Origin of the sequence: Synechococcus sp. 8F6 (assembly GCF_002252665.1) — a bacterium.
GTDB lineage: Bacteria > Cyanobacteriota > Cyanobacteriia > PCC-6307 > Cyanobiaceae > Cyanobium_A.
In genome coordinates this window covers 273,718-380,620 of the sequence record NZ_NQKZ01000001.1, presented here as the reverse complement: position 1 = coordinate 380,620, position 106,903 = coordinate 273,718, and the positions used below count along the sequence as shown (strand labels likewise).

The window sequence follows — 106,903 nt, the reverse complement described above, 5'->3', positions numbered from 1 at the left end:
GTGGCGGATCCTACCGGTGCAAAACCCTGATTCCCCGTACGATGTCGCGGCTCTCAACAACCTGTATGCGAGAGCCCGCCGCGCGCGAAGAGAGACAAGACATGAGCCTTACCCCGTCCCAGCAGGAGCGCCTCACCAGCCAACTGCAGCAACTCGAACACCTGGCCAGTGAACTGGAGGGCCAGCCGGAAGCCCTGTTGACCCTGTTGCGACAACTGGAGCAACTGCACCGTTCCGTTCAGGACGGACCCTTCCGCAGCAGCCTCCCCGCCGATCGCGGTCAGCTGTTCAGCCTGTTGCAGAGCGTCGAGCGCAGTGGCGGCTGGCCCTACATCCCCCGGCTTCAGCTGCGCACCTTTATGGATCTGCTCCAGCACGACGGAGCTCACGATGGGCCCCACAACGAAACCCCCGACGGCGAGCCCCTGGCCGCCTGAAGCCTGCCGCTCTTTAAGGGCGCAGGGCCGTGAGCAACTGCTGGGCAATGGCCAGCTTGGAGCCAGGCTGCAGCCGTTGCTCACCGCCAACGCCGCCCAGCAGCCAGCCGTGGTTGGTGTCCACACCAAACCCGGCATCAGCCTGATCAATCGGATTGGCAAACAACAGATCGCAGCCCTTGCGGGCCCACTTGGCCCGGGCCTCGGCCAGCACCTCACCCGACTGGGCGGCAAAGCCCAGGATCCGCTGACCGGCGGGCCGGCGGGCCACCAGGCCGGCCAGCAGATCGGGCACCGGCTGCCAGCCGGAGGTGAGCTCAGCCTCCAGGGCTTCCTTGCTGAGCTTGTGCGCCAGCGGCTGCTGGCGGCGGTGATCGGCCACCGCCGCCGCCATGGCGATGGCATCGGCATCGGGCTGGAGACGCAGCAGGGCCTGTTCCATCTGGGCTGCCGTCTCGACCGGCTCGCAACGCAGCCCCGCCAGCAGCTGGGGATCGAGGGCCAGGGGGCCATGCACCAAGGTCACCTCCGCCCCGCGCAGCCGTGCTGCCTGAGCCAGCAGCACGCCCATCCGTCCGGTGCTGGGGTTGGTGAGACAGCGGACCGGATCGAGCGGCTCGCGGGTTGGGCCGGCCGTGACCAGCAAGCGCAGGCCAGCCCAGTCGCGCTGCCAGCCCCACAACTGCAGGCTCTCCAGGGCGAGCAGCAACTGCACCGGCTCGGCCATGCGGCCATCACCGCGGCGGTCGCAGGCCAACAGGCCCGCCGCAGGCCCCAACGGCAACACCCGCTCAAAACCCTGCAGCAGCTCCCAGTTGCGCCGCACCGCCGGGGAAGCCCACATCGCCGTGTTCATGGCCGCCGCCGCCAGCACCGGCGCCTCCGTGGCCAAGAGGATGCTGGCCAGCAGGGTGTCGGCCAATCCGTGCACCCAGCGGCCCAGGCTGGTGGCACTCAAGGGAGCCACCAGCACCAACTCCGCCCACTCCGCCAGCTCCACATGGAGTGGGCGGGGGGCGTGATGGCTCCACTGATCGGCGTCGAGGTGGCACGGATGGCGACTCAGGCTCGCCAGGGCCACCGGACTCACCAAGGCGGCCGCCGAGGACGTGAGCACGCAACGCACCTCGGCACCGCGCTGGGCCAGGGCGCTCACCACCAACGGCAGCTTGACGGCCGCAATGCTGCCGCTGATTCCCACCAGGATGCGGCGGCCCGCTAGGGGGTCGACCAACACAGAAGCGGAGTCGGCCGGCTCAGTCTTCATCGAAGGGTTCCTGGTCCACCAGATGCACGTAGGGACGCGCCAGCTCAGGGCGGTGAATGGCCAGCGCACGCATCAGATGCCAGTCCTGCAGGCCCGCGAAGGGGGTGGGGTAGTCGTCTTCGTCGAGACGGAGGGCCAAGGCGGCGGTTGATGCCTCATCAAAGGAGGCGATCAACTCTGGCGTGATCGCTGCGGCTGCTGTCATTGGGGAGGCTGCCATCGTTGAGGAAGCAGCCTTGGGTGGGGAATCGGTCAAGTCGCTGGCCTGCTCAGTGATCTCCATTCTCGGCTCTCAGGACAACAGCCACCGCCACAGGACTGATAATTTCTGGCAGAGACGCGCCCTCGGGCTCGTTGGATCGGGGAATTAGCTCAGCTGGTAGAGCGCTGCGATCGCACCGCAGAGGTCAGGGGTTCGAGTCCCCTATTCTCCATCTTCTGACCAGCGGGAAGGCCTGAACCTCCACCATGAACTGGCATCCCGACGCCAAAGCCAAACTCAAGGAAGTGCCCTTTTTTGTGCGGCCTGCGGTGCGGCGACGCATTGAATCGATGGCCCAGGAAGCCGGCCGCAGCGAGGTCGACGCCCCCTTTTATGAGCAGGCCAAGGCCCAGTTCGGACAGAAGTGATCCGGCGATGCGGTAAAAGGGTCTTTGGTACAACACCCATCGATGTCGCAATCGAAACGCGAACAGGTGGTTAGCCACCTGCGGTACATCCGCCAGGAGCTCCGTGAAATGCACCAGGGCGTGATGGATGACGGCCTGCTCCCCGAGGCCGGTGAGGTGCGCGGCGTGATGGCCCAGATGGAGGCCCTGCTCGAACTCCTGGAGGGCAAGTCCTCCCGCAAGAAAGACAGCGACGGCTGAGACGCAGACCGGGGCTGCTCCCCAGGGCGTCAAGGCCCCCTGGGGACGCTCTGGCAAACGTCCGCTCTGCCGTTGTAAGCACTCCATCCAGGCGCTTTGGTTGCAACGTCCCCATCACCCAGCCCGGGCTTCGGCCGCGGGCTTTTTTATTGGAATCCCCTATCTGTAGCGGTAAAAGGCTGCGCACACTCCAGAGATGGTGTAGACAGGATCGGGCAGGGCTCGGGCCGGGTGATGGGGATCACCGCCGTCAGCTTCCCTGCCCCCCTCATTTCAGTCCACGCTAAAGGCCTTCCACTGATGGCCTCCCACTCATGCAGGTGCGGTCGTGATCGCCAGCCCCCCGGAACGGCCCTACCAGCAGACCCGGTTTCAAGAACGGGTTGCACAGGCCAGGGCAGGGCTGGAAGGCTGGGCTGGCAACCCCTGGCGGCGGCTGTCGCTGCTGCTGATCGTGTTGCTGATCAGCTTCAGCATCGGCGGGGCCGTCGGCTCACTCACCGGCACCCTGGCCCAACTCGACCCCGTTGGGGCCTTGATCTGCGTGGTCGCCATCGAGCTGGCCATCCGTGCCCGGGGGCCCCTGCTGCGCCGCAGTGGTGATGGCCTGGTGCTGCAACTGATCGACATGGCGCGCATCGGCCTGCTCTACGGGCTGCTGCTGGACGGTTTCAAGTTGCTGTGAGCGGTTCGGCTGCTGCCAGCAGATAGAGCAGAGCCATTCGAATCGGGATGCCGTTGCGCACCTGCTCCTCTACGAGCGAAACGGCCGGATCGTCGAGCACCTCCCCGGCCAGCTCGACGCCCCGGTTCACCGGGCCTGGATGGAGCAGGGGCACCGGCTGGCCGCAGAGGGCCAGGCGGGCGCGGGTGATGCCGAACTGGCGGTGGTACGCGTCAAGGCTGGTAAGCAGGTGCTGGTGCATGCGCTCCTTCTGGAGCCGCAGGGTCATCACCGCATCGGCTCCAGGCAGGGCCGCCTCCAAACTTCGGGCGATCCGCACCGGGCCGCGCGTCGCCACCGGATCAGCCGCCTGGCCGGGAGGCGGCGCCGCCACGAAATCAGCGAAGGCATCGGGCAGCAGGGTGGGCGGGCCGCAGAGCACCACCTCGGCGCCGCAGGCGGTGAGGGCCCAGAGATTGGAGCGGGCCACGCGGGAGTGGAGCACATCGCCCACGATCACGATCCGCTTGCCGCGCAGGGCCGCGGGCGTGGGGGCCGCCGGGGCGAAATGACGCGCCAAGGTGAACAGATCAAGCAGACCTTGGCTGGGGTGGCTGTGCAACCCATCTCCGGCGTTGAGCACCGCCACCCGCTCACCGGCCTGATCCAGATCGGCCGCCAGGCTCTGGGGCACCCCGGCGCAGCGATGGCGTACCACCAACACGTTGGCGCCCATGGCCACGTAGGTGCGGGCCGTATCGAGCAGGCTCTCGCCCTTGCTGAGGGAACTGGAGGAGGGCGAAAAACTCTGCACATCGGCCGAGAGGCGCCTTGCCGCCAGCTCGAAGCTGCTGCGGGTGCGGGTGCTGGGCTCAAAGAACAGACTGGTCATCAGCCGCCCCTGCAGGGCAGGCAACTTGCGGGCGCCGGCGACCGGCAAGGCCCGGAAGCGCTGGGCCAGCGAGAGCACGGTGGCGTAGTCATCCAGCGAGAAGGCCGCCAGATCCAGCACGTGGCGGTGGCTCCAGCTGCTCAAGGGGTGCGGCGGCTCACGTTCTCAGGGTAGGGCCAGCCGAGGGACCCAACAGCACCTATTCTTACCAAGTAATACCTCTCCCAAAGCAAGGCCCCGCCATGGCTGAATCCAGCGGTTGCGCCGTGACCAGCAAAGGGCAGGTGACGATTCCTCAGATGATGCGGCAGCAGCTGGGCTTGCACAGGGGCAGCCGTGTTTGTTTTGAGTTGGTGGGCGATCACCTGGAGATCAGACCGGCGCGACCGGCAAGCAGCCCAACACACAGCGGCTTTGGCCTGCTGAAAACGACCATCCCACCGGTGCCAAGCGAATTCGATCCGGCCACGTTGTTGCAGCCGTGATCGGCCTAGACACCAATGTGCTGGCCCGCTACTTCATCGACGAAGCCGGCGCCGATGACGCCACCGTCAAGCAGCGGGAAGCCGCACGCACCTTGCTCGAATCGGGCCAAGGCCTGTATGTACCCAAAACCGTGGCTCTGGAACTGGAGTGGGTGCTGCGGGGGTATTACCGATTCAGCCGAGATCAGGTTGGGCTTGTCTTTGACGCACTGCTGAACCTGCCAAGCCTCCAGATTGAAGACCGCGCCGCAATCGAACAGGCCTTGGCAGGGCTACGTGCCGGACTTGATTTCGCCGATGCGCTGCACCATGCCAGTTGCCGCGCCTGCACGGCCATCGCCTCCTTCGATCAGCGCAGCTTCGCCAAGCCTGCACGCGCACTGAATCTGCAACCGCGGGTGATCACTCCCAGCTGATGCTCCCGGGCACGAGCCCTGGATCACACCTGCCAGATGTCCTGCAGTTCGATCCGCAACCCCGGCAGAAGCTGGCCGCCATCCAGCTGGGTGGCAGCCTCAATGCGGTACGGCTCACCTGCCACCGGCCAGACCTCCACAGCCCGCTCCTCAGGGATCAGCAACCAGCCCAGCTGGGCCCCGTTGGCCTGGTAAGCCGCCATCTTCTGGCGCAGGGCGGCAACAGCGCGGGGGCCTTGATCACTGGGGCAGGCGAGTTCCACCACCACATCTGGACAAAGGGGTGGAAAGCTTCGTCGCTGCTGAGGGGTGAGGACCTGCCAGCGCTCCAGACGAACTAGGGAGGCATCGGGGCTGAGCACCGCGCCGTCAGGCAGACGAAAGCCGGTGGAACTGTCAAAGACCTGCCAGCCGCCGAGCTGATCGGCCCAGGCCAGAAAGCGCATCAACAGGCGACTGTTACGGGCGCCGGTTTCCCCGCCGGTTGGAGTCATGTGGATCAGGTTCCCAGCAGCATCGAGCTCGAGTACCGCCTCTGGATTGGCGGCACAGACGGCAGCGAATTGCTCCGGGCTGAGGCATAGATCAGAAGGCAGCTGCAGGGGCGCCAGAGCATCAGCCCCTGGTGCTGGAGGAGCAATGGTCATAGCCCCAGCAAGAAGACCAATTCATCGTAGGGGGGCTGCCGATCCCCCTTGGCCCGCCTGCTGACGCTGCGGCTGGCCCGCCAATACCAGCGCCATGGAATGTCCTGGCCCTGGCTGATGCCGATGCGACTGGTCTGCATCAGGTCGGCATCGCCCAATCCAACCAGCTCGGGCGGCCGCGGGGCGATCCACAACCCCTGATCGGGATGCACCGGTTGGGCGTCATGGGAACGATCGATGCCAAACCAACGCGCCAACATCGCCGGACCTGCCGCCACCCGGTCGGGCTCGCCAGGAAGGGCCACGGCACGCAGCAACACGCCATCCGCCCAATCGGGCCGGTGCGTCACCACATTCACGCAGTGGTGAATGCCATAACTCACATAGACATAAAACCGCCCTGGCTCCCCAAACAGCGTTTCGTTGCTGGGGCTGCGGCGGCGATGCACGTGAGAGGCGGGCTCGCTCTGGCAATACGCCTCCGCTTCCACAATCACGCCCCACAGCAGCTCGCCTGAGGCTTGGCGCTTCACCAGCAAGCAGCCGATGAGGTCGGGGGCAACCTGCTCGGCGGGGCGGGCGAAGAAGGCTTGGGGGAGGGCTGGGAGGCCTTGAGCGGTCTTTGTGGCTATGGGAGTGGCTTGAGTGGGGGATGGGCGGAGGCTATTGGGAGGCAGCTGGAATATGCAGGAAGTGCATAGAGCAACACTTGACAAAGGCTGAAAAGTAAGCTATGAAATATTGTTGCACTAACCAGATGAAATTACTCGCAAACCTGCTTTTCCCAGTCGCCACCCTGATGATAATTGCTATCCCAGCATCAAGCGTTTGTGCTGGCGCAGGGACATGCACTCCTTACAATGGATAGACCTTTCGCAAAACAGGCGGCAAGCAAATCACCCATGCGTTGACTTCACAGTTTTTACCTGCCAAAAGCATTACGCCACTAAACTCGAAAATCCTCTCCACACACTTTCTACTTCATTCCCAATGCTCGAATCGTTTTATCTGCTAGCGACCAGTGCAACTACAAGCACATCCGCAGCAAATCCTGTTGTTGAGATACTCTCAGAGTATTTCTCAACTCGGTCGTGGATTTTTGGAATCATTGGATTTGTCGTCGTAGCAATCTTACACAGCAAGCAGCGGGTAACGCTCTTCATAGACAAGACAGACGCGCTGATGACAATATTCTCACCAATCATGGCAGGCATACCTGCGTTAGTCGCAATGTTTATTTTATACATGCTTGCGGTCCCCGAAGGCCCTCTTAATACAACGTCTGCTGTTGTATACTTTATATCTCTAGTCTACATGCTTGGGTGCAGTTTTAAAGCTGCTCGACACGCTAATCCAAGCGGTTACTGGGGTTTCCTTGCAACCTGTTATGCAAGATGCTTTTCAGTTGTATCCGTCATCGGCCTGGTAGTTGGAATTTTCGGAATGCTTTCGCCCAATACGCAAAATGCTCGCTCAGAATTCGAGCGTGACTACATGTGGGCTAAGTCAATAGCTGCAATGTCTGTTGCTTACGCAGGCCTCGCATGGATAGTTGTCAAGTTAGCACGAAATGATGAATTTGGCAGCATGAAGAAATGGCTGTCTTTTAAAGGCTAAGATTTATCCTGGATACATATAGAGGCTTGGCAAGCCAATGTTAATAGTTTTTGCGTTAATGGCAGGCGGCTTTGCTGGCATTCTTTTGCTAGAGATAATCTCTAAAACTGTTGACCTGTATAGCATACTGCGTGGAGATTGGGATTTAGCATTAAAGCCAAAAGCTTCCAAATATCAAGCCAGCCTGCTGCTGGGAGCACCTCGTCAGCAGCAAGGAGAGAAAGGAAAAGAAGAAATACGCTTTCCTCACCCACCAAGCAGATTTACTACAAGGGACCCCTATAAAGTGCTTGGAATTAAGAATAAATCATCTGATTTATCCCTTTCAAATGTCAAGACAGCTTACAGGCAGTTAATCGGCATTTATCATCCTGACTTGTTTGCAAAGTGCAGCAAGGAAATCCAAGATGAGGCCACTAGAAGGGCCAAAATAATCAATGCCGCATACCACACATTAAGAAGCAAGTTTTAAATGGCGATAGATGTCAAAATTAGAGTTTACCTGGCACGACTTCAGCCACTGCTTCTGCAGGAGCGCCAAAAAATACCACTGCACATCATGCTGCCTGAGGCGCCTGAGGACCTGCTCCAGTTTCTTCTGCTCTTCGGCTGTCAGTTGGATTCGGTGGGTCTTCATCGGGACTCCTGGAGGTCTCTGCAAGGGTGGAGCAACCAAGCATCATGCAAGCAACTCCATTAAAAAAGCGCCCATCCCCAACTAAGGAGATAGGCGCAAGACCATAGAGGTGACTGCAAGGATTAGTTTTCAAGGATTGCTGTGCAGATAAAACGCTTCAACGCCGAAAGGGCTTGATGCTTCCATCGATAGTCACTTGGGGTTGTGCCCATTACGAATGCGCGAGTGCCTGATGGGAATTCACACTTGATTTTAAGGTGACCACGGTTATTAATCGTAGTCACCCGACCATTGATGGTATGTGGACGAAGTGTGCTTACTGCTTCCGCGAGGAATCCTTTTACCTCCTTATTGATTTGACTCAACTGCGACGGGAGTTGCGGACACAAGATTGACCACCCAATCCGACGATTTCTGGATGTATTTGAGTGCCTCGTCATTATCTACGATATGGGCAGGAAGCAAAACCGAGCATTTTTCTACATGCTCCTCCCAAGCAATCCCAAACTCCTCGTCTTCGGCAGGAAGGACATAAAAGACCTCAACCTCCCAGAGATTGTTATTAATAGCGTTTGTCATAGTATTCTCCAAATAATAAATACGCCCCTTGAGGCAAAGATGTATTGGCTTGCGCCGTAGCATTAGATGCTAATGAAGGACATTCTGGAATTTCAAGTGAAATATTAGGCCTGTCTTTCATGTGTTTATTTTAGCACCCGCTTCCCACATTGTCAACAGGCAATCGCTCTAGACATGACGAGAATCTGATGCCAGGGGATGGTGTGTTGTGTCGATTCAATGCGCTACTTGCTGCCTACTCTTAGGCATCTTTGCATATTCCAGACGAATTTGACTTGAGACCAATACTTGCAAGTCCCTATAGTCACGATTAACCTTCTGCACCTCCTGGAGCATCGCAACCTCCACTGGGTCTAACTGAATGCGGTAGGTTTTCATGGAGCGACTGAAGCAGAAAACAGTTGAGAGTGCTTTTCTCTAAGAAGGTGCTTGTAGAGACCACTCATGTCCATTCCGTAGAATTCCATCAACTTTTTCTGCTGTGACATCAATAGTGGATATTCTCTACACTTAAAACTGATTTGCTGGACCTTGCTTCTGCAATACATATTTTCTGGTGATTTCTTGATTTAATTTTTAACTATTTATCATGAATTGATTCAGGAGGAATCTGGCCCCTGAGTCAATACGGTCTTAGATGAATAGCGGATTGATATTTATTTGGGTCTTCTTTTGAGTTTTAATGGATAAACACCATATTGACTCAAGATAAATACTTGAGGAGTTAGATGATGCTTCTTTAGGGGACTTTAATGATTCCCTCATGGAGCATCTTAATGGAATCAACCAGAAGAATCAATAGATACTTGATTGAAGCAACTACAAGGTTTATTATAATGCTTTTTAGCGTTTATGTCAAGACCCCCTTGGGAATCAATAGCCAATATCTTCTTCAACCTTATACAAGGTTATTTATGCATTTGAGGATTTACACATCAGAAATTCTATGCTATAATCACCAAAGAAAGAAAGCCGATATCGCCATGACATTAAATCTCAGTATTTCAAGCATAGAAGACAAGTATTTGAATCAAATTAGCGGCTTGCTACCGCACTTCAGCAGGCAACTCAATGCCTACCGTTTCCAGTGCCCTTATTGCCAACTGGGAAGCAAAGACCACAAAGGTCGAGCAATGACTTCAGGTCGTTGCAAAGGATACTTCTACAGCAATGGCAATGCACTCAACTTCAAGTGTCATCGCTGTGGGACTGGCAAGCAGTTTCACACCTTCTTAGAAGACCACTTTCCATCGCTCTTCTTGGAGTATGTGGCAGAGCGTGATGGGTTGGGTCTCAGGGCTGATTCAAAGTGTGTCACAGCCGCCCTTGGCGCTTCTGTCAGCATGGGTTGAGGTCGGTGGAAACGCCTCCTCCTTGTGCCCGACAGCGCCTCTGCCGCAACCGATCTCGACCTGATCAGCTACCTGAGGTCGATTCCAGATGCCCGGATGCGACGTGGGGTGCGTTTCCCGTCTTGGTATCTGCTGCTGGTGGCCGTGCTCGGAATCCTGAGCGGCTGCCAGAGCCTGCGGGATCTGGAGCGATTCGCCATACGCCACCACACCGTTCTTACCAAGGCGCTGGGGATTGAGCTCAGGCGTCCGCCATCAGATTCCTCGTTCCGCTACTTCTTTCACCAGGTGGACGTGACGGCGCTGTGCGCTGCGATCCGTGACTGGACAATCGCCCAGATCCCAGGCGGGGCAGGCGATCTCGATCAGCTGGTGTGTGACGGCAAGACGCTCCGAGGCTCCATAAAGCCCACCGCCGGTGGCGGCTCGGCGTTCATTGCCCAGGTCACGCTGTATTCGGCCACCTTGGGTGTGGCGATCAGCCAGGCCTGCTACGCCACCGGCGAAAACCACGAGCGGGCGGTGCTGCGCCAACTGCTCGGCGAGCTGGATCTCGAGGGCGTGCTGATCCAGGCGGACGCGCTCCATACCCAGCGCCCGTTTTTCGGCAGCTCCAGGAGCAGGGGGCCGACTTCCTCCTGACGGTCAAGGCGAACCAGAAAAACCTCCACCGTCAGATCCACAGCCAGTTCCAGGGCAAGCGCAAGATCCCTTTTGTAGCAGGGGCTCATGAGGCTGGCCACGGCCGCGACATCACCTGGACGCTGCGCGCCAAGCAGGCACCGGAACACATCCGCGAGGCATGGATCGGCACCAGCTGGATCGTGGAGGTGTTTGCGGTCGGCACCCGCGACGGCAAGCCGTTTCAAGCCACCCACCTATTTATCACCAGCCTGCGCACCACCCCAGAAACACTGCTGCAACTGGTGCGCGACCGCTGGAGCATTGAGGGCTGGCACTGGATTCGCGACACCCAGCTCCACGAGGACGCCCACCGCTACCGGGGGAATGGCGCCGGCGTCATGGCCACGTTGCGCACCGCCGCCTTGAACCTGTTGCGCCTGGCTGGGTTCCGGTCAATCCGGGCTGGCTTGCAGGCGGTGATGCACGACATCACGGCACTGCTGGCGATGGCGATGCGCCGGCCGGAAGCGAAACCCTGCTGAAACTTTGAATCAGCCCTGGGTTGGGTCTGACGGGGAAGGGCACCAATGCACCCACACTCTCCAATGCTGCTCAGAGGGTCTCTGGGAAGGTCACAGGGGTGTCTGGTGAAGAGGTGGTGGAATCAGGTAGTGGAATCGAGAAAACTGGTTGCAGCAGTGCTGGAGATGGTGCTGAAAGCAAACAGAATCAAATGATTTCAGGACCACCGAAACCAGCCATCACCAAACTGCCTCGCCTGACCCCTCAGCAGCAGGCAGGGTGCTCTGCACGACTGGCACACAAGGTCAAGCAGCATCAGCAACGCAGACAGAGGGACCCTGCTGCTCCCTACCTACAGGACTGAGACCCTGGCCAGTGATTTGATGATGAGGCATTGAGATAGGATGCACCCACTTTTATAGATTAGGAATAAGCATCCTTTTTCAATTTGCAATTTCAGGCCATGACGGCAACTTAATGCGGCCTGTTGGCTTGGCATAGGTCTTCAGCAGCATCTCGGTGGAATGGCCAGCAATCTGTGCCAGGTCTGCTGGTGAGTTACCCATCGCCAGCGCATGGGACAGAAAACTGTGGCGCTGGGCATAGAGGCGTCGTGGTTTCAGGTCGCACCGCTTCAAGGACCGATGCCACACCCGACCCAACAGATGGTCATACACATTGGTGTAGGTGTCAGGCGATAGGAAAACCAGCCCCTCTCGCTGATACAGGCCCTGCTCCTGCATCTGGCACTGGTGCTCCAGCAGGGTCTCCATCACCGCATCGCTCAGGGGCACGACACGCTCCTTGCCTGTCTTGGTCGTCGCCCAGACCACCTTCCCGCTGGAATAACCATCCCTTCTCAGCGACTTACAGACCAGCAGCTCCTTGTCGGTCCAGCGGATGCAGTCCCAGGTCAGTCCCCGAATCTCGGCATTCCGTAGTCCCGTGCTCAACCAGAGCAGAAACAGCGGGTAAAACCAGCTCTCCTGCTCCTTCATGTCCCTGAGCACCATGCCGATTTCCTCAATGCTCAGCACATCGCTCTGCACAGACCGCTGCTTGAGGGTCAGGCGGTAGGTAAAGAGTTGGCGGTTGCTGGGGTTGGCATTGCGGCACACCTGCAAAATCCCAGCGATGGTGCGGTTGGCAAGAGGCTTGGCCTGCATCCACCGCACAAAGTCCTCAACGTCACTGCGGTTTCTCAGCGGTTTCCCGTAACCCTGCACGACCCTCAGGGCATGGATGCAGCGGGCGTTATGGGTGCTGTCTGCCAGTGCCTGCATCGCATCCAGCAGTCCTACCTGCTGACCCTTCACCAGTGGCGTGTAGCGCAGCAGGGAGCGGTCAAACGTCCCCTCTTGGTAGTCGCTCCATATCTGGGCACTGATGGCCTGTGCCCTCGCCACTGCCACAGGGTCTTCCCAGCGACCCAGACGGTTGATGAAGACATCCCGCCCATCAAGGCGCACACGGACCTGCAGTGCCCCGTTGTTGCTTCTCAGCGATGGTGCTTTCCTCATGGGTAGTTGCCTCAGGTCGTTGGGCGCTCAACGCCTCTTCTGACCTCTGGCTTATGGCCGACCCATCGCCGCGGCCAAGCCCCTCAACCCGTTTCGTAGCCCTATGTAGCCCTGGGCATCACCTGGGAGGGAAAATCTGGGAAATCCTTGGGAAGCGGCTTGGGCATTGGCTTTTGACCCTGCCGAGACCATGAAAATCCAGGCCAAGACAGTGGGCAGAAATACTCAGGCCGCCTTCACGCAGTGGTGAATGCCATAACTCACATAGACATAAAACCGCCCTGGCTCCCCAAACAGGGTTTCGTTGCTGGGGGTGCGGCGGCGGTGCCCGTGACAGGCGGGCTCGGATTGGCAATACGCCTCCGTTTCCACAATCACGCCCCAGAGCAGCTCCCCAGTGGGTTGGCGTTTCACCAGCAGGCAGCCGATCAGCTCGGGGGCAACCACCTCAGCGGGGCGGGCGAAGAACGCCTTCGGCAACGGATTCCCCACAAGATCGGGGCGCTGCTCGCCAGCAGCCGCGGCAGCCAGCAGACTGGGCCTTGATGCATCAGGCCTGCGGGCTGCCATGAACTCCACCGGCTTTACCCTCGCCACCGTGCTGATCTTCGGCAGCGGCTTTTTTGTGCTGGCCACCCTGTTCTTCGGCACCAAGGGCGGCTACTACGACACCGACAACTACGACGGCAACGGCACCGCCCACTGATCCAGCCTTTTTAGGGGTTGCTGAGCCGCTCGGCTTCGGGGCAGTCTTCGGAGGTGATCACGTCATCGGGGCTGCCGCTGCGGCACACATAGGCCAGGCGGGTGCTGACGGCACCGATCGAGTCGAGACGCACGCTCTCCTCCCAGCTGTGGGTTTCGTCGTCGTCCTCGGCGTCGTAGCGCAGGGTGACGAGATCTCCCTCGATCTCCACCACGGTGGCCTCCTCGATCCAGCGCTGCTGGTCCCGCAGGAACACCCACACCGGGCGCTGTTCGGCACAAAACTGGTAGAGCTTGCGGTGCAGCATGGGCCCTGGGCACTGCTGGCATCGAAATCCTAGGCAGCCCGCCCGGGCCCGTTGCTGTTCACCATGACCCAATCCGCCCCTCGGGCTGCCAGCCCCACCGAAGCCATCCGGCTGCAACTGCGCAGCTGGCCCGAAGTGGAGGCCTATCTGGAGCACTGCAAGGGCGTGATCGTGCCCCTGGGCTCCACCGAGCAGCACGGCCCCACCGGCGCCATCGGCACCGACGCGCTCACCGCCGAAGCGGTGGCCCTGGAGGTGGGCCGCCGCACCGGCGTGCTGGTGACGCCGGCCCAGGCCTTCGGCATGGCCGAGCACCACCTCGGCTTTGCCGGCACGGTGAGCCTGCAGCCCTCCACCCTGCTGGCGGTGCTGCACGACGTGGTGCTGTCGCTGGCGCGCCACGGTTTCGAGCGGATCTACGTGATCAACGGCCACGGCGGCAACATCGCCACCAGCAAGGCCGCCTTCGCCCAGGCCTATGCCACCGCCGCCAGTCGCGGGCTGCCGAATGCCCCACAGCTGCGCTGCAAGCTGGCCAATTGGTTCATGGCTGGGCCGGTGATGCAGGAGGCCCGCAGCCTCTATGGCGACCAGGAGGGCCACCATGCCACCCCCAGCGAGATCGCCCTCACCCTGCACCTGGAGCCCAGCCTGCAAACCAAGCAGCGCCCCCTGCCGGAACCGGCCCCCGCCGGGCCCATCCACGGGCCCGAGGATTTCCGCCGCCGCCACCCTGACGGCCGCATGGGCTCCAACCCCTATCTGGCCCAGCCCAGCCACGGTGAGCGCTTCCTGGATCTGGCTGCCACGGCCCTGGCCGCCGACCTGGAAGCCTTTCTGGCTTGAGCGCTAGCTTCGAGGCCAGAGAGTTCAGCCCCCATGAGCAAGATCACTGCCGACGACGTGCGCAAGGTGGCCCAACTGGCCCGCCTCGCCCTGCCGGAGGAGAAGATCGCCACCTACACCGGGCAGCTGGAGCGCATCCTCGACTATGTAGCCCACCTGGAAACGGTGGACACCGAAGGCGTGCCTCCCACCACCCGTGCCGTGGAAGTGGTGAACGTGACCCGCGAGGACATCGTGACGCCCACCAGCGTGCGGGAAGAGCTTCTCGACGAAGCCCCCCAGCGGGAAGGCAACTTCATTCGCGTGCCAAAAATTCTGGCCGACTAAAATTCGGGTCGACTAACGGACGAGCTCCTAGCGCTTAGGGGAAACGGCCGTGCGGTGCAGCAGCTCCAGCACGCGCCGGCGCGCATGCCGGGTGGGCATCAGGGCAGCAATGGGACGCAGCCTGCTGCGCTTCTTGCGGTGACTGCGCACCCCCAAGAAGATGTCATAAAGGAAATTGAACCCATCGCTTTTGCTTTCAAACACTCCAAGACGCTGAGGTGAGCCTTTGGCATCCAGAATCGGTTTGGTGGCGTGATAGGCAGGCCGATATTCAAACCAGGGAATCGATGGCCAGAGGTGGTGGATCAGGTGGTAGTTCTGCCCCATAATCAGCCAATTCATCAGCCGCCCTGGATAAACACGTGAGTTGTGCCAGCGGTTGCGCGACTGGAAGGGGCGGTGGGGCAGGTAGTCGAAGAACAGGCCGAGGGTGACTCCCACCATCAGAGCCGGTGCAAACCAGCAATTGAACACAAAATCGAGAAAATTATATTTCGCGGCCGCAATCACAATCGCCGCAAAAATGCCCCGGGCCATCCCCCACTCGAGCAGTTCATAGCGGCGCCATAAACGCCGGCGGAAAAAGAACAGCTCGTGATAAAAGAAGCGCGGTGCGATCAACCACAACGGCCCGAAGGTGCTGACGATGTGATCCGGGTCGTTCTTGGGGTCGTTGACATGGGCGTGGTGTTGCAGGTGCACCCGCGTGAACACCGGAAAGCTGAAGCCGAGCAGCAGGGCGGCGCCATGGCCCATCACCGCGTTCCAGAAGCGGTTGGGGTGAGCAGCGTTGTGGCAGGCGTCATGGATGACGGTGCCCTCCAGGTGCAAGGCCAGAAATCCGGTGGCCAGCAACATGGGCAGGGGCCAGCCCCCCGCAAACCAGCCCCAGATCGTGAGGGCTGCCAGGCCATAGCCGGCCAGGAACAGGCCCACCGTGGGATTCCAGGGGGCCGGGGGATCGAGAAACTCGCGCGGCACCAAGCTCGACGGTGTCGGCTTAGCCCCGACAGGGGCGACGGTCGTGGGGGTCGCTACCAAAACCTGTGTCATCGCGGTTGAAACAGGTCCCAAAGGGTTGGCTCCCGGCAACTTAAGAAAATGTTGATGCCCACCGGGGGACTTGAACCCCCACGACCAAGGCCACTGGTACCTAAAACCAGCGCGTCTACCAATTCCGCCAGGTGGGCGAACCGGGACTGTAGGGACAGGAGCGAGAAGCGCACACCCAGGAGGCCACCCAGAATGGTGGAATCCTTCTGATCCGGCCATGCTCGCCACCCTGGGCGGACTCCTGGCACTGCTGCTCGGCCTCGCCATCCTGCTGCTGCCGCTGTTGGCCACCGAATTGAGCCGGCCGCGGGACTCGGTCTGGGGTGCCGTGGTGCTCCTGCTGGGCCTGATATTGGTGACCAGTGCCGATCGGCTCACCGGAGCACCAATGCTGGGCGTGCTCTGCGGGGGGCTGCTGATCGGCCGTCTAGCGGCGGAGGTGTCCCAGGGGCGCTGGCGGCAGCTCAGCCAGGAGGAACAGCAGCGGCTCTGGTCGAAGGAGCGCTGGCAGACGAGCCTGCAGCAGGCGGGAGCGACCGTGACCCATCTGATCGCCCAGGTGGGCGCGAGCAGCACCGGGCTGGGGCAGTGGTTCGCGGAGCGCCGCCAACCGAAAACCAGCGGCAAACGCTGGGTACGCCCCGAGGAACCCGAGCCGGCAGGCACCGTGGTGGTGAGCTCTTTTGCCGAGATCGATGCCCTGATCGAGGCTGAACCAGCAGAGCCGGAGGCGGCCAGCAGCCAAGCGGGATAATCGGCCCTTGCTGCCCTGTGGCGACGTGACCGCCAGCTCTGCCCCCGATAGCACCGCCGCAGCGGGGCAGATCTCCTACAAGGACACCCTCAACCTGCTCCAGACGCCCTTCGCCATGCGGGCGAACGCCAAGGTGCGCGAGCCCGAGATCCAGGCGTTCTGGGCCGAGCGGCAGATCTACGCGCGGCTCAGCCAGGAGAACGCGGGCGAGGCCTTCACCCTGCACGACGGGCCGCCCTACGCCAACGGGGCCCTGCACGTGGGCCATGCGCTCAACAAGATCCTCAAGGACATCATCAACAAAACCGCCCTGCTTCAGGGCAAGAAAGCGCGGTTCGTGCCGGGCTGGGACTGCCACGGCCTGCCGATTGAACTCAAGGTGCTGCAAGGGCTGAGCAGCAGCGAGCGGGCCGAGCTCACCCCCGTGAGCCTGCGCCAGAAGGCCCACGCCTACGCCCTGGAACAAGTGGAGGGCCAGAAGGCCGGCTTCCGGCGCTGGGGGATCTGGGCCGACTGGGATCAGCCCTACCTCACCCTGCAGAAGAACTACGAGGCTGCCCAGATCGGCGTGTTCGGCGCGATGGTGCTGGCCGGCCACATCTACCGGGGCCTCAAGCCGGTGCACTGGAGCCCCAGCTCCCGCACCGCCCTGGCCGAAGCCGAGCTCGAATATCCCGACGGCCACACCTCTCCGAGCGTGTATGCGGCCTTCCCGGTGGTGGAGCTGCCTGAAGGCCTGGCGGCCCAGCTCAGTGCCAGCGGCCTGCCGGCCGAAGCCGCCACGGGCGCTGGCGGCCTGGCCGTAGCGATCTGGACCACCACCCCCTGGACTCTGCCCGCCAACCTGGCGGTGTCGGTGAATGGGCGGCTCGACTACGCCATCTGCGCCGTGGCCCCGCGCGGTGAGGGTGCCGCCCCTGCCGCCAGCCACCTGGTGGTGGCTGCCGAGCTACGCGAGGGCCTGGAAACCAGCCTGGGGCTCACGCTCACGCCGCTGCTGACCGTGAAGGGCGCCGCTCTGGAAGGCATCGTCTACCGCCATCCGCTGCTGGAGCGCTCCAGCCCGGTGCTGATCGGCGGCGACTACATCACCACCGAAGCAGGCACGGGCCTGGTGCACACGGCCCCGGGCCACGGCGTCGACGACTTCAACACCGGCAAAAAGGCGGGTCTACCGGTGCTCTGCCCGGTGGATGAGGCCGGCACTCTAACCGCCGAAGCCGGCCCCTTCGCCGGCACCAACGTGCTGAAGGACGCCAACCCCACGATCATCGCGGCCCTGGAGGCCACCGGCCTGCTGCTCAAGCAGGAGCGCTACGCGCACCGCTACCCCTACGACTGGCGCACCAAGAAGCCCACGATCTTCCGCGCCACCGAGCAGTGGTTTGCCTCGGTGGAAGGCTTCCGCGCCGCCGCCCTCGAGGCGATCGCGGCGGTGGAGTGGCTGCCGGCCAGCGGCCGCAACCGCATCGAGGCCATGGTGAGCGAGCGGGGCGACTGGTGCATCAGCCGCCAGCGCACCTGGGGCGTGCCGATCCCTGTTTTTTATCACCGCGACAGCGGCGAGGTGCTGCTCAACGAAGCCACCCTGCGCCACATCCAGGGGTTGATCGCCGAGCACGGCGCCGACGTCTGGTGGCAGCGCGATGAGTCCGGCCTGCTGCCGGGGGCCTACGCCGCCGAAGCCGGCCAATGGCGCAAGGGCACCGACACCATGGACGTGTGGTTTGACTCCGGCTCCTCCTGGGCCGGCGTGCTCCAGGAGCGGGGCCTGCACTACCCCGCCGATCTGTATCTCGAGGGCAGCGATCAGCACCGCGGCTGGTTTCAGAGCAGCCTGCTCACCTCGGTGGCCGTCAACGGCCATGCCCCCTACAAGCGGGTGCTCACCCACGGCTTCACCCTCGATGAGAAGGGCCGCAAGATGAGCAAATCCCTGGGCAACGTGGTGGATCCGGCGGTGCTGGTGGAGGGCGGTAAGAACGAGAAACAGGATCCGGCCTACGGCGCCGATGTGCTGCGCCTGTGGGTGAGCTCGGTGGACTACTCCGCCGATGTGCCCCTGGGGCCGGGGATCGTCAAGCAGCTGGCCGATGTGTACCGCAAAGTGCGCAACACGGCTCGCTACCTGCTCGGCAACCTGCACGACTTCGACCCGCGCCCCCAAGCTGAAGGCGGCGACGCCGTGCCCCTCGCTGAGCTGCCGCTGCTGGATCAGTGGATGCTGCAGCGCACCGCTGCCCTGATCGACAGCGTGACGGGAGACTTCGAGCGCTACGAGTTTTACCGCTTCTTCCAGGCGCTGCAGAACTTCTGCGTCGTCGATCTCTCCAACGTCTACCTCGACATCGCCAAGGACCGCCTCTACGTAAGTGGTGCCGCGGAGTTCCGCCGCCGCAGCTGCCAGACCGTGCTGAGCCTGGTGGTGGAGCGCCTGGCAGGGCTGATCGCGCCGGTGCTGTGTCACATGGCCGAAGACATCTGGCAGAACCTCCCCTACCCAGTGGCCGAGGCCTCGGTGTTTGAGCGGGGCTGGCCGACGGCGCCCGCGGAATGGCGCCAGCCTGAGCTGGAGGCTCCGATGGCCGCCATCCTGGAGCTCCGCGCCCTGGTGAACCGCCAGCTGGAGAGCTGCCGCGCCGGCGGCCAGTTGGGCGCCTCGCTGGAAGCGCAGGTGCAGATGGAGCTCACCGCAGGTAGCGAGGTGCTGGTGGAAGCGCTCGGCTGGCTGGAGCACTCACCCCACCACGCCGTCGACAACCTGGCCGACTGGCTGCTGGTGTCGGGCCTGCGCATTGGTGGCGCAGCCCCGGAGGCTGTTCTGCAAGAGGCCGAGGACGCTGGCGTGCGGGTGCGGATCGCCAAAGCCGCAGGGCAGAAGTGCGAGCGCTGCTGGCACTACGAAACCGACATCGGCAGCCACAGCGCCCACCCGACCCTCTGTGGCCGCTGCGTGACGGTGCTGGCTGGATGAACAGCCCTGCGGCAGCGGGCCCTGAGTTCCGTGCCGAAGAGCTGATCGCCCAGCTCCAGCTACAGCCCCACCCGGAAGGCGGTCACTACCGCGAGACCTACCGGGCCAGCGAACAGGTGAACAGCCCGCGGGGGCCCAGGGCAGCCAGCACGGCGATCCTGTTTCTGCTGGCAGCGGGCGAGCGCTCGTGCTGGCATCGCATCGCCTCCGACGAGCTCTGGCATCACCACGGTGGTGGCGGACTGGTGATCCATGAGCTCTGCCCGGCTGGCCAGGCGCGCTCCACCCATCTGGGGCTCGACCTGTCGGCCGGAGTGCAGCCCCAGCACATGGTGCCGGCGGGCAGCTGGTTTGCAGCCGAACCCCTGCCCGGCAGCGCCTGGAGCCTGGTGAGCTGCACCGTGGCACCCGGATTTGACTTCGCCGACTTCGAGCTGGCGAGCCAGGCCCAGCTGGCCGCCCATGCCGAGCCCCTGAGCCGGATCTGCCCGCACTGGCAACGCCTCTGTGCGGGGTGCCTGTGAGCCTTCAGAGCCAGCTGGCGGGATCGAGAAACCCATCCACCGGTGCCGGACCAGCCAGCCGCTGTTCAGCGGAGGGGTTGAGGGGCCCCAGCAGCAGTTCAGCCGTCTCGATCACGGCTCCATCAGGCAGCAACGGCTGATCAGGGTCGTAGGCCGTGGGATGGGTGGTGCTGCTCGAGAAGCCCCGAAAGATCACCAGCTCAAACGCTTCCGCCACCTCAGCAGCGCCCTGCAACTGGCCACGCAAGCGGAGCACCCGGTCGGGGCGATCGCGACTGAGCAGCTCCAACTGGGCAAGCAGAGCCGAATCCACGATCGCCACCCCTCAGAACTCTCCAGCGATGCGGCCCTGCTTGGGTAGGCGGACCAGCAGCCATTGCAGCAGGCCCACCACGTAGGCCACAAGGCCCACGTAGCCAATGAACGCCGCCACGGCCGGGGTCCACTCGCCGCCGAAGACGAAATCAAACAGGGCTTCCACGTGGCGGTGCAGCCCCAGGGGGGGCTGGATCCAAATGGCGCACTGGGCCTTGCCCAGGGCGGCGCCATCCAGGCAATGGAGGGCCGTAGCACTGAAGGCCGCCCCCGCCAGACCCCACACCGTCAGGCTCCAGCGCCAGATGCGCAGAGTGAGGGGCAAGGGCCGCCAGGGCGGCAGATCGGCCAATTCCTCGTTGAGATCCAGCCAAAACCACACACTCACAACCACCAGCAGCTGGGCCAGCACGGCCAGCACAAAACCCAGGGGCCGGCGGTCGGTGAGCAACAGGGTGGCAAGCAGCAGCAAGCTGGCCACCTTCCAATAGATGCCCAGCAGCCGCACCAGGGCGCCCTCGCGCCGCACGGTGGCCCAGATCAAGAGCACCAGGGGCAAAGCGATGCTGAACAGGACGGCCAGGCGGACATCGAGCCACACCAGCGAGCGGTACAACGGTTCGGGCAGGGCGGCGAGCACGCGGCTGGTTCGGTAAGGCGCCATTATCCGTGGCCCCCGGCGGACGATAGGGTCCAGCCCATGGCCGCCTTTTCACTGCCCAGCTGGCTCTCCCGCCCCTTCGCAGGCCGGCCCGATCAGGCCTGGTGCCGCACCGCCCTGGCCACCGAAACCTCCCTGCAGGCTGCGGTGGAGAGCATTGCCCGCCAGCTGCGCGGCGCAGGCCCAGCGGATCTGGCCCTGGTGTTTGCCGCGGCCAGCTACGCCAGTGATCTGCCGCGGCTGCTGCCCCTGCTGCGCGAGCAGCTGCGGGCCGAGCACTGGCTGGGCTGCGTGGGTGGTGGCGTGGTGGGCACCGACCCCTCCGGAGCCCCCCATGAACTGGAAAACAAGCCGGCCCTGAGCGTCACCCTGCTGCGCCTGCCTGGCGCCAAGCTCCAACCCTTTGCCATCAACACCGACACCCTGCCCGACCTGGATGGCCCAGCCGACCCCTGGCGCGCCTTGCTGGGCGTTCCGGAACCAGCCAACCCCGCGTCCAGCCCCTCGATGCTGCTGCTGGTGGATCCCAGCTGCTCCCGCATCAACGATCTGATCAGCGGCCTGGATTACGCCGCTCCGGAGGCGGTCAAACTCGGCGGCATTGCCGGCCAGCACAGCGCCCCCCATGGCTCCCTGCTGTTCAACGACCAGGTCGTGCGCGGAGCCGTCGGCTGCCTGATCGGCGGTGCCTGGCAGCTCGATCCGGTCGTGGCCCAGGGCTGTCGCCCGATCGGCCCGGTGTTCGATGTCGAACAAGCCCAACGCAATGTGGTGCTGGAAGTGAGCCAGGGCCAGGCCCGCCGCAGCCCGGTGGCCGCCCTGCAAGCGATCCTCACCGAGCTCAACCCCCGAGAGCGGGAGCTGGTGAAGAACTCCCTGTTTCTGGGGGTCGGCCGCAGCAGCTTCAGCCTCGAGCGCGCAGAACCGGACGGTCCCACGGCCTTCCTGGTGCGCAACCTGATCGGCGTGGATCCTCGCAATGGGGCCGTGGCCGTGGCCGAACGCATGCGGGTGGGTCAACAGGTGCAGTTCCAGCTGCGCGATGCTGCCGCCTCACGCCAAGAACTGCGCCAGCTCCTCGGCCGGCAGCAAGCGCGCCAACCAGAGCCCCTGGCCACCCTGCTGTTCGCCTGTCTTGGCAGGGGCGCAGGGCTTTACGGCGAAGCCGATGGCGACGTGAGCCTCTGCCGCGAGACGTTTGCCCAGGTGCCGATCGCCGGGGTGTTCTGCAATGGCGAGATCGGGCCGGTGGCCGGCAGCACCCACCTGCATGGCTACACCGCCAGCCTCGCCTTTCTGGTGCAGCGCGGAGACAGCTGATGGTGCGCCAGCACGTCAATCCGCTCAGCCGCTTCTTCCAACAGCCCCGGCGCCTACCGGCGCCCGCGGAGCTGTTCAGTGCGCCGGATCAGCCCCTGCACCTCGACATCGGCTGCGCCCGCGGCCGCTTTCTATTGGCATTGGCCCAGCATCAGCCTGGCCGCAACCACCTCGGCGTGGAGATCCGCCGGGCCCTGGTGGATGCCGCTGAAGTCGAGCGCCAGGCCTTGGGCCTGACCAACCTGCACATCCTCTTCTGCAACGCCAACATCAGCCTGCAGGACTGGTTGGCGGCGCTGCCCACCGGACTGCTGGAGCGGGTCTCGATCCAGTTTCCGGATCCTTGGTTCAAGAAGAAGCACCACAAACGGCGGGTGCTGCAGCCCGCCCTGCTGCTGGCCCTGGCCGAGGCCCTGGCCCCAGGGCGGGAGCTGTTCATCCAGAGCGATGTGCTGGCGGTGATCACGCCGATGGTGCAGCTGATCGAGGCCACTGGCGGCTTCGATCGCCCGCCCGAAGACAGCCGTCCCTGGCGGGCCGACAACCCCCTACCGGTGCCCACCGAGCGCGAAACCTACGTGCTGGCGCAGGGGCTGCCGGTGTACCGAGTGCTCTACCGGCGCAACAGCCACAACCTGCCACCGCTCGACACCCTGGAGGATCTGCTGGAAGGGGTCGATAATCCGGCCTGACGGCAGCCTTCGCCCCTTGAGCGCCCCCACCATCCCCGTTCTGCTGCGCTGGCAGGGCACGCTCCAAAGCGCTTCCAGTAGGGCCCTCGGGCGGCATTTGCACCTGATTGCCGGCCTGGTGCTGTGTGCCCTGATGGCCGGCCTGCCGCTGGTGACCCGCAGCGGCCTAAGCCTGCTGATCCTGGCCAGTGGCCTGCTGTGGCTGCTGCTGGCTTTACGCACCCCCCCGGGGCCCCTGGGAGAGATCGATCGCTGGATCCTGGGGATCCTGGCCCTGGCCCTGCTGGCCACGGGCTTCTCCCCGGTGCCCCTGGCCGCCGCCAAGGGGCTGCTGAAGCTGGCGAGCTATCTCGGGGTGTACGCCCTGATGCGCCAGCTGCTGGCAACGGCATCCATCTGGTGGGACCGGATCGTGGCGGCGTTGCTGGCCGGAGAGTTGGTGACCTGCGTGATCGGCATCCGCCAGCTTTACGGCGACACCGCCGAGCTGGCCCGCTGGGCCGACCCCAACTCCGTGGCCGATGGCACGGTGCGGATCTACAGCACGCTGGAGAACCCCAACCTGCTGGCGGGATACCTGCTGCCGATCCTGCCCCTGGCGCTGGTGGCCCTGCTGCGCTGGCCTGGGGGGGCACGCAAACTGTTTGCCCTCACGGCCCTGGTGCTCGGGGTGGCGGCCCTGGTGCTCACCTACAGCCGCGGCGCCTGGATGGGACTGGTGGCCGAAGCCGCTGTGATCGTGTTGCTGCTCGCCATCCGCGGCACCCGCGCCTGGCCTCCCCTGTGGCGCAAGGTGGTTCCCCTGCTGCTGCTGCTTGGCGGTGCGGCCCTGCTGGTGGTGCTGGTGACCCAGGTGGAGCCGCTGCGGGTGCGGGTGATGAGCCTGGTGGCAGGCCGGCAGGACAGCTCCAACAACTTCCGCATCAATGTGTGGCTGGCGGCGCTGGACATGATCCAGGCCCGCCCTTGGCTGGGGATCGGCCCTGGCAACGACGCCTTCAACCAGATCTATCCGCTCTTTCAGCAACCCAAGTTCAACGCCCTCAGCGCTTACTCCATTCCTCTCGAGCTGGCGGTCGAGGCCGGCATCCCGGGGCTGCTGGCGGGCATCGGCCTGCTGGTGGCGAGCTTGCGCCGCGCCATCAGCCTGTGGCGCGGCGATGGGGTGTTCAGTCTGCCGGCCTTGGCCGTGATCGCCGTGATCGCCGGACTTGGCGTGCAAGGACTCACCGACACGATCTTTTTCCGGCCCGAGGTCCAACTGATCGGTTGGTTCTGCGTGGCCACCCTCGCGGCGGGGGCTGCTACGGAGGCGGGAGCCACTCCTGATCGTGGCTGAACTCCGGTTGATCGCCGGCTTCGATGCCGGCCAGACCCACACCACCTGTCGCCTGAGCGACGCCGACGGCGCTGCGGTGCTGGCGGAAGGGCAGGGGCCCGGGGTGTGTCACCTGGCCGCTCCCGAAGGCCCCGCTCGGTTGCGTTCGGCCCTCCAGGAGAGTTGGGCCCAGGCCTGCAGCCAGCTCGGAACTGCTGGCACAGCGCCAGCGCCCACCCGCCTGCTGGCGGCCGCCATCGGGGCCAGCGGCATCGAGGTGGGCGCTCCGGTGCAAGCTGCCGCCCGCGAGCTGGCGGCCCAAGCCCTGGGGCTGCCCCTGCCGCGGGTGGTGGTCACCGGGGATGAGCGCACGGCCCTGCGCGGCGCCATGGGCCGTCACCGGGGCGGCATCGTGGTGATCAGCGGCACCGGCATGATCGCCGTGGGGCGCAACCCGGCCGGCCTGGAGCACCGCTGCGGCGGCTGGGGCTGGCTGCTCGATGGGGCCGGCTCCGCCATGGACATCGGCCGCGATGGGCTGGCCCTGAGCCTGGAGATGGCGGATGGCCGCCAGCCCGACTCACCCTTGCGCGCCCGGCTGTGGGCCGGGCTGGACGTGCACCCAGACGATCCCCACGCCGCCCAGGCGATCAAGGCCAAGGTGGTGGAACCAAACTTCGGCGCTGCGGGCTTCGCCCGCCTGGCCCCCCTGGTGATGGCCGCCGCCAGCGAGGGTGATGCGGCCGCCGCGGCGGTGGTGGAGCGCTCGGCGCTCGCCCTGGCCCAGATGGTGATCACCATCAGCCAACGCCTGCAGTTGGAGGCGCCGCCGGTGTGGCCCATGGGTGGCGCCCTGGAGCACCTGCCCCTGCTGCGCGCCCGGCTGGCCGCCGCCCTGGAACTTCGCTGCCCCGGCGCCCAGCTGCTGACGCCGGATGGAGATGCCTGCAGCGGCGCCCTCGCCCTGGCCCGCGACTGCCTGGCATCCTCCGCCGCGGATGGGGCCGCAAATTAGGCCGCGTTCAGATGCCGTTCGGCTTCAGCGGCCAGCTGGCTGGCCCAGTGATCCACCAACGGCTGCTCTGCCGCCTCCACCATCACCCGCAACAGCGGTTCGGTGCCGCTGGCCCGCACCAACACCCGGCCTCGGCCCTCCATGGCTGCCTCCGCGGCCTCCACGGCCTGCCGCAGGGGCTCGCACTGCTGCCACTGCTGACGCCGCTGTCGATCGGGCACCGTCACATTTACCAGGGTCTGGGGATAGGGCTGGAAACTGTTGTCCATCCAGTCGGCCAGGCTCTGGCCGGAGCGGTGCAGCAGGGTGGCCACCTGCAGGGCCGTGAGCAGACCGTCACCGCTCATGCCGTGACGGGCCGAAAGGATGTGGCCCGACTGCTCACCGCCCAGGCCCGCCCCCATCTGCTCCATCGCCTGGTGCACGTACTGATCACCCACGGCGGTGCGCTCCAGCACGCCGCCCTTGGCCTGCCAGGCCCTCTCAAAACCGAGATTCGACATCACCGTGGCAACGATGCGATTGGCCGGCAGCTGCCCCTCCGCCAGCAACGACGATCCCCACAGGTAAAGGATCTGGTCGCCATCCACCACCCGGCCCTGGCCGTCCACCGCCAGCATCCGGTCGGCGTCGCCGTCAAAGGCAAAGCCCATCGCGGCGCCCTTTTCAATCACCGCCTGTCGCAGGGGCTCGAGGTGGGTGCTGCCGCAGCCCACGTTGATGCGCTCGCCATCGGGTTGGCCGTGCAGCACCGTGAGCTCAGCTCCGAGGGCGCGGAACACCGCCTCGCCGCAGGCCGTCGCCGAACCCCAGCAGAGGTCGAGCACAATCCGACACCCCTCCAGCCGGCGACCCCTAACGCTGGCCAGCAGGGCGCGTTGGTAGTCGGCCAGCAGATCGTGGCGATCCAGCACGACACCGGTGCCGCTGAAGCCACCCGAAGCACCGGGGCCCCCATCCACACCCTGCAGCCCCGCTTCGATCGCCCGCTGCTGGCCGCGGCTGAGCTTGGCGCCGGAAGCGCCAAACACCTTGATGCCGTTGTCGTGAGGAGGGTTGTGGCTGGCCGACACCATCAGCCCGCCGGCCGCCCCCAGGCGCCTGATCGCACCGGGAATCGCGGGCGTGGGACAGAGGCCAAGGGTCCACACCTCCCGGCCCGCAGCCGTGAGGCCCGCGGTGAGTGCCGCCACCAGCATCGGCCCGCTGCTGCGGGAATCCATGCCGATCAGCACCGGCGCGCCGGCGGGCAGCACCTGACCGCACCAGAAGCCCACCTGCAACGCCAACGCCGGACTCACCTGGCTGCCGACGCGGCCGCGGATGCCATCGGTGCCGAAGCCAGCCACGCCACCCCTCAGGGGATGGCCGACGGGATGGGGAGCCAGCTCGGCCATGGGCAGGTGCCGCGAAGGAGCTCAGGCTACGTGGACTGGCGGGAGCCCTCAACGCCAGCGCCGGGGCCACCAGATCCAGCGCAGCAGCTCCCATACGGCCCACAGCAGCAGCAGTCCCACCACCCAGCCCGGCAGCCAGATCAGCGACCACCAGGGGCGCAGCAACAGCACCAATCCGGCCGCCGCCAGCACCCGCAACGCCCGCAGCCGCTGCTCGGCGCCAGGCAGGCTGGAGAGATAGGGGGGCAGAGGGGGCAGGCGCACCAGCAAGGCCGGATCCGAACCTCCCCAGAATGCCGAAGAATGCAAAAGCCGTGCCGCTGTTGCCCTTGGCTCGCCTCCCCCTGCTGCTGGCCCTCACCTGCCTGGGTAGTGGCGCGGCGCTGGTGGGCGGTCGGGCCCTGCTGAACCAACTCCCGGCACCGGACCCCAACACCCCCACGGCCCATCTGGAGCGCCTGAGCCGGCTCTCCCCCGATCCAGCGCGGCGCCGGGAGGCCAACCTGCTGCTGCTGGGCCGCCAGGGGGAGGACCCGGCGCGCGCGCGCCAGCTGCTGCGCGGCCAGGGCTGGGGCCGCGATGGCCTCGCCGCCCTGGTGCTCAAGCGCGATGCCCTGGCCGCCGAAGCGCTGGCAGACCGCGAAGCCGCCCAGCAGCGCTGGCGGCAACTGCTGCGGCGCTTCCCCCAGACGCCGGCCGCTGCCGATGCGCTCTACGTCCTCGGCCGAGACCAGCCCAGGCTCCGCCAGGAGCTGCTCCAGCGCTTCGCCGCCCATCCAGCGGCCCTAGCGGCTGCGGTGGAGGCGGGCCCGGCCCCAGAGACGCGCCGCGACGGCGCCCTGCACCTGGCCCGCCACGGTGTGCGCTGGCCCGGCGCTGCAGCGCGGCTGCGCCAGGCCTGCCGGCAACCCACTGCCGCCCCCACACCCCAACAGCGCGACCAGCTGGCCGGTGGCCTGGCGCAACTGGGCGATGCGGAAGCCGCCCTGGCCTGCTTGAACGGCAGCCAGCCCGGCCTCGACACCCAGTTGGCACTGGCCAAGGCGTTGCTCAGCGGCGGCAGCGCCCAGCAGGCCCAGGGCCGGCTGCTGCAGCTGGCCCGCTCGGCGCCGGGCTCCCCCCAGGCCCGCGAGGCCGTGGCCCTGCTCAGCGAGCAACCCGGGCCAAGCAGCCTGCAGGCCCTCGCCGCGCTACCCGCCAGCCTGCAGAACACCGCCCCGGTGCAGGCCCGGCGCGCCCTGGACCCAGGCACCGAGGCCGTGCTGGCGGTGCTGAAGCGCTGGCCCGCCGATCCGGCCAGCTGGGAGCTGCAGTGGCAACGGGCCCGGCGGGCTCTGCTAGAGCGCCAGTGGGCCACGGCCGAGGCGCTGCTGAGCGCACCGATCGACCATGCGCTGCCGGTGGGACTGGCGGGCCGCCAGCGCTTCTGGCTGGGCTTCAGCCAATGGCAACAGGGGCAGCGGAGCGAGGCCAAGAGCACCTGGACCCGCCTACTCCAGCGCCATCCCGAGGGTTACTACGGCTGGCGCGCCGCGGTGCGGCTCGGCCAGGGGGATCTCAGCCTCGATCCACGCCGCAGCCCTGCCCTCCTGCTCCCCAATTGGCAGCCCCTGGCCAGCGGCGATCCCGCCCTCGATCGGCTCTGGCGCCTCGACCAACCCCTGGAGGCCTGGGAGCACTGGCGCACGGGCCGCGCCCTCCCCCCCCGCGCTCCGCGGGAGCTGCTGCTGGAAGGCCGGCTGCGCCGCGCCGTGGGCGACCACTGGATCGGCCTGGGGCAACTGGAGCAGGCCAGCCTGCGGCTTCCCGCAGGTCAGTCCTGCGGGCTGGCGCAGCAACTGGAGCGCAGTTTGCAGACCCCCAGCTTTGTGGCGGAGCTGGAGCGAGCCGCCACGGCCTCGGCCGTGCCAGCAACCCTGCTGGCCGCCGTGGCCAAGCAGGAATCCCGTTTCAGCCCTGGGGTGAGCTCCAGCGCCGGTGCCGTGGGGCTGTTGCAACTGATGCCGGACACCGCAGCCGAACTGGCCGGGGGTCCGCTTGGGCCCGAGGCCCTGCGCGATCCCAGCCGCAATGCCCAGCTCGGCGCCCGTTACCTGAAGCAACTGCTGGGGCAATGGCAGGGCAACCCCGTGCTGATGGCCGCCAGCTACAACGCTGGCCCCGGCGCCGTAGCCGGCTGGGTGAACCCCCAGCTGCAGCAGGACCCCGAGCTTTGGATCGAAGCGATCCCGTATCCCGAAACCCGGCTCTACGTCAAAAAGGTGCTCGGCAATCTGTGGAGCTTCCAGCAACGGCCCACGCCGGGCTGTTAACCGCTGCTGGCCAGCCAGCGGCCCACGCCGGCCCCCGCGAGCACCAGCCCCCCCAGGGCCCCGGCCAGGATCAGGGGTGGAGGCGCCACCCGCACCCGGGCCAGATCCAGGCGGGCCAGCAGCACCGTCGAACCGAGGATCAGCACGTTGGTGAGCACCTTGAGGTGCAGCAGATACAGGCCCCCCACCGTGACGATCAGCAACGTGATCACCAGGCTCATCACCCGGCTGGAAGCCATCACGTTGGAGATCCGCTGCAACAGCAGATCGGGCATCGTGCACACCACCACCACCAGCAGGGCGTGGAGGCAATCCAGCGACCAGAACAAACTGGACAACTGCCCCATTCCCGAGGCAGCGGCTCCCTCCAGCGGCTGGCTCCACTGCAGCCCCTCGTAGACGGCGATGGCCGCCAGAACCAGCAGCATTGGTGCCCGCACAGGCAACAGCAGCAGACGCACCAGGGCCATCACGGGGGAGCCAACACCAGGGCAATGGCATCCAGAGGACAACTCGGAATGCACTGTTCACAGACCAGGCAGCGTTGCGCATCGAAGTGCAGCTGCCAAGCGGGCTGACGTAGGCTGAGGGCGCCGCTGGGGCAAACGCTGGAGCACAGGCCGCAATCGACGCAACGGCCGCGGTCGATGGCGATCTGCCCCGGCGCCCGGTTGAGACCCAACCCCTGGCTCTCCAGCCAGGCCTCAGCGGCCGCCAGTTCGTCGATGTCGCCCGAGAGCTCCACCACCATGGTGCCGCTCTGGTTGGGGGCAATCTGAGCCCGCAGGATCTTGGCGGCAACGTCGAAATCCACGGCCAACCGATAGGTGATCGGCAGGTGCACCGCTTCGCGGGGAAAATGCAAGGTGAGGCGCCGTTTCACAGGGGAGGCCGGTGGACGAACAAGGCCGGTTCACCTCAAGCAAAACGCTAGCAAGCACTGGCAAAGTGCAGCCACGCTCCCTCAGTGCGCCCTGCGCAGCCTGCAGCCATGACCAGCCCCTCGCCAAACCCCGGCTTAGGCCCGAGCGAACGCCTGCTGCTGCTGGTGCTGGCCGTGCTGCTGGCGGCTGGCCTGGTGTGGTTTCGGGGTGGCCTGCACCCCGAAGCGCCCCTGGAGCGCCTAGCGCGCCAGTCGCTCGATCTGCCCGTGGCCCTGCGCAACGGCAAGCCGACGGTGGTGGAGTTTTACGCCGACTGGTGTGAGGCCTGCCGCAGCATGGCGCCGGCCATGGAGACGATCGAGGCCCAACACCGGGGGACGCTTGATGTGGTGCTGCTCAACGTCGACAACCCCCGCTGGCAGCCGGAGCTGGAGCGCTTCGACGTCAACGGCATTCCCCAGCTGGAACTGTTCAATGCCGCCGGAACGCCCGTGGGCCGCTCGATCGGGGCCCGCAGCACGGCAGAACTGCAGGCCCTCAGCAGCGCCCTGATTGCCGGCGAACCCCTACCCGCCCTGGCCGGCATGGGCGCCGTCAGCAGCCTCGATGCCACGCCCAACACCACCTCCAACACCAGCGTCGACGTCACAGAGGGCGAAGTCGCTGCAGGCGCGCCAAAGGCTGCCACGATGGCCGGACCCCGCAGCCACGCCTAATTTCCCCCCTGAAATCCGCCATGGATCCCCGTTTCCGCGTCGCCCTGATCGCCGCTACGCCCAACCCCCAGCAGTGCGTGTATGCCGGCATGCACCAGGACTACAGCGAGGGGTTTGTTGTCGCAGACACGGCCAACTGGCCTGACGAAACCAAGGCGGGCGAGATCTGCATCAAGCGGCTACTGGCCGGAGAGCGGGGCCACTACGGCCCCATGGAGCACGCCCAGATCGTGCTCAACGTGGGCTGGTTTCCCCACTCGGTGATGCAGCAGGCGCGCACGCACCGTGTGGGGGTGAGCTTTGACGTGCAGTCGATGCGCTACACGGGCGATCGCATCTGCAAAGCGGCCAACGGAGAGCTGGAGCTGGAGGAGGTGTTTTACCTCCGCCCGGTTGGCAGCTACAGCGACCGGCAGGGCAAGAAATACGCCTACACCGACGAGCAGCGGGCCGTGGATCTGGATCTCTGCCGGGCGGCGGCGGAGCGCTACCGCGACCTGCTGGCGGCGGGCTTCGCTGAAGAGCACGCGCGCGGCATCCTGCCCTTCGACTACCGCCAGCACTTCGTGGTGAGCTTCACCTTGCGGGCCTTCCTGCACTTCCTCGACCTGCGGGCCAAGCTCGATGCGCAGCAGGAAATCCGCGAGCTCTGCGACCTGATGTGGCCTCACTTACAGGCCTGGACCCCGCAATTTGCCGAGTGGTATGAAAAGAGCCGGCTGCACAAGGCTCGCCTGGCGCCTTAAATGCGGGCGAGGGTGACGCGCTCGGGCTGGTGCTGATATTTACCGGCCCGATCTTGATAGGTGGTTTCGCAGGGATCGCCCTCAAAGAAGAGCAACTGGCAGATGCCTTCGTTGGCATAGATCCGGCAATCAGCCCCGGAGGAGTTGCTGAACTCAAGGGTGAGGTGCCCTTCCCAGCTGGCTTCTGCAGGAGTGGTGTTGACAATGATGCCGAGCCGGGCGTAGGTGCTTTTGCCCAGACAGATCACAGTGATATTGGGCGGCACCTTCATCTTCTCCAGCGCCACCCCCAGCCCGTAGGAATGGGCCGGCAGGATGAAATAGGCGCCATCCTCATCCTCATGCAGGGGCGCAGGCTCAAGGTTGGCCGGATTGAACCGCTTGGGGTTCATGATCGTGCCGGGCACGTGCCGGAAGATCAGAAACTCCTTCGCCGACAGGCGCAGGTCGTAGCCATAGGACGAGCAGCCGTAGCTGAGCACCGGTGAACTGGCGGTGTCGGGATCCAGGTGACGCACCAGGCTCGACTGGAAAGGCTGCAGCATTCCGGCCGCGGCCTGCTCGTTGATCCAGCGATCGTTCTTGAGCATTAGAGACCTCGACGCAGCTGGGTGACCTGGTCGGCCATCGCCATCAGCTCAGCAGCCATGGCCGGACCGGTCAGGATGACATCCAGATGGGCCGGCCGGCGATCGAGGGTGGCCACGACGTCGGCCTTGTCGATGTAGCCCAGCTCCACCGCCAGACCCAGCTCGTCGAGCACCATCAGATCGACAGCGCCACTGAGCAACTGCTCACGGCTGAAGGCCCACACCTGGCGCACCGCCTCCACCGACTCCTGATCCTGGTTGGCGGCCCGCTCCGAGAGGCAGGCGGGCACCCCGGGCCGCAACCACTGCAGACGGCCACAAAGCCAAAGGCTGCTCTCCAGCCCCTGATCCACGCCACCCTTGAGAAACTGGCTCACCAGCACCCGACTGCCCAGCCCGGCGGTGCGCAGGGCCTGGCTGAGCACCGCACCGAAACTGCCCCGGAACGGAGCCGTGTGGATTTGGAGCAGACCCTCCTGCTGGGCCACCAAACGCAGCACGGGAGCGGGAGAAACCGCCGCCAGGGGGCGATGGCCTGGGCGATGGAGAACGTGCTGGACCGCAGAAAAACCCGCTCCGGCTCCTGAGGTCAGACCTGGGACGGGCAAGCTGGCGGTCATGAACACCGAGTCAGGACAAGGGGCAGGACAAACAGGGACGTGACTCCCCACCAGAGAAGTCGCGACTGCGGCCCCCGGGGACCTGAATGTAGCGGGATCGGACCGTTCCACAAGCGAATGACACCATCCCTGGTGGAAACATCCGTACTGCTGCGCCCAAAACCAGCCAGGGGCAACAGCAAGGCGACGGTAAATCGTGTGCGTTGCTACAGGGGCACCCCCGGGTGATCCTTAGGGTCCGGCCACTTGCCTAAGCCACGATGGTTGGCGCCACCCACGGATTCAGCCGTACCGCCGCCACCCCATCGACCGGGGCCCCAGGGGTGGTGGCCGGCATGGGCAGCGCTGGCCAGGCCAGTCCCACCCTGCTGGAGGTGATCCGCGGGCTGGCCGGCAGCAGCGTCGAAACGATCGAACGGGGCAAGACGATCTTTTTCCCCGGCGATCCAGCCGAACGGGTGTACCTGCTGCGCCGCGGTGCGGTGCGGCTCTCGCGCGTCTACGAATCCGGCGAAGAAATCACGGTGGCCCTGCTGCGGGAAAACAGCCTGTTTGGGGTGCTGTCCCTGCTCACGGGCCAGCGCTCAGATCGCTTTTATCACGCTGTGGCCTTCACCCGGGTCGAGATGGTGACCGCTCCAGCCACCTCGGTGCGGCGCGCCATCGAGCAGGACGCCAGCGTCGGGTTGCTGCTGCTGCAGGGCCTTTCCTCACGCATCCTGCAAACCGAAACGATGATCGAAACCCTCACCCACCGGGACATGAGCTCGCGGCTGGTGAGCTTTCTCTTGGTGCTCTGCCGCGACTTCGGCGTTCCCAGCAGCGAGGGCATCACCATCGATCTGCGCCTGTCCCACCAGGCCATCGCCGAAGCCATCGGCTCCACGCGCGTCACGATCACCCGCCTGCTGGGGGATCTACGCAACGACGGCCTGGTGCAGATCGACCGCAAGAAAATCACCGTCTTTGACCCGATTGCCCTGGCCAAACGCTTCAGCTGAGCGCTTCGGCTGAGGGGCAGGGATACTGGGGCCCGTTCGCAGACGCATGTGACCGGCTGGCTGCTGATCTTGGCGCTGCTAGCCCTGGGGGGAGTGCTCTCCACCCTGGGTGACCGGCTGGGCAGCCGGGTTGGCAAGGCGCGCCTCAGTCTGTTCAAGCTGAGGCCCCGACGCACCGCCGTGTTGATCACGGTGCTCACCGGCAGCCTGATCAGCGCGATCTCGCTGGGGCTGATGCTGCTGGTGAGTGAGCGCCTGCGCACGGGTCTGTTCGAGCTCGATCGGCTGGAGGATCGTCTGCAGAGCAGCCGCCGCCAGCTGGCCAGCAGTCAGGCCCAACTGGCCACCAGCCAGCAGGAGCTCAACCGGGCCGAACAGGGGAAACGGGATGCGCAACAGCGGTTCGAACAGGCCCAGGCGCGGGCCAATCAGCTGCGTCAGGAACTGGCTCCGCTGGTTGCCCAACGCAACAGCCTGGAGGTGGAACGCACACGGCTCAGCCGTGAGGTTCAAGACCGCGACGCTGACATCCGACGCACCGAAACCGAACTGGCCCAGGTGCGCCGCCGCATTGCCGCAGGCGCCCAAGAACTCAAGGATCTTGAGAGCAACCTGATTGCCCTGCGCCGCGGCGATGTGGTGATCACCAGCGGTCAGACCTTGGCCAGCGCCAAGGTGACCCTGGAGCAGCCCGAGCAGGCCAGCGCCGTGATCACGGCCCTGCTGCAACAAGCCAACCTCTCCGCATTCCGGCGGGTGTTGCCTGGCCAGCAGGTCGACCGCCAGATCCTGCTGGTGCCCAAGAGCGACATCGCCAAATTGGAGGGACTCCTGGCCAAACCCGGCAGCTGGGTGGTGAGCATCCTGTCGGCCGCCAACGTGTTGCGGGGTGAGCGCCAGGTGCTCGCCTTCCCCGACCTCCGCCCAAACCGGGCTGTCGTCAAGGCCGGCGAAGTGCTGGCCAGCACCACCATCGAAGGCGACCTCAGCAGCGTGGAAGCGATCAATCGCCGGCTCAACCTGCTGTTGGCGGCGGCCTATGCCAAGGCCCAACGCCAGGGCACCGCGGCGGAGGGCCTGCAGTTTGATGCGGCCCGTTTGAGCCAACTGGGCCGCGATCTGAGCGAAAGGCCAGCGGGCCAGGTGGCGCAACTGGAAGCCGTGGCCATGCGCGATGCCGACACCCCCGACCCAATTGCGGTGGAGGTGCGCTGGCTGCGACCTGGCGCGCCGGCCGGCGCTGGCCCAGGCCCCGGCCGCCCATGACGGCGGCGGGCTTGATCGCGGGGCTCGATCCAGGCCGCAGCAAATGTGGCCTGGTGCTGGCCGATCTAGCGCAAGCCCGCGTTCTGGAGGCGGCGATCCTGCCCCCGGAGGCGAGCCGGGCCCAGCTCCAGGCCTGGCGACGCCAGGGGCTGACCCGGGTGGTGGTGGGCAACGGCACCAGCAGTGGCACCTGGCGCGGCCCGCTGGCCGCACTGGCCCTGAAGCTGGAGCTGGTCGACGAGCGCGGCAGCACCCTGGCCGCCCGCGATCGCTACTGGGAGCTGTTTCCAGCCAGCGGTTGGTGGCGGCTGCTGCCGGCGGGTCTGCGGCTACCCCGCCGCGACATCGACGACGTGGTGGCCCAGCTGTTGGTGGAGCGACACAGCGGCTTACGGCTGCAGCGGCCCACGCCGGAGGTGCGCCGCAGCCTGCAGGGCCTCAGAAGCGAGCCCGCACCGTGAAGGCGTAGTCGCCACCTGGCTCCAGTTGGTAATCCACCTTGAGCAGATAGCGCAGCAGGGCGTCCTGGATCAGGGCCCGGCCCAACGACGGCTCCACGCTGAGCTCACCGCGATCGAAAGCCCAACGAAACCTCCACTGATAGCCACCGGCGCTCACCTCCCCCTCCAGCACCCGCTGGCTGAAGCTCTGGTGCAGCACCCGCAGCTGGGCCGTGGTGGAGGGAAGGCGCGCCATGGCGTCAGGTTGCCGCGTCTTCCGGCTGGAAACTGTTGAGACGGTTACCGGCCCGCTCCAGCCCGAGGCGCTGGATCAAGCCGATGCCGGCTTCCACCTCGGCCAGCACCGCCGCAAGCAGGGGCTGCTCGGCCGCGCTGAAGCGCCCCAGCACGTGACCCACGGTGCGGGCGCGGCGTTCAGCCGGGTTTTGGGCCGGAGCACCGATGCCGATGCGCAAACGCGGGAAGTCCTGGGTGCCCAGATGGCTGATCGTGCTGCGCAGGCCGTTATGGCCGCCGGCACTGCCAGAGGCCCGCAAGCGCAGCTTGCCGAGGGGCAGATCCATGTCATCCACCACCACCAGCAGCTGGGACGGCTCCAGACCAAACCAGTCGAGGGCGGCCCGGATCGAGCGCCCGCTGTCGTTCATGTAGGTCTGGGGCATCAACAGCCGCAGGCGTGTCGCCCCCTGGCCCACCTCCGCCAGCAGACCATGCAACTTGGGCTGCTGGCGAAACGCGGTGCCCCCGGCAGCGGCGAGGCGCTCCAGCGCCATAAACCCAACGTTGTGGCGCGTTGCGGCGTATTTGGAGCCTGGATTGCCCAGGCCCACCAGGAGCTGCAACGGCGCAGCCGACGCCGGAGACCCTGAGCTCACGGCAGATCAGGCCGCCGGACGCGCATCCGACGGATCATCAGGCAAGGGCGTCGGATCAAGGACCTGGGCCGTTGGCTCCGGATCGACGCTGGCAGGCGCCGCAGGCGGTAGATCAGCGGATGCCAGATCGGTGGTGGCGATGGCTGAGCGAAATTCCTTTTCGAACTCGGAGGAGGCCGACTGGAACCCTTTGAGGGTGCGCCCCAGAGTTTTCCCCAGCTCTGGTAGACGCTTCGGCCCAAACACCAGCAACCCGATGGCAGCAATCACCGCCAATTCGGGAAGGCCGATGCCGAAGACGTTCATTGGGAGAAGGGGTGGGGCGGAGCGAACAGCGCCGGCTCAGCCGAGGCCGTTCCAGTTGACGGTGATGCCCTCGAGCAGGAGCGACTTGTTGTACAGCTGCAGGATGATCAGCAGGAACACCAGGAACAGCACCATGAAGATGCCCATCACGGGTGTGGTGCCCCAGCCGGGAACAACCTTGCCGTACTCCGAATTGAGTGGGCGCAGGATGTCTCCGAGGCGGGTGCGTTGGGCCATGACTTCTGCAGCCTCTCGGGCATGGATTCGCTCTCGTTACTGTAAGGGGCCTGCGTGCCTCAGCGCGCCGGGGCGAAGACAGTTGTGAAGCAACCCGTCACCTGCCCGCCGACCGGCCCGCCGATTTCCCCCTATGGACCCCACCGCCACCACAAGCTCTCCGGCCCTATCCGTGGCCCTCGCCGTTCTGGCAGTGCTGCTGGCCCTGACCGGCTTCGGGGTGTATCAGGCCTTCGGTCCGCCCTCCAAGGGACTCACCGACCCCTTCGACGACCACGACGACTGAGGCTCAATCCCTGGCTGGCCGAATCCGCCAGAACCCCAGGCTCCAGGGCATCAGCAACCAGGGATCCCCTCCAGACGCCTGGGTACGCAACAGCGGTTGATCCAGGCCGTCCAGGCGCTCGAGCAGGTGCCAGGCGCTGCCGAGCTCCAGACGGCGGCGGGCAGGGGAACAGTTCTGCACGGTGAGCACCACGGCTCCGCCCTCTCCTGACGGCCGGCAGCCCAGCAGCAGCAGCCCCTCGCCCAGGGGAGGAAAAGCCTGACGCCGCCCAGGCCGGCCCTGGGCCACCGCCGGACGCAGCCAGAAGGGCTCGCGGAAAGCCACGGCCTGCTGGGGCACTTGGGCGGGGCTCCAGCCGGAGGAGCAGGGCAGCAAGGCCAGGCGCAGGCGCTGAAAGCCGTTGTCGGCGCCGGGATCGGGCCAGGTGGGGGCCCGCAGCAGCGAGATCCCCAACTGCTCCGGGCAAGCCGACACACCCTGGGGCCCGTCGAGCAACACCGCCAAGCCCTCACCGCCAGCCGCCACCGAGGCCAGCCAACTGATCGCCGGCACCTCCCAGCGGGCCTGCTCCCGGGCCGTCACGGCCTGGGCGGGCCGCTCCAGCACACCGCCGGAGGTGTCGGCGGCCCAGCGCTGGGCAGGCTGGGCCAGGGGCACCTCCAGACGCAGCAGCTCATGGCGCTGGCGCCAATCGACGCTCAGCACCAGCTCCAGCCAGGGGGTATTGGCCAGCAACCGCCCCTCGAGCCGCCCCGCACTGGCACCGCAGCGCCCCCGCCACAGAAAACTGGTGCAGAGCGGCCCCTGTTCCAGCCAGATCGGCTCACCCTGCCAAGCCCAGGCCAGCGGATGGTCGCGGTAGTTGGCGGCGATATCCCAGGCATCCCAGAACTCGCCCCGATCGGCGTAGCGCCGCCAGGCCAGGGGGCCCGCCAGCTGGGGCTGACCCGCGCCATCCCAGAGCTGCTCCAGGCCCCCCGGACCCAGCGCAAAGCTCACCAGACCATTGCCGCAACGCCAGCCCTCCACCCACACCGGCGCCTCTACCGCAGCTGCGGGCGCCGCTCTGCGCTCCAGGGGCAGGGCTTCCACCCCCGCCAGGGCGGGCAGCTGCAGCCACTGGCCACCGGCCCAGGCCGCCTGGGCCGGCAGGCCGATGCCGCCATGGCTCCAGGCGCCCGGCGGCATCCGCAAGGTGCGGGCCCGGGCCGGCAGGGGCTGCAGCTGGGCGACCCACCAGTCCGGTCCGCCCCCCAGCCAGGTGTGCAGGGCGCGATCCCGCTGCCGGCAGGCATTGCGGCGGGCCGCGCGCCACTGAGGCTCGGCCTGCTCAAACACCTCCGGAATCGAAGTGCCGGGGAGGATGTCGTGGAACTGCTGAAACAGCAGCGGCCGCCAGTCGGCAGGCTCCGCTGAGCCGCCCACAGCACCGCCCGCCAGGGCCCCTGACGCGCCGGCCAGAGCCTGAGCCAGATCCCCCTCCCGCAGCAGGCGCTCCAGGGTGCGGTTGTGGCGCTTCTGGTCTGGCCGTGAGGTGGCGCAGCCGCGGTGCAGCTCGAGATAGAGCTCATCGCGCCACACCGGCAGCCGGGGGGCTAAGGGCTCAAGCGCGGCCAGATAGGTACGAAGGCTGCCGTGGTGCTGCGGCGCGGCCTCTGGTTGGTGCTGCCAGAGCTCCAGCTGCTCGAGCATTTCGGCCGTGGGGCCACCGCCGTGATCGCCGACCCCCGGCAACCAAAGTGCCTGATCCACGCCACTCGCCCCCTCCCAAGCCAGCCGATAGCGCTCCATCGCCACCGGATCCCCGTCGGTGCCGATCGGTGCGGTCATCAAGGCCAGCACCTCGGATCCGCAGCGGCTGCGCCAGCGAAACAGCCGGTGGGGGAACGGATTGGTGGCGTTCCAGAAGAGTTTGTGGGTGCAAAACCAGCGCACACCGGTGCTGTGGGCAACTGCGGGCAGGCCAGCCGCAAACCCGAAGCTGTCGGGCAGCCAGGCCAGCGGATGCTCCAGCCCAGGAAACCTGGCAGCGCTGTCGTGCTGGCCCAGCTGAAACTGGCGCAGCAGCGAGGCGCCGCTGATCAGCACGCAGTCGGTCTCAACCCAGGGGCCATTGATCGGCTCGAAGCGGCCGGCGGCCACCGCATGCTGCAGCCGGGTAAACAGGGCCGGCCTGTTCTGCTCCAGCCAGGCGTAAAGGGCCGGAGTGGAATGGCCGAAGTGCAGGTGCTCGAAGCGCTCGATCAGATCGAGGGCTGAGGCGAACGTGCGCTCGGCGGCCTGCCAGGTGTCGGCCACCGGCCACAGCCAGGCCAGATCCAGATGGGCATGGCCGAGCACATGGAAGCCGCCCGCCAGCGGCTGCCCCGCCCGCATCTGGGCCAGCTCAGCCTTGGTCTCGGCCAGCAGGGCCGCAGGATCGGCCGGATCCAGAGGTTCGAGTTCCAGCCGGCTTTCGATCAGGGCGCCGTCGTCGTGCAGGGGGCTGCGCAGCCGCAGCTCGAGCTGCAGCACCTCTCCTTGCCACCAGCTCTCGGGCAACAGCCAGCGGCAGGCCGTGTCAAACAGGTCGCCGGCATGCACGGGCTGGCCGTTCACCCGCAACTCCACCTGGTCGGCCCACCAGCGCAGCACCAGTCGCGCCTGGGCCACCGGCGCCGGAGCCTGCAGCTGCCGCCAGTCCTGTGGGCAAGCCAGATCCAGGGTCAGCTGCCGCCACTGGCCGCCGCGAGGCCAGATCACCAGCCCCCGGGCCGCCCAATCGGGCCGATGCCGCGCCCCCCAGGGGTCATCCAGGGCAGGCCCCAGGGAGCCATCCGCCTGGTGGCAGCTCCAAAGTGGCTGCAGATCCCAACGGGAACGAGACGGAGGCGAACGTGACTGAAACGTTTCAATCCGCAGGGGCAGCCCTGGTGCAGGGGCCTCAGGCATCGTTGGATGGCAAGCCGAGTCCCATAGGATGATCCCGCTGCCGCGGGGTCGACCAGGCCCACCAAGGCGCCTGTCACTCCCTGTCACCCGCTCGCCGTTCCCCAAGGCCGAACCATGCTCGCCCTCAAGATCTCGGTTTATTCGGTCGTCTTCTTCTTTATCGGGATCTTCGTGTTCGGCTTCCTGGCCAGTGACCCCAGCCGCACCCCGAGCCGCAAGGACCTCGAAGACTGACCCTGCAACGGACGGACGATCAAATCCCTATGGGATGATCGCGGCCATCGGGTGATCGGCGCGGGAACAGTGGCAGACATGCGTTCCCGACATTCCCGTACTGGCCAGCTTCACCAGCGGTTCTGGGCTCGATGATCCGGGTTTTGTGTCTCAGCCTCAAGGCCGGGTTCCGGCCTGGCCAATTCTGCTGGCAGCGGGCGTCGGCAGTCCTTCCAGCCCTGCTGCTGCCGGCCCTGTTCAGTCCGGCCACCCTGGCGGCCGAAGAACTCCGAGACCCAGGCGAGCGCTCCATTCCCGCGGCGCCCACCACCCCAGCCACGCAGGCCTCCGGCGTTGTGGTGGTTCGGGCCGACCAGCAGGGCTACGACCAGCAGCTCGGCCGGTTCGTGGCCAGCGGAAACGTTGAAGCCCGGTTCAATGGCTGGCGCCTCCTGGCCGATCGGGTGGAGCTGGCGGAAAGCAGCCGCAGCGTCTACGCCTCTGGCCAGATTCGTCTCAGCAAAGGCGATCAATACCTGCAGGCGAGCCGTCTGCGCTACAGCGACTGGGAAGGCAGTGGCGAGATTGAGGATGTCTATGGCGTCATCGACCAGGACACCCTCGCCCGGGATGTCAACAGCCCTGAAGCAGCCCCTGGCGCCACAGCCCCAGGTCCGGCCTTCGCCTGCCCGCCGCTGAGTGCCAGCCCCAATGCCCGATCACTGGTGCGGCTTTTGCCGCCCGGTCGCATCAGCCAGCCCACCATGCCGGCTCCAGCCGGCTGCCCAGGCAGCGAGCTCTCCCAGCGGGTTTTGCCCCTGAATCGGGCGCTGGAATCGGTGGCTTTTGGCCCCCCCCAGGCGGGTGGGCCTCCCAACCCTGAGCCGATCCCATCCTCTACCGCCCTGCCTCCGACAGCTCTGGATCTGGATCGCCCCGCCGCGGTCGATTCCCGCCTGGCCAACGTGAGGTTCCAGCAGAGCTGGAGCACCAGCATCAAGGTCGACCTAGCGGCCGTGATCGACACCACCGATTCGCTCAACAGCAACGGCCAGGGCTACCGACCGACTTCCAACAAAGGCGGCACGATCAGCCGCATCCGCTTCCAGGGCTCCCAGATCCGAATTCGGGGCAACCGCTGGACAGCCGAGGCGATGGCCTTCACCAATGATCCCTTCACCCCGGCCGGCTCGTGGAGCCTGGCGCGCAAGGTGGTGGCCGTGATGGATGAGCGGGGTGTCACCCGCATCAGCAGCCGCAGCACCCAGATCCTGCTCGACGGCAAAGTTTCCCTGCCGGCCATCACCAACACCACCATTGGCGAAGAGGAAGCTCGATTTGCCATCGATACCGACAAAGACGATCGCGATGGCTTTTACATCGGCTACAACCTGGAGCCGATCAAACTGGGGCGGGGCGGCAGCCTGCAACTGCAACCGCAACTGATGGTGCAGCGGGCCCTGGAAGGCCGCACCAGCAGCTTCGTGCTGCCGGGCGAGAGCCTGGCCAGCCCCACCGTTGAACAGTCAGCCACATTCGGCGACATGTTCGGCCTGCTCGCCGCCCTCAACCTGCCCATGGGCTGGGTCTCCCTTGATGCCGACGCCAGCCTATCCACGTTCAATCCTGACAATTTCCGCTCCGGCACCCGCAGCATCACGCGCCTGAGCGCTCCCCTGAGTCTTCCTGGCCACGACAGTGCCAGTGCTGCCCTGTTTGGCTCTTACCGCGAACGCATCTACAACGGCAGCCTGGGATTGCAGACCGTGGCGTATTCCTACGGAGCCAATCTTGCCGGCACGGCAGTTTTTAATCGTCCCAAACCAGCCGCAACTGGCAATGGCGATTCAGCCGAGCAGCCGATACCCAGTCAAACCAAGGGTCCATTTTTTACGCCTGTCGTCTTGAACTGGGCCGCCCAATCGGGCAACTACCAAGCGACACTCTTTGAGACCAACACCCTGGACACCCTCTGGCGCAGCTACGCCAATCTGGCGATCGGCACCACCCTGCAGCTTTGGCAGGGAAGCGCTCTTGACGCCAGCGACGACCCGAAACGGGGCCTCCGCTACGCACCCAGCCCGGTGGTTCCCGGCCTAGGCGTCGACTTCGGGGCCAGTGGCTACCTGGCCAGTTACAGCAACGGCTCCAACCAGAGCACCCTCACCCTCCGGGGCGGCCCCAGCTTCACCCTCGGCCAGTTTGACAAGCCCTTCCTGGATTACACCCGCTTCTCCGCCTCCATCGCGGGCACCTTCCTGGGCGGAGGCAGTCCCTTCGGCTTCGATCGAACGGTGGACCTGCGCACCCTCAGTTTCCAAGCCGCCCAACAGATCTACGGGCCTTTGGTGGTCGAGGCCGGCGCCACCTTCAACATCGACAACGGCTCAGAGTTCTACGGCGATGTTTCCTATTCCTATGTGGAAGTGAAGCTGCAGCGCCGCTCCTACGAGCTCGGGGTGTATTACAGCCCCTACGACGGCATCGGCGGCATCCGCGTCAAGCTCAACGACTTCAATTTCACGGGCACCGGCACCCCCTTCGTGCCCCGGCCTAGAAACCGTTGAGATAAGGGAGGGCCGCGGCGGTGCGCTCCAGGTGGGCGCCATGGGCCAACAGCTGGGAGGTGGCATCCCACTGCCCGGTGAGCAACATCTGCCGAGGACCAGCCTGGAGCTCGAGCTCCCAAAGGCGCCCATCGGGGGCCTCCAGGGCGGGGGGATCCAGCGACAGCCGCAACTCCTGATCGGGCACGGCGGCCAGCGCCGCCTGCAGGCTCAGCACCACGTCGTGGGCGGCGGTGAAGCAGGGAATGCCCAGGGCCAGACAGTTGCCATAAAAGATCTCGGCAAAGCTCTCGCCCACCACGGCACGAATGCCCCAGCGCATCAAGGCCTGGGGGGCATGCTCGCGGCTGGAGCCGCAGCCGAAGTTGCGGTTCACCACCAGCAACGAAGCCCCCTGCACCTCGGAACGATCAAAGGGATGGGGGCCGGTCGGGGCCGCGGCCAGTTCGACCCGATCGTCGGCGAACACCTGCTCACCCAGGCCATCAAAGGTGACGCACTTGAGAAAACGGGCTGGGATGATCCGGTCGGTGTCGATGTCATCGCCAGCAACGACCACGGCACGGCCGTGGAGCCCGGTAATGGGGCCCATGGGGAACGAGGGGCTGCTCATGGCTGCGGACACGGCGTGATCAGGGGGCAAGGAATCAGGGGGAAGCGGAGCGGAACGCGCGGGGATCGGCTCAGGCCGGCAGCAGCTCACGCACGTCGCGCACTTGGCCGGCGATGGCCGCAGCGGCCACCATCGCCGGACTCATCAGCAGGGTGCGGCCCGTCGCCGAACCCTGACGGCCTTTGAAGTTGCGGTTGCTGGAGCTGGCGCTGATCTGACGGCCTTCAAGCCGGTCGGGGTTCATGGCCAGACACATCGAACAGCCGGGCTCGCGCCACTCGAAGCCGGCGGCGATGAACACCTGGTCGAGGCCCTCCGCTTCCGCCGCGGCCGCCACCTGTTCACTGCCCGGCACCACAAAAGCCTTGATGCCCGGAGCCACATGCCGGCCCTTGGCCACCGCCGCCGCCGCCTGCAGGTCGGAGAGGCGGCCATTGGTGCAGCTGCCGATGAAGCACACATCCACCGGCGTGCCGGCGATCGGCGCCCCGGGCTGCAGGTCCATGTAGCGGTAGGCCTCCTCAGCCAGGGGGCGCTCATCGGGGGCGATGTGCTCCAGGGTGGGCACGGCTTCATCCACGCCGATGCCCTGGCCCGGGGTGATGCCCCAGGTCACCGTGGGGGCGATGGAGGCCGCATCGAAACGCACCTCATCGTCAAACACAGCCTCAGGGCCGCTGGCCAAGCTGCTCCACCAGGCCATGGCCCGCTCCCAGGCCTCGCCGCTGGGGGCATAGGGGCGGCCCTGGAGATAGGCGAAGGTGACTGCATCGGGGTTGACATAGCCGCAGCGGGCGCCGCCCTCGATCGCCATGTTGCAGAGGGTCATGCGCTCCTCCATCGACAGGGCGTCGATGGCCGGGCCCGCGAATTCATAGGCGTAGCCCACGCCGCCCTTCACGCCCAGGGTGCGGATCACATGCAGCACCAGATCCTTGGCATAAACGCCCGGCTGCAGCTGGCCATCCACCCAGATGCGCCGCACCTTGAGCTTGCCCATCGACAGGCTCTGGCTGGCCAACACATCGCGCACCTGGCTGGTGCCGATGCCGAAGGCGATCGCGCCGAAGGCGCCGTGGGTGGAGGTGTGGGAATCGCCGCAGGCGACAGTCATGCCCGGCTGGGTGAGGCCCAGCTCGGGGGCGATCACGTGCACGATCCCCTGGCGGCCGCTGCCCAGGCCGTGCAGGGTGATGCCGTGCTCAGCGCAGTTGGCCTCCAGGGTGCCGAGCATCTCCTCAGCCAGGGGATCAGCGAAGGGCCGCGCCTGGGACGTGGTGGGCACGATGTGATCCACCGTGGCCACGGTGCGCTCGGGATGGCGCACGCCGAGGCCCAGATCCTTCAGGGCGGCAAACGCCTGGGGGCTGGTCACCTCATGGATCAGGTGCAGACCGATGAACAGCTGGGTGGAGCCGCCGGGCAGCTCAGCCACCTGATGCAGATCCCAGACCTTGTCGTAGAGGGTGCCGGCGCTCACGGATGACCCGTTCGACTGACGAACCAGCCTAGAGCTGCACCCCGGGCCCCATTCGCCTCAGATCCGGCTGCCGCGCGCCCCAAAACCCTCTCTATGACTGAGATGTCACGGACGACACGAGCCGCGGCCCCTCTCCGTCCGCGCAAGCGATGCGAATTGCCCAGATTTCCCCGCTCTGCGAGAGCATCCCGCCCCGGCGCTACGGCGGCACCGAACGGGTGGTGCATTACCTCACCGAAGAGCTGGTGCGGCGTGGCCACGCCGTGGTGCTGTTCGCCAGCGGCGATTCCCGCACCAGCGCCGAGCTGTTCCCCTGCGTGCCCGAGGCCCTGCGCCTGGCGGGTTACAGCGGCGACCCCACCGTGCCGGAACTGATCCAGTTGGACCAGTTGATGGATCAGCTCGATCGCTTCGACGTGCTGCACTTCCACACCGGAGCAAGCCACTACCCCCTAGTGCGGCAGCTGCCGGTGCCCCACCTCAACACCCTGCATGGCCCCCTGACCGCCCCCGACCGCGCCCAGCTGTACCGGCGGTTCCACCAGCTGCCTCTGGTGTCGATCTCGGAAGCGCAGCGCCAACCCCTGCCCGAGGCCCACTGGCTGGCCACCGTGTACCACGGCCTGCCCCTGGATCTCTATCAACCGGTGCGTGAGCCCGACGACTACCTGGCCTTTGTGGGACGCATCTCGCCAGAAAAACGCCTCGACCGGGCCATCGCCGTCGCCGGCCAGCTGGGCCTGCCGCTGAAGGTGGCCGCCAAGATCGATAGCTGTGATGCGCCCTACTACCGCGACCACATCGCGGGCCTGATCGAAGGCAATCCCCTGGTGGAGTTCATCGGCGAGGTTGACGACGCCGGCAAGCAGGAGTTGCTGGGCAATGCCCTCGCCCTGCTGTTCCCGATCGATTGGGCGGAGCCCTTCGGGCTGGTGATGATCGAAGCCAACGCCTGTGGCACCCCCGTGATTGCCTGGCGCAACGGCTCCACACCGGAGGTGATCCGACCCGGCCTCAACGGCGTGCTGGTCGACTCAATCGCCGAGGCCGTGGCTGCCGTGCGCCAACTCGACCAGCTCGATCGCCGTGCGGTGCGACGCGACTTCGAGCAGCGCTTCAGCGTGACCCGCCAGGCCGAGCAGTACGAACAGCTCTACCGCCGCCTGATCGACGTCCACGACGACCCGCCAGCCCAGGACGGTCACCGTTCCCTGCACAGCCCCTGCCCACCCCGCGACCCCCTGCTTCATGCCGCATGACGTGCTCCCCCCGTTCGTGCTGAAGAACGGGGAAACCTTCGCGATGCTCGATGCCCGGGGCGAGATCCACCCCGACACCCATGCGGACTCAGGGGTCTTTCACAGGGGCACGCGCCACGTCAGCCGACTGGAATGGCGGCTGCGGGGCCGCGCTGGAGCGGTGCTGAGCTCCACCGAACGGGGGGAACTGGGGCTGCAGGTGAGCCATCTCAGCAACGACGACGAAACCGTGCATCTGGAGCGAAGCACGGTGCTCACGCCGACGGCCTTTCTGCAGCAACTCACCTTCACCAGCTTTGCCCAAACGTCGTTGCAGGTGCCGATCACGCTGCACTTCGACGCCGACTTTCGCGACATCTTCGAAGTGAGGGGCTACCAGCGACCGGAGCGTGGCCGCACCGTGCGCACCTGCACCCCCGAGGGACTCGAAGCGGTGTACCGCGGGCTCGACAACAGCGATCGCTGCACCCTGGTGCGGCTGAGCGGCCCTGTGCAGGAGGTGGACGAAGCCTGCCTGCAGCTGAGCCTGCAACTGGAGCCCCGCCGCCCGCGGCGGCTCTGCCTGGTGCTCGACTTCCATCCCGATGGCAACCGCCAGCCACCTACACCGGAGGCGGCGTTTGATGCGGCCCTGGAAGCCGCGGTGGATCGCTTCCGCGAGGCCAGCCGGCTGGCCGCCAGCGTCACCAGCGACAACCCTGCCTTCAACTGCTGGATCGCCCGCTCCACCTCGGATGTGCACCTGCTCTCCAGCCAGCTGGACCATGGCCTGTACCCCTACGCCGGGGTGCCCTGGTTCAGTTGTCCGTTCGGGCGCGATGGCCTGATCACGGCCCGGCAACTGCTGCTGTTCGAACCCCGGCTGGCCCGTGGCGTGCTGGGGTTTCTGGCGGAGCACCAGGCCCGCCATGCCGACCCCGCCAGCGATGCGGAACCCGGCAAGGTGCTGCATGAGGCGCGGCTGGGGGAAATGGCCGCCCTGGGCGAGGTGCCCTTTGCCCACTACTTCGGCAGCGTCGATGCCACGCCGTTGTTTCTGATCCTGGCGGGCGACTACCTGATGCGCAGTGGCGATCAGGCCTTCATCCGCGAGCTGCGCGGCGCCCTGGACGGGGCGATGGCCTGGATCCGCGCTGCCGAGAGCAGCGCTACCGATGGCTTCCTGCGCTACCAGAGAACAGCACAGGGGGGTCTGCGCAACCAGGGCTGGAAGGATTCCGACGATGCCATTCACCACGCCGATGGTCGTCTGGCGGAGGGGTCGATCGCCCTCTGCGAGGTGCAGGCCTACAGCTATGGGGCCCGCCGAGCCATGGCCCACATCCAGCGGCTGTTCGGCCACGATGCCGAAGCGGAGCGGTTGCTGCAGGAGGCCCGCCAGCTGCAGCGCCACTTCCACGGCGCCTTCTGGTGCGAGCGGATCGGCTCCTATGCCCTGGCCCTCGACGGCCAGGGCGAGGCCTGCGAGGTGCGTGCCTCCAATGCCGGCCACTGCCTCTGGACCGGCCTGGCCAGCAAGACCGCTGCCAGCGCGATCGCCCGACAGCTGATGGCCCCCAGCAGCTTCAACGGCTGGGGGATTCGCACCCTGGACGAGGGTGAAGCCCGCTACAACCCGATGAGCTACCACAACGGCTCGGTGTGGCCCCACGACAACGCGCTGATCGCGCTGGGGCTGGCCCGCTATGGCCACACCCCGGAGGCCATGCGGGTGCTGATGGGCCTGTTCGACACCGCCCAGGCCATGCCGCTGCAGCGCCTGCCGGAACTGTTCTGCGGCTTCCCGCGCCAGTCCGACGAGGGGCCGACCCACTACCCGGTGGCCTGCAGCCCCCAGACCTGGGCCAGTGGCAGCTTGTTTGGGCTGCTCGAGGCCATCACCGGCATGGGGATCGGCCACAACCCCGACAGCGGTCGCGTGGAGGTGTTGTTCCGCAATCCGGTGCTACCGGAGCGGATCAACCTGCTGGAGATCCACGGGCTGCGGCTGGGCGAGGAGGAGATCGACCTGCAGCTGCACCGGGGCGAGCTGGACACGGGCGTGCTGGTGAAGCGCCGCACGAGCGGCGTGGATGTTGTGATTCACAAGTGAATGTTGTGGTTCACAAGTAAGCGTCGTGGGTCACCAGCAGGCGTGAACGCAGGCGATGGAGCGCTTCACCGGCCGTGAGCCGCTGGATCCAGGCGCGTCCGCGGCTCGATCCGAAGCGCACCCCCTCGCTGCTGCAGCCATCGGGGCCAGCGATGGCCAGATGAACCAGCCCCACCGGCTTCTCGGCGCTGCCACCAGCGGGGCCGGCGATGCCGGTCACGGCAATCGCCCAGGTGGCCCCGGTGGCCCGGCGGGCGCCCTCGGCCATGGCCATCGCCACCGGATCGCTCACGGCACCGTGGCTCTCGAGCAGCGCCGCCGGCACCCCCAGCAGCCCCTGCTTGACCCCGTTGGCATAGGCGATCACCCCGCCCAGAAACACATCGGACGCCCCCGGCACCGCCGCCAGGGACGCGCCGAGCCCTCCGCCGGTGCAGCTCTCCGCCACTGCCAGGGTCTCGCCCCGCCGCCGCAGCTGCTCCAGCACCACCGAAGCCAGGGAATCGTCGTCGGCACCAAAGCAGGCCGCGCCGGTGCGGGCGCGGATCTCGGCCTCCAGCGGCACCAGCAGCGCCTCGGCCTCAGCCGTGCTGGTGGCCCGGGCGGTGAGCCGCAGCTTCACCTCGCCGGCGCCGGCATAGGGAGCCACGGTGGGGTTGGCCTGCTCCAGCAGATCGGCCACCTGATCGGCCAGGGTCGATTCAGCCACGCCCCAGAAGCGCAGCATGCGGCTGGCAAACACCCCCTCGGCCAGACCAGCGGCACGCAACCAGGGTGCGGCAGTGGCCTGCCACATCGCCTCCATCTCGCTGGGCACCCCAGGGAAGGTGAGCACCGTGAAACCGGGCTGGATCCCCGCTCCAGCGGGCGGGGTCCAGATCATCCCCGGCGCCGTGCCGGTGGGATTGGGCAACACTTGAGCCCCCTGGGGGAGAAAGGCCTGCTGGCGGTTGCTGGGGGAGCACACCCGCCCGCGGGCAGCGATGCGGGCCTGGATCTCCGCCCAGATGTCGGGGTGCTCCACTAGGGGCGTGTCGAAGGCGGCCGCCAGGGTCGCGGTGGTGAGGTCGTCGGGCGTGGGGCCGAGCCCACCGGTGGTGATCAACACCCGGCAGCGGCCGGCCGCCTCTCGCACCGCCAAGATCAGGCGCTCGCGGTTGTCGCCCACCACGCTCTGGCGGTGATGGGGAATGCCCAGGGCCGCCAGCTGCTCCGCCAGCCAGCGGGCATTGCCATTGGTGATGTTGCCCAGCAACAGCTCGGTGCCGATGCAGAGGATCTCGGCGCTCACGACCTCAGCGCTCCGAGCTGGCTGCTGGCCGTTGCAGGGTCCGGCGCGTGGTCACCAGCACCCAGATCAACACCGCGGTAGCCAAGGCCAGCCAGAGAAAGCGCATCTCGGCATTCACCAGCACCAGCGCCAGCGACGCCAGCCATTGGGTGAAGGCATAGATCACCAGCACCGTGCGCCGGTGGCTCAGGCCCGTGCGCAGCAGGCGGTGGTGCAGGTGACGCCGGTCGGGATAGAAAGGGGAGTGGCCCTCGCTGAGGCGCCCCATGATCACCGCCGACATGTCGGCCAGCGGCAGCGACAGGATCAGCAGGGGCAGCAGCAGGCTGACGCTGGTGAGCCCCTTGGCCGGGCCAACGATGCTGATCGCGGCCAGGGCAAAACCGAGGAAATAGGAGCCGCCATCGCCCATGAAGATGCGGGCGGGGTTGAAGTTGTGGCGCAGGAAGCCCAGGCAGCTGCCGGCGAGTGCCGCGGCCAGTAGGCCAGCGGCCGGCTGGTGCAGGCTGAAGCTCACCGAGAGCAGGCCAATCGCGGCGATGCCGCTCACGCCAGCCGCCAGGCCATCGAGCCCATCCAGCCAGTTGATCGCATTGGTGATGCCCACCAGCCAGATCAAGGTGGCCAACAGGCTCAACCAGTCGGGCAGGGGTAGCTGCAGATCCGCCCCCCCGAGCCAGCCCATCGGCAACTCGATGCTGCCGATCCGCACCCCCTCGTTCCACACCAGCATCGAAATCGCCAACTGGCCGCCGAGCCGGGGCAGGGGCGGTAGGGCGAACAGGTCGTCGGCCAGACCGATCAGGAAAAAACAGAGGGCCCCGGCCAGGGTGGTCCAGATCAACTGGTCTTTTTCGGCGGCCAGATCGGCAAAGCCCCCAAACACCCAGGTGAGGCCCAGGGCCAGGCTGAAGGCCACCACGATGCCCACCCCACCGAGCCGCACCATCGGCGTGGTGTGCTGCTTGCGGGGGTCGGGTGCATCCACCAGCCCCCAACGCAGCCCCAGGTACCGCACCAGCGGGACCACCAGAGCCGTGCACAAGGCCGCCACCGCGAAAGTCAGCAGGGCGGCCGCGTTAGGGCTGTAGGCGAGGGTCACAGGGCCAGACCGAAGGAAGCCGGGGGGCGGCCTTTGGGGCCCACCTTACGGGTGTATGCCGGGATCAGGCGTGCTGCAGCTGACGCTGCGCATCGGCGAGTTCGCCGTAGAGCGGAAAGCGCTCACACAACGCTGCCACCCGCTCGCGGCAGCGCAGCTCGATGGAGCTGTCTTCGGGGTTGAGCAGGCGATCGGCGATCACATCGGCCACCTCGCGGAAAGCAGCCTCGTCGAAACCGCGGGTGGTGCAAGCGGCCGTGCCGAGGCGCAGGCCACTGGTCACAAACGGCGACTGGGGATCAAAGGGCACCGTGTTCTTGTTGGCGGTGATGTGCACATCGCTCACCAGCAGGTCGGCCACCTTGCCGGTCATGGCGATGCTGCGCAGATCGAGCAACACGATGTGGTTGTCGGTGCCACCGCTGACCACGGCGATGCCGCGCTCCTGGATGCGGGCCGCCAGGGCCTGGGCGTTGGCCACCACCTGCTGGCTGTAGGCCTTGAAGGAGGGCTGCAACGCCTCGCCAAAGGCCACCGCTTTGGCGGCGATCACGTGCTCGAGCGGGCCGCCCTGGCTGCCGGGGAACACGGCCTTGTCGAACTGCTTGCCGAACTCGGCATCGCGGCAGAGGACGAGGCCGCCGCGGGGTCCGCGCATGGTCTTGTGGGTGGTGGTGGTGACCACATCACAGACAGGCACAGGGTTGGGATGCACGCCGGCAGCCACCAGGCCGGCGATGTGGGCTATGTCGGCCAGCAAAACCGCGCCCACCTCATCGGCGATGGCGCGGAAGGCCTGGAAATCAATGGTGCGCGGGTAGGCGGAGTAGCCGCACACGATCAATTTGGGCTTGTGCTCCAGGGCCAGCTGCTGGATCGTGTCGAAGTTGAGCTGCTGGGTGTCGGGATCCACGCCGTAGTGCACGGCCTTGAACCACTTGCCGCTCACGTTCACCGGCGAGCCGTGGGTGAGGTGGCCGCCGTGGCTGAGGTCCATGCCGAGGATCGTGTCGCCGGGCTGCAGCAGCGCCAGAAACACCGCAAAGTTGGCCTGGGCGCCGCTGTGGGGCTGCACGTTGGCCCAGGCGGCACCAAACAGCTCCTTGGCCCGCGCGATCGCCAGCTCCTCGATGGCATCCACGTGCTCGCAGCCGCCGTAGTAGCGCTTAGCGGGAAGGCCCTCGGCGTACTTGTTGGTGAGCACCGAGCCCTGGGCCTCCATCACGGCGCGGGAGGCAAAGTTTTCCGAAGCGATCAGCTCGAGATGGGTTTGCTGGCGCTCCAGCTCCTTGGCAATCAGCGCGGCGATGGCAGGATCACCGGCGGCGAGGGACTGGTTCAGGGCAGCACCGCCGGAATGGGCCATGGTGAAGGGTTCGTTCGTACGACGATCGTAAAGAAGCACTCCCAAAGCCGAGCGAAGGGCACAAAAAAACCGCCCGGAAGCGGTTGTGAAAAGAAGCGCGCCTGGAGAGATTCGAACTCCCGACCCTCTGATCCGTAGTCAGATGCTCTAATCCGCTGAGCTACAAGCGCATGGGTCCATTTTCACCGCACGGAGGGCCCATCCGTCAATCAACCTGCCATCCGCCGCCCTCCCCCGCCACTCCGCCCATGCCCATCCGCTGGTACGGCCCCGCCAACCCCGAAGACCCCACCTACAGGCACTTCGAGCGGATCGTGAATCTCACGCTCCACGCCGCCTTATTTGCTGCCCTCAACAGCGGCCTGTGGGTCGTGCAGGAACTGCGCCACCCCTGGGACCACCTCAACTGGCTCACCCTCAGCTGGCTGGCGGTGCTGCTGGTGCACATTGGAACGGTGATCGCCCTGCGCCCGAGCCCCGAAGCCAGAAGCCCCGAGCCATCCGACAAACCCTGAGCCATGACCCTCAACGCCGCTGATCTCAAGGAGCTCGAACTGGCCCTGGCCGATCGCCTGTACCTGCAGGTGGCGGGTTGGCATCTCTACCTCGGCGATGCCGGCCTGGCCCAGACTCTGGCCATCGAATGTGCCGGCCGCCTCGACCAGGGGGCTGGCGTGTGCGCGCGTCAGGCGCTTGAAGCGGTGCAGGTGCCCATCGGTGGCGGGCCGACGCGCCTGCCCCTGGCGCGGTTGGTGCCGGCCGGCCAGCTGCGCGATCTCGAAGAGGTGCTGGAGCCGTTTTGCCGATAAGGTTGCGCCACCTGGCGACGGGCTGTGCTGGTCATTGAGGTCACCAACGCCCGCGACGTGGTGCGCCAACGCATGGGTCGCCTGGGCGGGCGCCTGATCGGCAAGGTGGTGGATGCCGAGGCCCAGGTGGAGAAGGCCCTGATCCAGGAACTCGAAACCGCCTTCAAGGAGTTCGGCATCGAAGCCCGCATCTTTTCGGTGGATGGGCCCCAGATGCTGGGCCGTTCGCACCTGGAAATCCCCGTGCAGGTGCGGGCCGAGCGGGAGGTCCGCCTGGATCCTTAGCGCGGCGCGCCAAGCCGCGGAAGCCTGCCGCGCAGCTGGGCCATCAAATCGCTGACCTCAGGCACCCCAGCCCAGCTGGCCAGCAGGCCATAGACCAGCAGCCCCAGGCCTCCGGCAAAGCCGCACTCCAGCAGCCGGCCCCAGAGGTGCTGCGGCCAGGCCACCCCGATCGCCAGAGCCCAGGCCGCCAGTCCCGCCAGCAGAGCTGATCCCAGCAGCAGCAGGCTGTCGCGACCCCACAGCCGCAATGGCAGCCCGCCCAGCCGCCGCTGCAGGGCCAGCAGCAGCCCGCCGCAGGTGATCAGGTTCACCGCCACGGTGGCCAGCACCAAGCCCGGCGCGCCGAAGTTGAGGGCCGGCAGCTGCAGCCCCCAGGGAGTGGGCCCGCCCACCAGCAACCAGTCAAAGATCACGTTCAGGCCGATGCCAGCCACCGAGAAGCGGAAAGGCGTGGTGCCATCGCCCATGGCGTAGAACACCCGCACCAGCACATCCCGCCCCAGATAGGCCGGCATGCCCACGCCGTAGGCCATCAGCAGCCCGCCCACCAGGGCGGCGGCGCTGGCGTTGAAAGCCCCCCGCTCATAGATCAGCGCCACGATCGGACCGGCCAGGGCCACCATCAGCGCCCCCAGGGGCAGCATCGAGGCACTGGAGAGCATCAAGCCCTGGCGGATGCGGCCGATCAGCTCAGGGCGATCGGCCGGAGCCGTGAGCCGGGCGAACACCGGCAGCAGGGGCACCAGCAGGGCGTTGGAGAGCAGGCCCAGGGGCGTCTGCACCAGCAGGTTGGCGTAGCCCAGGCCAGCCGCCGCCCCCACGATTCCCGAGGCGAAGAACAGATCGGTGAACACGTTGATCTGCAACATGCCCGAAGAAAGCGTGGCTGGGCCCATCACCTGCAACACCTCCTGCACGCCGGGGTGCTTCCAGTCCCACACCAGCTGAAACCTGTGCAACCCCTGCTTGGCCAGGGCCGGCAGCTGAATCAGCCACTGGAACACCGCCCCCAGCAGCGTGGTGCCGGCCAGCACGGCGCCGCCCACCATGGCGTATTCGGGCAAGGCGATCGCCGGGCCCAGCTGCCACCACAGGATCCCCAGCCCGGCGATCACCGCCACGCTGGAGAGCAGCGGGCTCACCGAAGGCAACCAAAACTCATCGGCGGCATTCAGCGCCCCGAAACCCAAACCGATCAAACCGGCAAACAAGGCCATCGGCGCCATCCAGCGCAGCTCCAGCACAGCCACCTCGTGGCGCACAGCATCGAGACCCGGGCCCACCAGGGTGATCAGCGGATCGGCAAAAACGAACAGCAGCACGGTGACGCCAATCAGCGCCGCACCCACCAGGGTGTTGATCGCGGCCAGCACGTGGGCACCCTCGGCACGGGGCCGGCGCGCCAGCACGCTCACCATGGCGCTGTGGAAAGGACCATTGATCCCACCCAGCAGGATCAGCAGAAAGCCGGGCAGCACATAGGCGTAGTTGTAGGCGTCGTAAGCAATGCCCACGCCAAAGGCGGCGGCGATCACCTGCTGGCGCACCAAGCCCGCCACCTTGCTGAGGGCGGTGGCCACCGCCACGATCAGGGCAATGCGCCGCAGGGACTTCGCCATCCAGAGGGGCCCTGGGCCCTGGGAGTTGAGCGGCAGTATGGCTGGCTTGCACCGCTGCAACCCAGCCCACCCGCCATGGCCACCCCCGTGCTCAGCCTCGACCCGCTGGTGGAGGGCACCCTGGTGAAGCGGTACAAACGCTTCCTGGCCGATGTGGAGCTGGAGAACGGCGAGGTGGTGACGGCCCACTGCCCCAACACCGGTCCCATGACCGGCGTGCTCCATCCCGGCGGCCGGGTGCGGCTGCGCCATGCCCCCTCGCCGAGCCGCAAGCTGGCCTGGACCTGGGAGCAGGCCGAGGTGCAGGGCGCCGCGGGAGAGCCGATCTGGGTGGGCATCAATACAGCCCTGCCCAACCGGCTGGTGCGGGCCACGATCGAAGCCGGCTGCCTGGAGCCCTGGCTGGGCCCGATCGCAAGCATTCGGGCGGAGGTGCCCTACGGCGAAGGGCGCCGCAGCCGCATCGACCTGCTGCTCACCCCGGCCGATGGCGCCGCCGATCCCCGACCGATCTACCTGGAGGTCAAGAACACCACCTGGACCCATGGCGAGTTGGGCCTGTTCCCCGACACCGTGACCGAGCGGGGCCAGAAACATCTCTTGGAGTTGATGGCCCTGCTGCCCGCGAGCCGGGCCGTGCTGGTGCCCTGCCTGAGCCGCAGCGACGTGACGCGCTTTGCCCCTGGCGACGCGGCCGATCCGCGCTACGGCGTCCTGTTTCGCCAGGCCCTGGACGCCGGCGTGGAGGTGCTGCCCTGCCGTTACTGCTTCACGGCCAGCACGGTGAGCTGGCAGGGGCTGGCCAGCGTGGAACGACAAGGCCCCGCCGGCCGCCCATAGAGTCGGAGCCCCAAGCTCCGGCTGTTGTGGATACCCGCGCCTTCAAACGCTCCCTGCACCACTCGGAGCGCTACAACCGCCGCGGCTTCGGCCTGGGCGACGAGGTGGCCGGCAGCCTGGAGAAGGCGTATCAAAGCGATCTGATCGCCAAACTGCGCGACAACGGCTACACCCTGCAGCGCGGTCGGCTCACCGTGCGGCTGGCCGAAGCCTTTGGCTTCTGCTGGGGGGTGGAGCGAGCCGTGGCCATGGCCTACGAAACCCGCCGCCACTACCCCACCGAGCGGATCTGGATCACCAATGAAATCATCCACAACCCCTCGGTGAACGATCACCTGCGCGAGATGAACGTGCTGTTCATCTCCGTGGAAGACGGCGTGAAGGACTTCTCCGAGGTGGCCAGCGGCGATGTGGTGATCCTGCCGGCCTTCGGCGCCACCGTTCAGGAGATGCAACTGCTCAATGAGCGCGGCTGTCACATCGTCGACACCACCTGCCCCTGGGTCTCCAAGGTGTGGAACACGGTGGAGAAGCACAAGAAGCACGCCTTCACCTCGATCATTCACGGCAAGGTGAAGCACGAGGAAACCCTGGCCACCAGCAGCTTCGCCGGCACCTACCTGGTGGTGCTCGACCTGGCCGAGGCCCAGATGGTGAGCGACTACATCCTCGGCAAGGGGGATCGTGAGGCCTTCATGCAGCGCTTCGCCAAAGCCTGCTCCCCCGGCTTCGATCCCGACCGCGACCTGATCCGGGTGGGGGTGGCCAACCAGACCACCATGCTCAAGAGTGAAACCGAGGAGATTGGCCGCCTGTTCGAGCGCACCATGCTGCAGCGCTTCGGCCCCACCGAGCTCAACGAGCACTTCCTGGCCTTCAACACCATCTGCGACGCCACCCAGGAGCGCCAGGACGCCATCTTCGCCCTGGTGGATGAACCGCTGGATCTGATGGTCGTGATCGGGGGCTACAACTCCTCCAACACCACCCACCTGCAGGAGATCGCCGTCAGCCGGGGCATCCGCTCCTTCCACATCGACACCCCTGAGCGCATCGGGCCCGGCAACCGGATCGAGCACATGCCCCTAGGCGGCGAATTGGAAACTGAGCTGCCCTTCCTGCCCGAGGGCCCGATCCGGGTGGGCATCACCTCCGGAGCCTCCACCCCAGATCGGGTGGTGGAAGACGTCATTGAGCGGCTGATCGAACTCTGCGCCGCGTGAGTCCGGCCCGTGGGTGTCCGGGTGTCACAGCAGGCCCCGAAAGGTCGCTGCAGTGGCTTTACATTGATTAAAGATCGAGCGGATCCGTCTTCGGCGGGTCCATCGCCAGGAGTCGCCGCTGTTGTCTTTGCTGTTGTCGACCGCACCGCTGGACATGGACCTGACTCCGGCCGACGACAGCCCGGCGACGAGAGCCGTGAGCGCGTCCCCGTTGCTGCGCCACAGCGATGATTCCCGGGTGCGGCGCTACGCCAGTGCCTTCGCCGACGTGATGGAAATGCGGGCCAGCGCGCCCGTGGTCGCCCACTACCTGGATCACCACGAGGGCTGGTTCCGTCGCTGCGCTGCGCCGATGACCGTGCAGCCCCTGGGCTGCCAGGGCTACGCCCTGACGCTTGGCACCTTTGGCAACTTCGGCTTTGAAGTGGAGCCCACCATCGGCCTGGAACTGCTGCCCCAGGACCAGGGGCTCTACCGAATCCTCACGGTGCCGAACCACGGCGGCGATCCCGCCCTGGACGGTCTCTACGACGTCGAGTTCAACGCCTCACTGCGCCTCGACGAGGCCGACGATTCTCGGCCGCTGACCCTGGTGCGCTGGGAACTCGACCTCTGCGTCTGGATCCGCCTGCCAGGGGTGATCACCCTGCTGCCCGACGGGCTGGTGCAGTCGAGCGGCGACCACCTGCTGAAGCAGATCGTGCGACAGATCTCCCGGAAACTCACCTGGAAGGTGCAGGAAGACTTTCACGCCAGCCACAACCTCGACTGCCCGCCCCGGCGGTACGCCCAGTTCTGAGGGCTCAGGCGGACTGAAGGCTCAGGCGGGTCTGTTCTCCCAGATCTTGTTGAGGATCTGCAGTCCGCTCACGGCCTGCCAGAGAAACAGGGTCATCATCGCCATATTCAGGCCCACATGGGCCTTGCGGGCAATCAGGTTGCCCTGCTGCATCAACGGGGTGAGCGCCACGGCCAGGGCGATCAGGCAGGTCATGCCGATGCCCACCAGCAGGTGGGGCCCCACAAACAACTTGCCGTTGTTCAGGTAGGTGACGGCCATGCCGCCGAAGGTGCCCAGCACCATCAGCACCAGGATCAGGCTGCCGATCTGGAAATGGCGCTTGGCGAACTGGCCCTTGATCAGGGTCTTGCGGGTTTCAGCGTCGGCGGTGCGGGTTTTCTTGGCCTTGATACCCAGGAACATCCCGTAGCCCGACAGGGCCAGCAGACCACCCATCAGCAGGGGATGGAGAAAGTTGAGGTTGTAAGCGAGCGCTTCAGGCATGGCGTCGGAGGGGGCTGGCGATGGGCACCGGCGATGAAAACCGGGAGCTGGGCAGAGCGGTGTCGGAGCGAAGCTACAGCTCACCCCGCCCACCGGGGGACTTCAGTGGAGGAAATGGCGCTGGCCGGTGACCACCATCGCCAGGCCCAGAGCATTGCAGGCCGCAATCGAGTCGGCATCGCGCACGCTGCCGCCAGGCTGGATCACGGCTTTGATGCCATGGCCTGCGGCCAGGCGCACGGTGTCGTCGAAGGGGAAGAAGCCATCACTGGCCAGCACCGCACCGCGGGCTTTGTCGCCGGCTGCCTCCAGGGCCAGCCGGGCTGAGCCCACCCGGTTCATCTGGCCGGCGCCGATGCCCAGGCTCTGGCCATCCCGGGCCACGGTGATGGCATTGGAGCGCACGTGGCGCACCAGCTTCCAGGCAAAGCGCAGGTCGTTCAATTCCGTGCTGGTGGGCTGGCGCTCGCTCACCACCTGCCAAGCGCTCTCCTCCACCAGTTGGTCGTCGAGTGCCTGCACCAACACACCGCCGAGCAGGCTGCGCAGCTGCCGCCGCGAGGCCCGCGCGATCGCTTCGGGGGCCAGCTCCAGCAGCCGCAGATTGGTGCGGGAAGCCAGCCGCTCCCGGGCCGCAGCATCAAAGCCCGGCGCCACTACGCACTCAAGAAACAGGCTGCCGAGCTGCTCCGCGGCCCCCAGATCCACCGGGCGGTTGAGCGCCACAATGCCGCCAAAGGCCGAGAGCCGATCGGCATCCAGGGCCCGGGTGAGGGCATCGGCGCCATCGCGGCCTGTGGCCACCCCGCAGGGATTGGTGTGCTTGACCACCACGGCGGCCGGCTCGGCTCCAGGGCCGTAGCCAAACTCCCGCACCGTGGCGAGGGCCGCGTCGAGATCGATCAGGTTGTTGTAACTGAGCTCCTTGCCCTGCAATTGGTCAGCGGCGCCCCAGCCGGCAGCGGGCTCGCTGTGCCAGGTGGCCTGTTGATGGGGGTTTTCGCCGTAGCGCAGGCTCTGGCGAGCGGGCAGCTCGAGTCGCAGGGGCGCCGCCCCCTCAGCAGCAGCCGCCTCCTCCGCAGCGTCTGCCTCCAGACGGGCGGCCAGCCAAGTGCTGATCGCCGCGTCGTAACTGGCGGTGTGCTGAAAGGCTTCCAGCGCCAGGCGGCGGCGCAGGGCTGGGGTCAGGGCGCCAGCCCGCAGGGCCTCGAGAAAGGAGCCGTACTGGCTGGGGCTGGTGAGCACCGCCACATCGGCATGGTTCTTGGCGGCCGCCCGCACCATGGCTGGCCCGCCGATGTCGATGTTTTCGATCGCGGTGTCGAACGCCACCGCCGGATCGGCCACGGTCTCGCGGAAGGGGTAGAGGTTGACCACCACCACATCAATCGGGGCGATGCCCTGGGCCGCCAGATCCGCCTGATGGCCGGGCTCAGCCCGCTTGGCCAGGATGCCGCCGTGGATGCGGGGGTGCAGGGTCTTCACCCGTCCCCCCAGAATCTCAGGGGCCCCGGTGTGCTCCGCCACCTTGGTGACGGGCAACCCGGCGGCCTGGAGCGCAGCCGCGGTGCCGCCACTGGAAATCAAGGCGTAGCCGGCCTCCAGCAGCCCCTGGGCCAGGGGCTCCAATCCCTCCTTGTTGGAGACGCTGAGTAGGGCCGTGGGGGCCATGGCTGCCAAGGATGTTGGTCTGGAGCCAACCTACGCAGCAGCAGCACCCGCGCCATGACCGCCCCCAGCAGCCCCGCCAGCGACAACCTGATCCGGCTGGGCCCTCACCAGAGCGAGCGGCGGCTGGTGCTGCTGCACGGCTGGGGCGCCGACGCCGATGACCTGCTCGACCTGGCTGAGCTACTGGTGGAGCCCGCGGTAAGCGTGGTGGCGCTGCGGGCACCCCTGCCCCACCCGGGCGGCAGCGGCCGCCAGTGGTACGACCTGCAGCAGCCGAACTGGCCCCAGCTGCCCGCGGCCCGGACCCATCTGCGCCAACGGCTGGAGCAGCTTGCCTCCGAGGTGCCCCTGGAGCAGACGGTGCTGCTGGGCTTCTCCCAGGGGGCTGCCATGGCCCTGGATGTGAGCACATCCGGAGCAGGTCTGCCCCTGGCCGGACTGATCAGCTGCAGCGGCTATCCCCATCCGGATTGGCAGCCCGGCGCACAGACCATCAAAAAGATCCTGCTCACCCATGGCGAACAGGATCCGGTGGTGCCCTATGGGGCGAGCGAAGCGCTGCAGGAGCAACTGCGCCAAGGTGGAATTGAGACTGACCTGATCGGCTTTGCCGGTGGTCACACCATCGACACCAGCCTGTTTCCAGCCCTGCGCCATTACCTGGCCGGCCAGTGGCCGGCCTGAGGAGATCGCCTGTCAGACGAAGGCGTATTCGTACTCTTCCATTTCCTCCCAGTCATCGGCGGCGAGGGCTTCGATGCCTTCGAACAGAACGTCTTCACCGATGCGATCGACGATCGAACGCAGCGAAGGGAACAGGAAATGATTTTCTTCGGCGTACTGGGCACTGAACAGGCCCTTCTCGCCCCAGAAGAAGCGATCGGTGGTGTGCTCGTTGCGGCGCACGTTGAGGATCGCGGGGGGCACCAGCAGCTCCTCGGCGATGTAGCGGCGGGCCGCTGTGACCGGCTTGTGGGAACCCGTTTCCAGGTTGAAGGTGGGGACATGGGCCAGTACCCGCTGGCCGGCGAGCCGGCGACGGCTGATCCGCTTGCGCTTCTTGGACATTGAGCGGCTCCCGCGGGGGGAGAAGTGAGGGGACGAGGAGAAACCGGAGGGGAACGAACCATGGGAGCGCAAAACATGCGCAGGGTCCGTGACTCAGCCCGCCCAGGCAGCCGGAAAACCGGCAGCACGGACGACGTCCAAACGTTCTGATGCCCGGAAGCGTCAGCCGGCCCAAAAGGTCAGTGACACCGCAACCCGCCCATTCGGGTTGCGAACAACAGAGAGCATGGATCGGCAAAAAGTCGGATCTGTCTCTGCTGTAGCCTCAATTACCGGAAAGGGCAACAAAGGTGTGTGGGCGTCACGACGTTGAGCCGCTGCCCGCTTGCGGACCGCGTCGTATTGGTCGATACCAAAGATCTTAAGACTTTTTCTCGGTTTTCCCACGCCCTCTTGAAATTTTTTCGGCAGGGCGGCGGTTGATTGGCTCAGATGCAAGTCTCCGAAAGGTTTTTGAGCCTGCTTCGCTTTCAGTTGGCCCAGTTCGCCGACCGGGGTGATCTGCAGTCGCTGGTGGTGTACGTCACCCAGCCCGGCAACGGCAGCGCCCCAAGCCTGGTTCCCATTGGCCAGTGGCCCAGCGATGGCCGAGCCCTCCCGGCCGTGGAGGCAAGCAGCCCGCTGCGCTTGCCGGCCGAACAACGGCGCTGGCTGCCGCTGCGTCACCACAACGTGCTGCTGGGGGCCATCCAGGTGGAAACCAGCACGCTGCCGTGGCCCGACACCCTTGGCCAGCGACTGCAGGCCGTAGCCCTGTGTCTCACCGAAGCTCTCTGCCTCGACCTGGAACAACAGCGGCTGCAGCAGACCCTGAAGCAACAGGAGGCGGAGCTGGGCCTGTTGCTTCACCAACTGCGCAACCCCCTGGCCGCCCTGCGCACCTTTGGCCAGCTGTTGCTGCGGCGCCTGGACCAGGACGGCCAGAACCGCCCCCTGGTGGAGGGATTGCTGGCCGAGGAGCGCCAGCTCAACCGCTACGTCGATGCCCTCAGCCAGCTGGGCCGCAGCACGACACCGGTGGTCTCCGGCGAGGCGGCCCAGCCCCTGCTGCTTCCGCCAGGGCTGGTGGGACCGGAGGGCCAACCCCTGCCAGATTGGCTGGAGCCACTGCTGCAGCGGGCCTCCGCCACCGCCGCCCTGCAGGGTCGCCCCTGGCAGCCGCCTGCCCGCATGCCCGACTGGCACGGCGACAGCGGCGCTGTGGCCGAAATCCTGGCCAACCTGCTGGAAAACGCCTTCCGCTACAGCCCCGCCGGCAGCGCCATTGGCCTGCACTGCCAGCCCCTCGCGGGAGGTGCCTGGCAACTGGCGGTCTGGGACGGCGGCGCGCCGATTGTGCCCGAGGAACGGGAGACGATCTTCGAGCGGGGCGTTCGGGGGCGTGATGGTCAGAATCTGCCGGGCACGGGGCTGGGACTGGCCCTGGGCCGAGACCTGGCCCGCAGCCTTGGCGGCGAACTCAACCTGGTGGTACCACCCGCCGCCGTGGCGCCGGAGCTGCCACCGCAGGGCAATGCCTTTTGCCTCAGGCTGCCAGGAGCCGCAGCCCCAGACCACTAAGCAGCAGCGCCAGGCTTTCGGCCCACTCCACGCAGGCGCCGTAACTGTCGCCGCTGTGGCCCCCGAGACGGCGCCCCAGCCAGAGAGGGACCAGCAGCGCCGGCACCAGGCCGATCACCTGCGGAGGGGAGCCGCCAAGCCAACCCCACAGCACCAGCGCCAGCAGCAGCACCAGCAGCGCCGGCGCCAGTTCCGCTGCCAGCCCCCGCCAGTGCTGCCGGTGAAAACCGGCGCTGCCCTGCTTTCGCAGATAGGGGAACCACTGGATGGCCACAAGGGGGGCCACCCGGCCCCAGAAGGCAGCCCAGAGCAGGGCCGGTGGCGCGGCGGCTGCCAGGCACAGCAGACCCGCCGCCCGCAGCAGCAGCAGCACGGCCAGGGCCTGCACCCCTGAAGCGCCCACGCGGCTGTCCGCCATCGCCTCCAGGGCCCGGGGGCCGGCGCCCAGCCCATCAGCGGTGTCCATCGCCCCATCCACGTGCAGGCCACCGGTGAGGTTCAACCCGAGGGCCAGCACCACGGCCACCTGGGCCCCGAGCGGCAACCAGCCCGCCGACAGCCCCCAGAACAGGGCCTGCAGCCCGCCCAGCACCAGACCGATCAGGGGACCAAAGCGGGCGATGCGCTCAAAGCGCAGCGGCACCCCGGGCCAGGCCGGCAGCACGGAATAAAACACCCAGGCCCCCGCCAGATCGGCGAGCCAGCCAGGAATCCACCCAGAGAAAGGCTTCGGCAAGCGACACCTAGCGTCAGAACAGCACCGGTTCGGCGCAATCAGCTTCCCACCCGCCTTTTCCTTCGCCATCACGGCCCGCTGCCAACGCACCCGGGCCCGCTGCGGCTGCTTCCACACGCCCCATGGCGTGGTGACCACGCCCCGGTTCATGCCGGTGGGCACCCTGGCCACGGTGAAGGGGGTCACGGCGGATCAACTGCGCGCCACCGGCGCCCAGATGGTGCTCTCCAACACCTATCACCTGCATCTGCAGCCGGGCGAGGCGATCGTGGCCGACGCCGGCGGCCTGCACCGCTTCATGGGCTGGGACGGCCCGATGCTCACCGATTCCGGCGGCTTCCAGGTGTTCAGCCTGGGCGACATCAACACGATCAACGACCACGGCGTGGTGTTCCGCTCCCCCCGCGACGGGGCCCGGATCGAGCTCACCCCCGAGCGCTCGATGGCGATCCAGATGGCTCTGGGGGCCGACGTGGCCATGGCCTTCGACCAATGCCCGCCCTACCCCGCCAGCGAAGCGGATGTGGCCGCCGCCTGCCGCCGCACCCACAGCTGGCTGGAGCGCTGCATCGCCAGCCACACCAAGCCCGATCAGGCCCTGTTCGGCATCGTGCAGGGCGGCTGCTTCCCCCATCTGCGCCAGGAATCGGCGCGGATGGTGGCCTCACTGGACCTGCCTGGCATCGCCGTGGGCGGCGTGAGCGTGGGCGAGCCCACCGAAGAGATGCACCGGATCGTGCGTCAGCTGGGGCCGCTGCTACCGGAGGAAAAGCCCCACTACCTGATGGGCGTGGGCACCCTGCGGGAGATGGCGATCGCGGTGGCCAATGGTTTCGACTTGTTTGATTGTGTGATCCCCACCCGGCTGGGGCGCCACGGCGCTGCCCTGGTGGGCGGCGAGCGCTGGAACCTCAAGAACGCCCGCTTCCGCCACGACCACACCCCCATGGATGCCAGCTGCCCCTGCCCGGCCTGCCGGAACCACACCCGGGCCTACCTGCACCATCTGATCAAGAGCGAGGAGCTGCTGGGCAAGATCCTGTTGAGCCTGCACAACATCACCCAGCTGGGGCGCTTCAGCAGCGCCATGGGCCGGGCGATCCAGGACGGCTGTTTTGCAGAGGATTTCGCTCCGTGGGACGCCGATTCCCCAGCCGCCCACACGTGGTAGCGTCCGCCTCACGCGCAGTGATTTCCGGGATGGCCGCCTACACCCTGCAGACCCTGGCCCAGCTCCCCGAGGCCTACCAGGCCTTCGGCCCCCTGGTGGACATCCTGCCGATCATCCCCCTGTTTTTCCTGCTGCTGGCCTTCGTGTGGCAGGCCTCTGTGGGTTTCCGCTGAGCGGTGGGTTTCCGCCGAGCCAACGGGCCTTAACCCTGCCGCAGCACCGCCCAGGCAAAGGCCGGCAGAGCCAGCATGCGCCGCCAGCGGCTCGGCTCCTGCACCAAGCGGTACAACCACTCGATCTGTAGAGCTCCCATCCAGGTGGGGGCTCTTTTTTTGACCCCTGCCCAAACGTCAAAGCTGCCGCCCACGCCCATCCAGAGACCACCCCGGCGCCCCGGCAGCTGCTGAATCCAGGTTTCCTGCCGCGGCACGCCGAGGGCCACCAACACCAGATCAGGCCGGGCGCCGACCAGCTGCTGCTCCAGGCCCGGCCAAGCCTCGGTGCTTTGGTAGCCGTGGGCGCTGAGCACCAGCTGCAGCCCGGGGAGCTCCTGGCGCAGGCGGGCGGTGAGCTGCTCCATCACCGCCGGCGAGCCGCCCACCAGGGCCACCCTCCATCCGTGGGCAGCGGCATGGGCCAGCAGGTTGCGGGCCAGCTCAATGCCGGGACTGCGGCGCACCCGGAAACCCTGGCGGCCCAGGGCCCACACCACCCCCGCACCGTCGGGAATCACCAAGGCCGCCGAAGCAACTGCCGCGCCCAGGGCAGGGTCGGCCTTGGCCGCCATCGTCATTTCGGCATTGAGGGTGACGATCTGGCCGCCGCCCCGCTGCCACAGGGCCAGGGCCGCTTCGCCCACGTCGGCGCAGACATCCACCGGAACCCCCAGAACGCTGGTGCGCTGTGGTTCGGTTGCCGTTGCTGCCATAGGGGCGGGGGGGGGTGGGGGTGGAGAATTAGTGGCTGGCATGCCACTGGCACTGGTGCACCCATGGCGCAATCCCTGCCAATCTCGGGGCCAATCACGGGAACGAGCGCCTCAACAGAAGCGATCGGTACCCATCCTGCCGAAGCCTGGGCCGTGCTGCAGGAGCTCGATCAGCAGATCGATCGGGTGGTGCTGAGCCGGCAGCACCCGATCACGGGCCTCCTGCCCGCCAGCACAGCCCACACCGTGCACGGCAATTACGCCGACGCCTGGGTTCGCGACTGCATCTACTCGATTCAATGCGTCTGGGGACTGGCCCTCGCCCATCGCCGGCTGCGGGGACCGAGCCGTCGGGTCTATGAGCTCGAAGGGCGGGTGCTGCAGCTGATGCGCGGCCTGCTCAATGCCATGCTGCGCCAGGCCCCGAAGGTGGAGCGGTTCAAGCACAGCCTGCACCGGCTGCACGCCATCCACGCCAAGTTCGACACAGCCAGCGGTGGCCCCGTGGTGGCCGACGACGGCTGGGGGCATCTGCAGCTCGACGCCACGGCGCTGTTTCTGTTGCAGCTGGCTCAGCTGACCCGCTCGGGGCTGGTGGTGGTGCAGAGCAGCCACGAATGCGACTTCGTGCAAAACCTGGTGTACTACGTGGCTCGCGCCTACCGCGTGGCCGACTACGGCATCTGGGAGCGCGGTGACAAGGGCAACCACGGTCTGCCGGAGCGCAATGCCAGTTCCATCGGCCTGGTGAAGGCGGCCCTGGAAGCCCTCGAAGGCCTTGATCTCTACGGCCCCCACGGCGATGGAAGCTGCTGCCTGGTGATCCCCCACGACGCCATCGTGCGGCTGCGGCGGGCGCTGCGCGGCCTACTGCCGCGCGAGTCGGCCAGCAAGGAGGTGGACAGCGCCTGTCTTTCGGTGATCGGCTACCCCGCCTGGGCGGTGGAAGATCCCCAGCTGGCGGAGCGCACCCGCGCCAAGATCCGCGCCGAGCTAGGCGGCACATACGGCTACAAGCGCTTCCGCCGCGATGGCCACCAGACCGTGGTCGAAGACCACACCCGCCTGCACTACGAGCGGGAGGAGCTGGCCCAGTTCGAGCACATCGAATGCGAGTGGCCCCTGTTCTGGGCCTACGAGCTGGTCACCGCCTGTTGCGAGGAGCGCTGGGATGAGGCCCGTCAGTGGCGGCAGCGCCTGGCGGAGGTGAGCCTGGAGCAGGAGGGGGGAGCGCTGCTTCCCGAGCTCTATCTGGTGCCCGAGAAGGCGATCGAGGCCGAACGGCGCCAGCCGGGCAGCCAGCCCCGGGTGGCCAATCCCAACGTGCCGCTGCTCTGGACCCAGAGCCTCACCTGGCTCGCCGACCTGCTGCTGCACGGGCTGATCAGCCCGGACGACCTCGACCCCATCGGCCGCCGCCGGCCCAGCCCCTTCGGGGCCGACCAGGTGCTGGTGGCCCTGGTGCCGGCCCATGCCGGCATCGCCGCGGCCCTGCAAGCCGCTGGCCTGCCGCTGGCCCACGGCGCTGAGCACGCCACGGCCATACGGATCGGCAGCTCCCAGGAGCTGGCCCAGCGCATGGCCCAGGTGGGCGCCAACCCGGCCCTAGGGCTGAGCGGCCACCCGCCAGTGCGGATGGAAACCATGGCCACGGCCCGGCTCTACCGCCAGGGCGACACCAGGCTGGCCTTCCTGCCGGCCGTGCTGGAGGAGGACACCTTCTACCTCGCCGACGATCCGGAACAACTGGTGGATGCCGTGATAGCCGAGCTGCGGCTGCTGCAGCGCCACTGGCGGGGCAGCGGCGCGCCCTTGCTGCTGATCCCGGTGGCCGAAGGGGCCCTCCAGGCCAACCCGGAGGCCTTTCTGCGGCTAGGGAGGGAGTTACAGACTGGCCTGCTGGACGGCGTGCCGGTGCAACTGGGCAGCCTGACGGACCTGCTGGACCAGGGCAGCTGGGTGGAGCTACCACCCCAGGCGGGCCTGGCAACGCTGCCCCAGCCCCCGGCCCCCACCCTGCTGCGGGCCAGCACCAGCCAGGCGCCGCTGTCGGCCCGCGAAGAGCAGGACCTCGAGCGCCAGGACATCAGCATCGGCGACCTCGCCGAACGGCTCTGGCGCAGTTCCTCTCTGGAAGAGCAGGGCGAAGTGCTCGAACAGCTGGTGCGTCGCCTGGGCCCCGATTCACGCCTGCAGGGGCCCGCCGGCAACCAGCCGGTGCGCCTGCAGGCGCTGCTGGAAGAGGTGTACCGCCGGGCCCTGGCCGAAGCCGACTGGAACGTGGTGCGGCGCGTCGCCGGGGCCCTCGATCTGGTGCATCCCCAGCTGGAGGACGCCCTCACCGACCTGCTGGTGCGCCAGAAGCAGGTGGTGGTGGGGCGCAACTACACCAGCGACTCCCGCATCAGCGAACCCCAGGGCAGCGCCAGCATCGCCGCCATGATCAAGCGCTTCAGCGGTGAAGACGGCCGGGAATGGATGCTGCAGCAGGAGCTGCTGCTCGCCCTCGATGGCCTGGCCCGCCACGAGCCAGCGCTGCTCAGCGGCAGCCTCACCCTGCAACTGGGTCAACTGCTGCTGCTGCTCACCAGTGAACTGGCCACCGAAACCGATCGAAGCCCGATCGATGCCTTTGAGGCCCTCTGCGACCAGCCTCCCCACGCCATCCAACGCCGCCTGCGGGCGGTGCTGGCCGACCTGGAGCACGCCAAGGCCGCCCTGCAGCGCAAGGAGCAATTGCATGTGAGCGGCCGGGTGCGCTGGGACGTGCCCGATCCGCTTGAGGAACTGCCGAAGGAGGGCTGCTGGTTGCAACACCGACTGCGGCTTGGGGCCCTGGGCCGTGTACCCCGCGATTTCTACCCCGGCATCTGGGATCTGCTGCACCACTGCCGCGGCATCGTGATCGGCGACAAACTCGAGAAGCGCAACCGCCTCGACAGTGCGCCGCTGCTGAGCGAAAAGACCCCCGGCGAACGCAACTTCGCCGCCCTCGTCGATCACCTGCTGAGCAAAATCGAAGCCCCCGACTACCGCCAGCTCTGCACCGAAACCCTGATCACCTTGATCGCGTTCGTGGGCGCCAACCCCGAGGTGGTGTTTGACGACGACCTGGTGCTGGACGTGGTGATCGGGCATGCCGTGCGGGTGGGCTGGCAACAACGCCATCCCGACATCGCAGCAGAGCAGTACGGCCTGCACAAGGCGGAAGCCTGGGATGCCTTCTACCTGGCGTCGCCTGGCGACTGCCGCCGCTGGCAACTCGAAGCCCTACGCCAGCTCACCGACCCAGCCAAAGCGACCTAGATCGGCACCTCAAGACTCATGCAGAGGTTGGGCTGCTCCACACACTGCTCGATCAGATCGGCGAGCAGCAGGGCCCGGGAGGCCTGCACACCACCCACCGCAGGAGTGTCCACGCCGCGCACACACTGCAGAAAGTGCTCAAGCTCGGCGTAGAGGGGCTCGATGGACGTGGTGCTCACCTCCTCGATCACGCCATCGGAGCGATACACCAACTCGCCATGGTCGGCGCTCACCGATTCATGGGCACGGCGGTGAATGTGCAGGGTGCGGTTGAGAAAGTCGGTTTCCACCAGGCTGCTCCGGCAGTGGGCCGAGAGGCTGCGGATCTTGCGGTGGGCCATCTTGCTGGCCGTGAGGCTCGCCACCACCCCGTTGGCAAAGGCCAGGGTGGCGTTGACGTAATCGATCGGACCTTCAGCGCTGCGCCCGCCGGCGGCCGCCAACCGAATCACCGGGGCCCCGGCCAGTTCCAGCACCAGATCGATGTCGTGGATCATCAGGTCGAGCACCACCGACACGTCGTTGGCCCGATCGGCGTTGGGACTGTGGCGCCGGGCCTCCAGCACCACCACCTCCTCATTGGCCACCACCTTCACCAACTCGCGGAAGGCGGGGTTGAACCGCTCAATGTGGCCCACCTGCAGCAGCCGCCCGGCCGCTTCGGCCGCCTGGATCAACTCCGAGGCTTCCTCCTGGCTGGCGGCAATCGGCTTCTCGATCAGCACGTGCACGCCCGCCTTGAGGCAGGCCAGGCCCACCCGGTGATGCAGCAGGGTGGGCACGGCAATGCAGACCGCGTCCACCTCCGGCAGCATCGCCTCATAGGACGGGAACCAGCGACAGCCGAACTGCTGGGTCGCCAGCTCACCGCGGACCGCATCCGGGTCGGCCACGCCGACCAACTGGGCATCCTTGATCAGGCTCAGCACCCGGGCGTGGTGCCAGCCCATGTTGCCGATGCCGATGACACCCACGCGCACAGGGTTCATGGCTGGGGCTCACGGCTGGGCGCATTATCAGGGATCGGCTCCGCCACCGGGCGCTCGATCTGCACCCGTTCGATGCGGGGCCCATCCATGGCCAACACCCGAAACTGATGCCCCTTCCAGCGCAGGCCCTCGCCCGGGGCAGGGATGTGCTGGAGACGCTCCAACAGGAAGCCCGCCAGGGTGTGATGGCCTTCCGCCTCGGGCAACTGCAGGCCCAGCTGCCGGTTGAGTTCAAAGATCTCGAGATCACCCGCCACCGACCAGCAGCCCTCGCCCAGTTGCTGCAGATCCTGAGCCGCCTCGAGGGAATCGTCCTCATCTCCAACGATCTCACTGGTGAGGTCGACCACGGTCACCAGGCCCTCGGTGCCGCCGTGCTCGTCCACCACCACCAGCAGGGGCTGACCACTGCGAATCAGCGGCAACAGCTCGGCCAGGGGGGTGCTCTCCTGCACCCGGGCCACCGGGGTGATGTAAGGGGCCAGGGGCGTGTCGGCACTAAGCAGGCCCCGGGCCATCGGATCGGCCAGACGCCGCAGGTCCAGCAGGCCACGCACGTCGTCAAGGGAGCTGCCGATCACCGGAAAGCGGGCATGGGCCGTGTCGTGCACTTCCCGCATCAGCTCCGCAAAGCTCACATCCAGCGGCAGGGTGACCATGCCGGAGCGCGGCACCATCACTTCACGCACCAGGGTGTCGCGCAACGAAAACACCCCCTCCAGGATGTTGCGTTCATCGGGCATCAGACCCGTGACACTGCCGGTTTCAATCAGGGTTTCGAGCTCTCCGGCGGAGAGCACCGGCACCAGCTCATCCCAGTTGCGGGGAAGCCCCAACAGACGCAACAGGGTGCCGCTGAAGCGCTCCAGCAACGACAGCAGCGGGGCCAGGCTACGGATCACGGAATCCAGCAGGGGTGCCAGCCGCAGGGCTGAGACCTCCGGCCGGTGCAACACCCAGGCCTTGGGCAGCAGCCCGCCCAGCACGGTTGCCAGCAACACCAACAGCAGAAAAACGCCCGCATCCAGCCATCCCTGGGGAGCGGTACCCATCCCGTTCTGGCTTCCCAGCCAGACCCCCAAGCGCTCGGCCAGACCGCGCCCCGCCCAACCCAGGGCGACCAGGGCCAGGGCCGCACCCAACTGGGTGGCCACGAGCACCCGCCGCAGCCGATGCTGCAATTTCGCCACGGCCTGGGCCCCGGGCTCGCCAGACTCCTGCAACTGCTGCACCCGGCTTGGCCGCAGGCGAATCAGGGCGAATTCCCCAGCGGCAAAGAACGCCAGCAGGGCCAGCAGGATGGCCAACGCCAGGAGTTGGATCACGGGAAGCCCCACCAGGGGAGCCATCAATGAGCCGAGGATAGAAGCAGCCACCGAATCGGGCTGGCTGTCGGGATGGGTGATGGATGGGGGTCCCGGGGATCGAACCCGGCTAAGGCGAATTATGAGTTCGCTGCATTCACCAGATTGCTAGACCCCCCATGGGCCGAAGCCCGTTCACCCAGACTTACCAGAGGCCCCGCACCGGCGCGCCGTAGCTCGCGCCCCCGTCCTGCCAGCCAGTGCCCTGGGCAGCCGCACCCCCCGAACCACCAGCGCCGGATCCGAGGCTGCCGGAATAGCCATTGGACACATCTCCCGTGCGCCAAGGCATGGGGTCGCTCTGCTGCTCCAGCAGCACCTGATAGGTGTTCTCCACGGCGGTGCCGTCCCAGATGATCGTCTGGTCGGGGAAGCCGAAGCCCATCACCTTGGTTCCATCGCCACCCCCCATGGCAATTCCGAACAAATCGGTGATCTGGTTGGTGAGGCTGACGCCGCGGGCGTAGGGCGCGGTGTAGCTGTAAAACCGCCTCTCCATCAGTTCGGGCGTGGTCTGCACCACGCCGCAGCGGGTCACCTCCACCGGCCCCGTGGCATCGCCACCCCTCGGCCGGCCACCAACCACAGGGGCCTCAAGGGTGGTGGTGCACACCACCGGCCCCGCCCAGGCTGGAGCGATCAGCACAGCAGCCACTGCCGAGCTGGCAGCCGCAGCCCGAATGATCTTGGTGAGAGAGATGTTCGCCATGGATTAAGTCATCCCAGCAGCGGTTGTCGTCATGTTGGCCGCAAACTAGACAACCAATTGCGTCTGCACCAGCTCTTGTCGACCGTTTCCCCGGCTGCCACTTCCCTGGCGGCCTCACCCGCCGAGATGCGGATGGCGCTGCTGCCTCTACTCGCCACCAAGGCCTATCGCCACGGCAGCTTCACCCTGGCGTCGGGACGCACCAGTCACCACTACGTCAACTGCAAGCCCGTCAGCCTCAGCAGCACCGGGCTAGCCCTGCTGGGGGCCTTGATGCTGGAGCAGGTGGAGCCGGAGGCCCGGGCCGTGGCCGGCCTCACCCTCGGGGCCGACCCGCTGGTGAGCGCCGTGGCGATGCGGGCCGCCCTGGGGGGCCGCGGGCTCGATGCCCTGATCGTGCGCAAGGAGGCCAAGGGCCACGGCACCGGCGCCTGGCTGGAGGGTCCGCTGCCGGAACCCGGGAGCGCCATCACCGTTCTGGAGGATGTGGTGACCACCGGCGGCTCCTCGCTCAAGGCCGTGCACCAGCTCCGGGAGGCGGGCTTTCGGGTGGAACGGGTGGTCACGATCGTGGATCGCCAGGAAGGGGGCCTGGAAGCCATGGCCGCCGCCGGCCTGGAGCTGCGCAGCCTGTTTCTGCTGGAGGAGGTGGCCGCTGCCGCTTTGGCCATCGCCGCCAGCCAGGCCGCGTCATGAGCCCCGACCCCTGGAGTTGGCAACCAGCCGGGCCGCGCCGCTGGGAGCAAGCCACCAACCTGATTCGGCTCGGTGGAGCCGACACACGACGCTTCCTGCATGGCCAAACCAGTGCCGCCATCGAAAGCAGCACGCCCGGCAGCTGGATCCCCACCTGCTGCATCACCGCCACCGGCCGCCTGCGGGCCCTGGCCGAAGTGCTGGTGGATGACAGCGGTGCCTGGCTGCTGCTGAGCAGCGGCGATGCCGAATCCGTTTGGCACAGTCTCGACCGGGTGCTGTTCCCCGCCGATCAGGTGCGGCTGGGCCCCGTGACACCAGCGCGCTGGATCACACCGCTGGGTGACGCCCTCGCGGCCCTGCCCCAGGCCCCAGCTGGCCAGTGGCAGGCTCTGGAGAACGGCAGCGGCTGGCTACTGGGCCGGCAGGTGGTGCTGCTGGCGGAGGCCGAGCTGCCCCCGTGGCTAGCCGAGCGCACCCCACTCACCGCCCTGGAGCAGGAGCGCTGGCGCCTCCAGCAGGGCTGGCCGGCTGCCCCAGGGGAAATCAACGACGACACCAACCCCTTTGAAGCGGGGCTGGCCGATCGGGTGAGCCTGAGCAAGGGCTGCTATGTGGGCCAGGAAACCCTGGCCAAGCTCGCCACCTACGACGGGGTCAAACAGCAGCTGCGGCGCTGGCACGGGCCCGCGCCCGAGGGGTCCGCAGCGGCGCCGGCCCAGGGCGCGGCCCTGTTCCGGCTGGAGGGAGCCAACAACGGCTCTTCCGGCACTTCCGGCAGCAGCCGGGCGGGCCAGATCACCTCGGCCCTGGCCCTTGAGGATGGGATGTGGATCGGGTTGGCCCTGGTGCGTCGCCAGGCCCTGCAGGATTCCGAGCTCCGTGCCGGTGAGGGCTCCCAGGCCCCGGCGCTGCACCTATCGAAACCACCGGCCTTCGTGGATCCGCCCGTCGGGGCCGGCCGTCAGGGCTGACGCGTCAGCTCTCCAGCGTCAGTCCTGGGCCAACAACCAGCGCACCACCGCCCAGGTGGCCAGGCTGTCGTCGCGGTTGTAGAGAAAAATCCGCTGCAGCTGGTGGCGACTGGCCTGGCCCCGGCGTCCGGCGTCCCGGTGCCAGTGCCGCCACTGGCGCCACCAGAGCAGGCAGCGGGCCCCATCAACGCCCTTCTGGCTCCAGGCAAAGCCCAGCCAACCAGCCACCGCCTTGAGCCCATAGCTGCTCACCGGCAGCCGCCAGTGGCGGCGCAGTCGGGCATGCACGTCCAGCATCCGCCCGCGCAACTGCTGCACCTCGGCCTCAGTGGCCCCCTGGCGCTGGGCCAGGCGCACCAGTCCAATCACCTCGGTTTCGCCGTAGTGCAGCACCGGCCAACCGGGGTAGCGCACGAGCAACCGCTGCAGGCGCTGCCACAGCCGCTGCTCGCCGTGCTCCTGCAGGGCCAGCAGCGGCTGATACCGGGCCCTGGCCTCGTTCCAACCGCCGGCCCCATCGCGCTCCAGCACCAGGAAGCCGTGCAGGAAATCATCGCGGGCATCGGGATCGGATTCGATGTCGTAGAGCAACACCCCAGGGGCACCGGCGAGCTCAGGCAAGGCCGACCCCTCCCCCAGCGGCTCGGGGATTCCTGAGGCCTGCACCCGGGCCTGGTCCACCAGCTCAGCGGCAATCTCGCGGTGTTGCTCGCCATACACGGAGAGCGCCTCGGCCAGCTGCTCCGGGTCCCGGCCTGCCAGGGCCGCCAGGCTGGTCACCCCCTGCTCCAGCAACATCTCGCGGCGCTTGCCACCGATGCCGCTCACCTCGCTGAGGTGTCCCATCGCTGCGGCCTCCTGATCGCAGAGACCCCGCCAGCTGCACAGGGTGCACTTCTTGCGATCACTCACCAGCGGAGGGGGCGTGGCCGGGTCGAGGTCGGCGGCCAAGCGCTGCAGGCTTTCATCGAGCTGGTGCTGCAGGCCACCACCGAGGGCCAGGCGCTCCCGCTGCAGGACCCGGCCCTCACCCGCCAGCACCAGGCCATGGGGCACCGGCGCCTGCTGGTGCTCGGCCAACAAGCGCCCCCACAGGGCCAGCACCACCCGGGCTTCGCGGGTCAACCGCCGCCCCTGACGGGCCAGCACCGGCCGGTAGGCAAACTCGCCCCAACGGCTCTGGCCCTCAATGCGCTCCAGCAGGGCTGGATGGGATTCGACCTGCAGTCCCTGGGGGCCGCGTCCCCGCAGACGCAAGCCCACCACCCCAGGCGCCCCGTCGGCGCAGGCCGCCTCGCCATGGCCGGGGCGCTGGGGGAGCAGGGTTTGAAAACTGCGCAGCTGGTCGCTCAGGGCCAGGGCGCGGTGGGCATTCCACTGACGCTCTCCTGGCTCGCCAAACCGATCGAGCCAGGCACGACGCCGGCAGCGCAACCAGCTGCGCAGCAGGCGATCGGTCAGGGGAGCTGGCGTCAGGGGCTGCGACGTTGGGGGCTGGGGCGTCAAGGAGAGCATCCACCAGCGCAAACGCTAGGGCTGGAGCGCCGGCGGCACAGCAGAATCGACCCAGCTCGGCGTTTCCGCCCCCATGGCCTCAGCCCCCCTGCCCCTGGCGGCCAGTCCGATCGCCTTCGGCACCGATGGCTGGCGCGGCATCCTCGGGGTCGACATCACCATGGAGCGCCTGCTGCCGGTGGCTGCGGCCTCGGCCCAGGAGCTGGCTCATTCCGCCCCGCAGGGCCTGGAGAGCCGCGAAGTGGTGATCGGCTACGACCGCCGCTTCCTGGCCCCTGAACTGGCCGAAGCGATCTGCAGCGCCGTGCGGGGCTGTGGCCTCGAACCCCTGCTCTGCGACACCCCCACCCCCACACCGGCCTCCAGTTGGGCAGTGGTGCAACGCCAGGCCCTCGGCGCCCTGGTGATCACCGCCAGCCACAACCCACCGGAATGGCTGGGTCTGAAGATCAAGGGCCCCTTCGGCGGCTCGGTGGAGGGCGACTTCACCCACCGCGTCGAAACCCGGCTGGCCGCCGGCGGCATCAGTGTGCCGATTCCGGGTGAGGTGCGGCGGCTTGCGGCCCTGAACGCTTACGTGGCAGGGCTCCAGGCCAAGGTGGACACCGCTGCCCTGGCCGAAGGGCTCGAGCGCCTGGGGCTGACGGTGATCGTCGACCCAATGCACGGCTCGGCGGCCGGGGTGCTGCCGGCCCTGCTGGGCGAGCGGGCCACGGCGAGTGGTGCCATCCGCGAAATTCGGGCGCAGCGGGATCCGTTGTTTGGGGGCAACCCACCCGAACCCCTCGCCCCCTACCTAGGCGAGTTGATCGCCGCGGTGCAGGCCAGCACGGCCGCTGGCCGACCAGCGGTGGGGATCGTGTTCGACGGCGACGGCGACCGCATCGCCGCGGTGGATGAGCGCGGCCGCTTCTGCAGCACCCAGCTGCTGATGCCCCTGTTCATCGACCACCTGGCCCGGGCCCGCCAGCTGCCGGGCTCTGTGGTCAAAACCGTGAGCGGCTCCGACCTGATGCAGCTGGTGGCCGAAGGCCTGGGCCGCCGGGTGCTGGAGAAGCCCGTGGGCTTCAAATACATCGCCGCCGAAATGCTGGCGAGCGAGGTGCTGGTGGGCGGCGAGGAATCAGGCGGTGTGGGCTTCGGCATGCACCTGCCCGAGCGCGATGCACCCTTCGCGGCCCTGCTGCTGATCGAAGCGCTTGTGGAGGGTGGGGTGCCCCTGGGCGAGCGGATCGATGCCCTGCAGCAGCGCTGCGGCGGTGCCGCCGCCTACAACCGGCTCGACCTGCGCTTGCCCGATATGGAAGCCCGGCGGCGACTGGAGGCCAAGCTGGCCGCCGCACCCCCCAGCGCGGTCGCCGGCAGCCCCGTGCTGGAGGTGATCACCACCGATGGCGTGAAGCTGCGCCTGGGCCCCAGCCACTGGCTGATGCTGCGCTTTTCCGGCACCGAGCCGCTGCTGCGCCTCTACTGCGAAGCCCCCAGTGAGGCCCGCGTGGCTGAGGTGCTGGGCTGGGCTCGGGCGCAGGCGGAGGCGGCCTGAGCCATGACCCGTTTGGTGATCGCCAGCGGCAACGCCGGCAAAGTGCGTGAATTCGGCCACTTGCTGGCTGGCCTGGGCCTGGAGATCCAACCCCAGCCCGATGGGCTGGAGGTGGAGGAAACGGGCGCCACCTTTGCCGAGAACGCGCGCCTCAAGGCCAGTGCCGTTGCCAGAGCGAGCGGCGCGTGGGCCCTGGCCGACGACTCCGGTCTCAGCGTCGACGCCCTGGGCGGCGCCCCCGGCGTGCACTCCGCCCGCTACGCCGACAGCGACAGCGCCCGCATTGCCCGGCTGCTGCGCGAACTGGAGCAGGCCCAGGCCAGCAGCAGCAACCCCAGCCGCCAGGCCCATTTCGCCGCCGCCCTGGCCCTGGCCGACCCGAACGGCACCATCCGCCTGGAGGTGGAAGGCCGCTGCCCGGGGGTGATTCTCGAGGCGCCGCGGGGCACGGGAGGATTCGGCTACGACCCGGTGTTCCTGGTGCCGGAAGCAGGCCTCACCTTTGCGGAGATGCCGTCAAACCTCAAAGCCAAGCTGGGCCACCGGGGCCGGGCCTTTGCCCAACTCGAACCGGCCCTGCGACAACTGCTCGGGCGCTGATCAGCCGCCGGGGGCCCAACTGCCGTGCAGGCCGTAGGGAATGGCCAGGGGCAACTCCAGCACCGCCTGTTCGCTCATATCGGCAGCGTTGAGGATGACCAGATCCGTGGCGCAGCGGGCGCCGTTCCACACCGGCACCAGCACCCAACCACTGTCTTCGACAGAGTGCTCTTCGGCAGAGTGCTCTTCGGCGGAGTGCTCTTCGGCAGGGGCAGAGCGGGGCACCATCACCGGCTCCGTAACGAACCCGCGGGGGGCCGCACTCCAGACCAGCCGCTCGCCGGTGTGCAGATCAAGCTTCTCAATGGCCTGCAGGGGATCGTTGCCCCGCTCCCGCTCGGCCACCGCCATCCAGGCAAAACGGGCCTCCAGTCCCTGGCGTGCGGGGTTCACCATGGCGAACTCACAGCAGCGCTGCTCCAGCCACTCGCTCTGCACGGCACCGGTGCGGGGATCAATCCGGCAACGCCGCAGCTGTCCTTCTGGAATCGCACCAAAGTCGATCTCACGAAAATCCACCTCGGGGCCGATCGACGGGAAATCGTCGTAGTAGATCGAATCCACCACCACCTCGCCGGTCGCCGCATCTTCGAAAGCATTGAGGTGGTGAAACACAAACCCCTCGGGTGCTGGCACCAGAACCGGGCTGGCACCGGCATGGTGGCCGCCTTGGCGCGGCACCAACCAAAATTGACCCGCTTCACCGGGCTTGGACGCCAGACATTGGGCCGCACCCTTCTGACCGAGCACGAACGGCAGGGGGTTGAACGCCACAGCGTTCTGCAGGAACACCGCCCAACTGGGGGTGATGGCGAAATCGTGGAGGAAGGCGAAGCCTTTAAAGCTGTGGCGGCTGTCCGCCACTAGATCACCAGCCCGCACGCCACCGGGCTGATCCTCTGTCGCAAACTCCATCAGCCGGATGGTGCTGGTGGGTCCCGCCTTAACGCCAAAGGTGACCATGCGGGGTTCGCCATGGTGCCCGGGATCAAAATGGGGATGGGCGCTGAACGCCTCACCGGGCTTGAGCACCCCGGACAGTCGCGACAGTTCCCGGGTCTCCAGGCTGCGGGGATCGAGGGCATGGGGCTCAGCCGCTTCCCAAAGCGCCAGCAGCTGATCGCCGAGCTGCACCACATGGGTGTTGGCGATGTTCTTGAGCCGCAGATCGAAAGCATTGGGCAGAGGGCCGCCGGGTTTCTGGGTGCCGAACACCCCCCGGTAGACAAACTTGCCGGCATCCTCTTCAGCCAACCAACCTTCGGTGCGAACAAAACGATTGGTCAGATAGGCCTGTCCGGCATCAAACCGAAATGCTGCAATCATCCCGTCGCCATCGAAGGGATGATGCACCCAGCGGCCACCTCGCTCCAAGCGTCCGGGCCCGTTGCGGTAGAGGGTGCCAGCTAGGTCAGCGGGAATGCTGCCCCGCGCTGCAACCAGAGGCACATCCGTGAGTTCAACTCCCACGTTGCGAAAGGCGCTGGACCAGTCGTGACGGGCGTAGGCGGCCTGATGGCCTGTCGGCTGCGGGGAGGTGGTGGTGGTCATCCAGGAGATCCCGCTTCAGCGCTAGCGAATTGAGTCAAAAATAGGTCGGCATAGCATCCACCGCGAGCCAGCAGCTCGGCGTGGCTGCCCGACTCAACAACGCGTCCGGCAGAAATGACGCAGATGCAATCGGCATTCACCACCGTGGATAGACGGTGGGCCACCACCAAAGTGGTGCGATTGGCCATCAGCCGATCCAAGGCCTGCTGCACCACCTGCTCCGAAGCCGAATCGAGCGCGGAAGTGGCTTCATCAAGGAACAGAATAGGTGCGTTTTTGATCAGGGCGCGGGCAACCGCAATCCGCTGGCGCTGACCACCCGACAGCATGGTGCCGTTTTCACCGATCACCGTGGCATAACCATCCGGTAGCTGGGAAATAAAATCGTGGGCATTGGCCGCCCGAGCAGCCTGCTCAATCTGGTCCGCAGAAGCAGTCGCCAACCCATAGGCAATGTTGCTGGCAACCGTATCGTTAAATAGAAACGTGTTCTGGTCCACCACCGAAATCAAGCGGCGCAACGACTGAAGTGATAGATCCCGAAGGTCAACTCCATCAATGCTGATCACCCCCGAACAGGGATCATAAAATCGGCAGAACAGATCGATGATTGTACTTTTACCGCCGCCACTCGAGCCCACCAGTGCCACCGTGCGCCCACAGGGAACCTCCAAATTGAGATCATCAATCACCCGCTCATCGTCATAACCAAAGCACACATGGGCAGCCTTGACTCCTTGCGAGACACCACGCAGCTCACAGGGCTGCGCAGTCTCCTGGGGATCAGGCTGGGTATCCAAAATGCCAAAGAGATCCTTAGCCGCCGAGACACCCTGCTGCAGGGTGGAATTGGAACGGGCAATCCCCTTAAAGGGGGCATAGCACAAGTAGAGAGAAGTGAGGAAGGCGAAGAAGTTACCCGTCGTTCGGGTGCCTGCGATCACATTTTCACCGCCGTATACCAGCACCGCGCTGAACCCCATCGCGCCCAGGATTTCCATCAAGGGCTGATTGGCCAGCTTGGCACGCGTGGTCTTGAGAGCAGCCCGCAACACTGATTGATTTTCCTCATCAAAGCGCTCCAGCTCGTAGGCCTGCATGCCAAAGATTTTGACAACGCGCAACCCAACCACCGACTCCTGCAAAAAGGAGGCCAAACGCGCCAAACTGAGCTGCCCTTGACTGGAGTGGCGCCTTACTTTTTTAGACGAATTGAGAATCGGAGCAATCGCAACAGGAAACAAAATGAATGCAATCAACGACAAGAACCAGTCCTGATAAAAGGCAACGGAAACCAACACGGTCAGGGTTAGGCCGTCCTTGAACACCGATGAAAAGCCATCCACAATTCCGGTTTTGACGAGCGTCACATCGGTGAGAACCCGCGACACCAAAACCGTTGAAGGATTGCGATCCACGTAAGACTGGGGCAGACCGAGAACGCGCTCAGCAAGATCGTGACGCAGATCGGCCGTAATCGACTGACCAACGCATTCGGTGAGATAGGAGCCCAAATACTGGGAAACCGCTCTAAGCAGAATCACCACCACAATCACAACCGGCGCCATATACAGACGGTCGCGATCACTTGACGGCAAAATATCATCAAACAGATAGCGAATCACCAGGGGCACAAAGCCCGTGGAGGCACCATAGAGAAAATTAAAGAACAGGGCCAAAGAAAAGGCTGGCCACAGATGGCGGCGCCCATAGGCCGCCAAACGCGCATAGATTCCCGTCTTCATCGCATCAAATCCACCAACTCCGCAGCCGCTCTGCGAGATGCCCCGGGAGACCCCATCGCAGCCTGCAGCTCCTTCACGGCCTGCTCAAACAACACCCGATCATCCCGAATGCGCTGCACCGACCGGACAATGTTGGCTGCCGTGACATCGCGTTGAATCAGCTCCGGGAAGAGCTGGCGGCCGAGGATCACATTAGGCAAGCCAAGAATGCGCCGGCCAATAACAAGTTTGGCAATCAGATAGGTGAGCAGCGAGAAGCGATAGAGAATCACATGGGGGCAGCCCAGCAAAGCCGCCTCCAGGGTCGCTGTGCCAGAAGCGATCACGCCAGCATCGGCGGCATGCAGCAGGTTGTAGGCATCTGCCTCGATCAAGGGAACAGGCAGCGCCCGGTTGCCACTGACCTGCTCCAGATAGGAGCGATCGATCGTGGAAGCCTTGAGCAGCACCACCTGCCAACCGTCGCGTTTGAGCTGCTGGGCGGCCTGCAGCATCGCAGGCAGCAGCAGCCGCACCTCGGCCCGCCGGCTGCCAGGCATCAACACCAGCAGGGACTGATCGGGCGCGAGGCCATGGCGATGGCGAATCTGCTCGCGGGTGCCGCTGACATGCAGCTCATCCACCAGCGGATGGCCGACATAGCGGGCGAAATCCCGGCCATGGGCATTGAAGATCGCCTCTTCAAACGGGAAGATCACGGCCAGGCGCTCGATCAACCGCTCCATCTTTTTGGCGCGGCCTTTGCCCCACGCCCACACCTGGGGCGCGATGTAGAAAAACACTGGGATGCCGCGCTTCTTGGCTTCCTTGGCCACAAACAGATTGAAGCCCGGGTAATCGATCAACACCACCACATCCGGGCGCTGATGGTCCATCTGGTGCTTGAGCAGCTCCATCACCCGGTGGTGACGGCGCAGGCTGCTGATGATCTCCACCAATCCTGCTGCCGAGAGCAGGCGCACATCCGCCAGGATGTCGATGCCACGGGCGCGCAGGTGATCGCCGCCGACACCGGCAATCTCCACACCAGGCAACTGGCGCTGCAACTCCTGAACCAGAAAACCTCCGTGGAGGTCGCCGGAGGCCTCTCCAGCCACAAGCAAGACCCGCTTCGGGACCACCTCAACCATGGTGCAACCGCCCGGCGAGGGGTGCTAGGCGTCGATCGAGCCAAAGCAGCAACGGCTCGAGGCTGGCCGGCTCAACCCTCAAAGGCACAAGGCTCACGCCATCGCGGAAACGGGGCGGCAATCGTTGCCCATCCTTGACCGTGGTGACCAAGCGGGCGCCATTGGCGTGGGCCAAATCCAACAGGCGCTGCAGATCTGATTCAGCATAGACGTGGTGATCTGGGAAGGATTCCGTGGCCACCACCTGCAGGCCGCAGGCCCGCAGGGCCGCAAAGAATTTCTCCGGCAACCCGATGCCGCAGAAGGCCAGCAGACGGGAGTCCAACAGATGGGCCGGCGGCTCCAGGCAGAAGCGCACCGCAAACCAGGGTTTACCCGCAGGCCAACCGCCTGGTGGGCCAAGCTGCGACGCAGCCGGCGAGGCCACCGGGGCAGCAGACCCGGTGAGCACCAACACATCGGCCCGGGCCAACTGGCGGAGCGGCTCGCGCAGGGGCCCCGCCGGAAACACCCAACGGTTGCCAAGGCCGTGGCGGGCATCCAGCACCGAGACATCAAGATCCCGGGCCAGAGGCCAATGCTGCAGGCCATCGTCGAGCAGGATCAAATCGGCGCCGGCCGCCACGGCCAGCTTGGCGCTCTGACGGCGGTTGGAGCCCACCCACACCACGTCTTCGCCCAGGCTCTGTCGGTATTCGAGGGCCTCATCGCCCACCTCTTCGAAGCGACTGGCGGCGGTGACCAAACACGCCTGGCGGCGCCGGGCTCCGTACCCCCGCAGCAACACCGCCACCCGCCAGCCACGCGCGGCCAGTCCCTCGGCCAGGGCGATCCCGAGCGGCGTCTTGCCCGTTCCCCCCAGGGTGAGATTGCCAATCGAGAGCACCGGCACACCGCACCGCCAGGAGCGGGTGCTGCGGCGGTGCAGCCCGACGGCGGCGCCGTAGAGCCAACCCAGCGGCAACAGCAACCAGGCCTGCCAACCGCGGCGGCTTTGATACCAGAAACGGGGAGTGGTCAGCGGCATCGATCCCGTACCAACGACGCCACCAGCTGGGACGGCCCCCGCAGCTGGGGGCGAACAGGCCGCGGCGCCGACGCAAGCAGTGCCAAGGCCGCCGCCAAGGTCGTTGCCATGTCGGGGTGCTGCTGCAAGCAACCGGCCTCGATCAACGGCTCGATCAGATCGGAAAAATTGGCCATATCAGGGCCACACAACACCGGGCGCCCCAGGGCAACGGGTTCGAGGGGATTCTGGCCGCCGTGGGGCCTGCCCATCGGATGGAAACTGCCGCCCATCACCACCACAGTCGCCGCACGAATCCAGACGCCCATCTCCCCGATCACATCCGCCACCACCACATCCGGGTGGAGCGGGGTCGCTCCTGCCAACAGCTCACTCCACAGGGCCACCGTGAACCCCAAGGCGGCAGCCTGCTCTCGCACCCCGAGGGCCCGCTGGGGATGGCGTGGTGCCAGCAGCAGCGCCACGGGCCGGGCCGCAGCGTCGCAGCCAGCCCACGCCTCCAACCACTGCTGCTCTTCGCCGGGGTGACTGCTGGCCAGCAGCAACACCAGGCGGCCGGCAAAAGCCTGGCGCAATCGGCTCAGATGGACCGCATTAACCGGCAGCGGTTCGGCATCGAGCTTGGTGGATCCCAGGGCACGGGCATCGCAAACACCCAGGCGCCTAAACCGCTCCGCATCAGCCTGCGATTGGGCCAGGCACATCTCCACAGCAGCCAGCAACCACGCGGCATACCAGGGATGGCGGCGGTGGCGCTGATAGGAGCGCTCGCTCATGCGGGCGTTGATCAACAGGAGATGGGGCATCGCCAGCATGAGCTCAGGCCAGAGCTCCGCCTCCGCCAGCACGCCAAGCCGGGGGCGCCAATAGCTGCGAAACAGCAGCATCGCCAGCCAGTGGTCGATGGGCACGTATTGGTGGATCACCCTGGCGGGCAACACCCGGGCCGCGAGGGCCGCCGAGGTGCGCGTCACCGTGGTGACCAACACAACCGGCAGGGGGCCCAGCTGCCGCAAGACCGGCAGCAGGCTGTTGAGCTCGCCGACGCTGGCGCAGTGAAACCACACTAAGGGCCCCGGAGGCCGCCGCCGCGTCGGCCAGCCCAGGCGCTCGACCAGCCGCCGTGGATCCTCCTTGCCCTGCACCAGCCGCATCAGCAACAGGGCCAGCCAGACGGGGGTGAGCGCCAGGGCCAGCAGCCGATAACCGCCAAGCAGCAACCAGCCGCGACCAGTCATGGCGATCCCTCACCGACCAGCGCAGCGGTCGCGTGCAACCGCCCCGCCAACAGGGCCTGCCCCTCCGCCAAGCCCGATGGCGGAAATAGAGGCTCGCCCAACTGCAGCACCACCCGCGCGAAGGGCAGGGGCAACACCGAGCGATCCCAGGAGCGCAGCCGATGGGCGCGGGAACAGAACACCGACACCGGCACGATCGCGCAGCCCGATTGCTGGGCCAAGTGGATCACCCCGCTCTTCACCGACTCCGGCGGCCCCTTGGGCCCGTCCGGTGTGATGCAGACCGACTGGCGCTGCTCCAGCAAGCGCCGCAGCAGGCGGTAGGCCTTGAGGCCGCCGCGGGTCGATGAGCCGGACACCACCGCGAGGCCCCGCAGCCGCACCGCCACCGCAACGATCTGGGCATCCCGATGGGTGCTCAGCAGCACCGCCATAGACCTGCCGCCATAGCTGCGCAACAGCGGCACAAAAAAGGCATGGCGATGCCAGAGGGCGTAAATCACGGCGATGCCCTGCTCCTTGACCAGCCGATCCACCTCGGGATGGGCCTGGATCTGGATCCGTGAGCTGAGGCGAAACACCTCCCCATAGGCATTGAGAAGGAACCCCGCGACCGTGGCCAGGAGCCGATTGTTGAGCAGGGTTCGCTTCTTCGCCAAACCGGTGACCCCAGCGTCTTCGCAGTACCACGCTCCGCAGAGCCGTTCCATCAAAAACCCCCGAAGGCCGCCACAAGACGAGCCAACGGGGGCACCCCTAAACAAACCTGCCCGGACTCAGGCGGAACCGACACCCACGTAGGAGCCGTAGAAGAACAGACCCACCACAAAGATCACAGCCATGCCGCCGGCGGTGGCCACGAGCCACAGGGGCAACACCCCTTCGGTCCAGCGGGAGCGCCAGGCCACAGCCGGGCGACCGTCGGGAAGGCGATCCGGAATCCGGCCGTCAGGCAGGTTGGATTTCTTGCCGCTCATCGGGGGCTCTCCTGGTGACGTGAAGAGGACTTAGTTGAAGAAGTAGCTCGAAAACAGAATGCCGATCGTGAACACGAACAGCAGCCCGAGAAACAAACTGGTGCGGTTGAGTTCAACCGGCAGGTTGTTGGGATTGGGGGAGCGTTGCATGGCTGATGGGGAGTGACCGGCTCAGCGGCGAACGAATTGCATGGCCGCCAGGGCGCCCAGGAAGAAGACCGTGGGGATGCCGAGAGCATGAACCGACAACCACCGGACCGTGAAGATCGGGTAGTTGCGCGGCGTGGTGGAAATGGGTGTCTGGGTCATGGCTTATTGCAGGCGCAGATCAAGCTGGCTCTTGCCCTCATAGCGCTGGCTCACGACTGGAGCCTTGCTTTCTTGGGCCTGGAAGTAGGCATCGGGGCGGGGCGTGCCAAAGGCGTCATAAGCCAGGCCCGTGGACACGAACAGAAAGCCGGCCAAGAAAATGGAGGGCAGGGTGACCGCATGGATCACCCAGTAACGAATGCTCGTGATGATTTCGAAGAACGGGCGTTCTCCTGTTGAGCCGGCAGCCATAGCGACAAGCGTTCAGACCAGAGATCCTAGGGGTCGGGCTTGGGTTGATGGGAGGCGGAAGCGCGCTTGGTTACAGAAGTTGGCGACCGAGCAGGCGGCAGGCCATCGGCCTCAGCCCACCCAGCGCAGCAGGGAGCCCCGCTCGCCCAGCACGAAGCCCTTGCCATCGGGACTGAAGCTGATGCGAGTGAAGTTGGAGGGCTGCTGGGCGCCCACTGGGTCCTTCTGCCAGCTCTTGCCACCGTCGCCGGACACCAGCAGGGTGCCGCTGCCGCCACCGGTCCAGATCGAGCCATCAGGCGCCCAGGCCATGTCGAGGTAGCCGTAGCCGTTGGTGATGGGGATCACGGCCTTGCCCCAGTCCTCCACATTGCTGGCGTCGGGATTGAAACGGATCTGGGCGCCGCGGGCCAGCATCCACAGCGAGCCATCGGGCTGGAAGCCCATCGACTGCAGCCGCTGGCTGCTCATGCGCTGGTGGGGTTGCCAGGTGCCCTGACCGGGATCCCAGGTGGAAAAGAAATTGCCCAGGCTGCTGACGCTCACGTAGCGGCCATCGTTGAAGCGGCGCAGCTCCCGCACGGCACCGGCGGCATCCTCCACCTCGGACTGCCAGTTGGTGCCGCCATCACGGGTTTCATAAACGGCACCAACATTGGTGGCCAGCTCTGCCTGATTGATGCCCAGAGCCGTGATCAGGTAAGGCTCACCGGGCAGCTTGGTGTCGAGAAACAGGCGGCTCCAGTTCTGACCACCGTCGGTGGTGTGGAGCAGCAGCCCGGGCTGACCGGCGATCCAACCCTCGTCGCCGCGGAAGTCGATGCTGATCAGACGGAAGTTTTCCTCCTCCGGCAGATCCAGGGCCCGCTCCTCCCAACTGGCACCGCCGTCGTTGGTTTCCAGAATCAGACGGTTGCTGCCCACCAGGAAGCCATGGCGGTCGTCGGTGAAGGCCACATCGAGAGGGTTGGCCTTGGTGGCCAAGGGCACCGGCTGCCAAGGGCTGGACGCGGCCACGGGCAATCCCGTGGTGACACAACCGGAGAGACCGAAGCCAAGGCCCACCACCAGCACCAGGCTGAGCAGGGGCCGCAGCACGGCCTGGAGCAGACGGGGCAAGGGTGAGCCAGTCATCAGCGCAGGGAGTAGAGGGAGAGGAAGAAGGCGAAAGCCAAAGCAAAGCCCCCGAAGATCAACACATTCTTCTGGCCGGGGGTGAGCCGGTTGACGCCCAGGCCGAAATTGAGGTTCTCCTCGAAGCCACTGGGCTTGTTGCGCGGGCCAATGTCCTTGAAGGCCCCGACCCGACTGCGGCACACCGGGCAGCGGAACGCGATCGGATCCAGCTCCACAAAGGGCGTGCCGGGCTCAATCGCGAGCTTGCGCACCCCTTCAGCCGGGTCATAAACGAAACCGCAGCTGCGGCACTCGAAACGGTGGGTGGCTGGATCAACGTCCAGCTCGGTGGCCGAATCAACTTTGGCCACCGGATCTGGCTCCGCTGCGCCACCGGTTTCGCTCTGGGCCTCGGGTGTGGGCTCGGTTGCGGGCTCGGGTGGGGGCTCAGGCGTGAGCTCAGGTGTGGACGTGGAGCTCATCCCTGGGCCTCAGGTGGTGGGGGCAGTTTATCGACGGGGCTGCGGGCGCGGATGCCAGACTGCGCCACAGCTTGGCCTGGCTCGCGTGTTTGTGCTCTCCGGCTACGACGCCTTTCTGGGCTTCCTGCTGATCTCAGCAGTGGTGCCCGTGTTGGCGTTGGTGGCCAACAAGCTGCTCTCGCCGAAGAGCCGCATGGGCGAGCGGGAGCTCACCTATGAGTCCGGCATGGAGCCGATCGGCGGCGCTTGGATTCAGTTCAACATCCGCTACTACATGTTTGCCCTGGTCTTCGTCATCTTCGACGTTGAGACCGTGTTCCTGTATCCCTGGGCCGTGGCGTTCCACCGGCTCGGCCTGCTGGCCTTCATCGAAGCCCTCGTCTTTATTGCCATCCTGGTGGTGGCGCTGGCCTATGCCTGGCGCAAGGGCGCCCTCGAGTGGAGCTGATCCCGTGACCAACACCCCATCAATCGAAAGCCTCTCCATCGACGCCCTCAAGGATCTGCGCGCTGCCAGCTGCAATCCGGTGGGTGCTCCCACGGTCACCTCGGATCTGTCCGAGAACGTGATCCTCACCACCCTCGACGATCTGCACAACTGGTCTCGGCTCAGCAGCCTCTGGCCGCTGCTCTACGGCACCGCTTGCTGCTTCATCGAATTTGCGGCGCTGCTCGGCTCTCGCTTCGACTTCGACCGCTTCGGCCTGGTGCCGCGCTCCAGCCCGCGCCAAGCCGACCTGCTGATCGTGGCAGGCACCGTGACGATGAAGATGGGGCCAGCCCTGGTGCGTCTCTACGAACAGATGCCGGAGCCCAAGTATGTGATCGCCATGGGGGCCTGCACGATCACCGGCGGCATGTTTTCCGCCGACTCCACCACAGCCGTGCGCGGCGTGGACAAGCTGATCCCGGTGGACCTCTACCTGCCCGGCTGCCCGCCGCGGCCTGAGGCGATCTTCGATGCTGTGATCAAGCTGCGCAAGAAGGTGGGCAATGAGGCCCTGGCCGAGCGTGGCAACGTGCAGCAGATACACCGTTACTGCACCGTCTCCCACCAGATGAAGGCCGTGGCCCCCATCGTTAACGGTCAGTATCTGGCGGCCGAAACCCAGAAGCAGGCCCTGGCGGCTGCCAGCGCCCTGCCCATGCCCGCCCCGGCAACCGCCATCCCTGCCCAAGCCAACGCCTGAGCGCGCCCGCCATGCCTGCAGACACCCCCACCCCCCAGACCGACGCCAGCGACAGCGGAGCGCTTGACAGCCCAACACCGGGCCCCGTGGGCCAGTGGCTGGCCAGCCAGGGTTTTGAGCAGCTGGCCCTCGGCAGCGACCACCTGGGCGTCGAGATGATCGGGGTGGAAGCGGCGTTTCTGCCCGTGATCGCCACCGCCCTCAAAACCCAGGGCTTCGACTACTTGCAATGCCAGGGCGGCTACGACGAAGGGCCGGGCGGCCGGCTGGTGTGCTTCTACCACCTGGTGAAACTGGCAGCCCTGGCCGATCACTCCAGCGCCGGCGTGGTGGCTGCCGATCAAAGCCCTGAAGAGGTGCGGCTCAAGGTGTTCCTGGAGCGCAACGGCGAGCTCACCATTCCCACCCTCTACGGGCTGTTTCGTGGCGCCGACTGGCAGGAACGGGAAACCTTCGACATGTACGGCATCCAATTCGCCGGCCACCCCCACCCCAAGCGCTTGCTGATGCCCGAAGACTGGAAGGGCTTCCCGCTGCGCAAGGACTACGTGCAGCCCGACTTTTACGAAATGCAGGACGCTTACTGAAGGCGTTTGTTCAGGCGCCGCGCTGGTGCTTGCGGAAGAAGCGCATCACCGCCAGGGCAACGCTACGGGGGTCGTGGCGCAGGGTGGCGGTGGGCTTGGCCCCCTGAAGTGGGGCCAGGGTGACGTCGTACCCCTGGCGGCGCAGCTGGCGCGCGTCGCAGGTCACGGGCTCGGCCCCCTGATGGCGGTAGTGGGCCACGAGGGCGGAATCACCCAGATCCTCCTGGGCCAACACCGCCGTGAACAGGCGTTCATCCACGCCGAGGCTGGCGAGCTGGGCCTCGATGGCCCGCACATGCCCCTCCACGTCGAGCCCATCGGTTTCACCGGGTTGGGTCATCAGATTGCAGATGTAGAGGCGGGGGGCCTTGCTGCGGCGGATGGCCTCGACCAATGCGGGCACCAACAGGTTGGGCAGCAGCGAGGTGTAAAGGCTGCCGGGGCCCAGCACGATCAGATCGGCGTTGGCAATGGCCTCCAGGGCCCTGGGCAGGGCTGGGGGCCGCTCCGGGATGCAACCCAACCGCACGATCGGGCTGGCGGCATGGCCAATCTTCGATTCACCTTCAATGCGCTCACCGTTTTCGAGCTCCGCCCAGAGGCGCACGTCGGCATTGGTGGCGGGCACCACCTGCCCCTGCACAGCCAGCACCCGGCTGCTGGCCGTGATCGCCGACTCCAGGTTGCCGGTGATCGCCGTCAATGCCGAGAGAAACAGATTGCCGAAGCTGTGCCCCTCCAGCCCGCTGCCAGCCTTGAAGCGGTATTGGAACAAACGCGTGAGCAGAGGCTCCTCCCTGGCCAGGGCGGCCAGGCAGTTGCGGATGTCGCCGGGCGGCTGCACCCCGAGCTCCCGGCGCAGCACCCCACTGCTGCCTCCGTCATCCGCCACCGTGACGATGGCGGTGAGGTTGCTGCTGTAGCGCTTCAGGCCGCTGAGCAGGGTGGAAAGCCCGGTGCCACCCCCAATCGCCACGATGTTGGGCCCCCGGTTGAGGCGCCGCTGGGCCAGCAGGGCATCCACTAACAAGGTGTCCTTTTCCGGGGCCAGGGCCTGTTGGATCGAGCCAAAACTGCGGCTCTGGCCGAGCCAGATCAAGACGGCGCCAACCAGCAGCACCAGGGGCCCGGTGATTTTGCGGGGCAGCACCCCGGTGACCTGCGCCAGCAGCCACTGAATGCTCGAGAGCATCCAGTAAATCGGCTGCAGATCGGCCCACACCGCCGCACCCAACAGGGCCACCAGCAAGCCCAGGCCGGAAGTGAACACCCAACGCTTCACCACCAACCCGGGCTGCAACCAGCGGGCCGCCCGCCTGGAGCGGCTCATCAGATCCTTCTGGCGCAGATCGCCGCGGCCCAACCAGCCCGGTTTCGGCAGCGGTCGGCGGGAGGGCCGCAATCGGGAGGCTGGAGCGGGGGGGGGCAAAGGGCGAGGGAGGACGCTGCCGCAACTGGCTGAACTTTACGGAGGCTGTTCGCGGGCGCAAAGGGTCAGGATGGGATCCAGCTTTGCCGCGCCACCCCTGGCTTCCTCAGCACCGCTCCAGGCCCCGCCGCTGGCTGTGATGGACAACCTCAGCGTGCGCTGGGGCAGCCGACGGGTGCTGGACGGGGTGAACCTGCAGATCGCGCCGGGAGAACGCCTGGTGGTGGTGGGCCCTTCCGGAGCCGGTAAATCCACGATCCTGCGTCTGCTGGCCGGGTTGCAGTTGCCCAGCAGCGGCGAGCTCAGGCTCTACGGCGTTCCCCAGACCTACCTGCGCCTCGATCAGCGCAACCCTCCGGATGTGCGCCTGGTGTTTCAGAACCCCGCTCTGCTGGGATCCCTGACCGTGCGCGAAAACGTCGGCTTCCTGCTCTACCGCTTCGGCCGCCTCAGCGAGCGGGAGATTCGCAACCGGGTGGGCGCTGCCCTTGACGCCGTGGGGCTGCATGGCACCGAAGAGCAACTGCCCGGGGAGCTCAGCGGCGGCATGCAGAAACGGGTCAGCTTTGCTAGGGCCCTGATCAACGATCCGCGCAAAGCCAGCGATCAGATGCCGCTGCTGTTGTTCGATGAACCCACCGCCGGCCTCGATCCGGTGGCCTGCACCAGGATTGAAGACCTGATCGTTTGCACCACCGATGTGGCCCAGGCCACATCGGTGGTGGTCAGCCATGTGCACAGCACCATCGAACGCTCGGCCGAGCGGGTGGTGCTGCTCTACGACGGACAGTTTCGCTGGAGTGGCACGGTTGAGGACTACCGCCATTGCAGCGATCCTTACGTAGTGCAGTTCAGGAGCGGTAGCCTGCGCGGACCGATGCAGCCGGCGGAGTCCTAGGTCCATGCGCCGCAGTATTCGTGAGGCGATTGTCGGCTTCTCCCTGCTGGCGGCCATTGGCAGTGCCATGGGACTGTCCTTCTGGCTGCGCGGCATCTCCCTGGGACGTCAGAACTGGACCGTGAAGGCCAACTTCGATGAAGCCGCGGGGTTGGCCGAGCGCTCTCCGGTGGTCTATCGAGGGGTGCTGGTAGGCAGCGTGAGGACGGTGCGGGTCACCCCGCAGGCCGTAATTGCCGAGCTGGAAATCAACCATCCCGACCTCAAGCTGGCTCGACCGGCCTTCGCCCAGATCGGCGAGGCTTCCCTCTTGGGCGGGGACGCTCAAGTGTCCTTGATCAGCAGCGGCAAACCGATGCCTCCGAGCGCCCCGAATCCGCGCTCCAAAGACTGCAATCCCAGCCTGGCCCTGTGCAATGGCGCGACCATCACAGGATTGCAGGGGCCGAGTCTCACGAGCGTGACCAGCCTGATGCACAAGCTGCTGGTGGAAGCCGACCAGATGCAGCTGCTGAGCAAGGTGTCGACAGCCACCGGCAGCTTCGAGCGCACCGCCAAGGACACCTCCGCCTTCATGAAGGACGGCCAGGCCCTGGCCCGGGAGCTGGAGGCAACGGTAAAAGCGGCCCACCCCACGATCACCAACCTGAACAGCAGCACGGCCCACCTGCGCCACCTGATCGCAGCCCTCGACAACCCGAAAACCCTGCACGAGCTCCAGTCCACCGTCAGCAATGCCGAGCAGCTCACCGCCAAATGGAATGCCGTGGGCGGTGATGTGACCAAGCTGACCGACGACCCCCGCTTCATGGACGGCATCCGCAGCGTGGCCGTGGGGCTGGGCAAATTCTTCGAAGAGCTCTACCCCGCCCAGACCGGTGCCGCCCGCGACAAAGCGGCACGAGAGAAGGCCACTACACCCCGCTGATCGCCTCCATGGCGATGGCGGCGATGGCCTGATCGCTGGCCTTGGGCAGTTGCACGTATTTGCCACCGGCGGCCTCGGCCAGGTCTTTGCCCATGCCGCTGCCGATGAACTTGCGCTCGGTGTCGATCACCAGCAGCTTGATGCCCAGGGCCCGGTACTTGCTGGCCACCTGCTTCACCTCCTCCTTGAGGTCCACCGGCTCCTCGCCCTCCAGCTGGGGTTGCCCCAGGGAGCGGCTGAGGGGCACGTTGCCGCGGCCATCGGTGATCGCCACCACGACCACCTGGCCCAGATCACCGGTGGCCAGAGCGTTGGCCCCCACGCGGGCGGCCTGGGAAAGGCCGTGGGCCAGGGGTGAACCACCGCCACAGGGCATGGATTCCAGCCGCCGGCGGGCGGCGGTGATCGAACGGGTGGGGGGCAGCAGCACCTCGGCCTGCTCACCGCGGAAGGGGATCAAGGCCACCTCATCACGGTTTTCATAGGCCTCGGTGAGCAACCGGATCACGGCCCCCTTGGCGCTCTGCATGCGGTTGAGGGCCATCGAGCCGCTGGCATCCACCAGGAAGATCACCAGGGCACCAGCCTTGCGCTGCAGCTGCTTGGCCCGCAGGTCGCCGTCCTGGACGATCACGGTGCGGTGCGGTTCGCGCTCACGGCGGGATTTCTGATAAGGCGCCGCAGCCCGAAGCGTGGCATCCACAGCGATGCGCTTCACCGGGCCCCTCGGCAGCATCGGCTTGACGTAGCGGCCGCGCGAATCGCTAAACACCACCGCCCGGCTGCCGCTACCGCCGGTCTTGGCCTTGGCCGAGGAGAACAGCAGCAGGTCGGGGTCGATGGCGATGGCCTCGGGATCCAGCAGGAACTCCTCCGGCACCTGGGGAGGCGCCTGGTCTTCGGGGGTGTCGTCCTCTTGTTCGTCCTCGGTGTCGTCCTGGTCTGATTCGTCCGGATTCTGCTCGTTTTCGGGCGGCTCCGGATCCTCCGGCGGCTGCTCGCCCTGCGGTGGGGGGGGTGGCGGCGGCTCCATCGGCTGATCGGGATCGGGGGGCGGCAGCTGCAGCGCCCGCGGCGCGATCACCAGCCGCACCGCCACCTGGAGGTCGTCGGCCTCGACCCGATCGCGGCCGCTGAGGGCCGCATGGGCCCTGGCCACCCGCACCGCATAGAGCTCACTGCGGTGTCCCTCCACGCCGCCCCGCAGGGCCTCGTTCACCAGGTAGGCCATCTGCTCGCGGGAGATCTGCACATCGGGCAGCCACTGACGCGCCAGCAGCAGCTGGGTGGCCAGGGCATCGGTGTCGTCCTGCCACTTCTGCCGGAAGGCCTGGCTCGATTCGGCCTGGGCCATGGCGCTGCGGGTGATCTCCACCCGCTGATCCAGCTCCAGCACCTGGTTGGCTGACAGCGCGATGGCGAAGCGATCCAGCAGGTGATCGCGCACGGCCCCCTCCTCGGGGTTGTAGGTGGCGATCAGGAGGCAGCGGCAGGGGTGCGACAGGCTCAGGCCCTCCCGCTCGATCCGGTTTTCGCCCGAGCCCACCGCCGCCAGGAGCAGGTTGGTGATGTTGTCGTCGAGCAGGTTGAGCTCGTCCACATAGAGCACGCCCCGGTGGGCTTCCGCCAGCAAGCCCGGCTGGAACACCGCCTGGCCGCTGGCCAGCGAGGCGGTCACATCCACGGAGCCCACCAGCCGGTCTTCGGTGATGCCCAGAGGCACCTGCACGAACGGCGCCGGTACCACTGTGGTGGGCAGCAGGGCGTTGGCATCGGCGCCGGTGGGGTCGGCGCCCAGCTCGGTGAGGCGTGCACAGGTGGCGGCGTCCCAGTCGTCGGGGCGCTGGGGATCGATGTTGAGGGCCGTACCGCCCACATCGAGCACATCGATCGGCGGCAGCAGGGCGTGCAAACCCCTGGCCAGCACCGACTTGCCGGTGCCACGCCCTCCGGCGATCACGACCCCGCCCAGGCCGGGATCGACCGCAGCCAGCAGCAGGGCCAGCTTGAGGGTGCCGTGGCCGGTGATCGCCGCCAGGGGGAAGGCACGGGCCGCGGCATCACTGGTGGTGGGCGATCCGCTTGCAACCGATTCGCTTGCAACCATGGAGGGGCCCAGAGCCGATTCACGTGCGCGCCAGTCTCGCTGATCAGACCGGCGGCGGTGCCACGCCGAGCCTGGCCATCGCCCTCGGCGCCAACCTGCCCAGCCGCTGCGGCAACCCAATCGCCACCCTGATCGCGGTGCGGCCTTTGCTGGAAGCGAGCGTGCGGGGATGGAGCCAGGATCTGCGGCGCCCAGGAGAGACGACTGCCTTCCGCTGGTCTCCGCTGTTTGAAACCCAAGCTGTGGGTGGCCCCCCCGGCCAACCCAACTACGTCAATGCCGTCGTGCTGGTGGAGGGCGCAAGCGTGACTGCCGACGCCGCCCCAGAGGCCACCGCAGATGCTGCCGAGGACCTGCTGGGGCACTTGCAGGAACTGGAGCAACACTTCGGCCGGGAGCGCCAGGAACGCTGGGGACCCCGCAGCCTCGACCTCGACCTGCTCTGGTGGGGGGATCTGCGCTGCCACACCCCCCGCTTGCAGCTGCCCCATCCCCGCTGGCAGGAACGGGACTTCGTGCTGGCCCCACTGGCGGCCCTGGGTGCGGCCCTGGAAGCCACGGCCCCAGGCCCCAACTGCACAGCGATCGCCCTGGCTGGCCGAACCGGCTGGCCCGAGCAGCTGGGAGCCGCTTGGCTCACCAGAACAGACGAGCCCCCAGCCGAAGCAGACCCGCGTCCAGGCTGATCAGCAGCAGGTTCTCCAGCTCGGCCTGGGCCACCAACAGGGCATCCACCCGATCCACAGACCCTGGATCAGCCTGGTAGTGGGCATCTCGAGGACGGGCAGCCCTGCCAGCCCGTTGCAGGTGATTGGGCCACACCGGCAGGTAACCCAGGCCATCGGCCTCCAGCAACTGGGGAAAGCGCTCCAGGGCCACCTCCAAACCCGGCAGCTGACCTGCCCGATGGGCCTCCGCCAACTCAAACCAACTGGCCGCACTCACCACCACCCGCTGGGCGGGATCGCGCAGCACCTCCCGCACGGGCTCCGAAAGCAATCGGGGCGAACACCACCACCACTGCAGCGCATGGGTATCGAGCAGAAAGCCTGAAGCCTGCGGTCGCGGTGTCATGGTCGGTCAACCAGGCGCCGGGCCAGCCTCCAAAGGCATCAACCGCGCCCAGGGCCGGCCGTGCTTGGTGAGCACCACGGTTGCACCCTGGTGGGCCGCATCCGCCAAGCGCGAGAGCTGGGCCTTGGCATCCCGCAGGCTGACTTGAACCAGTACTTCCCTAACCAGTTCATCCCTAACCAGTTCATCCCTAACCAGTTCATCCCTAACCAGTTCATCCCTAACCGGTGCATCCATGGGCTACCAGGAACCGCTTGTTCAGAGTGTTAGCCATGTAGTCACAAGTGTGACCACATTTCAGACAGAGAGAAAGACAGGTCAGATCCGGCTCTGGCCGGGATGGCGCAAGCGTGACCCACCAACACAGGCGGCCAAAGCCATCCCTGCGCGATGCTGATGGTACTGCTGCAGCCACCGCTCGCCCATGGCTCCCCTCCCCGCTCCCGAGCCTGCGCGCCACCTGGAAACCACTGCCGCCCTGGACGCCCGCAAGATCCGCTTTGAGGTCAACCGCGTCGAGCTGCCGATGGGCCTGGTGGGCAGCTTCGGCCTGATCCGCCACCCCGGCGCCTCCCTGGCGGTGCCCATGCTCGAAGACGGCCGCGTGGTGGTGCTGCGCCAATACCGCTTCGCCGTGGCCACCCGCCTGCTGGAATTTCCTGCCGGCACCCTCGATGACGGCGAAGACCCGCTCAGCACCATGCAACGAGAACTCCAGGAGGAGGCCGGCTACAGCGCCAGCCGCTGGGATCCCCTGGGGGCGATGTTGCCCTGCCCGGGCTACTCCGATGAGGTGATTCACCTGTTCCTGGCCCGCGACCTCAGCCCCCTGGCCGAGCCCCCCGCCGGCGACGACGACGAGGACCTGGAGGTGCTGCTGATGGAACCCGGCGAGCTGGATGGGGCCCTGGCCAGCGGCGACGAATATCTGGATGGCAAGAGCGTCACCGCCTGGCTGCGGGCCAAGCAACTGCTGGGGATCTGATGGCTCCGGAGCGCTGGCTGTTCTGGCATCGCCGCGATCTGCGCCTGGCCGACAACCGGGGCCTGGCGGCGGCCGCCGCCGCCACTCCAGCGGTGACGGGGGTGTTCGTGTTGGATCCCGCCATCCTCACGGACCCCAGCATGGCCCCGGCGCGGCTGTGGTTTCTGTCTGAGAGCCTGCGGGAGCTGCAGCAGGCCTGGCAGCAGGCCGGCAGCAGGCTGGTGATCCTGAACGGCGACCCCGCCGAGCTATTACCCCGCCTGGCCGCTGGCCTGGGCGCCGAAGTGGTGGCCTGGAACCGGGACGTGGAGCCGTTCGGGCGCGAGCGCGACCGGCGGGTGGCACGGGCCCTGCAGGCGGATGGCCGCAAGGTGCTTGCCGACTGGGACCAGCTGTTGATCCCCCCCGAGGCCCTTAAAACCGGCAGCGGCGACCCTTACCGGGTCTACGGGCCCTTCTGGCGCAACTGGCGCGGCCAGGTGGAGCAAGCCAGCGCCCTGGGTTCGGCCGCCTCGGGTGGCCTGGATCCCCTGCCGGCGCCGAGCGCCCTGATGGATTGCGAGACCACCCAGCTCAAAGGGCTGCCACTGGTGAGCCCCGAGCTGGAGCACGGCTTCTCCGGCGCCGAACTCTGCCCCTGCCGCCCCGGCGAACACGCTGCCCAGCAGCAGCTCCAGGCCTTCTGCATTGGGGATGGCCGCCAGACTCCCCTGCTGAGCTACGAACCAGGCCGCAACATCCCCGGCGAGGCAGGCACCTCAGGCCTCAGCGCCGCCCTCAAGTTCGGCACGCTCAGCCCGCGCCAGGCCTGGGCCGCCGCCCAGCAGGCCCGTCCGCTGGCCCGCAGCGAGGAGGAGCGCCAGTCGATTCAGGTGTGGGAGCAGGAGCTGGCCTGGCGCGAGTTTTACCAACAGGCGCTGTTTCACTTCCCGGAGTTGGCAGGCGGCCCCTACCGGCCCCAATGGCGCGCCTTCCCCTGGGACAACAACGACGCCTGGTTTGAGGCCTGGCGCGACGGTCTCACCGGGATGCCGATCATCGACGCCGCCATGCGCCAGCTCAACGAAAGCGGCTGGATGCACAACCGCTGCCGCATGATCGTGGCCTCCTTCCTGGTGAAGGACCTGATCTGCGACTGGCGCTGGGGCGAGGCGGCCTTCATGGCACGCCTGGTGGATGGCGACCTGGCCGCCAACAACGGCGGCTGGCAGTGGAGCGCCAGCAGCGGCATGGACCCCAAACCCCTGCGCATCTTCAACCCGGCCACCCAGGCGGCCAAGTTCGATGCTGACGCCAGCTACATCCGCACCTGGCTGCCGGAGCTCAAGCACGTGAGCAGCCGCGACCTGATCAGCGGCGAGATTGCACCGCTGGAACGCCGCGGCTACCCAGCACCCCTGGTGAACCACAAACTCCAGCAGGCCCGCTTCAAGGCCCTCTACGCCACGATCAAGGGCTGAGCCACGACGCTGCGCAGCACCGCGATCACCCGCTGCTGCTGCTCGTCGGTGAGCTCGGGGAAGATCGGCAGGCTGAGCACCTCCGTGCAGAGGCGTTCGGTGATCGGCAGGGATCCCGCGCCATAACCCAGATCGGCGTAGGCCGGCTGACGGTGGATCGGGATGGGGTAGTAAATGATCGTGCTGACGCCGGCATCCTGCAGCTGCTGCTTGAGCCAGTCGCGGCAGCAGGCCTCGGGCAGGCCAAAACTGGCACTATCAGGGGAGGGCACGCAGGCCGCAGAAGCCCCTTCGCAGGCGCGGGCGCCGGGGCATTGGGGCACGCGCAGCACGAACTGGTTCCAGCTGTGGCCGGCGGGTCCGGCTTCCGGCAACGCCACCCCACCCAGGGCCACCAGGTGATCGCGGTAGTGGCGGGCGATGGCGCCGCGGCGCTCCACCCAGCGCGGCAGGTGGGGCAGCTTGACGTTGAGAACGGCAGCCTGGATGGAATCGAGGCGGCTGTTGTAGCCCAGGGCTGTGTGCAGGTAGCGGCGCGGCATGCCATGCACGGCCAGCTCGCGGATGGCCTGGGCCAGGCCGGCATCGCGGCAGGTGACCGCCCCGCCATCGCCGGCGGCGCCGAGGTTCTTGGTGGGGAAAAAGCTGAAGCAGCCGGCATCGCCCCAGCTGCCCACCGGCCGACCGGCCCAGCTGGCCCCGGTGGCCTGGGCGCAATCTTCGATCACCCGGAGGCCATGGCGCTCGGCGATGGCGCACACCCGCTCCATATCCACCGGGCGGCCGAACAGGTGCACCGGCAGCAGCGCCTTGGTAGCGGGGTTGATGGCCGCTTCGAGCTGATCGAGATCGATCAGGTAGCTGCTCTCCTCCACATCCACAAACACCGGCGTGGCGCCCACGGCGCTGATCGCTTCGGCGGTGGCAAAAAAGCTGAACGAGGCCGTGATCACCTCATCCCCGGGGCCGATGCCCAGGCCGCGCAGGGCCAGAATCAGGGCATCGGTGCCGCTGTTGCAGCCGATGGCGTGGGGCACGCCACAGGCCCTGGCGAAGTCATCTTCAAAGCGGCCAATCGTGGCGCCACCGATGTACTGACCACTGCGCAACACCTCCAGAACGGCCTGATCGAGAGCCGCACCCAGCTCATGGATCTGCTCGCTGAGGCTGAACGGAGGCACTTGCATCGGAGCAACTTAAGTCGCCCGCACCACCGGCCCGCGCTCGGGATGCCACTTGATGTTGCAGCCGATGGCCGGCCGCTGCTCCCCAGGCACCGGATCGCCGGCCAGCACGGCGGCGATGGCAGCCCGCAGGTCGCGGCCATTGCAAGGCAGGTCATTGCCAGGTCGGCTGTCGTCCAACTGGCCGCGATAGGCGAGGCGATGGTCGGCGCCAAACAGAAACAGATCGGGCGTGCAGGCGGCCTGAAAAGCCCGGGCCAGGGCCTGGTCGGCGTCGAACAGGTACGGGAAGCTCCAGTGATGGGCAGCGGCCTGAGCCCGCAGACCCTCTGGGCCGTCCTGGGGATGGGTGAGGGTGCTGTTGCTGGAGATGCCGATCAGCTGCAACCCGGAGACGCCCGCGCCTCCCGCGTGCTCGCCCGCCAGCCGGGTCAGCTCCGGCTCGATCTGCTTCACAAACGGACAGTGGGCACAGAGAAACAGCACCAGCACCGGCCGACCCGCCAGCGCCTGAAGATCCAGAGGGCTGCCGCTCACCTGCTGGGTGCTGCCGGCGGCCAGTTCAGAGCGGATCAACTCGAGCGGCAACGGTGTGCCCAGCGGCAGCATCGTGGAGGGGGTGAGGGCCATGATTCCTGCGGCTCCGCCATGTGCCAGCAATTTTGACCCCATTCCGGAGACGTCCTGCCCTTGCCATCGCCCTCGGCGCTGCCCTGCTGAGCGCCTGCGTGCCGGCCCACCGCCACGCGAGCTGGGCGATCTACCCCCTGCAGCGGGTGGTGCCCCACGACGGCCTGGCCGTGGTGAGCCAACCCGATGGCTACGGCCTGCACATCTGGCTCGACACCGACACCCACCAGAGCGGCCGCTGCCAGCCCCGCTGGAGCGTCGATACGGCCCGGCTCTTCAACGGCAACGGCACGGCGCCGTTCAGCTCGGGCCTGGCCCCGCGTCAGGAGTTCTTCGAGGCCGTGGCCCGCGCCGATGTGCACCGCGCCCTGCGCCAGCAGAGCGAAGCCCTCTGCCGTGCGCGGGCACCCCGCAGCAGCTTCAGCTGGGTGGAGCCCCCCCGCAATGCCGGCGAGGTCAAGCCGGAGACCTATCCGCTGCTGGAGGAGCCCGACCTGCTCAGCGATCCCAACGCCGTGCTCGAGCAGGAGGAGCGCCTGCTTCAGTCCGCGCCCACAGCACCGGCTCAGCCCGGCGCCAGTAGCGACTGAAACGGCGTAGATCGACCGGCTCCGGCAACGCCACGAAGGGCTCGGGCTCCAGCACCTGCAGCGGCAGCTGGGCGGCGATCCGATCACACAGCAGGGCGAAACGCGGATCCACGCCAGCGCTGGTCACCACGCCATCGGCCCCATGGCGACGGGCGAAGGCCAGCACCTCCTCGGCCACATCGCCGTGGCGCAGGGTCACCGGCAGCTCCAGCAGGCACTCATACAGAAAGCCCAGGCGCTTGAGGCTGAGGCCCGCCTGGGCGATCAGCTGCCGATCAAACACAAACACCGCCGGCGCCCCCGGATGGGCCAGCAGAGCTGGATTGGCCGGCCCCAGGGCCTCGCCATGAATCCAGAGCACGGGATTCACGGCGCGATCTCCGATTCAGAACCCGATTCGACCGCCAGCAACTGGGCCTGCAGCTGCTCGTAGCTGGCGTCAAACGGGCAGGTGCCGTCTGTGGCGGCAACGCAGGTGCGGCAGTAGCGCCCGGAGCTGAAGCGCTCCAGGTTGTCGCGGTTGAACAGGTAGGGCTTGCTGCTGAAGCTGCTGGCCACCCACTGCCAGCTGAGGTTGTTGCTGGCGGGGTCGCCATCGAGCAGGTGTTGCAGAAACCAACGGGCGCCGGCCTGCCAGCGCACCCGGCGCCAATGCACCACGTAGCTGGCCAGCCACATCCGGGCATGGTTGTGCAGCCAGCCGGTGGCGTGCAGCTCGTGGGCGAAGCCGTCGATGCAGGCCAGGCCGGTGCGGGCCTCGAGCAGGTCGGCCGGCAGCGCGGCGGCGTAGCGCTCGGGGGCATGGCCGGTCTTGAGCGGTTCGCGGTCATGCCAGATGCCATCGCCCAGCTGGCGCCAGAGCCGTTGCCAATAGTCGCGCCAACCCAGCTCATTGATTAATTTTTGGGCCGCTGCCGGAGGCTGGCCGCTGCGCTCCAGCCAGGCAAACACCGCCTCGCGCACCTCCACCAGGCTGAGCACGTCGTGGCGGATCCAGGGCGAGAGGCGCGTTACAGCCCCATCGAGGTGGTTGCGGCTACGGCCATAGGCCAGCGGATCGATGGCGGCGAGCGCCGTTTCAGCCGCCCGGCGCCCACCTGGGATCGGGCTCAACCCGCCAGGGGCCTCAGGAAACAGCTGCCGCAGGGTGGTTTCCAGCTCGGCGCGGCTGGCGAACTGGCGGGGCAGATCCCCGGGTGGGAGAGAATCCCCCGATCGCATCACTTCGGCTCCTGGCCATTTCTCCCATGCTCCTCGATCTGCGCGGCAAGAAGGCCCTGGTCACGGGTATTGCCAACAACAAGTCGATCGCCTGGGGCATCACCCAACAGCTGCATGCCGCCGGCGCAGAGCTGGGCGTCACCTACCTGCCCGATGAGAAGGGCCGCTTCGAAGCCAAGGTGCGCGAACTCACCGCTCCGCTTGCACCCACCCTGTTTGAGCCCCTCAACGTGCAGGAGCCGGCCCAGATCGAGGCCGTGTTCAACCGGGTGAAGCAGCAGTGGGGTTCGATCGATGTGCTGGTGCACTGCCTGGCCTTTGCCGGCAAGGACGAACTGATCGGCGACTACTCCGCCATCAGCCCCGAGGGCTTCGCCCGGGCCCTGGAGGTGAGCGCCTACTCCCTGGCGCCGCTGTGCCGCTGGGCTAAGCCCCTGTTCAACGAAGGAGGCAGCGTGATCACGCTCAGCTATCTGGGGGCTGAGCGGGCCATCCCCAACTACAACGTGATGGGCGTGGCCAAGGCGGCCTTGGAGGCCTCGGTGCGCTACCTGGCCGCCGAGCTAGGCCCCGAGAAGCAGGTGCGCGTCAATGCGATCAGCGCCGGCCCGATCCGCACCCTGGCCAGCAGCGCCATCGGCGGCATCCTCGACATGATCCACAACGTGGAGGCCAAGGCTCCCCTGCAGCGCACGGTCACCCAGGAGGAGGTGGGCAGCACCGCCGCCTTCCTGGCCAGCCCGCTGGCCTCCGGCATCACCGGCCAGGTGATCTACGTGGACGCCGGCTACTGCATCACCGGCATGTGAGGGCTGGGCCTCAGCGCAACGGATTGCGGTAGCGCAGGCCTGGAAAGCGGAGGAAGTCGCTGTCGGCCGAGCAGAGCGTGCAGTTGTGCTCAATGGCCAAGGCGGCCAGATGGGCATCGCTGGTGAGATTGCCGGCCGTTCCAGCCTCCTCGAGCAGCAATCGCAGCACACTCCAATGGCTCGGGCCCGGCTGCAGCTCCGCCACCAGGGCATGCTGCCGCCAGCCCTCAACCAGCTCCAGGGCCTGGACGGCAGTGAGCGGCGATTGCATCAACCGGCTCTGGGTGCTGATCCGCAGCACGGCCAACACCACACTCCAGGGCAGGGCAATCGCTTCATCGCCGTTGAAGCTGGCCTCCAGCCAGGCCTTGGCTTGCTGGTGCTGGGAACTCTCCTGCAGGGCGGCATACAGCCACAGGTTGGTGTCGATCAGGATCACCGGCCCTGCCGCAGTTTCTCGATCAGGAGTTCATCCTCCAGGGCTGCCGCCAGTTGATTGGCCCTGGTGAGATCCACCCCTGGAGCCAGGGCACCGATGGAAAACGTGGGGCAGCGATAGGGCTCCCGCATACCCACCGGAGGCGCGTTGAGACCGGCCTGGAGGACCTCGTTGACCACCTGCTTGAAAGGCCTGCCGCTGTCGAGCGCCTTCTGACGCAGCTGGCGGAGCAGGCGGTCGTCAATGGTGAGCGTGGTGCGCATGGCATCAAAGTGCTTACGCCTAAGACATCATGGCATCAAGATGCTTGGCGGCGAAGGGCCTGGCTTCGGCATGATCGGTACATCTTGCTCAGGCGCCCGCAGGCGCGGTTGTCCCATGCGCACCGGCACCATCCACCGCGTCACCGGCGAAACCGACGTGCGCGTGACGCTGGGGCTCGACGGCAGCGGCCGCTGCACGGTGAACACCGGCGTGCCGTTTCTCGACCACATGCTCCACCAGCTGGCCAGCCACGGCCTGGTGGACCTGGAGATCAGCGCCAGGGGTGACACCCACATCGACGACCACCACACCAACGAAGACGTGGGCATCGCCGTGGGCCAGGCCCTGGCCCAGGCCTTGGGCGACCGGCGCGGCATCCACCGCTTCGGCCACTTCGTGGCGCCCCTCGATGAAGCGCTGGTGCAGGTGGCGCTCGACTGCTCCGGCCGGCCCCACCTCAGCTACGGGCTGCAGATCCCGGCCCAGAAGATCGGCAGCTACGACACGGAGCTGGTGAAGGAGTTCTTCGTGGCCGTGGCCAACAACAGTGGCCTCACCCTGCACATCCGCCAGCTGGATGGGGTGAACTCCCACCACATCGTGGAGGCCTGCTTCAAGGCGTTTGCGCGGGCGCTGCGCCTGGCCGTGGAAGTGGATCCACGCCGCGCCGGCGCCGTGCCGAGCAGCAAAGGCGTGCTGGAGCAGGCAGGGAGCTGAGGAAGGCCACTGCCGGGACCACTAGCCCACTAGCCCGGATCCGACTCCCGCGACCACAGAAACAGCCCCAGCCGCTCGGCATCCGCCATCGTTTGCTCCGCATCGAGCAACAGGGCGCTGCGCGCTTCCCAGGCGATGCCGGCCAGGCCCGCCGCCGCGGCCTTGGCCACGGTGGTGGGACCGATGCCGGGGAGGTCCATGCGCCTGTCCTGGTTGAGCTTGGGGGCCTTGTAGAGCACGCCGGAGCGGCCCGTATCCGGCCGATCGGTGCGCGTGGCCGCCACCCACTCGAGCATGGCGTCCGTGCCCGGCAGGGCTTCGGTGGCCAGGCACAGCCCCTTGGCCACCACCGCTCCCTGCCCCACATCCACCTGGGAGATGGCCTCCACGATGTAAGCGGCGCGCTCCACATCAGCCCGGTCCATGTCGCTGGGCACGGTGCTGGCGTAGAGCCCGGGCTCCGGCAGCAGGTTCGGCGCCACATCCTCGATGCCCACCACCCGCAAACCGTGCTCCTCGATGATCTGGGCCAGGGCCCGCAGGGAGGCGTCATCGCCGTTGCGCAGCGAGGCCAGGATGCGCGGAGCGGCCATCAAGGTGGAACCCTCGAAGCGCAGCAGGTTGAGCGAGCGCGGCCGCACAAACTTGCCCACCATCACGATCTGCTCGATGCCCCGCTGCTGCAGCGACTTGATGAAAGCGATCGAGCGCTCGAAGAAGAATTCCTCCGCCGCTGGTACATCCACCTCCAACCCATGGGGGTAGCAGGCGATGTGGGAGCGGCCCGCCCGGGCGAGGGCCTGCGAGAGCATCCTCGGCAGCGCGCCCTCACCGGCAATGATCGCGAGGGTCGGATCACCCATCAGGGCCGAAACTGCTCCGCGCTCAGTGGTATGGGCAGTCAAAGGCCCAACACCCTGGAGTGGCTGGCTGTGGTGGACAGGTCCTGCGGCGTCATGGCCCCTTCAGGGCAGCCTGCAGCGCCTGGAGCAGGGCCGCGGGGCTGAGCCGCTGATCGGCCTGGGCGCCCTCCTGGTCGCTAGCTGCGGCGCGCAGATCCTTGAGCCCCACCAGGCCATCAGCCGCCTCCTGCTCACCGATCACCGCCGCCCAGCGGGCTCCGGAGCGGTCGGCCCGCTTGAACTGCTTGCCAAAGGCCGCGCCACTGGCATCGCGCTCCACCGCCAAGCCAGCCTGGCGGCAGAGCCGCGCCAGCGCCAGCGCCTGCGTGGTCGCCGCCTCGCCGCGACTCACCACATAAAGATCCAACGCCGGAGCGGCCGCCAGCGGCCGCTCGAGCTGGCTGAGCAGCAGCACCAGCCGCTCCATACCGAGGGCCCAACCGATCGCGGGAGTGACTGGGCCGCCCAGCTGCTGCACCAGGCCGTCGTAACGGCCGCCGCCACACACGGTGGCCTGGGCGCCCAGCTGGCTGCTGGTGATCTCGAAGGCGGTGTGGCTGTAGTAGTCGAGGCCCCGCACCAGGCGGGGGTTGAGCACAAAGGGGATCTCCAAGGCTGCGAGGGCCTGCTGCACGGCGGCGAAGCGGGCCTGGCTGTCGTCGCTGAGGGCTGACGCCAGGCTGGGGGCCTCCGCCAGCAGCGCCTGGGTGCCTGGGTGTTTGGAATCCAGCACCCTCAGGGGGTTGCTGTGGATACGCGCCTGGGAATCGGCATCGAGCAGCTCGCGCCGCTGCTCAAGCCAAGCCACCAGCAGCTCGCGGTAGCGGGCCCGATCCTCAGCGCTGCCGAGGGAATTGAGCTCCAGGGCCAGGCCACCCACGCCCAGCGCGGCCAGCAGATCCCAGGCCACGGCGATGGCCTCCGCATCGCTGCAGGCATCGGCAAAGCCCAGCAGCTCCAGGCCGATCTGGTGGAACTGGCGCTGGCGGCCCGCCTGGGGGCGCTCGTAGCGGAACATCGGCCCGCCATACCAGAGCCGCTGCGGCCCCTGGCTCAGCAGACCGTGCTGGATCGCCGCCCGCACCACCGATGCGGTGCCCTCCGGCCGCAGGGTGCAGCTGCGCTCACCGCGATCGAGAAAGGTGTACATCTCCTTGCCCACCACATCGGTGGCCTCGCCGATGCCGCGGGCAAACAACTCGGTGACCTCCAGCAGCGGCGTGCGGATCTCGGCGATCCCCGCGCGGCGGAACTGCTCCCGGGCCGTGGCTTCCACGTGCTGCCACAGGCCGATCTGCTCCGGCAGCAGATCGACCATGCCACGCAGGCTCTGCAGCGACGCCAAGGCGAAAGGAGCAAGTGGGGTGAGTCTGCCTGCCGGCGCTCAGGAGTAAGTGGCGGCGTTGCTGGCGAGGTACCAGCGGGCGAAGCGCTCCACGCCCACGGCGATCGGCGTCGAAGGCCGAAAACCCACCCAGGCCTCCAAAAGGGCCGTGTCGGCGGCGGTGGCCTCCACATCGCCGGGCTGCATTGGCTGCAGATCCTGGATCGCCGGCCGGCCCAGAGCCTGCTCCAGCAGCTCGATGAAGCGCAGCAGCTCCACCGGCTCGCTGTTGCCGATGTTGAACAGGCGGTGGGGCGCCCAGCTGGTGGCTGGGTCGGGCACCGCGGCATCGAAGGCGGGATTGGCCGTGGCCGGCTTGTCGGCACACGCGATCACCCCGGCCACGATGTCGTCGATGAAGGTGAAATCGCGGCGCATGCGCCCCTGGTTGAACACCCGGATCGGCTCCCCCGCCAGGATCGCCTTGGCAAACAGCATCGGTGCCATGTCGGGCCGGCCCCAGGGGCCGTACACCGTGAAGAAACGCAGGCCGGTGGCGGGCAGCCCGTAGAGGTGGCTGTAGGTGTGGGCCATCAGCTCATTGGCTTTCTTGGTGGCCGCATAGAGGCTCACCGGATGGTTGACCGGCTGATGCTCGGCAAACGGCAGGTTGGTGTTGCCGCCATACACCGAGCTGCTGGAGGCATAGACGAGATGCTCAATGCCGTGGTGCCGGCAGCCCTCGAGGATGTGGCCGAAGCCCACCAGATTGGCCTGGATGTAGGCGGCCGGGTTTTCGATCGAGTAGCGCACCCCTGCCTGGGCCGCCAAGTGAATCACTGTGGTGGGCTTGTGCTGCGCGAAGGCCGATTCCACTGCAGCCCGATCCTCCAGATCGGCTTCGATCAGCGCCAAGGGGGTGCCGGAGGTGCCCGTGGTGGCCGCCGTGGCCTGGAGCTGGGCAATCCGGGCCCGTTTCAGGGCGGGGTCGTAATAGGGATTGAAGTTGTCGAACCCCACCACCCGCTCGCCGCGAGCCAACAAGCGCTCGCACACGGCTGCACCGATGAAGCCGGCAGCACCAGTCAAGAAAATAGTCATGGAAGGGGCTCCGGACCTGCGGGGGGAACGGCCAGCAAGCTCCACGGCGTCCTGTGCCGGATTCTGTACAACCAGTACGGAATCAGGGAGAGCAGCTTGCGGAACGGGGCCTTGGACATTCAGCCGATCGCCTCGCGGAAGTAGGCGATCGTGGGGTCCAGGCCCTGCTCCAGCGGCACCGTGGGCTGCCAGCCCAGCTCCTGCTGGGCCAGCTCGATCACCGGTTGCCGCTGCAGCGGGTCGTCGGCCGGCAGCGGTTCACAGGTCAACGGCAGGTCGGGATTGATGCGGGCGCGAACCAGCTCGGCCAGCTGGCGGATCGTGAACTCTCGCGGGTTGCCGATGTTGATCGGGCCGGTGTGGCTGCCATTCATCAGCCGGATCAAGCCCTCCA

Annotated in this window: 120 protein-coding genes, 4 tRNA genes and 1 pseudogene (1 of these 125 cut by a window edge); 59 read left to right on the top strand and 66 right to left on the bottom strand. The window is 66.8% G+C overall.

Translation table 11 applies throughout. From position 1 onward, the window contains the following. The first annotated feature begins 101 nt into the window (after positions 1 to 101). Positions 102 to 437: a hypothetical protein gene (locus CJZ78_RS01970; protein ID WP_094559183.1), complete on the top strand. Its 336-nt coding sequence runs from the start codon at positions 102 to 104 to the stop codon at positions 435 to 437. A gap of 13 nt (positions 438 to 450) precedes the next feature. Here CJZ78_RS01970 and coaBC read toward each other — a convergent pair whose 3' ends face one another. Beyond that, on the bottom strand, positions 451 to 1,704 hold the full coding sequence (coaBC, locus tag CJZ78_RS01965; protein ID WP_094559182.1) for a bifunctional phosphopantothenoylcysteine decarboxylase/phosphopantothenate--cysteine ligase CoaBC: 1,254 nt from the start codon (positions 1,702 to 1,704) through the stop codon (positions 451 to 453). Further along, complete coding sequence (locus tag CJZ78_RS01960) at positions 1,694 to 1,909, bottom strand: DUF2555 domain-containing protein (protein ID WP_094559181.1); 216 nt, start codon at positions 1,907 to 1,909, stop codon at positions 1,694 to 1,696. The genes coaBC and CJZ78_RS01960 overlap by 11 nt, the downstream gene beginning before the upstream one ends. Before the next feature lie 156 nt (positions 1,910 to 2,065). Between CJZ78_RS01960 and CJZ78_RS01955 the strand changes: the two genes are divergently transcribed. The 4 genes from CJZ78_RS01955 to CJZ78_RS01940 all read left to right on the top strand — a co-directional run bounded on the left by CJZ78_RS01955 (position 2,066) and on the right by CJZ78_RS01940 (position 3,259). Then, positions 2,066 to 2,138 (top strand) — tRNA-Ala (locus CJZ78_RS01955). 34 nt (positions 2,139 to 2,172) lie between these two features. Further along, positions 2,173 to 2,334, top strand: coding sequence for a PCP reductase family protein (locus CJZ78_RS01950; protein WP_094559180.1), 162 nt, complete (start codon positions 2,173 to 2,175; stop codon positions 2,332 to 2,334). A 42-nt stretch (positions 2,335 to 2,376) separates the two neighbouring features. Further along, on the top strand, positions 2,377 to 2,574 hold the full coding sequence (locus CJZ78_RS01945; protein WP_094559179.1) for a hypothetical protein: 198 nt from the start codon (positions 2,377 to 2,379) through the stop codon (positions 2,572 to 2,574). Positions 2,575 to 2,902: 328 nt separating this feature from the next. Further along, positions 2,903 to 3,259 (top strand): DUF565 domain-containing protein, encoded by a 357-nt coding sequence (locus CJZ78_RS01940; RefSeq protein WP_233128402.1) that lies wholly within the window; start codon positions 2,903 to 2,905, stop codon positions 3,257 to 3,259. On the opposite strand, the gene CJZ78_RS01935 is transcribed toward CJZ78_RS01940, so the two are convergent. Beyond that, positions 3,246 to 4,274: an aspartate carbamoyltransferase catalytic subunit gene (locus CJZ78_RS01935; RefSeq protein ID WP_094559178.1), complete on the bottom strand. Its 1,029-nt coding sequence runs from the start codon at positions 4,272 to 4,274 to the stop codon at positions 3,246 to 3,248. The genes CJZ78_RS01940 and CJZ78_RS01935 overlap by 14 nt on opposite strands. A 98-nt stretch (positions 4,275 to 4,372) precedes the next feature. On the opposite strand from CJZ78_RS01935, the gene CJZ78_RS14780 reads away from it, so the two are divergent. Continuing rightward, a complete protein-coding gene (locus CJZ78_RS14780) occupies positions 4,373 to 4,615 on the top strand; it encodes an AbrB/MazE/SpoVT family DNA-binding domain-containing protein (RefSeq protein ID WP_094559177.1) in 243 nt (80 codons plus the stop codon). Then, entirely contained in the window at positions 4,612 to 5,031 is a 420-nt protein-coding gene (locus tag CJZ78_RS01925) for a type II toxin-antitoxin system VapC family toxin (RefSeq protein WP_158217017.1), read from the top strand. Before CJZ78_RS14780 ends, CJZ78_RS01925 begins: the two co-directional genes overlap by 4 nt. A gap of 23 nt (positions 5,032 to 5,054) precedes the next feature. On the opposite strand, the gene CJZ78_RS01920 is transcribed toward CJZ78_RS01925, so the two are convergent. Then, positions 5,055 to 5,678: a Uma2 family endonuclease gene (locus CJZ78_RS01920; protein WP_094559176.1), complete on the bottom strand. Its 624-nt coding sequence runs from the start codon at positions 5,676 to 5,678 to the stop codon at positions 5,055 to 5,057. Next, entirely contained in the window at positions 5,675 to 6,310 is a 636-nt protein-coding gene (locus CJZ78_RS01915) for a DNA-3-methyladenine glycosylase (protein ID WP_094559241.1), read from the bottom strand. The genes CJZ78_RS01920 and CJZ78_RS01915 overlap by 4 nt, the downstream gene beginning before the upstream one ends. Positions 6,311 to 6,668: 358 nt before the next feature. On the opposite strand from CJZ78_RS01915, the gene CJZ78_RS13620 reads away from it, so the two are divergent. The 5 genes from CJZ78_RS13620 to CJZ78_RS14635 all read left to right on the top strand — a co-directional run bounded on the left by CJZ78_RS13620 (position 6,669) and on the right by CJZ78_RS14635 (position 11,029). After that, positions 6,669 to 7,295 carry a hypothetical protein gene (locus CJZ78_RS13620; RefSeq protein WP_143592822.1) on the top strand — a complete coding sequence of 209 codons (627 nt, stop codon included), beginning with the start codon at positions 6,669 to 6,671 and terminating at the stop codon, positions 7,293 to 7,295. Between the two features lie 58 nt (positions 7,296 to 7,353). Further along, positions 7,354 to 7,767: a DnaJ family molecular chaperone gene (locus tag CJZ78_RS01910; RefSeq protein WP_158217016.1), complete on the top strand. Its 414-nt coding sequence runs from the start codon at positions 7,354 to 7,356 to the stop codon at positions 7,765 to 7,767. A gap of 1,550 nt (positions 7,768 to 9,317) precedes the next feature. Continuing rightward, a complete protein-coding gene (locus tag CJZ78_RS13615; protein ID WP_143592821.1) occupies positions 9,318 to 9,863 on the top strand; it encodes a hypothetical protein in 546 nt (181 codons plus the stop codon). 24 nt (positions 9,864 to 9,887) lie between these two features. Next, positions 9,888 to 10,505 carry an ISAs1 family transposase gene (locus tag CJZ78_RS14640; protein WP_094559173.1) on the top strand — a complete coding sequence of 206 codons (618 nt, stop codon included), beginning with the start codon at positions 9,888 to 9,890 and terminating at the stop codon, positions 10,503 to 10,505. Continuing rightward, complete coding sequence (locus tag CJZ78_RS14635) at positions 10,502 to 11,029, top strand: ISAs1 family transposase (protein WP_094559172.1); 528 nt, start codon at positions 10,502 to 10,504, stop codon at positions 11,027 to 11,029. The genes CJZ78_RS14640 and CJZ78_RS14635 overlap by 4 nt, the downstream gene beginning before the upstream one ends. Before the next feature lie 423 nt (positions 11,030 to 11,452). Here CJZ78_RS14635 and CJZ78_RS01890 read toward each other — a convergent pair whose 3' ends face one another. Continuing rightward, the gene (locus CJZ78_RS01890) at positions 11,453 to 12,529 is read right to left on the bottom strand and encodes a site-specific integrase (protein WP_198953806.1); all 1,077 of its coding nucleotides are present in this window, start codon (positions 12,527 to 12,529) and stop codon (positions 11,453 to 11,455) included. A 237-nt stretch (positions 12,530 to 12,766) separates the two neighbouring features. Next, positions 12,767 to 13,099 (bottom strand): annotated as a pseudogene (locus CJZ78_RS01885) (DNA-3-methyladenine glycosylase); the annotation flags it as partial. Between CJZ78_RS01885 and CJZ78_RS14155 the strand changes: the two are divergent. Beyond that, on the top strand, positions 13,098 to 13,235 hold the full coding sequence (locus CJZ78_RS14155; RefSeq protein ID WP_198953805.1) for a hypothetical protein: 138 nt from the start codon (positions 13,098 to 13,100) through the stop codon (positions 13,233 to 13,235). The pseudogene CJZ78_RS01885 and the gene CJZ78_RS14155 overlap by 2 nt on opposite strands. A gap of 10 nt (positions 13,236 to 13,245) precedes the next feature. Here CJZ78_RS14155 and CJZ78_RS01880 read toward each other — a convergent pair whose 3' ends face one another. After that, positions 13,246 to 13,542, bottom strand: coding sequence for a DUF6679 family protein (locus tag CJZ78_RS01880; protein ID WP_094559170.1), 297 nt, complete (start codon positions 13,540 to 13,542; stop codon positions 13,246 to 13,248). A gap of 63 nt (positions 13,543 to 13,605) precedes the next feature. Here CJZ78_RS01880 and CJZ78_RS01875 point away from each other — a divergent pair, with 63 nt between their 5' ends. Further along, positions 13,606 to 14,388, top strand: a complete 783-nt coding sequence (locus CJZ78_RS01875; RefSeq protein ID WP_094559240.1) for a creatininase family protein — start codon at positions 13,606 to 13,608, stop codon at positions 14,386 to 14,388. Positions 14,389 to 14,421: 33 nt separating this feature from the next. Then, a complete protein-coding gene (gene gatC, locus CJZ78_RS01870; RefSeq protein WP_094559169.1) occupies positions 14,422 to 14,715 on the top strand; it encodes an Asp-tRNA(Asn)/Glu-tRNA(Gln) amidotransferase subunit GatC in 294 nt (97 codons plus the stop codon). Positions 14,716 to 14,742: 27 nt separating this feature from the next. Here gatC and crtR read toward each other — a convergent pair whose 3' ends face one another. Together crtR and CJZ78_RS01860 are read right to left on the bottom strand one after the other, a co-directional pair. Next, complete coding sequence (gene crtR, locus CJZ78_RS01865) at positions 14,743 to 15,768, bottom strand: beta-carotene hydroxylase (RefSeq protein WP_094559168.1); 1,026 nt, start codon at positions 15,766 to 15,768, stop codon at positions 14,743 to 14,745. Between the two features lie 55 nt (positions 15,769 to 15,823). After that, positions 15,824 to 15,905 (bottom strand) — tRNA-Leu (locus CJZ78_RS01860). Positions 15,906 to 15,985: 80 nt separating this feature from the next. Between CJZ78_RS01860 and CJZ78_RS01855 the strand changes: the two genes are divergently transcribed. Genes CJZ78_RS01855 through CJZ78_RS01845 form a run of 3 tightly spaced genes read left to right on the top strand, consistent with a single transcriptional unit; the run spans position 15,986 to position 20,020 of the window. Beyond that, complete coding sequence (locus CJZ78_RS01855) at positions 15,986 to 16,522, top strand: Ycf66 family protein (RefSeq protein ID WP_094559167.1); 537 nt, start codon at positions 15,986 to 15,988, stop codon at positions 16,520 to 16,522. Positions 16,523 to 16,547: 25 nt separating this feature from the next. Then, complete coding sequence (gene ileS / locus CJZ78_RS01850) at positions 16,548 to 19,496, top strand: isoleucine--tRNA ligase (RefSeq protein ID WP_094559239.1); 2,949 nt, start codon at positions 16,548 to 16,550, stop codon at positions 19,494 to 19,496. After that, a complete protein-coding gene (locus CJZ78_RS01845) occupies positions 19,493 to 20,020 on the top strand; it encodes a cupin domain-containing protein (protein ID WP_094559166.1) in 528 nt (175 codons plus the stop codon). Before ileS ends, CJZ78_RS01845 begins: the two co-directional genes overlap by 4 nt. A gap of 4 nt (positions 20,021 to 20,024) precedes the next feature. On the opposite strand, the gene CJZ78_RS01840 is transcribed toward CJZ78_RS01845, so the two are convergent. Then, positions 20,025 to 20,333, bottom strand: a complete 309-nt coding sequence (locus CJZ78_RS01840) for a hypothetical protein (RefSeq protein WP_094559238.1) — start codon at positions 20,331 to 20,333, stop codon at positions 20,025 to 20,027. 12 nt (positions 20,334 to 20,345) lie between these two features. Beyond that, positions 20,346 to 20,999: a DUF3177 family protein gene (locus tag CJZ78_RS01835; RefSeq protein ID WP_369802004.1), complete on the bottom strand. Its 654-nt coding sequence runs from the start codon at positions 20,997 to 20,999 to the stop codon at positions 20,346 to 20,348. A gap of 36 nt (positions 21,000 to 21,035) precedes the next feature. Between CJZ78_RS01835 and CJZ78_RS01830 the strand changes: the two genes are divergently transcribed. From CJZ78_RS01830 to CJZ78_RS01815, 4 genes are read left to right on the top strand one after another with little or no spacing between them, the layout of a single operon-like run. Next, a complete protein-coding gene (locus CJZ78_RS01830; protein ID WP_094559165.1) occupies positions 21,036 to 22,316 on the top strand; it encodes an FIST N-terminal domain-containing protein in 1,281 nt (426 codons plus the stop codon). A 2-nt stretch (positions 22,317 to 22,318) separates the two neighbouring features. Next, on the top strand, positions 22,319 to 23,008 hold the full coding sequence (trmB, locus tag CJZ78_RS01825; protein ID WP_094559236.1) for a tRNA (guanosine(46)-N7)-methyltransferase TrmB: 690 nt from the start codon (positions 22,319 to 22,321) through the stop codon (positions 23,006 to 23,008). A 16-nt stretch (positions 23,009 to 23,024) separates the two neighbouring features. Further along, positions 23,025 to 24,347: an IctB family putative bicarbonate transporter gene (locus CJZ78_RS01820; protein ID WP_233128401.1), complete on the top strand. Its 1,323-nt coding sequence runs from the start codon at positions 23,025 to 23,027 to the stop codon at positions 24,345 to 24,347. After that, positions 24,340 to 25,341 carry a BadF/BadG/BcrA/BcrD ATPase family protein gene (locus tag CJZ78_RS01815; RefSeq protein WP_094559163.1) on the top strand — a complete coding sequence of 334 codons (1,002 nt, stop codon included), beginning with the start codon at positions 24,340 to 24,342 and terminating at the stop codon, positions 25,339 to 25,341. The genes CJZ78_RS01820 and CJZ78_RS01815 overlap by 8 nt, the downstream gene beginning before the upstream one ends. Here CJZ78_RS01815 and glmM read toward each other — a convergent pair. Both glmM and CJZ78_RS01805 read right to left on the bottom strand, forming a co-directional pair. Beyond that, complete coding sequence (gene glmM / locus CJZ78_RS01810) at positions 25,338 to 26,738, bottom strand: phosphoglucosamine mutase (protein WP_094559162.1); 1,401 nt, start codon at positions 26,736 to 26,738, stop codon at positions 25,338 to 25,340. The genes CJZ78_RS01815 and glmM overlap by 4 nt on opposite strands. 48 nt (positions 26,739 to 26,786) lie before the next feature. Beyond that, a complete protein-coding gene (locus CJZ78_RS01805; RefSeq protein WP_094559235.1) occupies positions 26,787 to 27,002 on the bottom strand; it encodes a hypothetical protein in 216 nt (71 codons plus the stop codon). Between the two features lie 65 nt (positions 27,003 to 27,067). Between CJZ78_RS01805 and CJZ78_RS01800 the strand changes: the two genes are divergently transcribed. Further along, a complete protein-coding gene (locus CJZ78_RS01800) occupies positions 27,068 to 29,050 on the top strand; it encodes a lytic transglycosylase domain-containing protein (RefSeq protein WP_233128400.1) in 1,983 nt (660 codons plus the stop codon). Here CJZ78_RS01800 and CJZ78_RS01795 read toward each other — a convergent pair. Further along, positions 29,047 to 29,520 carry a hypothetical protein gene (locus CJZ78_RS01795; RefSeq protein WP_094559160.1) on the bottom strand — a complete coding sequence of 158 codons (474 nt, stop codon included), beginning with the start codon at positions 29,518 to 29,520 and terminating at the stop codon, positions 29,047 to 29,049. The genes CJZ78_RS01800 and CJZ78_RS01795 overlap by 4 nt on opposite strands. After that, entirely contained in the window at positions 29,520 to 29,933 is a 414-nt protein-coding gene (locus tag CJZ78_RS01790; RefSeq protein ID WP_094559159.1) for an NIL domain-containing protein, read from the bottom strand. The genes CJZ78_RS01795 and CJZ78_RS01790 overlap by 1 nt, the downstream gene beginning before the upstream one ends. Positions 29,934 to 30,041: 108 nt before the next feature. Between CJZ78_RS01790 and CJZ78_RS01785 the strand changes: the two genes are divergently transcribed. Together CJZ78_RS01785 and thyX are read left to right on the top strand one after the other, a co-directional pair. Then, positions 30,042 to 30,650 carry a thioredoxin domain-containing protein gene (locus CJZ78_RS01785; RefSeq protein ID WP_094559158.1) on the top strand — a complete coding sequence of 203 codons (609 nt, stop codon included), beginning with the start codon at positions 30,042 to 30,044 and terminating at the stop codon, positions 30,648 to 30,650. 20 nt (positions 30,651 to 30,670) lie between these two features. Further along, complete coding sequence (gene thyX / locus CJZ78_RS01780; protein WP_094559157.1) at positions 30,671 to 31,396, top strand: FAD-dependent thymidylate synthase; 726 nt, start codon at positions 30,671 to 30,673, stop codon at positions 31,394 to 31,396. Here the strand turns inward: thyX and dcd are convergent. Both dcd and CJZ78_RS01770 read right to left on the bottom strand, forming a co-directional pair. Next, positions 31,393 to 31,986: a dCTP deaminase gene (gene dcd, locus CJZ78_RS01775; RefSeq protein WP_094559156.1), complete on the bottom strand. Its 594-nt coding sequence runs from the start codon at positions 31,984 to 31,986 to the stop codon at positions 31,393 to 31,395. The genes thyX and dcd overlap by 4 nt on opposite strands. Then, complete coding sequence (locus CJZ78_RS01770) at positions 31,986 to 32,606, bottom strand: cob(I)yrinic acid a,c-diamide adenosyltransferase (RefSeq protein WP_094559155.1); 621 nt, start codon at positions 32,604 to 32,606, stop codon at positions 31,986 to 31,988. The genes dcd and CJZ78_RS01770 overlap by 1 nt, the downstream gene beginning before the upstream one ends. 260 nt (positions 32,607 to 32,866) lie before the next feature. Here CJZ78_RS01770 and ntcA point away from each other — a divergent pair, with 260 nt between their 5' ends. From ntcA to CJZ78_RS01755, 3 genes are read left to right on the top strand one after another with little or no spacing between them, the layout of a single operon-like run. Beyond that, complete coding sequence (gene ntcA / locus CJZ78_RS01765) at positions 32,867 to 33,607, top strand: global nitrogen regulator NtcA (RefSeq protein ID WP_094559154.1); 741 nt, start codon at positions 32,867 to 32,869, stop codon at positions 33,605 to 33,607. A gap of 48 nt (positions 33,608 to 33,655) precedes the next feature. Then, the gene (locus CJZ78_RS01760) at positions 33,656 to 34,873 is read left to right on the top strand and encodes a DUF3084 domain-containing protein (protein ID WP_094559153.1); all 1,218 of its coding nucleotides are present in this window, start codon (positions 33,656 to 33,658) and stop codon (positions 34,871 to 34,873) included. After that, positions 34,870 to 35,334, top strand: coding sequence for a resolvase (locus CJZ78_RS01755; protein ID WP_094559152.1), 465 nt, complete (start codon positions 34,870 to 34,872; stop codon positions 35,332 to 35,334). The genes CJZ78_RS01760 and CJZ78_RS01755 overlap by 4 nt, the downstream gene beginning before the upstream one ends. On the opposite strand, the gene CJZ78_RS01750 is transcribed toward CJZ78_RS01755, so the two are convergent. Genes CJZ78_RS01750 through psbH form a run of 4 tightly spaced genes read right to left on the bottom strand, consistent with a single transcriptional unit; the run spans position 35,312 to position 36,752 of the window. Next, positions 35,312 to 35,569, bottom strand: a complete 258-nt coding sequence (locus tag CJZ78_RS01750) for a DUF3146 family protein (RefSeq protein WP_094559151.1) — start codon at positions 35,567 to 35,569, stop codon at positions 35,312 to 35,314. The genes CJZ78_RS01755 and CJZ78_RS01750 overlap by 23 nt on opposite strands. 4 nt (positions 35,570 to 35,573) lie before the next feature. Beyond that, positions 35,574 to 36,209 carry an aminoacyl-tRNA hydrolase gene (gene pth / locus CJZ78_RS01745; protein WP_094559150.1) on the bottom strand — a complete coding sequence of 212 codons (636 nt, stop codon included), beginning with the start codon at positions 36,207 to 36,209 and terminating at the stop codon, positions 35,574 to 35,576. A 6-nt stretch (positions 36,210 to 36,215) separates the two neighbouring features. Next, entirely contained in the window at positions 36,216 to 36,515 is a 300-nt protein-coding gene (locus tag CJZ78_RS01740) for a TatA/E family twin arginine-targeting protein translocase (protein ID WP_094559149.1), read from the bottom strand. 36 nt (positions 36,516 to 36,551) lie between these two features. Further along, the gene (gene psbH / locus CJZ78_RS01735; protein ID WP_094559148.1) at positions 36,552 to 36,752 is read right to left on the bottom strand and encodes a photosystem II reaction center phosphoprotein PsbH; all 201 of its coding nucleotides are present in this window, start codon (positions 36,750 to 36,752) and stop codon (positions 36,552 to 36,554) included. Positions 36,753 to 36,885: 133 nt separating this feature from the next. On the opposite strand from psbH, the gene psbN reads away from it, so the two are divergent. Then, positions 36,886 to 37,038 (top strand): photosystem II reaction center protein PsbN, encoded by a 153-nt coding sequence (gene psbN / locus CJZ78_RS01730; RefSeq protein ID WP_094559147.1) that lies wholly within the window; start codon positions 36,886 to 36,888, stop codon positions 37,036 to 37,038. A 3-nt stretch (positions 37,039 to 37,041) separates the two neighbouring features. Here the strand turns inward: psbN and CJZ78_RS01725 are convergent, their stop codons facing one another. Further along, positions 37,042 to 39,969, bottom strand: coding sequence for an alpha-mannosidase (locus CJZ78_RS01725; RefSeq protein WP_094559146.1), 2,928 nt, complete (start codon positions 39,967 to 39,969; stop codon positions 37,042 to 37,044). Positions 39,970 to 40,083: 114 nt separating this feature from the next. Here CJZ78_RS01725 and CJZ78_RS01720 point away from each other — a divergent pair, with 114 nt between their 5' ends. Continuing rightward, positions 40,084 to 40,203, top strand: a complete 120-nt coding sequence (locus CJZ78_RS01720) for a photosystem II reaction center protein I (RefSeq protein ID WP_006172424.1) — start codon at positions 40,084 to 40,086, stop codon at positions 40,201 to 40,203. A gap of 131 nt (positions 40,204 to 40,334) precedes the next feature. Next, positions 40,335 to 42,749: a DUF3769 domain-containing protein gene (locus tag CJZ78_RS01715; RefSeq protein WP_094559145.1), complete on the top strand. Its 2,415-nt coding sequence runs from the start codon at positions 40,335 to 40,337 to the stop codon at positions 42,747 to 42,749. On the opposite strand, the gene CJZ78_RS01710 is transcribed toward CJZ78_RS01715, so the two are convergent. Continuing rightward, positions 42,736 to 43,362 carry a 3-isopropylmalate dehydratase small subunit 2 gene (locus CJZ78_RS01710; protein WP_094559144.1) on the bottom strand — a complete coding sequence of 209 codons (627 nt, stop codon included), beginning with the start codon at positions 43,360 to 43,362 and terminating at the stop codon, positions 42,736 to 42,738. The two genes, CJZ78_RS01715 and CJZ78_RS01710, sit on opposite strands and share 14 nt — an antisense overlap. Positions 43,363 to 43,432: 70 nt before the next feature. Beyond that, positions 43,433 to 44,842, bottom strand: coding sequence for a 3-isopropylmalate dehydratase large subunit (leuC, locus tag CJZ78_RS01705; protein ID WP_094559143.1), 1,410 nt, complete (start codon positions 44,840 to 44,842; stop codon positions 43,433 to 43,435). 149 nt (positions 44,843 to 44,991) lie between these two features. Here leuC and CJZ78_RS01700 point away from each other — a divergent pair, with 149 nt between their 5' ends. Continuing rightward, on the top strand, positions 44,992 to 46,101 hold the full coding sequence (locus tag CJZ78_RS01700; RefSeq protein ID WP_094559142.1) for a glycosyltransferase family 4 protein: 1,110 nt from the start codon (positions 44,992 to 44,994) through the stop codon (positions 46,099 to 46,101). Position 46,102: 1 nt separating this feature from the next. Further along, positions 46,103 to 48,193 (top strand): glycogen debranching N-terminal domain-containing protein, encoded by a 2,091-nt coding sequence (locus CJZ78_RS01695; RefSeq protein WP_233128399.1) that lies wholly within the window; start codon positions 46,103 to 46,105, stop codon positions 48,191 to 48,193. 10 nt (positions 48,194 to 48,203) lie between these two features. Here the strand turns inward: CJZ78_RS01695 and CJZ78_RS01690 are convergent, their stop codons facing one another. From CJZ78_RS01690 to CJZ78_RS01675, 4 genes are all read right to left on the bottom strand, one after another. Beyond that, entirely contained in the window at positions 48,204 to 49,484 is a 1,281-nt protein-coding gene (locus tag CJZ78_RS01690) for a competence/damage-inducible protein A (RefSeq protein ID WP_094559140.1), read from the bottom strand. 4 nt (positions 49,485 to 49,488) lie between these two features. Further along, positions 49,489 to 50,586 (bottom strand): glycosyltransferase family 4 protein, encoded by a 1,098-nt coding sequence (locus CJZ78_RS01685; RefSeq protein WP_094559139.1) that lies wholly within the window; start codon positions 50,584 to 50,586, stop codon positions 49,489 to 49,491. A 64-nt stretch (positions 50,587 to 50,650) separates the two neighbouring features. Continuing rightward, positions 50,651 to 51,952: a serine hydroxymethyltransferase gene (gene glyA / locus CJZ78_RS01680; RefSeq protein WP_094559138.1), complete on the bottom strand. Its 1,302-nt coding sequence runs from the start codon at positions 51,950 to 51,952 to the stop codon at positions 50,651 to 50,653. 96 nt (positions 51,953 to 52,048) lie between these two features. Further along, positions 52,049 to 52,122: transfer RNA gene (locus tag CJZ78_RS01675), tRNA-Arg, on the bottom strand. 78 nt (positions 52,123 to 52,200) lie between these two features. On the opposite strand from CJZ78_RS01675, the gene CJZ78_RS01670 reads away from it, so the two are divergent. The 3 genes from CJZ78_RS01670 to CJZ78_RS01660 are packed head-to-tail and all read left to right on the top strand — an operon-like array spanning position 52,201 to position 53,046. Continuing rightward, complete coding sequence (locus CJZ78_RS01670; RefSeq protein WP_094559137.1) at positions 52,201 to 52,467, top strand: hypothetical protein; 267 nt, start codon at positions 52,201 to 52,203, stop codon at positions 52,465 to 52,467. 3 nt (positions 52,468 to 52,470) lie between these two features. Further along, positions 52,471 to 52,761 carry a DUF3181 family protein gene (locus CJZ78_RS01665; protein ID WP_094559136.1) on the top strand — a complete coding sequence of 97 codons (291 nt, stop codon included), beginning with the start codon at positions 52,471 to 52,473 and terminating at the stop codon, positions 52,759 to 52,761. Positions 52,762 to 52,785: 24 nt separating this feature from the next. Beyond that, entirely contained in the window at positions 52,786 to 53,046 is a 261-nt protein-coding gene (locus tag CJZ78_RS01660) for a cytochrome-c oxidase (protein WP_094559135.1), read from the top strand. Here CJZ78_RS01660 and murJ read toward each other — a convergent pair. Beyond that, positions 53,043 to 54,665 carry a murein biosynthesis integral membrane protein MurJ gene (gene murJ, locus CJZ78_RS01655; RefSeq protein WP_094559234.1) on the bottom strand — a complete coding sequence of 541 codons (1,623 nt, stop codon included), beginning with the start codon at positions 54,663 to 54,665 and terminating at the stop codon, positions 53,043 to 53,045. The two genes, CJZ78_RS01660 and murJ, sit on opposite strands and share 4 nt — an antisense overlap. 75 nt (positions 54,666 to 54,740) lie before the next feature. On the opposite strand from murJ, the gene sfsA reads away from it, so the two are divergent. The 3 genes from sfsA to CJZ78_RS01640 all read left to right on the top strand — a co-directional run bounded on the left by sfsA (position 54,741) and on the right by CJZ78_RS01640 (position 57,527). Beyond that, positions 54,741 to 55,505 (top strand): DNA/RNA nuclease SfsA, encoded by a 765-nt coding sequence (sfsA, locus tag CJZ78_RS01650; RefSeq protein WP_094559134.1) that lies wholly within the window; start codon positions 54,741 to 54,743, stop codon positions 55,503 to 55,505. Positions 55,506 to 55,531: 26 nt separating this feature from the next. Continuing rightward, positions 55,532 to 56,728 (top strand): 4-hydroxy-3-methylbut-2-enyl diphosphate reductase, encoded by a 1,197-nt coding sequence (locus tag CJZ78_RS01645; RefSeq protein ID WP_094559133.1) that lies wholly within the window; start codon positions 55,532 to 55,534, stop codon positions 56,726 to 56,728. Positions 56,729 to 56,882: 154 nt separating this feature from the next. Beyond that, the gene (locus CJZ78_RS01640) at positions 56,883 to 57,527 is read left to right on the top strand and encodes a DUF1997 domain-containing protein (RefSeq protein WP_094559132.1); all 645 of its coding nucleotides are present in this window, start codon (positions 56,883 to 56,885) and stop codon (positions 57,525 to 57,527) included. 21 nt (positions 57,528 to 57,548) lie between these two features. On the opposite strand, the gene CJZ78_RS01635 is transcribed toward CJZ78_RS01640, so the two are convergent. Both CJZ78_RS01635 and purH read right to left on the bottom strand, forming a co-directional pair. Beyond that, the gene (locus CJZ78_RS01635; protein ID WP_094559131.1) at positions 57,549 to 58,013 is read right to left on the bottom strand and encodes a DUF4079 domain-containing protein; all 465 of its coding nucleotides are present in this window, start codon (positions 58,011 to 58,013) and stop codon (positions 57,549 to 57,551) included. A gap of 102 nt (positions 58,014 to 58,115) precedes the next feature. Beyond that, entirely contained in the window at positions 58,116 to 59,684 is a 1,569-nt protein-coding gene (gene purH, locus CJZ78_RS01630) for a bifunctional phosphoribosylaminoimidazolecarboxamide formyltransferase/IMP cyclohydrolase (protein ID WP_094559130.1), read from the bottom strand. A 54-nt stretch (positions 59,685 to 59,738) separates the two neighbouring features. Between purH and CJZ78_RS01625 the strand changes: the two genes are divergently transcribed. After that, positions 59,739 to 60,368 (top strand): alpha/beta hydrolase, encoded by a 630-nt coding sequence (locus CJZ78_RS01625; RefSeq protein ID WP_094559129.1) that lies wholly within the window; start codon positions 59,739 to 59,741, stop codon positions 60,366 to 60,368. A 12-nt stretch (positions 60,369 to 60,380) separates the two neighbouring features. On the opposite strand, the gene CJZ78_RS01620 is transcribed toward CJZ78_RS01625, so the two are convergent. Further along, positions 60,381 to 60,752 (bottom strand): DUF3155 domain-containing protein, encoded by a 372-nt coding sequence (locus CJZ78_RS01620; RefSeq protein WP_094559128.1) that lies wholly within the window; start codon positions 60,750 to 60,752, stop codon positions 60,381 to 60,383. Positions 60,753 to 61,226: 474 nt separating this feature from the next. Here CJZ78_RS01620 and CJZ78_RS01615 point away from each other — a divergent pair, with 474 nt between their 5' ends. Further along, positions 61,227 to 62,312 (top strand): sensor histidine kinase, encoded by a 1,086-nt coding sequence (locus CJZ78_RS01615; RefSeq protein WP_369802003.1) that lies wholly within the window; start codon positions 61,227 to 61,229, stop codon positions 62,310 to 62,312. On the opposite strand, the gene CJZ78_RS01610 is transcribed toward CJZ78_RS01615, so the two are convergent. Further along, on the bottom strand, positions 62,278 to 63,048 hold the full coding sequence (locus tag CJZ78_RS01610) for an adenosylcobinamide-GDP ribazoletransferase (protein ID WP_233128398.1): 771 nt from the start codon (positions 63,046 to 63,048) through the stop codon (positions 62,278 to 62,280). The two genes, CJZ78_RS01615 and CJZ78_RS01610, sit on opposite strands and share 35 nt — an antisense overlap. 37 nt (positions 63,049 to 63,085) lie before the next feature. Between CJZ78_RS01610 and tgt the strand changes: the two genes are divergently transcribed. Next, positions 63,086 to 64,219: a tRNA guanosine(34) transglycosylase Tgt gene (gene tgt / locus CJZ78_RS01605; RefSeq protein ID WP_094559127.1), complete on the top strand. Its 1,134-nt coding sequence runs from the start codon at positions 63,086 to 63,088 to the stop codon at positions 64,217 to 64,219. 29 nt (positions 64,220 to 64,248) lie between these two features. Continuing rightward, on the top strand, positions 64,249 to 64,392 hold the full coding sequence (locus CJZ78_RS01600) for a photosystem II reaction center protein K (protein ID WP_094559231.1): 144 nt from the start codon (positions 64,249 to 64,251) through the stop codon (positions 64,390 to 64,392). 29 nt (positions 64,393 to 64,421) lie between these two features. On the opposite strand, the gene CJZ78_RS01595 is transcribed toward CJZ78_RS01600, so the two are convergent. Further along, positions 64,422 to 65,147 carry a WecB/TagA/CpsF family glycosyltransferase gene (locus tag CJZ78_RS01595; RefSeq protein ID WP_094559126.1) on the bottom strand — a complete coding sequence of 242 codons (726 nt, stop codon included), beginning with the start codon at positions 65,145 to 65,147 and terminating at the stop codon, positions 64,422 to 64,424. Between the two features lie 63 nt (positions 65,148 to 65,210). Between CJZ78_RS01595 and CJZ78_RS01590 the strand changes: the two genes are divergently transcribed. After that, entirely contained in the window at positions 65,211 to 68,453 is a 3,243-nt protein-coding gene (locus CJZ78_RS01590) for a glycoside hydrolase family 15 protein (RefSeq protein WP_094559125.1), read from the top strand. Here the strand turns inward: CJZ78_RS01590 and CJZ78_RS01585 are convergent. From CJZ78_RS01585 to CJZ78_RS01575, 4 genes are all read right to left on the bottom strand, one after another. Further along, positions 68,450 to 69,442 (bottom strand): Gfo/Idh/MocA family protein, encoded by a 993-nt coding sequence (locus CJZ78_RS01585; protein WP_094559124.1) that lies wholly within the window; start codon positions 69,440 to 69,442, stop codon positions 68,450 to 68,452. The two genes, CJZ78_RS01590 and CJZ78_RS01585, sit on opposite strands and share 4 nt — an antisense overlap. Continuing rightward, positions 69,439 to 70,764 (bottom strand): hemolysin family protein, encoded by a 1,326-nt coding sequence (locus tag CJZ78_RS01580; protein WP_094559230.1) that lies wholly within the window; start codon positions 70,762 to 70,764, stop codon positions 69,439 to 69,441. Before CJZ78_RS01580 ends, CJZ78_RS01585 begins: the two co-directional genes overlap by 4 nt. A gap of 87 nt (positions 70,765 to 70,851) precedes the next feature. Further along, a tRNA-Ile gene (locus CJZ78_RS13995) sits at positions 70,852 to 70,924 on the bottom strand. A gap of 27 nt (positions 70,925 to 70,951) precedes the next feature. Then, positions 70,952 to 71,515, bottom strand: a complete 564-nt coding sequence (locus CJZ78_RS01575; RefSeq protein WP_233128397.1) for an Occludin/ELL family protein — start codon at positions 71,513 to 71,515, stop codon at positions 70,952 to 70,954. A gap of 126 nt (positions 71,516 to 71,641) precedes the next feature. Between CJZ78_RS01575 and pyrE the strand changes: the two genes are divergently transcribed. Then, complete coding sequence (gene pyrE / locus CJZ78_RS01570) at positions 71,642 to 72,211, top strand: orotate phosphoribosyltransferase (protein ID WP_094559123.1); 570 nt, start codon at positions 71,642 to 71,644, stop codon at positions 72,209 to 72,211. Beyond that, complete coding sequence (locus CJZ78_RS01565; RefSeq protein WP_094559122.1) at positions 72,208 to 73,185, top strand: folate-binding protein YgfZ; 978 nt, start codon at positions 72,208 to 72,210, stop codon at positions 73,183 to 73,185. The genes pyrE and CJZ78_RS01565 overlap by 4 nt, the downstream gene beginning before the upstream one ends. Positions 73,186 to 73,203: 18 nt before the next feature. Here the strand turns inward: CJZ78_RS01565 and CJZ78_RS01560 are convergent, their stop codons facing one another. Further along, complete coding sequence (locus tag CJZ78_RS01560) at positions 73,204 to 74,691, bottom strand: TM0106 family RecB-like putative nuclease (protein ID WP_233128396.1); 1,488 nt, start codon at positions 74,689 to 74,691, stop codon at positions 73,204 to 73,206. Between the two features lie 82 nt (positions 74,692 to 74,773). Here CJZ78_RS01560 and CJZ78_RS01555 point away from each other — a divergent pair, with 82 nt between their 5' ends. Both CJZ78_RS01555 and rdgB read left to right on the top strand, forming a co-directional pair. Beyond that, positions 74,774 to 76,243 (top strand): phosphoglucosamine mutase, encoded by a 1,470-nt coding sequence (locus CJZ78_RS01555; RefSeq protein ID WP_094559120.1) that lies wholly within the window; start codon positions 74,774 to 74,776, stop codon positions 76,241 to 76,243. Between the two features lie 3 nt (positions 76,244 to 76,246). Continuing rightward, positions 76,247 to 76,843 carry an RdgB/HAM1 family non-canonical purine NTP pyrophosphatase gene (gene rdgB / locus CJZ78_RS01550; protein ID WP_094559119.1) on the top strand — a complete coding sequence of 199 codons (597 nt, stop codon included), beginning with the start codon at positions 76,247 to 76,249 and terminating at the stop codon, positions 76,841 to 76,843. Here the strand turns inward: rdgB and CJZ78_RS01545 are convergent, their stop codons facing one another. From CJZ78_RS01545 to CJZ78_RS01490, 12 genes are all read right to left on the bottom strand, one after another. Beyond that, positions 76,844 to 78,394, bottom strand: coding sequence for a carotenoid oxygenase family protein (locus CJZ78_RS01545; RefSeq protein WP_094559118.1), 1,551 nt, complete (start codon positions 78,392 to 78,394; stop codon positions 76,844 to 76,846). It lies immediately after the preceding gene. Beyond that, positions 78,391 to 80,139, bottom strand: coding sequence for an ABC transporter ATP-binding protein (locus CJZ78_RS01540; protein WP_094559117.1), 1,749 nt, complete (start codon positions 80,137 to 80,139; stop codon positions 78,391 to 78,393). Before CJZ78_RS01540 ends, CJZ78_RS01545 begins: the two co-directional genes overlap by 4 nt. Further along, positions 80,136 to 81,269 carry a lipid-A-disaccharide synthase gene (lpxB, locus tag CJZ78_RS01535; protein ID WP_094559116.1) on the bottom strand — a complete coding sequence of 378 codons (1,134 nt, stop codon included), beginning with the start codon at positions 81,267 to 81,269 and terminating at the stop codon, positions 80,136 to 80,138. The genes CJZ78_RS01540 and lpxB overlap by 4 nt, the downstream gene beginning before the upstream one ends. Then, entirely contained in the window at positions 81,262 to 82,296 is a 1,035-nt protein-coding gene (lpxK, locus tag CJZ78_RS01530; protein WP_094559115.1) for a tetraacyldisaccharide 4'-kinase, read from the bottom strand. The genes lpxB and lpxK overlap by 8 nt, the downstream gene beginning before the upstream one ends. Further along, entirely contained in the window at positions 82,287 to 83,534 is a 1,248-nt protein-coding gene (locus tag CJZ78_RS01525; RefSeq protein WP_094559114.1) for a 3-deoxy-D-manno-octulosonic acid transferase, read from the bottom strand. Before CJZ78_RS01525 ends, lpxK begins: the two co-directional genes overlap by 10 nt. Next, entirely contained in the window at positions 83,531 to 84,193 is a 663-nt protein-coding gene (locus tag CJZ78_RS01520; RefSeq protein WP_158217014.1) for a lysophospholipid acyltransferase family protein, read from the bottom strand. Before CJZ78_RS01520 ends, CJZ78_RS01525 begins: the two co-directional genes overlap by 4 nt. Before the next feature lie 117 nt (positions 84,194 to 84,310). After that, a complete protein-coding gene (locus CJZ78_RS01515) occupies positions 84,311 to 84,511 on the bottom strand; it encodes a photosystem II reaction center protein J (protein WP_094559112.1) in 201 nt (66 codons plus the stop codon). A 30-nt stretch (positions 84,512 to 84,541) separates the two neighbouring features. Beyond that, positions 84,542 to 84,661 carry a photosystem II reaction center protein L gene (locus tag CJZ78_RS01510; RefSeq protein WP_094559111.1) on the bottom strand — a complete coding sequence of 40 codons (120 nt, stop codon included), beginning with the start codon at positions 84,659 to 84,661 and terminating at the stop codon, positions 84,542 to 84,544. A 21-nt stretch (positions 84,662 to 84,682) separates the two neighbouring features. Continuing rightward, a complete protein-coding gene (psbF, locus tag CJZ78_RS01505) occupies positions 84,683 to 84,820 on the bottom strand; it encodes a cytochrome b559 subunit beta (RefSeq protein ID WP_094559110.1) in 138 nt (45 codons plus the stop codon). Positions 84,821 to 84,823: 3 nt separating this feature from the next. Continuing rightward, complete coding sequence (psbE, locus tag CJZ78_RS01500) at positions 84,824 to 85,072, bottom strand: cytochrome b559 subunit alpha (protein WP_094559109.1); 249 nt, start codon at positions 85,070 to 85,072, stop codon at positions 84,824 to 84,826. Between the two features lie 111 nt (positions 85,073 to 85,183). Then, the gene (locus tag CJZ78_RS01495; protein ID WP_094559108.1) at positions 85,184 to 86,206 is read right to left on the bottom strand and encodes a photosynthesis system II assembly factor Ycf48; all 1,023 of its coding nucleotides are present in this window, start codon (positions 86,204 to 86,206) and stop codon (positions 85,184 to 85,186) included. Then, a complete protein-coding gene (locus CJZ78_RS01490) occupies positions 86,206 to 86,670 on the bottom strand; it encodes a rubredoxin (protein WP_094559107.1) in 465 nt (154 codons plus the stop codon). Before CJZ78_RS01490 ends, CJZ78_RS01495 begins: the two co-directional genes overlap by 1 nt. A gap of 85 nt (positions 86,671 to 86,755) precedes the next feature. Here CJZ78_RS01490 and ndhC point away from each other — a divergent pair, with 85 nt between their 5' ends. Genes ndhC through CJZ78_RS01475 form a run of 3 tightly spaced genes read left to right on the top strand, consistent with a single transcriptional unit; the run spans position 86,756 to position 88,447 of the window. Beyond that, a complete protein-coding gene (gene ndhC, locus CJZ78_RS01485; protein ID WP_094559106.1) occupies positions 86,756 to 87,118 on the top strand; it encodes a photosynthetic/respiratory NAD(P)H-quinone oxidoreductase subunit C in 363 nt (120 codons plus the stop codon). Continuing rightward, positions 87,084 to 87,860, top strand: a complete 777-nt coding sequence (locus CJZ78_RS01480; protein ID WP_094559105.1) for an NADH dehydrogenase subunit K — start codon at positions 87,084 to 87,086, stop codon at positions 87,858 to 87,860. The genes ndhC and CJZ78_RS01480 overlap by 35 nt, the downstream gene beginning before the upstream one ends. Positions 87,861 to 87,871: 11 nt before the next feature. Then, a complete protein-coding gene (locus CJZ78_RS01475) occupies positions 87,872 to 88,447 on the top strand; it encodes an NAD(P)H-quinone oxidoreductase subunit J (RefSeq protein ID WP_094559104.1) in 576 nt (191 codons plus the stop codon). A gap of 10 nt (positions 88,448 to 88,457) precedes the next feature. Here CJZ78_RS01475 and yvcK read toward each other — a convergent pair whose 3' ends face one another. Continuing rightward, positions 88,458 to 89,777, bottom strand: coding sequence for a gluconeogenesis factor YvcK family protein (gene yvcK, locus CJZ78_RS01470; RefSeq protein ID WP_094559228.1), 1,320 nt, complete (start codon positions 89,775 to 89,777; stop codon positions 88,458 to 88,460). A gap of 238 nt (positions 89,778 to 90,015) precedes the next feature. Between yvcK and CJZ78_RS01465 the strand changes: the two genes are divergently transcribed. Together CJZ78_RS01465 and CJZ78_RS01460 are read left to right on the top strand one after the other, a co-directional pair. Further along, entirely contained in the window at positions 90,016 to 90,774 is a 759-nt protein-coding gene (locus tag CJZ78_RS01465; protein ID WP_233128409.1) for an ABC transporter ATP-binding protein, read from the top strand. A gap of 4 nt (positions 90,775 to 90,778) precedes the next feature. Further along, positions 90,779 to 91,702: an MlaD family protein gene (locus CJZ78_RS01460; RefSeq protein WP_094559102.1), complete on the top strand. Its 924-nt coding sequence runs from the start codon at positions 90,779 to 90,781 to the stop codon at positions 91,700 to 91,702. Here CJZ78_RS01460 and bchD read toward each other — a convergent pair. Beyond that, entirely contained in the window at positions 91,689 to 93,809 is a 2,121-nt protein-coding gene (gene bchD / locus CJZ78_RS01455) for a magnesium chelatase ATPase subunit D (RefSeq protein WP_094559101.1), read from the bottom strand. The genes CJZ78_RS01460 and bchD overlap by 14 nt on opposite strands. 23 nt (positions 93,810 to 93,832) lie before the next feature. Here bchD and folK point away from each other — a divergent pair, with 23 nt between their 5' ends. Beyond that, a complete protein-coding gene (gene folK / locus CJZ78_RS01450) occupies positions 93,833 to 94,495 on the top strand; it encodes a 2-amino-4-hydroxy-6-hydroxymethyldihydropteridine diphosphokinase (RefSeq protein ID WP_094559100.1) in 663 nt (220 codons plus the stop codon). Here folK and CJZ78_RS01445 read toward each other — a convergent pair. Continuing rightward, a complete protein-coding gene (locus CJZ78_RS01445) occupies positions 94,446 to 94,883 on the bottom strand; it encodes a type II toxin-antitoxin system VapC family toxin (protein WP_094559099.1) in 438 nt (145 codons plus the stop codon). The two genes, folK and CJZ78_RS01445, sit on opposite strands and share 50 nt — an antisense overlap. A 6-nt stretch (positions 94,884 to 94,889) precedes the next feature. Beyond that, on the bottom strand, positions 94,890 to 95,120 hold the full coding sequence (locus tag CJZ78_RS14315; RefSeq protein WP_233128395.1) for a type II toxin-antitoxin system Phd/YefM family antitoxin: 231 nt from the start codon (positions 95,118 to 95,120) through the stop codon (positions 94,890 to 94,892). A 187-nt stretch (positions 95,121 to 95,307) separates the two neighbouring features. On the opposite strand from CJZ78_RS14315, the gene CJZ78_RS01435 reads away from it, so the two are divergent. After that, a complete protein-coding gene (locus CJZ78_RS01435) occupies positions 95,308 to 95,868 on the top strand; it encodes an NUDIX hydrolase (RefSeq protein WP_094559098.1) in 561 nt (186 codons plus the stop codon). Then, positions 95,868 to 97,328 carry an FAD-binding domain-containing protein gene (locus CJZ78_RS01430; protein WP_094559097.1) on the top strand — a complete coding sequence of 487 codons (1,461 nt, stop codon included), beginning with the start codon at positions 95,868 to 95,870 and terminating at the stop codon, positions 97,326 to 97,328. Before CJZ78_RS01435 ends, CJZ78_RS01430 begins: the two co-directional genes overlap by 1 nt. Here CJZ78_RS01430 and CJZ78_RS01425 read toward each other — a convergent pair. Beyond that, positions 97,307 to 98,515, bottom strand: a complete 1,209-nt coding sequence (locus CJZ78_RS01425; protein ID WP_094559096.1) for a DegT/DnrJ/EryC1/StrS aminotransferase family protein — start codon at positions 98,513 to 98,515, stop codon at positions 97,307 to 97,309. The genes CJZ78_RS01430 and CJZ78_RS01425 overlap by 22 nt on opposite strands. A gap of 9 nt (positions 98,516 to 98,524) precedes the next feature. After that, positions 98,525 to 99,142: a thioredoxin family protein gene (locus tag CJZ78_RS01420; protein ID WP_094559095.1), complete on the bottom strand. Its 618-nt coding sequence runs from the start codon at positions 99,140 to 99,142 to the stop codon at positions 98,525 to 98,527. 32 nt (positions 99,143 to 99,174) lie between these two features. Between CJZ78_RS01420 and CJZ78_RS01415 the strand changes: the two genes are divergently transcribed. Then, positions 99,175 to 99,732: a hypothetical protein gene (locus CJZ78_RS01415; RefSeq protein WP_233128394.1), complete on the top strand. Its 558-nt coding sequence runs from the start codon at positions 99,175 to 99,177 to the stop codon at positions 99,730 to 99,732. Here CJZ78_RS01415 and CJZ78_RS01410 read toward each other — a convergent pair. Further along, positions 99,641 to 100,102: a hypothetical protein gene (locus CJZ78_RS01410; protein WP_094559094.1), complete on the bottom strand. Its 462-nt coding sequence runs from the start codon at positions 100,100 to 100,102 to the stop codon at positions 99,641 to 99,643. The genes CJZ78_RS01415 and CJZ78_RS01410 overlap by 92 nt on opposite strands. Next, positions 100,099 to 100,953 carry an FAD-binding domain-containing protein gene (locus CJZ78_RS01405; RefSeq protein ID WP_094559093.1) on the bottom strand — a complete coding sequence of 285 codons (855 nt, stop codon included), beginning with the start codon at positions 100,951 to 100,953 and terminating at the stop codon, positions 100,099 to 100,101. The genes CJZ78_RS01410 and CJZ78_RS01405 overlap by 4 nt, the downstream gene beginning before the upstream one ends. A gap of 26 nt (positions 100,954 to 100,979) precedes the next feature. Here CJZ78_RS01405 and fabI point away from each other — a divergent pair, with 26 nt between their 5' ends. After that, the gene (gene fabI, locus CJZ78_RS01400; RefSeq protein WP_094559092.1) at positions 100,980 to 101,762 is read left to right on the top strand and encodes an enoyl-ACP reductase FabI; all 783 of its coding nucleotides are present in this window, start codon (positions 100,980 to 100,982) and stop codon (positions 101,760 to 101,762) included. Between the two features lie 10 nt (positions 101,763 to 101,772). On the opposite strand, the gene CJZ78_RS01395 is transcribed toward fabI, so the two are convergent. Further along, the gene (locus CJZ78_RS01395) at positions 101,773 to 102,201 is read right to left on the bottom strand and encodes a type II toxin-antitoxin system VapC family toxin (RefSeq protein ID WP_094559091.1); all 429 of its coding nucleotides are present in this window, start codon (positions 102,199 to 102,201) and stop codon (positions 101,773 to 101,775) included. Next, positions 102,198 to 102,464 carry a hypothetical protein gene (locus tag CJZ78_RS01390; RefSeq protein ID WP_094559090.1) on the bottom strand — a complete coding sequence of 89 codons (267 nt, stop codon included), beginning with the start codon at positions 102,462 to 102,464 and terminating at the stop codon, positions 102,198 to 102,200. The genes CJZ78_RS01395 and CJZ78_RS01390 overlap by 4 nt, the downstream gene beginning before the upstream one ends. 115 nt (positions 102,465 to 102,579) lie before the next feature. Here CJZ78_RS01390 and hisB point away from each other — a divergent pair, with 115 nt between their 5' ends. Then, positions 102,580 to 103,182, top strand: coding sequence for an imidazoleglycerol-phosphate dehydratase HisB (hisB, locus tag CJZ78_RS01385; RefSeq protein ID WP_094559089.1), 603 nt, complete (start codon positions 102,580 to 102,582; stop codon positions 103,180 to 103,182). Between the two features lie 29 nt (positions 103,183 to 103,211). On the opposite strand, the gene CJZ78_RS01380 is transcribed toward hisB, so the two are convergent. The 4 genes from CJZ78_RS01380 to CJZ78_RS01365 form a co-directional block, all read right to left on the bottom strand. Next, positions 103,212 to 104,045, bottom strand: a complete 834-nt coding sequence (locus tag CJZ78_RS01380) for an LpxI family protein (protein WP_094559088.1) — start codon at positions 104,043 to 104,045, stop codon at positions 103,212 to 103,214. Between the two features lie 91 nt (positions 104,046 to 104,136). Beyond that, positions 104,137 to 105,429 (bottom strand): histidine--tRNA ligase, encoded by a 1,293-nt coding sequence (hisS, locus tag CJZ78_RS01375; protein ID WP_094559087.1) that lies wholly within the window; start codon positions 105,427 to 105,429, stop codon positions 104,137 to 104,139. A 39-nt stretch (positions 105,430 to 105,468) separates the two neighbouring features. After that, a complete protein-coding gene (locus tag CJZ78_RS01370) occupies positions 105,469 to 106,509 on the bottom strand; it encodes an NAD-dependent epimerase (RefSeq protein WP_094559086.1) in 1,041 nt (346 codons plus the stop codon). A gap of 119 nt (positions 106,510 to 106,628) precedes the next feature. Then, positions 106,629 to 106,903 carry the 3' portion of a UDP-glucuronic acid decarboxylase family protein gene (locus CJZ78_RS01365; protein WP_094559085.1) on the bottom strand. Its footprint extends 667 nt past the window's final position, so the window shows 275 of its 942 coding nt (coding positions 668-942); the start codon falls outside the window, past its right edge; it ends in the stop codon at positions 106,629 to 106,631.

Excerpts from the sequence above, each read along its gene's own strand:
- CJZ78_RS01970 (WP_094559183.1), top strand. The coding sequence starts at position 102 with ATGAGCCTTACCCCGTCCCAGCAGGAGCGCCTCACCAGCCAACTGCAG.
- coaBC (WP_094559182.1), bottom strand. The coding sequence starts at position 1,704 with ATGAAGACTGAGCCGGCCGACTCCGCTTCTGTGTTGGTCGACCCCCTA.
- CJZ78_RS01960 (WP_094559181.1), bottom strand. The coding sequence starts at position 1,909 with ATGACAGCAGCCGCAGCGATCACGCCAGAGTTGATCGCCTCCTTTGAT.
- CJZ78_RS01950 (WP_094559180.1), top strand. The coding sequence starts at position 2,173 with ATGAACTGGCATCCCGACGCCAAAGCCAAACTCAAGGAAGTGCCCTTT.
- CJZ78_RS01945 (WP_094559179.1), top strand. The coding sequence starts at position 2,377 with ATGTCGCAATCGAAACGCGAACAGGTGGTTAGCCACCTGCGGTACATC.
- CJZ78_RS14780 (WP_094559177.1), top strand. The coding sequence starts at position 4,373 with ATGGCTGAATCCAGCGGTTGCGCCGTGACCAGCAAAGGGCAGGTGACG.
- CJZ78_RS01920 (WP_094559176.1), bottom strand. The coding sequence starts at position 5,678 with ATGACCATTGCTCCTCCAGCACCAGGGGCTGATGCTCTGGCGCCCCTG.
- CJZ78_RS13620 (WP_143592822.1), top strand. The coding sequence starts at position 6,669 with ATGCTCGAATCGTTTTATCTGCTAGCGACCAGTGCAACTACAAGCACA.
- CJZ78_RS01910 (WP_158217016.1), top strand. The coding sequence starts at position 7,354 with ATGGCAGGCGGCTTTGCTGGCATTCTTTTGCTAGAGATAATCTCTAAA.
- CJZ78_RS01890 (WP_198953806.1), bottom strand. The coding sequence starts at position 12,529 with ATGAGGAAAGCACCATCGCTGAGAAGCAACAACGGGGCACTGCAGGTC.
- CJZ78_RS14155 (WP_198953805.1), top strand. The coding sequence starts at position 13,098 with ATGAACTCCACCGGCTTTACCCTCGCCACCGTGCTGATCTTCGGCAGC.
- CJZ78_RS01880 (WP_094559170.1), bottom strand. The coding sequence starts at position 13,542 with ATGCTGCACCGCAAGCTCTACCAGTTTTGTGCCGAACAGCGCCCGGTG.
- CJZ78_RS01875 (WP_094559240.1), top strand. The coding sequence starts at position 13,606 with ATGACCCAATCCGCCCCTCGGGCTGCCAGCCCCACCGAAGCCATCCGG.
- gatC (WP_094559169.1), top strand. The coding sequence starts at position 14,422 with ATGAGCAAGATCACTGCCGACGACGTGCGCAAGGTGGCCCAACTGGCC.
- crtR (WP_094559168.1), bottom strand. The coding sequence starts at position 15,768 with ATGACACAGGTTTTGGTAGCGACCCCCACGACCGTCGCCCCTGTCGGG.
- CJZ78_RS01855 (WP_094559167.1), top strand. The coding sequence starts at position 15,986 with ATGCTCGCCACCCTGGGCGGACTCCTGGCACTGCTGCTCGGCCTCGCC.
- CJZ78_RS01845 (WP_094559166.1), top strand. The coding sequence starts at position 19,493 with ATGAACAGCCCTGCGGCAGCGGGCCCTGAGTTCCGTGCCGAAGAGCTG.
- CJZ78_RS01835 (WP_369802004.1), bottom strand. The coding sequence starts at position 20,999 with ATGGCGCCTTACCGAACCAGCCGCGTGCTCGCCGCCCTGCCCGAACCG.
- CJZ78_RS01830 (WP_094559165.1), top strand. The coding sequence starts at position 21,036 with ATGGCCGCCTTTTCACTGCCCAGCTGGCTCTCCCGCCCCTTCGCAGGC.
- glmM (WP_094559162.1), bottom strand. The coding sequence starts at position 26,738 with ATGGCCGAGCTGGCTCCCCATCCCGTCGGCCATCCCCTGAGGGGTGGC.
- CJZ78_RS01795 (WP_094559160.1), bottom strand. The coding sequence starts at position 29,520 with ATGGCCCTGGTGCGTCTGCTGCTGTTGCCTGTGCGGGCACCAATGCTG.
- CJZ78_RS01785 (WP_094559158.1), top strand. The coding sequence starts at position 30,042 with ATGACCAGCCCCTCGCCAAACCCCGGCTTAGGCCCGAGCGAACGCCTG.
- thyX (WP_094559157.1), top strand. The coding sequence starts at position 30,671 with ATGGATCCCCGTTTCCGCGTCGCCCTGATCGCCGCTACGCCCAACCCC.
- dcd (WP_094559156.1), bottom strand. The coding sequence starts at position 31,986 with ATGCTCAAGAACGATCGCTGGATCAACGAGCAGGCCGCGGCCGGAATG.
- CJZ78_RS01770 (WP_094559155.1), bottom strand. The coding sequence starts at position 32,606 with ATGACCGCCAGCTTGCCCGTCCCAGGTCTGACCTCAGGAGCCGGAGCG.
- ntcA (WP_094559154.1), top strand. The coding sequence starts at position 32,867 with ATGGTTGGCGCCACCCACGGATTCAGCCGTACCGCCGCCACCCCATCG.
- CJZ78_RS01755 (WP_094559152.1), top strand. The coding sequence starts at position 34,870 with ATGACGGCGGCGGGCTTGATCGCGGGGCTCGATCCAGGCCGCAGCAAA.
- CJZ78_RS01750 (WP_094559151.1), bottom strand. The coding sequence starts at position 35,569 with ATGGCGCGCCTTCCCTCCACCACGGCCCAGCTGCGGGTGCTGCACCAG.
- CJZ78_RS01740 (WP_094559149.1), bottom strand. The coding sequence starts at position 36,515 with ATGAACGTCTTCGGCATCGGCCTTCCCGAATTGGCGGTGATTGCTGCC.
- psbH (WP_094559148.1), bottom strand. The coding sequence starts at position 36,752 with ATGGCCCAACGCACCCGCCTCGGAGACATCCTGCGCCCACTCAATTCG.
- psbN (WP_094559147.1), top strand. The coding sequence starts at position 36,886 with ATGGACCCCACCGCCACCACAAGCTCTCCGGCCCTATCCGTGGCCCTC.
- CJZ78_RS01725 (WP_094559146.1), bottom strand. The coding sequence starts at position 39,969 with ATGCCTGAGGCCCCTGCACCAGGGCTGCCCCTGCGGATTGAAACGTTT.
- CJZ78_RS01720 (WP_006172424.1), top strand. The coding sequence starts at position 40,084 with ATGCTCGCCCTCAAGATCTCGGTTTATTCGGTCGTCTTCTTCTTTATC.
- CJZ78_RS01715 (WP_094559145.1), top strand. The coding sequence starts at position 40,335 with ATGATCCGGGTTTTGTGTCTCAGCCTCAAGGCCGGGTTCCGGCCTGGC.
- CJZ78_RS01710 (WP_094559144.1), bottom strand. The coding sequence starts at position 43,362 with ATGAGCAGCCCCTCGTTCCCCATGGGCCCCATTACCGGGCTCCACGGC.
- CJZ78_RS01700 (WP_094559142.1), top strand. The coding sequence starts at position 44,992 with ATGCGAATTGCCCAGATTTCCCCGCTCTGCGAGAGCATCCCGCCCCGG.
- glyA (WP_094559138.1), bottom strand. The coding sequence starts at position 51,952 with ATGGCCCATTCCGGCGGTGCTGCCCTGAACCAGTCCCTCGCCGCCGGT.
- CJZ78_RS01670 (WP_094559137.1), top strand. The coding sequence starts at position 52,201 with ATGCCCATCCGCTGGTACGGCCCCGCCAACCCCGAAGACCCCACCTAC.
- CJZ78_RS01665 (WP_094559136.1), top strand. The coding sequence starts at position 52,471 with ATGACCCTCAACGCCGCTGATCTCAAGGAGCTCGAACTGGCCCTGGCC.
- murJ (WP_094559234.1), bottom strand. The coding sequence starts at position 54,665 with ATGGCGAAGTCCCTGCGGCGCATTGCCCTGATCGTGGCGGTGGCCACC.
- sfsA (WP_094559134.1), top strand. The coding sequence starts at position 54,741 with ATGGCCACCCCCGTGCTCAGCCTCGACCCGCTGGTGGAGGGCACCCTG.
- CJZ78_RS01640 (WP_094559132.1), top strand. The coding sequence starts at position 56,883 with ATGGACCTGACTCCGGCCGACGACAGCCCGGCGACGAGAGCCGTGAGC.
- CJZ78_RS01635 (WP_094559131.1), bottom strand. The coding sequence starts at position 58,013 with ATGCCTGAAGCGCTCGCTTACAACCTCAACTTTCTCCATCCCCTGCTG.
- purH (WP_094559130.1), bottom strand. The coding sequence starts at position 59,684 with ATGGCCCCCACGGCCCTACTCAGCGTCTCCAACAAGGAGGGATTGGAG.
- CJZ78_RS01625 (WP_094559129.1), top strand. The coding sequence starts at position 59,739 with ATGACCGCCCCCAGCAGCCCCGCCAGCGACAACCTGATCCGGCTGGGC.
- CJZ78_RS01620 (WP_094559128.1), bottom strand. The coding sequence starts at position 60,752 with ATGTCCAAGAAGCGCAAGCGGATCAGCCGTCGCCGGCTCGCCGGCCAG.
- CJZ78_RS01600 (WP_094559231.1), top strand. The coding sequence starts at position 64,249 with ATGGCCGCCTACACCCTGCAGACCCTGGCCCAGCTCCCCGAGGCCTAC.
- CJZ78_RS01595 (WP_094559126.1), bottom strand. The coding sequence starts at position 65,147 with ATGGCAGCAACGGCAACCGAACCACAGCGCACCAGCGTTCTGGGGGTT.
- CJZ78_RS01590 (WP_094559125.1), top strand. The coding sequence starts at position 65,211 with ATGGCGCAATCCCTGCCAATCTCGGGGCCAATCACGGGAACGAGCGCC.
- CJZ78_RS01585 (WP_094559124.1), bottom strand. The coding sequence starts at position 69,442 with ATGAACCCTGTGCGCGTGGGTGTCATCGGCATCGGCAACATGGGCTGG.
- CJZ78_RS01575 (WP_233128397.1), bottom strand. The coding sequence starts at position 71,515 with ATGGCGAACATCTCTCTCACCAAGATCATTCGGGCTGCGGCTGCCAGC.
- pyrE (WP_094559123.1), top strand. The coding sequence starts at position 71,642 with ATGCGGATGGCGCTGCTGCCTCTACTCGCCACCAAGGCCTATCGCCAC.
- CJZ78_RS01565 (WP_094559122.1), top strand. The coding sequence starts at position 72,208 with ATGAGCCCCGACCCCTGGAGTTGGCAACCAGCCGGGCCGCGCCGCTGG.
- CJZ78_RS01555 (WP_094559120.1), top strand. The coding sequence starts at position 74,774 with ATGGCCTCAGCCCCCCTGCCCCTGGCGGCCAGTCCGATCGCCTTCGGC.
- rdgB (WP_094559119.1), top strand. The coding sequence starts at position 76,247 with ATGACCCGTTTGGTGATCGCCAGCGGCAACGCCGGCAAAGTGCGTGAA.
- CJZ78_RS01545 (WP_094559118.1), bottom strand. The coding sequence starts at position 78,394 with ATGACCACCACCACCTCCCCGCAGCCGACAGGCCATCAGGCCGCCTAC.
- CJZ78_RS01540 (WP_094559117.1), bottom strand. The coding sequence starts at position 80,139 with ATGAAGACGGGAATCTATGCGCGTTTGGCGGCCTATGGGCGCCGCCAT.
- lpxB (WP_094559116.1), bottom strand. The coding sequence starts at position 81,269 with ATGGTTGAGGTGGTCCCGAAGCGGGTCTTGCTTGTGGCTGGAGAGGCC.
- lpxK (WP_094559115.1), bottom strand. The coding sequence starts at position 82,296 with ATGCCGCTGACCACTCCCCGTTTCTGGTATCAAAGCCGCCGCGGTTGG.
- CJZ78_RS01525 (WP_094559114.1), bottom strand. The coding sequence starts at position 83,534 with ATGACTGGTCGCGGCTGGTTGCTGCTTGGCGGTTATCGGCTGCTGGCC.
- CJZ78_RS01515 (WP_094559112.1), bottom strand. The coding sequence starts at position 84,511 with ATGAGCGGCAAGAAATCCAACCTGCCTGACGGCCGGATTCCGGATCGC.
- CJZ78_RS01510 (WP_094559111.1), bottom strand. The coding sequence starts at position 84,661 with ATGCAACGCTCCCCCAATCCCAACAACCTGCCGGTTGAACTCAACCGC.
- psbF (WP_094559110.1), bottom strand. The coding sequence starts at position 84,820 with ATGACCCAGACACCCATTTCCACCACGCCGCGCAACTACCCGATCTTC.
- psbE (WP_094559109.1), bottom strand. The coding sequence starts at position 85,072 with ATGGCTGCCGGCTCAACAGGAGAACGCCCGTTCTTCGAAATCATCACG.
- CJZ78_RS01495 (WP_094559108.1), bottom strand. The coding sequence starts at position 86,206 with ATGACTGGCTCACCCTTGCCCCGTCTGCTCCAGGCCGTGCTGCGGCCC.
- CJZ78_RS01490 (WP_094559107.1), bottom strand. The coding sequence starts at position 86,670 with ATGAGCTCCACGTCCACACCTGAGCTCACGCCTGAGCCCCCACCCGAG.
- CJZ78_RS01480 (WP_094559105.1), top strand. The coding sequence starts at position 87,084 with ATGCCTGGCGCAAGGGCGCCCTCGAGTGGAGCTGATCCCGTGACCAAC.
- CJZ78_RS01475 (WP_094559104.1), top strand. The coding sequence starts at position 87,872 with ATGCCTGCAGACACCCCCACCCCCCAGACCGACGCCAGCGACAGCGGA.
- yvcK (WP_094559228.1), bottom strand. The coding sequence starts at position 89,777 with ATGAGCCGCTCCAGGCGGGCGGCCCGCTGGTTGCAGCCCGGGTTGGTG.
- CJZ78_RS01465 (WP_233128409.1), top strand. The coding sequence starts at position 90,016 with ATGGACAACCTCAGCGTGCGCTGGGGCAGCCGACGGGTGCTGGACGGG.
- CJZ78_RS01460 (WP_094559102.1), top strand. The coding sequence starts at position 90,779 with ATGCGCCGCAGTATTCGTGAGGCGATTGTCGGCTTCTCCCTGCTGGCG.
- bchD (WP_094559101.1), bottom strand. The coding sequence starts at position 93,809 with ATGGTTGCAAGCGAATCGGTTGCAAGCGGATCGCCCACCACCAGTGAT.
- CJZ78_RS01445 (WP_094559099.1), bottom strand. The coding sequence starts at position 94,883 with ATGACACCGCGACCGCAGGCTTCAGGCTTTCTGCTCGATACCCATGCG.
- CJZ78_RS14315 (WP_233128395.1), bottom strand. The coding sequence starts at position 95,120 with ATGGATGCACCGGTTAGGGATGAACTGGTTAGGGATGAACTGGTTAGG.
- CJZ78_RS01435 (WP_094559098.1), top strand. The coding sequence starts at position 95,308 with ATGGCTCCCCTCCCCGCTCCCGAGCCTGCGCGCCACCTGGAAACCACT.
- CJZ78_RS01430 (WP_094559097.1), top strand. The coding sequence starts at position 95,868 with ATGGCTCCGGAGCGCTGGCTGTTCTGGCATCGCCGCGATCTGCGCCTG.
- CJZ78_RS01425 (WP_094559096.1), bottom strand. The coding sequence starts at position 98,515 with ATGCAAGTGCCTCCGTTCAGCCTCAGCGAGCAGATCCATGAGCTGGGT.
- CJZ78_RS01420 (WP_094559095.1), bottom strand. The coding sequence starts at position 99,142 with ATGGCCCTCACCCCCTCCACGATGCTGCCGCTGGGCACACCGTTGCCG.
- CJZ78_RS01405 (WP_094559093.1), bottom strand. The coding sequence starts at position 100,953 with ATGCGATCGGGGGATTCTCTCCCACCCGGGGATCTGCCCCGCCAGTTC.
- fabI (WP_094559092.1), top strand. The coding sequence starts at position 100,980 with ATGCTCCTCGATCTGCGCGGCAAGAAGGCCCTGGTCACGGGTATTGCC.
- CJZ78_RS01390 (WP_094559090.1), bottom strand. The coding sequence starts at position 102,464 with ATGCGCACCACGCTCACCATTGACGACCGCCTGCTCCGCCAGCTGCGT.
- hisB (WP_094559089.1), top strand. The coding sequence starts at position 102,580 with ATGCGCACCGGCACCATCCACCGCGTCACCGGCGAAACCGACGTGCGC.
- CJZ78_RS01380 (WP_094559088.1), bottom strand. The coding sequence starts at position 104,045 with ATGGGTGATCCGACCCTCGCGATCATTGCCGGTGAGGGCGCGCTGCCG.
- CJZ78_RS01370 (WP_094559086.1), bottom strand. The coding sequence starts at position 106,509 with ATGACTATTTTCTTGACTGGTGCTGCCGGCTTCATCGGTGCAGCCGTG.